Source organism: Mucilaginibacter achroorhodeus (assembly GCF_007846095.1).
In the GTDB taxonomy this organism is placed as follows: Bacteria; Bacteroidota; Bacteroidia; order Sphingobacteriales; family Sphingobacteriaceae; genus Mucilaginibacter; species Mucilaginibacter achroorhodeus.
The window spans coordinates 230,686-325,740 of record NZ_VOEI01000005.1 but is presented as its reverse complement, the minus strand read 5'-3'; the positions used below and the strand labels follow the sequence as shown (position 1 = coordinate 325,740).

The 95,055-nt window shown below is 43.2% G+C and carries 83 protein-coding genes (1 of these 83 only partly in view); 39 read left to right on the top strand and 44 right to left on the bottom strand.

From position 1 onward, the window contains the following. Positions 1–1,335: 1,335 nt before the first annotated feature. From FPZ42_RS15155 to FPZ42_RS15120, 8 genes are all read left to right on the top strand, one after another. Positions 1,336–2,262, top strand: coding sequence for an outer membrane protein assembly factor BamD (locus tag FPZ42_RS15155; protein ID WP_146272588.1), 927 nt, complete (start codon positions 1,336–1,338; stop codon positions 2,260–2,262). 31 nt (positions 2,263–2,293) lie between these two features. Then, positions 2,294–2,635 (top strand): DNA-directed RNA polymerase subunit omega, encoded by a 342-nt coding sequence (locus tag FPZ42_RS15150; RefSeq protein WP_146272587.1) that lies wholly within the window; start codon positions 2,294–2,296, stop codon positions 2,633–2,635. 93 nt (positions 2,636–2,728) lie between these two features. Then, positions 2,729–3,931 (top strand): bifunctional phosphopantothenoylcysteine decarboxylase/phosphopantothenate--cysteine ligase CoaBC, encoded by a 1,203-nt coding sequence (gene coaBC, locus FPZ42_RS15145; protein ID WP_146272628.1) that lies wholly within the window; start codon positions 2,729–2,731, stop codon positions 3,929–3,931. Further along, entirely contained in the window at positions 3,928–4,830 is a 903-nt protein-coding gene (gene porD / locus FPZ42_RS15140) for a type IX secretion system protein PorD (RefSeq protein WP_146272585.1), read from the top strand. Before coaBC ends, porD begins: the two co-directional genes overlap by 4 nt. Before the next feature lie 99 nt (positions 4,831–4,929). Continuing rightward, on the top strand, positions 4,930–6,630 hold the full coding sequence (gene recJ / locus FPZ42_RS15135) for a single-stranded-DNA-specific exonuclease RecJ (RefSeq protein WP_146272583.1): 1,701 nt from the start codon (positions 4,930–4,932) through the stop codon (positions 6,628–6,630). A gap of 86 nt (positions 6,631–6,716) precedes the next feature. Further along, positions 6,717–7,457, top strand: a complete 741-nt coding sequence (gene lptB, locus FPZ42_RS15130) for an LPS export ABC transporter ATP-binding protein (protein ID WP_146272626.1) — start codon at positions 6,717–6,719, stop codon at positions 7,455–7,457. A gap of 95 nt (positions 7,458–7,552) precedes the next feature. Further along, complete coding sequence (locus FPZ42_RS15125; protein WP_146272581.1) at positions 7,553–9,082, top strand: GH3 auxin-responsive promoter family protein; 1,530 nt, start codon at positions 7,553–7,555, stop codon at positions 9,080–9,082. Between the two features lie 55 nt (positions 9,083–9,137). Further along, a complete protein-coding gene (locus tag FPZ42_RS15120) occupies positions 9,138–9,533 on the top strand; it encodes a hypothetical protein (RefSeq protein WP_146272579.1) in 396 nt (131 codons plus the stop codon). A 2-nt stretch (positions 9,534–9,535) separates the two neighbouring features. On the opposite strand, the gene FPZ42_RS15115 is transcribed toward FPZ42_RS15120, so the two are convergent. Together FPZ42_RS15115 and folP are read right to left on the bottom strand one after the other, a co-directional pair. Next, the gene (locus tag FPZ42_RS15115) at positions 9,536–10,573 is read right to left on the bottom strand and encodes a sialidase family protein (RefSeq protein WP_146272577.1); all 1,038 of its coding nucleotides are present in this window, start codon (positions 10,571–10,573) and stop codon (positions 9,536–9,538) included. A gap of 10 nt (positions 10,574–10,583) precedes the next feature. Next, entirely contained in the window at positions 10,584–11,450 is an 867-nt protein-coding gene (folP, locus tag FPZ42_RS15110) for a dihydropteroate synthase (protein WP_146272575.1), read from the bottom strand. Between the two features lie 575 nt (positions 11,451–12,025). Between folP and FPZ42_RS15105 the strand changes: the two genes are divergently transcribed. From FPZ42_RS15105 to FPZ42_RS15095, 3 genes are read left to right on the top strand one after another with little or no spacing between them, the layout of a single operon-like run. Beyond that, on the top strand, positions 12,026–12,565 hold the full coding sequence (locus tag FPZ42_RS15105) for a DUF1599 domain-containing protein (protein ID WP_146272573.1): 540 nt from the start codon (positions 12,026–12,028) through the stop codon (positions 12,563–12,565). Then, entirely contained in the window at positions 12,562–13,710 is a 1,149-nt protein-coding gene (locus tag FPZ42_RS15100) for a BT_3928 family protein (RefSeq protein ID WP_146272571.1), read from the top strand. Before FPZ42_RS15105 ends, FPZ42_RS15100 begins: the two co-directional genes overlap by 4 nt. Next, on the top strand, positions 13,711–14,223 hold the full coding sequence (locus FPZ42_RS15095) for a shikimate kinase (protein WP_146272569.1): 513 nt from the start codon (positions 13,711–13,713) through the stop codon (positions 14,221–14,223). A 6-nt stretch (positions 14,224–14,229) separates the two neighbouring features. Here the strand turns inward: FPZ42_RS15095 and FPZ42_RS15090 are convergent, their stop codons facing one another. The 6 genes from FPZ42_RS15090 to FPZ42_RS15065 all read right to left on the bottom strand — a co-directional run bounded on the left by FPZ42_RS15090 (position 14,230) and on the right by FPZ42_RS15065 (position 18,310). Next, positions 14,230–14,739, bottom strand: a complete 510-nt coding sequence (locus tag FPZ42_RS15090) for a phosphoribosyltransferase family protein (RefSeq protein ID WP_146272567.1) — start codon at positions 14,737–14,739, stop codon at positions 14,230–14,232. 97 nt (positions 14,740–14,836) lie between these two features. Beyond that, a complete protein-coding gene (locus FPZ42_RS15085; protein ID WP_146272565.1) occupies positions 14,837–15,241 on the bottom strand; it encodes a hypothetical protein in 405 nt (134 codons plus the stop codon). A 3-nt stretch (positions 15,242–15,244) separates the two neighbouring features. Further along, positions 15,245–16,159, bottom strand: coding sequence for a hypothetical protein (locus FPZ42_RS15080; protein ID WP_146272563.1), 915 nt, complete (start codon positions 16,157–16,159; stop codon positions 15,245–15,247). Positions 16,160–16,238: 79 nt separating this feature from the next. Then, on the bottom strand, positions 16,239–16,454 hold the full coding sequence (locus FPZ42_RS15075; RefSeq protein WP_146272561.1) for a DUF2442 domain-containing protein: 216 nt from the start codon (positions 16,452–16,454) through the stop codon (positions 16,239–16,241). Between the two features lie 90 nt (positions 16,455–16,544). Beyond that, positions 16,545–17,270, bottom strand: a complete 726-nt coding sequence (locus FPZ42_RS15070; protein ID WP_146272559.1) for a YebC/PmpR family DNA-binding transcriptional regulator — start codon at positions 17,268–17,270, stop codon at positions 16,545–16,547. An 89-nt stretch (positions 17,271–17,359) separates the two neighbouring features. Continuing rightward, positions 17,360–18,310 (bottom strand): NAD-dependent epimerase/dehydratase family protein, encoded by a 951-nt coding sequence (locus tag FPZ42_RS15065; RefSeq protein ID WP_146272557.1) that lies wholly within the window; start codon positions 18,308–18,310, stop codon positions 17,360–17,362. A 199-nt stretch (positions 18,311–18,509) separates the two neighbouring features. Between FPZ42_RS15065 and FPZ42_RS15060 the strand changes: the two genes are divergently transcribed. The 3 genes from FPZ42_RS15060 to crtD all read left to right on the top strand — a co-directional run bounded on the left by FPZ42_RS15060 (position 18,510) and on the right by crtD (position 21,929). After that, a complete protein-coding gene (locus FPZ42_RS15060; RefSeq protein ID WP_146272555.1) occupies positions 18,510–19,517 on the top strand; it encodes an aspartate-semialdehyde dehydrogenase in 1,008 nt (335 codons plus the stop codon). A gap of 218 nt (positions 19,518–19,735) precedes the next feature. Beyond that, complete coding sequence (locus FPZ42_RS15055; RefSeq protein ID WP_146272553.1) at positions 19,736–20,284, top strand: type 1 glutamine amidotransferase domain-containing protein; 549 nt, start codon at positions 19,736–19,738, stop codon at positions 20,282–20,284. A gap of 175 nt (positions 20,285–20,459) precedes the next feature. Continuing rightward, positions 20,460–21,929, top strand: a complete 1,470-nt coding sequence (gene crtD, locus FPZ42_RS15050) for a 1-hydroxycarotenoid 3,4-desaturase CrtD (RefSeq protein WP_146272551.1) — start codon at positions 20,460–20,462, stop codon at positions 21,927–21,929. Positions 21,930–21,934: 5 nt separating this feature from the next. Here crtD and FPZ42_RS15045 read toward each other — a convergent pair whose 3' ends face one another. The 11 genes from FPZ42_RS15045 to FPZ42_RS14995 all read right to left on the bottom strand — a co-directional run bounded on the left by FPZ42_RS15045 (position 21,935) and on the right by FPZ42_RS14995 (position 30,967). Then, complete coding sequence (locus FPZ42_RS15045) at positions 21,935–22,390, bottom strand: nuclear transport factor 2 family protein (protein WP_146272549.1); 456 nt, start codon at positions 22,388–22,390, stop codon at positions 21,935–21,937. A 142-nt stretch (positions 22,391–22,532) separates the two neighbouring features. Next, complete coding sequence (gene hemH / locus FPZ42_RS15040; protein WP_146272547.1) at positions 22,533–23,552, bottom strand: ferrochelatase; 1,020 nt, start codon at positions 23,550–23,552, stop codon at positions 22,533–22,535. 117 nt (positions 23,553–23,669) lie between these two features. Continuing rightward, a complete protein-coding gene (locus FPZ42_RS15035) occupies positions 23,670–24,386 on the bottom strand; it encodes a fatty acid desaturase (RefSeq protein WP_261382311.1) in 717 nt (238 codons plus the stop codon). An 11-nt stretch (positions 24,387–24,397) separates the two neighbouring features. Beyond that, positions 24,398–24,901: a WG repeat-containing protein gene (locus FPZ42_RS15030; RefSeq protein ID WP_146272545.1), complete on the bottom strand. Its 504-nt coding sequence runs from the start codon at positions 24,899–24,901 to the stop codon at positions 24,398–24,400. A gap of 1 nt (position 24,902) precedes the next feature. Further along, complete coding sequence (locus FPZ42_RS15025) at positions 24,903–25,754, bottom strand: 4-hydroxy-3-methylbut-2-enyl diphosphate reductase (protein ID WP_146272543.1); 852 nt, start codon at positions 25,752–25,754, stop codon at positions 24,903–24,905. A gap of 161 nt (positions 25,755–25,915) precedes the next feature. After that, positions 25,916–26,566: a carotenoid biosynthesis protein gene (locus FPZ42_RS15020; RefSeq protein WP_146272542.1), complete on the bottom strand. Its 651-nt coding sequence runs from the start codon at positions 26,564–26,566 to the stop codon at positions 25,916–25,918. After that, positions 26,542–27,633, bottom strand: coding sequence for a glycosyltransferase family 2 protein (locus tag FPZ42_RS15015; protein WP_146272540.1), 1,092 nt, complete (start codon positions 27,631–27,633; stop codon positions 26,542–26,544). The genes FPZ42_RS15020 and FPZ42_RS15015 overlap by 25 nt, the downstream gene beginning before the upstream one ends. 1 nt (position 27,634) lies before the next feature. Next, positions 27,635–28,261 (bottom strand): lysophospholipid acyltransferase family protein, encoded by a 627-nt coding sequence (locus FPZ42_RS15010; protein WP_146272539.1) that lies wholly within the window; start codon positions 28,259–28,261, stop codon positions 27,635–27,637. A 6-nt stretch (positions 28,262–28,267) separates the two neighbouring features. Beyond that, a complete protein-coding gene (locus FPZ42_RS15005) occupies positions 28,268–28,891 on the bottom strand; it encodes a lysophospholipid acyltransferase family protein (protein WP_146272537.1) in 624 nt (207 codons plus the stop codon). After that, complete coding sequence (locus FPZ42_RS15000; protein ID WP_146272535.1) at positions 28,888–29,706, bottom strand: alpha/beta fold hydrolase; 819 nt, start codon at positions 29,704–29,706, stop codon at positions 28,888–28,890. Before FPZ42_RS15000 ends, FPZ42_RS15005 begins: the two co-directional genes overlap by 4 nt. Positions 29,707–29,752: 46 nt before the next feature. Next, positions 29,753–30,967: a 3-deoxy-D-manno-octulosonic acid transferase gene (locus tag FPZ42_RS14995; protein ID WP_146272533.1), complete on the bottom strand. Its 1,215-nt coding sequence runs from the start codon at positions 30,965–30,967 to the stop codon at positions 29,753–29,755. A gap of 62 nt (positions 30,968–31,029) precedes the next feature. On the opposite strand from FPZ42_RS14995, the gene FPZ42_RS14990 reads away from it, so the two are divergent. The 5 genes from FPZ42_RS14990 to FPZ42_RS14970 all read left to right on the top strand — a co-directional run bounded on the left by FPZ42_RS14990 (position 31,030) and on the right by FPZ42_RS14970 (position 36,228). Beyond that, positions 31,030–32,340: a UDP-glucose dehydrogenase family protein gene (locus FPZ42_RS14990; RefSeq protein ID WP_146272531.1), complete on the top strand. Its 1,311-nt coding sequence runs from the start codon at positions 31,030–31,032 to the stop codon at positions 32,338–32,340. Next, positions 32,340–33,323 carry a UDP-glucuronic acid decarboxylase family protein gene (locus tag FPZ42_RS14985; RefSeq protein ID WP_146272530.1) on the top strand — a complete coding sequence of 328 codons (984 nt, stop codon included), beginning with the start codon at positions 32,340–32,342 and terminating at the stop codon, positions 33,321–33,323. The genes FPZ42_RS14990 and FPZ42_RS14985 overlap by 1 nt, the downstream gene beginning before the upstream one ends. Positions 33,324–33,388: 65 nt before the next feature. After that, entirely contained in the window at positions 33,389–34,408 is a 1,020-nt protein-coding gene (galE, locus tag FPZ42_RS14980) for a UDP-glucose 4-epimerase GalE (protein WP_146272528.1), read from the top strand. A gap of 5 nt (positions 34,409–34,413) precedes the next feature. Then, positions 34,414–35,478: a dTDP-glucose 4,6-dehydratase gene (rfbB, locus tag FPZ42_RS14975; protein ID WP_146272526.1), complete on the top strand. Its 1,065-nt coding sequence runs from the start codon at positions 34,414–34,416 to the stop codon at positions 35,476–35,478. 3 nt (positions 35,479–35,481) lie between these two features. Next, positions 35,482–36,228, top strand: coding sequence for a tyrosine-protein phosphatase (locus FPZ42_RS14970; RefSeq protein WP_146272524.1), 747 nt, complete (start codon positions 35,482–35,484; stop codon positions 36,226–36,228). Between the two features lie 56 nt (positions 36,229–36,284). Here FPZ42_RS14970 and FPZ42_RS14965 read toward each other — a convergent pair whose 3' ends face one another. Next, positions 36,285–37,526 carry an ABC transporter permease gene (locus FPZ42_RS14965; protein WP_146272522.1) on the bottom strand — a complete coding sequence of 414 codons (1,242 nt, stop codon included), beginning with the start codon at positions 37,524–37,526 and terminating at the stop codon, positions 36,285–36,287. Between the two features lie 130 nt (positions 37,527–37,656). On the opposite strand from FPZ42_RS14965, the gene FPZ42_RS14960 reads away from it, so the two are divergent. Beyond that, on the top strand, positions 37,657–38,505 hold the full coding sequence (locus FPZ42_RS14960; RefSeq protein ID WP_146272521.1) for a TlpA family protein disulfide reductase: 849 nt from the start codon (positions 37,657–37,659) through the stop codon (positions 38,503–38,505). A gap of 49 nt (positions 38,506–38,554) precedes the next feature. Here FPZ42_RS14960 and FPZ42_RS14955 read toward each other — a convergent pair whose 3' ends face one another. Then, positions 38,555–38,908 (bottom strand): HesB/IscA family protein, encoded by a 354-nt coding sequence (locus FPZ42_RS14955; RefSeq protein WP_146272519.1) that lies wholly within the window; start codon positions 38,906–38,908, stop codon positions 38,555–38,557. A 91-nt stretch (positions 38,909–38,999) separates the two neighbouring features. Between FPZ42_RS14955 and FPZ42_RS14950 the strand changes: the two genes are divergently transcribed. The 3 genes from FPZ42_RS14950 to dnaA all read left to right on the top strand — a co-directional run bounded on the left by FPZ42_RS14950 (position 39,000) and on the right by dnaA (position 42,847). Beyond that, positions 39,000–39,530 (top strand): DUF7935 family protein, encoded by a 531-nt coding sequence (locus FPZ42_RS14950; protein ID WP_146272517.1) that lies wholly within the window; start codon positions 39,000–39,002, stop codon positions 39,528–39,530. Positions 39,531–39,536: 6 nt separating this feature from the next. After that, on the top strand, positions 39,537–41,084 hold the full coding sequence (locus FPZ42_RS14945) for an acyl-CoA mutase large subunit family protein (RefSeq protein WP_146272515.1): 1,548 nt from the start codon (positions 39,537–39,539) through the stop codon (positions 41,082–41,084). Between the two features lie 335 nt (positions 41,085–41,419). Then, entirely contained in the window at positions 41,420–42,847 is a 1,428-nt protein-coding gene (dnaA, locus tag FPZ42_RS14940; RefSeq protein WP_146272513.1) for a chromosomal replication initiator protein DnaA, read from the top strand. 142 nt (positions 42,848–42,989) lie between these two features. Here dnaA and ettA read toward each other — a convergent pair whose 3' ends face one another. Next, on the bottom strand, positions 42,990–44,672 hold the full coding sequence (gene ettA, locus FPZ42_RS14935) for an energy-dependent translational throttle protein EttA (protein ID WP_146272511.1): 1,683 nt from the start codon (positions 44,670–44,672) through the stop codon (positions 42,990–42,992). A 134-nt stretch (positions 44,673–44,806) separates the two neighbouring features. Here ettA and FPZ42_RS14930 point away from each other — a divergent pair, with 134 nt between their 5' ends. Both FPZ42_RS14930 and FPZ42_RS14925 read left to right on the top strand, forming a co-directional pair. After that, positions 44,807–45,679: an FkbM family methyltransferase gene (locus FPZ42_RS14930; protein WP_146272509.1), complete on the top strand. Its 873-nt coding sequence runs from the start codon at positions 44,807–44,809 to the stop codon at positions 45,677–45,679. Positions 45,680–46,128: 449 nt separating this feature from the next. Next, entirely contained in the window at positions 46,129–48,663 is a 2,535-nt protein-coding gene (locus tag FPZ42_RS14925) for an ATP-dependent Clp protease ATP-binding subunit (protein ID WP_146272507.1), read from the top strand. Positions 48,664–48,748: 85 nt separating this feature from the next. Here FPZ42_RS14925 and FPZ42_RS14920 read toward each other — a convergent pair whose 3' ends face one another. Together FPZ42_RS14920 and FPZ42_RS14915 are read right to left on the bottom strand one after the other, a co-directional pair. Then, a complete protein-coding gene (locus tag FPZ42_RS14920) occupies positions 48,749–49,921 on the bottom strand; it encodes a carboxypeptidase-like regulatory domain-containing protein (RefSeq protein WP_146272505.1) in 1,173 nt (390 codons plus the stop codon). 4 nt (positions 49,922–49,925) lie between these two features. Further along, entirely contained in the window at positions 49,926–51,020 is a 1,095-nt protein-coding gene (locus FPZ42_RS14915) for a carboxypeptidase-like regulatory domain-containing protein (protein WP_146272503.1), read from the bottom strand. Between the two features lie 168 nt (positions 51,021–51,188). Between FPZ42_RS14915 and FPZ42_RS14910 the strand changes: the two genes are divergently transcribed. Then, complete coding sequence (locus tag FPZ42_RS14910) at positions 51,189–51,593, top strand: hypothetical protein (RefSeq protein ID WP_146272502.1); 405 nt, start codon at positions 51,189–51,191, stop codon at positions 51,591–51,593. A gap of 69 nt (positions 51,594–51,662) precedes the next feature. On the opposite strand, the gene FPZ42_RS14905 is transcribed toward FPZ42_RS14910, so the two are convergent. The 4 genes from FPZ42_RS14905 to FPZ42_RS14890 all read right to left on the bottom strand — a co-directional run bounded on the left by FPZ42_RS14905 (position 51,663) and on the right by FPZ42_RS14890 (position 56,936). After that, on the bottom strand, positions 51,663–52,475 hold the full coding sequence (locus tag FPZ42_RS14905; RefSeq protein WP_146272500.1) for an enoyl-ACP reductase FabI: 813 nt from the start codon (positions 52,473–52,475) through the stop codon (positions 51,663–51,665). A 146-nt stretch (positions 52,476–52,621) separates the two neighbouring features. Further along, positions 52,622–54,274, bottom strand: a complete 1,653-nt coding sequence (gene recN, locus FPZ42_RS14900) for a DNA repair protein RecN (protein WP_146272498.1) — start codon at positions 54,272–54,274, stop codon at positions 52,622–52,624. A gap of 116 nt (positions 54,275–54,390) precedes the next feature. Continuing rightward, the gene (locus FPZ42_RS14895) at positions 54,391–56,448 is read right to left on the bottom strand and encodes a M56 family metallopeptidase (RefSeq protein WP_146272496.1); all 2,058 of its coding nucleotides are present in this window, start codon (positions 56,446–56,448) and stop codon (positions 54,391–54,393) included. Positions 56,449–56,561: 113 nt separating this feature from the next. Next, positions 56,562–56,936, bottom strand: coding sequence for a BlaI/MecI/CopY family transcriptional regulator (locus FPZ42_RS14890; RefSeq protein ID WP_146272494.1), 375 nt, complete (start codon positions 56,934–56,936; stop codon positions 56,562–56,564). Between the two features lie 383 nt (positions 56,937–57,319). Between FPZ42_RS14890 and FPZ42_RS14885 the strand changes: the two genes are divergently transcribed. After that, positions 57,320–58,090 carry an MBL fold metallo-hydrolase gene (locus tag FPZ42_RS14885; RefSeq protein ID WP_146272492.1) on the top strand — a complete coding sequence of 257 codons (771 nt, stop codon included), beginning with the start codon at positions 57,320–57,322 and terminating at the stop codon, positions 58,088–58,090. Here the strand turns inward: FPZ42_RS14885 and FPZ42_RS14880 are convergent. Beyond that, positions 58,084–58,503 carry a response regulator gene (locus tag FPZ42_RS14880; RefSeq protein ID WP_146272490.1) on the bottom strand — a complete coding sequence of 140 codons (420 nt, stop codon included), beginning with the start codon at positions 58,501–58,503 and terminating at the stop codon, positions 58,084–58,086. The two genes, FPZ42_RS14885 and FPZ42_RS14880, sit on opposite strands and share 7 nt — an antisense overlap. Before the next feature lie 242 nt (positions 58,504–58,745). After that, a complete protein-coding gene (gene gcvP, locus FPZ42_RS14875; RefSeq protein WP_146272488.1) occupies positions 58,746–61,655 on the bottom strand; it encodes an aminomethyl-transferring glycine dehydrogenase in 2,910 nt (969 codons plus the stop codon). A gap of 110 nt (positions 61,656–61,765) precedes the next feature. Here gcvP and FPZ42_RS14870 point away from each other — a divergent pair, with 110 nt between their 5' ends. Then, on the top strand, positions 61,766–65,230 hold the full coding sequence (locus FPZ42_RS14870; RefSeq protein ID WP_146272486.1) for a gliding motility-associated C-terminal domain-containing protein: 3,465 nt from the start codon (positions 61,766–61,768) through the stop codon (positions 65,228–65,230). On the opposite strand, the gene FPZ42_RS14865 is transcribed toward FPZ42_RS14870, so the two are convergent. Beyond that, positions 65,227–65,943: a pyridoxine 5'-phosphate synthase gene (locus tag FPZ42_RS14865; RefSeq protein WP_146272484.1), complete on the bottom strand. Its 717-nt coding sequence runs from the start codon at positions 65,941–65,943 to the stop codon at positions 65,227–65,229. The genes FPZ42_RS14870 and FPZ42_RS14865 overlap by 4 nt on opposite strands. A gap of 195 nt (positions 65,944–66,138) precedes the next feature. Here FPZ42_RS14865 and FPZ42_RS14860 point away from each other — a divergent pair, with 195 nt between their 5' ends. Continuing rightward, entirely contained in the window at positions 66,139–67,122 is a 984-nt protein-coding gene (locus FPZ42_RS14860; protein ID WP_146272482.1) for a polysaccharide deacetylase family protein, read from the top strand. Positions 67,123–67,242: 120 nt separating this feature from the next. Here the strand turns inward: FPZ42_RS14860 and FPZ42_RS14855 are convergent, their stop codons facing one another. Together FPZ42_RS14855 and FPZ42_RS14850 are read right to left on the bottom strand one after the other, a co-directional pair. Next, positions 67,243–68,538 (bottom strand): alpha-L-fucosidase, encoded by a 1,296-nt coding sequence (locus FPZ42_RS14855; protein ID WP_186458787.1) that lies wholly within the window; start codon positions 68,536–68,538, stop codon positions 67,243–67,245. Between the two features lie 3 nt (positions 68,539–68,541). Then, entirely contained in the window at positions 68,542–68,871 is a 330-nt protein-coding gene (locus FPZ42_RS14850; RefSeq protein ID WP_146272480.1) for an L-rhamnose mutarotase, read from the bottom strand. Between the two features lie 70 nt (positions 68,872–68,941). Between FPZ42_RS14850 and FPZ42_RS14845 the strand changes: the two genes are divergently transcribed. Beyond that, a complete protein-coding gene (locus tag FPZ42_RS14845; RefSeq protein WP_222431592.1) occupies positions 68,942–69,478 on the top strand; it encodes a GNAT family N-acetyltransferase in 537 nt (178 codons plus the stop codon). A gap of 60 nt (positions 69,479–69,538) precedes the next feature. Beyond that, on the top strand, positions 69,539–72,082 hold the full coding sequence (locus FPZ42_RS14840; RefSeq protein WP_146272478.1) for a phosphocholine-specific phospholipase C: 2,544 nt from the start codon (positions 69,539–69,541) through the stop codon (positions 72,080–72,082). Position 72,083: 1 nt separating this feature from the next. On the opposite strand, the gene FPZ42_RS14835 is transcribed toward FPZ42_RS14840, so the two are convergent. Next, entirely contained in the window at positions 72,084–73,751 is a 1,668-nt protein-coding gene (locus FPZ42_RS14835) for an ArnT family glycosyltransferase (RefSeq protein WP_146272476.1), read from the bottom strand. 298 nt (positions 73,752–74,049) lie between these two features. Here FPZ42_RS14835 and FPZ42_RS14830 point away from each other — a divergent pair, with 298 nt between their 5' ends. Then, positions 74,050–74,946, top strand: a complete 897-nt coding sequence (locus FPZ42_RS14830; RefSeq protein ID WP_146272474.1) for an MBL fold metallo-hydrolase — start codon at positions 74,050–74,052, stop codon at positions 74,944–74,946. A 29-nt stretch (positions 74,947–74,975) separates the two neighbouring features. Further along, entirely contained in the window at positions 74,976–75,710 is a 735-nt protein-coding gene (locus FPZ42_RS14825) for an outer membrane lipoprotein-sorting protein (RefSeq protein WP_146272472.1), read from the top strand. A 48-nt stretch (positions 75,711–75,758) separates the two neighbouring features. Here FPZ42_RS14825 and FPZ42_RS14820 read toward each other — a convergent pair whose 3' ends face one another. The 4 genes from FPZ42_RS14820 to serS form a co-directional block, all read right to left on the bottom strand. Further along, positions 75,759–76,244 (bottom strand): hypothetical protein, encoded by a 486-nt coding sequence (locus tag FPZ42_RS14820; RefSeq protein WP_146272470.1) that lies wholly within the window; start codon positions 76,242–76,244, stop codon positions 75,759–75,761. Positions 76,245–76,269: 25 nt separating this feature from the next. Continuing rightward, on the bottom strand, positions 76,270–78,165 hold the full coding sequence (locus tag FPZ42_RS14815) for a DUF3857 domain-containing protein (protein ID WP_146272468.1): 1,896 nt from the start codon (positions 78,163–78,165) through the stop codon (positions 76,270–76,272). Positions 78,166–78,701: 536 nt separating this feature from the next. Beyond that, entirely contained in the window at positions 78,702–79,802 is a 1,101-nt protein-coding gene (locus FPZ42_RS14810) for a DUF3810 domain-containing protein (RefSeq protein WP_146272466.1), read from the bottom strand. 90 nt (positions 79,803–79,892) lie between these two features. Continuing rightward, complete coding sequence (gene serS, locus FPZ42_RS14805) at positions 79,893–81,164, bottom strand: serine--tRNA ligase (RefSeq protein WP_146272464.1); 1,272 nt, start codon at positions 81,162–81,164, stop codon at positions 79,893–79,895. Positions 81,165–81,276: 112 nt separating this feature from the next. Here serS and rsmI point away from each other — a divergent pair, with 112 nt between their 5' ends. The 3 genes from rsmI to FPZ42_RS14790 all read left to right on the top strand — a co-directional run bounded on the left by rsmI (position 81,277) and on the right by FPZ42_RS14790 (position 84,291). Continuing rightward, the gene (rsmI, locus tag FPZ42_RS14800) at positions 81,277–82,008 is read left to right on the top strand and encodes a 16S rRNA (cytidine(1402)-2'-O)-methyltransferase (RefSeq protein WP_146272462.1); all 732 of its coding nucleotides are present in this window, start codon (positions 81,277–81,279) and stop codon (positions 82,006–82,008) included. Between the two features lie 212 nt (positions 82,009–82,220). Then, the gene (gene lnt / locus FPZ42_RS14795; protein ID WP_146272460.1) at positions 82,221–83,843 is read left to right on the top strand and encodes an apolipoprotein N-acyltransferase; all 1,623 of its coding nucleotides are present in this window, start codon (positions 82,221–82,223) and stop codon (positions 83,841–83,843) included. Between the two features lie 55 nt (positions 83,844–83,898). After that, entirely contained in the window at positions 83,899–84,291 is a 393-nt protein-coding gene (locus FPZ42_RS14790; RefSeq protein ID WP_146272458.1) for a hypothetical protein, read from the top strand. On the opposite strand, the gene FPZ42_RS14785 is transcribed toward FPZ42_RS14790, so the two are convergent. The 5 genes from FPZ42_RS14785 to FPZ42_RS14765 are packed head-to-tail and all read right to left on the bottom strand — an operon-like array spanning position 84,257 to position 91,072. Beyond that, positions 84,257–85,129: an N-acetylglucosamine kinase gene (locus tag FPZ42_RS14785; protein WP_146272457.1), complete on the bottom strand. Its 873-nt coding sequence runs from the start codon at positions 85,127–85,129 to the stop codon at positions 84,257–84,259. The two genes, FPZ42_RS14790 and FPZ42_RS14785, sit on opposite strands and share 35 nt — an antisense overlap. Continuing rightward, positions 85,126–85,506: a response regulator gene (locus tag FPZ42_RS14780; protein ID WP_146272455.1), complete on the bottom strand. Its 381-nt coding sequence runs from the start codon at positions 85,504–85,506 to the stop codon at positions 85,126–85,128. Before FPZ42_RS14780 ends, FPZ42_RS14785 begins: the two co-directional genes overlap by 4 nt. Before the next feature lie 27 nt (positions 85,507–85,533). Further along, the gene (locus tag FPZ42_RS14775) at positions 85,534–86,865 is read right to left on the bottom strand and encodes a TolC family protein (RefSeq protein ID WP_255563209.1); all 1,332 of its coding nucleotides are present in this window, start codon (positions 86,863–86,865) and stop codon (positions 85,534–85,536) included. Positions 86,866–86,870: 5 nt separating this feature from the next. After that, entirely contained in the window at positions 86,871–89,990 is a 3,120-nt protein-coding gene (locus FPZ42_RS14770; RefSeq protein WP_146272453.1) for an efflux RND transporter permease subunit, read from the bottom strand. 8 nt (positions 89,991–89,998) lie between these two features. Then, positions 89,999–91,072, bottom strand: coding sequence for an efflux RND transporter periplasmic adaptor subunit (locus tag FPZ42_RS14765; protein ID WP_146272451.1), 1,074 nt, complete (start codon positions 91,070–91,072; stop codon positions 89,999–90,001). A 237-nt stretch (positions 91,073–91,309) separates the two neighbouring features. Between FPZ42_RS14765 and FPZ42_RS14760 the strand changes: the two genes are divergently transcribed. The 3 genes from FPZ42_RS14760 (at position 91,310) to FPZ42_RS14750 (ending at position 94,062) form a co-directional block, all read left to right on the top strand. Beyond that, positions 91,310–93,052, top strand: a complete 1,743-nt coding sequence (locus FPZ42_RS14760) for a M61 family metallopeptidase (protein WP_261382310.1) — start codon at positions 91,310–91,312, stop codon at positions 93,050–93,052. A 134-nt stretch (positions 93,053–93,186) separates the two neighbouring features. Then, entirely contained in the window at positions 93,187–93,342 is a 156-nt protein-coding gene (locus FPZ42_RS14755) for a lmo0937 family membrane protein (RefSeq protein WP_146272447.1), read from the top strand. Positions 93,343–93,369: 27 nt separating this feature from the next. Then, positions 93,370–94,062, top strand: a complete 693-nt coding sequence (locus FPZ42_RS14750) for a PAS domain-containing protein (RefSeq protein WP_146272446.1) — start codon at positions 93,370–93,372, stop codon at positions 94,060–94,062. 72 nt (positions 94,063–94,134) lie between these two features. On the opposite strand, the gene FPZ42_RS14745 is transcribed toward FPZ42_RS14750, so the two are convergent. Next, positions 94,135–95,055: the 3' portion of a M56 family metallopeptidase gene (locus FPZ42_RS14745; protein ID WP_146272444.1), read on the bottom strand. Its footprint extends 1,023 nt past the window's final position; 921 of the gene's 1,944 nt are visible here — the last part of the coding sequence; its start codon lies off the right edge, out of view; the stop codon is at positions 94,135–94,137.

Here is a 95,055-nt window from a genome sequence, read left to right as displayed (position 1 = left end):
CATGTATTAGGCCTGCCGCTAGCGTTCATCCTGAGCCAGGATCAAACTCTCCATTGTAAAATGTGTTGTTTGTATCCAGACCCTATTAACTCAATCAATAGAAATCTGTAAAAATATTATTCTCTTACATTATCCCTATCTACTTTCATCTCAGCTTCCGAAACCTTGGGTTCGTTCTTCCGCTGTTACGCTGCATTCTTTATCTTTTCTATTACCTTTAAGAACTTATCGCTTCACCTCACGGATCCGCTTTCTATATTTTCAGCCGTTGCGGCCTCAACATTTCAATCTTTTATTCTTAGAAAACCCTTGTGGCTTTCTCCTTTCTTCGTTTTCATTCGTTTCCGAAGCGGCTGCAAAGGTACAACCTTTTTTCTCTTTCGCAAATATTATTTTAAAATAATTTTGCTCCGTTTTTCAACCCTACTCGAGGTCTTTTCCCTCTTTCGCGGGCTGCAAAGATGCGAACTTTTTACCATTCGTGTCAAGTACTATTTTCAACTTTTTTTAAAGCTTATCTTATACCCCCTTTACATCCATTACCTTCAAAAAACAACCGCCATCACTCTCGTTCTTGCGGGCTGCAAAGGTAGCAGCTTTTTTGTTGGTTTGCAAACTTTATTTTCAAATTTTTAAAGTTTGTTTTTCTTTTCAGAGAACGTCCCGCTTCCCGATAGTTACCTTGATCGTTTGCGGGCTGCAAAGGTACGCAAGGTTTTCATTTTTGCAAACATTTTTACCGACTTAGCGTTAGTGTACCTTTAACACGCTGATGATGAGCAACAAAAAGTTATCTAAGCTCCATATATAACGCTATTGCCCGATGCAGCGTCGCCCTATACCCTCTCCAAAGGATAGCTCCTTTAAAATGGCCATAGCTATATATGTATCTTCACAATCTTTTAGCTGCTTTAAAAATCATATAATCCTTTAATCATAAGATTCAAGGTGCGATATGTAGTAGATGGAATTTAAAGCGTTTTTAATGGTTATTGGCTACGGACGCTGCGTTAGCGATAATAGCGTATACCGGCCGGTGGTTAAGGCCTGCAGGCGTATGAGCGGATAGCGCGGCCCGTCAGTCAGCGGGAACGCCCATATATATATAACTATATAGCTGCACTGATACAGGCAACCCTGGAAAACACAGTTCGCGGTAGTCTATGTATATAATATAAGGAAGAATAATTTGAGGCGGCAATCATACAAATGCTGGGGCAACGTTAAAAGATGTTAAATGCGGGGTATACATATATATAGTATGTAAGTAACCAACTATCTTAGTAGCCTAAATAAATAATTGCCCATTCTGTACTAATAACTTATCTTTGCAAAATGTTTAAAAAACTGACCCGTATATTCTTAGTCGGTATTATAGCTGTTAGTGTGTTGGCGGCTGGTTGTAAAAGCCAGTACGATAAACTTAAGGCAAGTAATGATAACGCTAAGAAATATCAGGAGGCCATTAAGTATTACAACAAAAAGGACTACGCTAAAGCGCTTGGTTTATTTGAAGACCTTGCCCCGCGTTACCGTGGCCGTACCGAGGCTGAGGATCTTTTTTATTATTACGCTTATACAAACTACAGGCTTAAGGATTATACATCAGCCAGGTATCACTTTAAAAACTTTGCTGATTCATACCCGTCAAGCCCTCGTGCTGAGGAGTGCCGCTTCATCGCTGCTTACTGTTTTTACCTCGATTCGCCTATTTATTCATTAGACCAGGAGAATACGGAGAAAGCTATTGAGGCTTTACAATTGTTTATTAACCTGTATCCTAAAAGCGACCGTGTAACTGAAGCCGGTAAACTGATACAGAACCTGCGCGATAAATTGGAGCAAAAGGCTTACGCCAATGCAAAACTTTATTTGACTATAGGCGATTACCTGTCGGCCGTTATTGCATTTAATAATACACTGCGCGAATTCCCTGATACCAAATATGCAGAAGAGCTTGAATACTTAACAATACAAGCGCAATACAAATATGCCGGTATCAGCTATGAGATAAAACAGCAAGAGCGCTACCAGCAGGCTATAGATTATGCAGAACAGTTTACTGAAAAGTACCCTAACAGCAAATTCCTAAAAAGCGCGAACGACTATATTAGAGATAGCCGCTATGGCATTGAGCGTAACAAGCGTGTGCTTGCCCAGGCTGCCGTAGACAGAAAGTTTGCAGAGAAAATGATGAGCAAGGATACTACAAAGACCACCCCGCCATCAATTAAAGACAGAACATTCCAAAAAATACCATAAGAACTAATATATTAATAGCAATATAAAAGATATGAGCGCTAATAACACAAACAAACCGGCTGTAGCAAGCAGCACAGTAACCCGCGACCTGCGTGAGCTGGATGTTAAGACAGACAACATCTATGAATCTTTGGTGATCATGGCTAAACGTGCTAACCAAATATCAAATAACATTAAAGAAGAGTTACACCAAAAGCTGTCTGAATTTGCTTCATCAAACGATAACCTTGAAGAGGTGTTTGAGAACCGCGAGCAGATAGAAATATCTAAACACTACGAAAAAATGCCTAAACCAACATTGGTAGCTGTGCAGGAGTTTTTAGATAACAAGATCTACTACCGTAACCCGGCTAAAGAAGCTAAAGAATTATAAGCCGCAGGCTAATTCAAAAGTTTAAAAGTCAAAATTCAAATTGCAAGGTTTACCTTCTTTTGAATTTTGACTTTTTAATTTTTACTTTAAATGATGTTAGAAGGTAAAAACATTTTATTGGGAGTTAGTGGCAGCATTGCGGCTTACAAGGCCGCTACGTTGGTGCGGCTGCTTATTAAGGCCGGCGCCAATGTAAAGGTTGTGATGACCCCGGACAGTACTAACTTTATTACCCCTCTTACCTTATCTACCCTATCAAAAAACCCTGTACACACCCAATACTTTGACCCCGAAACCGGTGAATGGGATAACCATGTGGATCTCGGTCTTTGGGGTAATGCCATGATCATTGCGCCGGCAAGTGCCAACACGATGGCTAAGATGGCCAATGGCTTGGTTGACAACCTCCTTACTGCTGTATATCTATCAGCTAAATGCCCGGTATATTTTGCCCCTGCAATGGACCTTGATATGTGGAAGCATACCGCTACGCGAGATAACATTGCACAACTGCAATCGTTCGGGAATATATTGATACCGCCAGGAAGCGGCGAATTGGCAAGCGGCTTGTACGGAGAAGGCCGCATGGCTGAGCCTGAAGAGATAGTTGCTTTTTTAGAGGCCGATATCAGAAAAAAGCTTCCGCTGGTAAACAAAAAGGTATTGGTTACAGCGGGCCCTACTTATGAAGCGATTGATCCTGTACGTTTTATTGGCAATCATTCTTCAGGAAAAATGGGCTTTGCTTTAGCTGACGAGCTGGCATCACAGGGGGCTGATGTTATTTTAGTAGCCGGGCCAACCGCGCAAAAAAGCGAGTATAAAAGCATTAAACGCATTGATGTAACCAGCGCTGCCGAGATGCTTGATGCCTGCCTGGAGAACTTCGATAGTGCCAACGCCTGCATCATGTGTGCGGCCGTGGCAGATTACACACCGGCACATGTGGCGCAGCAAAAGATAAAAAAGACCGAAGATCATTTTAATATCGAGCTTAAGAAAACAACGGATATCCTTAAAACGCTCGGCCAGCAAAAACGTGATGACCAGGTTTTGGTTGGTTTTGCACTGGAGACCAACAACGAGGAACAGCACGCCATCGATAAGCTGAAAAAGAAAAACCTGGACCTAATTGTGTTAAACTCGTTAAATGACAGTGGCGCGGGTTTTAAGAGTGATACCAATAAGGTAACTTTGATAGACCGCCAGCTTAACAAAACTACCTTTGAGCTTAAAAGTAAAGCAGAGGTAGCAAACGACATATGCTTAGCGGTTGTAGATCTACTAAATAAATGAAGAGACTTTTAACCTTTACATTGCTTGCCCTGTTTTGCTTTACAAAGGCAAACGCCCAGGACTTAAACGCACGTGTAAAGGTTGTTGCTCCAAAAATACAGGTAACTAATACTCGCATCTTCCAAACCTTGGAGCGTGCTATGCGCGATTTTTTAAACGGACGCAAATGGAGCGCTGATGATATTGCGCCCAACGAGCGTATAGATTGCAACTTTGTATTAAACATCACCAATTGGGATGGCAGCAGCAGCTTTAGCGGAGAGTTGCAAGTACAATCATCAAGACCGGTTTATAACGCTACCTACACTACTACCCTGCTTAACATAAATGATAAGGACGTAGATTTCACTTATACCGACGGCCAAACTATTGATTACACCGACCAGAATTTTCAAAGCAATCTAAGTTCTGTAATGGCATTCTACGCTTACATTATTGTAGGCATGGATTATGATTCGTTTGGCAAATTTGGAGGTACACCTTACTTTTTAAATGCACAAACGGTTGCCATAAACGCACAAACTTCATCTTATCGCGGATGGAAGGGATTTGATAACAGCAACGTTAACCGCTACTGGCTGGTTGAGAACCTCAACAATAAGATCTACAATAACCTGCGCGAGTTTATCTATAACTATCACCGCAATGGTTTGGATATGATGGCTGATAACGTTGGCAAGGCCCGCAAATACATCAGCTCGATACTGCCGGTGCTCACCGAAGTAGACCGAAAACGCTTAGGGTCATACTTCCCCTTGGCTTTCTTTACGGCCAAGAATAACGAATTGGTTTCCATTTTTAGCGGTGCGGCACCACCGGATAAAATTGCAGCCATGAATATCCTCAACGCGGTAGACCCTGCAAACGGCACCAAATATCAGTCGCTCAGCGGCAGGTAAGTTCAATGCATTTTATTTACAGGCGCTTAAAATTTCGCTACCACATCCGCGTTAATCAACCATTAGCTATCTTTATACCTTTTAAACATTGATATAAGTATGAACAAAAGATGGGTGTTGAAAGATGCAGCAGATGCCGAAACGGCGAAAAATTTAGCCGCGGATCTTAACATCAGCACCATACTTGCCAATATACTTGTACAGCGCGGCGTTACCAGTTTTGAAGAAGCCCGTTATTTCTTTCGCCCAAGCGAGCTTCATCTGCACGATCCATTCCTGATGGCAGACATGGAAAAAGCCATAGCCCGAATTGATGAGGCCATCGCCCAAAATCAAAAGATTTTGATTTATGGTGATTACGATGTCGACGGCACAACGGCCGTTGCATTGGTATATAGCTTTTTCAGCAAACGTTACAGCCAGATAGCATATTACATCCCCGACCGGTATAAAGAAGGTTACGGCATATCCACGCAGGGTATTGATTACGCAGCCGAAAACGGGTTTAGCCTTATCATTGCCTTGGATTGCGGCATCAAGTCGGTTGATAAAATTGCTTATGCCAACACTTTGGGCGTTGATTTTATTATTTGTGATCACCACTTGCCTGGCGATGAGCTTCCGGATGCTGTTGCCACATTAGACCCGAAACGGCCGCAATGCGATTATCCTTACAAGGAACTTTCTGGCTGCGGCATTGGGTTTAAGCTGGTGCAGGCCTACGCCGAAATACATAATATACCATTTGAAGAAGTAGCGGAATACCTGGACTTGGTTGCCATAAGCGTTGCCTGCGACATCGTACATGTAACCGGCGAAAACCGCGTATTGGCGCATTTAGGTTTGGCTAAGATAAATGCAGCCCCGTGCGTAGGCGTTAAGATGCTGATGGAGGTGGCAGGTAAATCAAAGGACTACAATATCTCTGATGTAGTTTTCCAGTTGGGGCCACGCATTAATGCGGCTGGCCGTATTGATGATGCCAAGCATGCTGTGCAACTACTGATTGCCTGCCATGAAGATGACGCCCGCGAAAAAGGCGACCTGATAAACTTGCGCAACGTAGAGCGCAAAGGCCACGACCAGCAAATTACCGATGAGGCTTTAAGCATTATTGATAATGATGATGTTCTGATCGCCCGTAAATCAACTGTGGTTTTTAATGATAACTGGCACAAGGGTGTAATTGGCATTGTGGCATCAAGGCTTACTGAAAAGTACTACCGCCCTACCGTGGTGCTCACCCGCTCAAACGGGCATGTCGCAGGCTCGGCGAGGTCGGTTTTGGGTTACGACCTCTATGAGGCACTTTGCGGTTGCAGCGACCTGCTCATCCAGTTTGGCGGGCACAAATATGCCGCCGGGTTAACTATGGAGCCGGAAAATGTTCCTGCCTTTATCGAAAAATTTGAGCAGGTTGTAAGTTCTACCATTCCGGATGAACTTTTGGTGCAGCAGATCAGTATTGATGCAGAGATCGATCTGGCAGAAATAGAGCCCAAATTTTTCAGGATATTGAACCAGTTTGCACCTTTCGGGCCTGAGAACATGGCGCCGGTTTTCATGACCAGAAATGTGTATGTTAGCGGTGCTGCCGGTTTGGTTGGCGCCAAGCACATTAAAATGTTTGTGATGCAGCCGGGTTCACCAAGTTTTAGCTGTATAGCATTTAATCATGGCGAACTTTTGCCCGAATTGAAAAACGGCGTTCCGTTTGATATTTGTTATACCATTGAAGAAAACGTATGGCGCGAACAACGCAGTATACAACTGAACATAAAAGGAATTAGGTTTAAGTAAAAAGTCGAAATTAAAAAGTTCAAAGTCTGCCTAAATAAGGCCTGTATATTTTGAATTTTTACTTTTGAATTTTGAATTCTCAACATATGATATTACGTGCCGAGCATTTAATAAAAAAATATAAGCAGCGTACCGTTGTAAACGATGTAACGTTCAACGTGTCGCAGGGCGAAATTGTGGGTTTGCTTGGGCCTAACGGTGCCGGCAAAACTACTTCCTTTTACATGATAGTAGGTTTGATAAAACCTAACGAGGGTAAGATCTTTCTCGAAGATGAAGAAATAACCACCGACCCGATGTATCGCCGTGCCCAAAAAGGTATTGGTTACCTGGCCCAGGAGGCATCTGTTTTCCGTAAGCTTTCTGTTGAGGATAACATCAAAGCCGTGCTGGAGATGGGCAAAATGAGCAAAGAAAAACAGCGCGATAAATTGGAAGAGTTGATAGACGAGTTCAGCTTGCATAAAGTGCGCAAAAACCGCGGTGACCTGCTATCAGGCGGCGAGCGCCGCAGAACTGAAATTGCCCGCGCCCTTGCTGCAGAACCTAACTTTATTTTACTGGATGAGCCCTTTGCCGGTGTAGACCCTATTGCTGTTGAAGAGATCCAATCCATGGTTGCCAAGCTTAAGCACCGCAACATCGGCATTCTCATAACCGACCACAACGTGCAGGAAACCCTAAGCATAACCGACCGTGCATATCTGCTGTTTGAGGGTAAGATATTGGAATCAGGCGTGCCGGAGGTGTTGGCCGAAAACGAATTGGTGCGTAAAGTTTACCTGGGTGCAAACTTTGTGCTTAAAAGAAAAGTATTTCCTCAGTAACTTATATATTTGAGAAGTTCATAACCAATAGATCATTGTTCATGGTAACACTTTAGCAGCCATGAACTATCAACCATGAACCATAAGCCAACAGTATGACCATTTTTAATTCTGTATTTACCTGGTTCATGAAAAAGCGTATCCACCAGATAGAGCTTTTTATGAAATACCCCAATGAAGTACAGGAAGAATGGTTTGAGCAACTGGTTGCCGGTGCAGAAAATACAGAATGGGGTAAAAAATATGGCTATAAAAGTATTGAGAACCTTGCCCAGTTTAAAGAACGGGTACCTATTCAAACTTATGATAGCCTAAAGCCCTACATAGAGCGGATGCTAAAAGGTGAACAAAACGTGCTTTGGCCATCAGAGATACGGTGGTTCGCAAAATCATCGGGCACCACAAATGATCGTAGCAAGTTTATCCCGGTAAGTGAAGAGTCGCTGGAGGAGTGCCACTTTAAAGGAGGGAAGGATATGCTTACGCTTTACTTTAACAACCGCCCAAACGCGCGCATTTTTACGGGGAAGAGTTTAACGCTTGGCGGGAGCCACCAGGTGGGGCAGTTAAATACCGATACTTTTTTTGGCGACCTATCGGCAGTGATCATGAAAAACCTCCCTTTGTGGGCAGAGTTTTATCGTACCCCACACCTGGATATTGCCCTTTTAGAAAATTTTGAGGAAAAGATAGAAAAGATGGCTTACGCCACCAAAGATGTAAATGTAACCAGCATCAGCGGCGTACCCACCTGGAATTTGTTGCTCTTTAAACGCATCCTTGAAATAACCGGTAAAAGCAATTTGTTAGAAGTTTGGCCAAACCTGGAGCTTTACTTCCACGGCGCTGTTGCATTTACACCTTACCGCGAACAGTTCAGGAAGCTGATCCCGAAAACTGATATGTATTACCTGGAAACCTATAATGCATCTGAAGGTTTCTTTGGCATACAGGACCTTGAAAAACCGGGCGATATGCTTTTGATGCTTGATTATGGTATCTTCTACGAGTTTTTACCGTTAGAGAACCTGCGCGATGAGAACCCGCAAACGCTTACGCTCGATGAGGTTCAACTCAATAAAAACTATGCGCTCATCATCAGCACCAATGCCGGCTTGTGGCGATACATGATCGGCGACACTATTAAATTTACATCGCTTTCGCCCTTCAGGATACAGATAACCGGTCGTACCAAGCATTTTATCAATGCCTTTGGCGAAGAGGTGATCATTGACAATGCAGAACGAGCCCTTGCCGAGGCCTGCTCTAAAACAGGTGCTATCATACGTGATTATACTGCGGCGCCGGTTTATTTCAGCGATAATGAGTGTGGCGCGCACGAATGGCTGATCGAGTTTGAAAAACACCCGGCAGAATTTGAACGCTTTGTTGACCTGCTGGATGAAACACTTCGCAAAGTAAACTCTGATTATGATGCCAAGCGTTTTAAAGATATGGCTTTACGCAGGCCGCTGGTTCGTTCAGTGCAGCCAAACACCTTCTTTAACTGGATGAAAAACCGAGGCAAAATAGGCGGGCAGCATAAAGTACCGCGCTTAGCCAACACCCGCGAGTATGTAGACTCTATCCTGGAGCTTACAAATTCTCCAATCATCAATAATTAAATTTTGGTGTTGCGTTAATGCTAATGGATGCGTAATGATATAAACTAAACTTTATATGAAAAATTATCTGTTCATCCTGGCACTGATCATTACTCTTTCAGCATGTAAAAAAGACAACGCTATTAAATCAACACCCGGCGAAGTGGTTGGTACCTGGGAACTTAAAACCTATATGACAGGTTGGATACAACCACAAAGTTACAATCCCGGCAACGGAGACAGGTACATTTTCAGATCTGACAAAACCTACACTAAATACCTTAATAATAAGGTTGAAAAACAAGGGACCTACACGCTTAGCTTTACCGGTGAACAAGAAGGCACAAAGTTTGGCAAAATAGTCTTGACTAATCCGGATTACGCTGACGTCTTCAGCATTAAGGAAAATACATTTATCATCGGTACATCCGCTGCGGACGGGCCGAGCTGGGAGTATACACGCATAAAATAATGTTATTTTATAAATCGTAGCTGCACAAATTTTATGCGGCTCCTGTCGTGCGTATAGGTTACGTAAACGTTGCCTGTTTTATCAGCAATAATGGCGGGATAGCTGTATTCCCCTTTGTCGTGTTGTTCAAAAGTGTACAGGTCTTTCCAGTGTTCGCCGTCTTTAGAGACAGCTAATTTAAGAATAGATCGTCCCTCCCACCAGTTTTTGCCGGCTGTAAGCGGGTTGTATACCAGCAATTGGTAACCTTTTACGGTTACGGCATCACTGCCGGAGTTTGGGTTGGGCAGAGCCGTTGAGGTAGATTTGCTCCAGGTTTTACCGTCATCATTAGACCAGTTTTGTACGATAACATTTTGTTTGCTGCGCGATAACAACTGCAATTTTTGTTTAGAGTACCTTAAAATGGATGGCTGGATAAGCTGAAATGTATCACAATCAATATTGATCTTCTCCCATTTTTTTAAAGCGGCATCAGATCTTTCCAAATGTATCTGCCAGGTTTTCTCATCCGGGCTTTCTGTACTTGATGGGTAAAGGACATCTCCGTTAGCCAATTGCTCCGGCTTATTTTTGATAGGCCCAAAAAAACCTTTTGGCAAAGCTGTTGCCGCCGACCACGTTTTGCCATCATCATTCGATGTTTTATACACCGCCCACCACTCACGTGGGTTGAGGCCTATTTTATAGTGAAGGTAAAGGGTACCGCTGGCTGCTTTAAATAGAACCGGGTTCCAGCAAGCATATCTTTTACCATCCGGCTGTATGCCATCAGCTACTTTCACGGGAGATGACCATTTTGTTCCGTCGTTTTCGGCCGTCCATATACAAACATCCGGATTACTTTCCTGGGTTCCGCCAAACCACGCGGCTAATAATTTCCCGTTTCCCAGCTTTACAATGGTAGATGCGTGGCAAGCCTTAAAAGGCGCATCGGTAAAAATATATTCGTCCTTTACAATCTCAACTTTTTGAGCGTTGGCTTCATGCAAACCAGCAAAAAGCCCAATCAATAAACCGAAAACAAAGTATCTTCTCATACAAGCTTAATTATGAATTGTAGCCCAGGGTTGTGGCTTTGAATATGGTAATAGCCTCAAGCGCCGCCTTTACATCGTGTACCCGTAGTATGTTGGCTCCTTTCATTAGCGCTACGGTGTTAAGTGCAGTCGTTCCGTTCAGCGCTTCTGCAGCCGTAGCGCCTAATAAGCCGTAGATCATTTTCTTTCTGGAGATACCCGCCAATAATGGTAATTGCAAGCGTTCAAACTCCTGCATCCTGTTCATCAAAGCATAACTATGTTCCGGCTTCTTTGCAAAACCGAATCCCGGATCGATGATGATATCATGCACACCTAATTGCTTAAGCGCGTATATTTTTTTAACAAAGTAATCGTACACCTCGGCAAACACATCGTCGTATTCGGCTAAAGCTTGCATATTTTGAGGATTACCTTTCATGTGCATCAATATATAAGGCACCTGTAAACTTGCAACGGTTGCAAACATATTCTCATCTAAACTGCCCCCGCTAATATCATTAATGATATGCGCCCCTGCTTTGATAGCCGTTTCCGCTACGTTAGCCCTAAAAGTATCTATAGAAATAACCGCTGCCGGAAATTCTTTAACGATGGCTTCAACAGCCGGTAATAGTCTATCAGTTTCTTCCTGTATGGATATATCCGCAGCACCCGGTCGGGACGAATAAGCGCCTATATCTAAAAAGTCGGCCCCTTCGCTCAACATGTTCCCCGCTTGCTGTAAAATGGCATCAGTCTCAGTCTTACGACTATCGGCAAAAAAAGAATCGGGCGTGGTATTGATAATGCCCATCACCTTTGGCAAGGTCATATCAATCAATTTGCCGCCGGCATTTATGGTCGTCTTTTTCTGAAAAAATGTATCTTTAGCCAATGTTTTGTTGAATTTTAACCGTTAAAATGTTGTAAGGTTACAAAGTTGTAAAGTTATCCACTTTAATAAAATGTTCCTATTAATTCACAGATCAAAAACATTTCAGCCAAATAAGAAAGATTCCAATAAATCAAAAATGACTAATCAGTATCGAATTTTAGGCTCAAGTCTTATAAAATATAATCAAGCAGGTATAATGATTTTTTCAATGCTTTTGATAATCGTTAACTATTTTCTGGTGTCTTCTTCAATTTTTTGGTTGTTTCTGTTAGGAATGCTTACGATTGTTAACTTAATTTGGTATTCATTTAGCAGCGTAAAATGGGATGAGGAAAACTTTGTCATTGAAAAATTTTTAAGGAGAAAAATAATTCCATCTTATAAATTTAAATATGTGAAAAGAATATCCTTTAATCTTTTCTTGATAAGATTCACCGATGGCCAATTCTACTATTTTGGCGAATTTCGATCTGTTTTCGAAAATTCTGCTGACACGACAAAGAAAATTCTTGCGAGGATTCGTTGTTGAAATCGATTCTCGTTAATTAAACCCAACTTTAAAACATTACAACCTCTTGAGCAATACAGCAGAAGAATTTGACGCAGTTATTAACGTTTGCCGCAGTCTTTTTATTAAAAAAACCCGCGATTACGGTACCGCCTGGCGTATTTTAAGGTTACAATCTATCACCGACCAGATATTTATTAAGGCGCAACGCATCCGTACGCTCGAAGAAAAACAGGTATCAAAAGTTGGCGATGATATTACCGGTGAATATATAGGCATTGTAAACTATTGTGTGATAGCCATGATGCAACTGGATTGCGGGCCGGAAACTCCTTTAGAGCTGAATCCTGATGAGGTAGAAGCGATATTTGACAGTAAGGTGCAGGAAACCCGCAACCTGATGTTCGCAAAAAACCACGATTACGGCGAAGCATGGCGCGAAATGCGCATCAGCTCGCTTACCGATCTGATCTTGATGAAGCTGCTGCGCGTAAAACAAATAGAAGACAACCAGGGACAAACACTGGCATCTGAAGGTGTAAAGGCTAACTATCAGGACATGCTAAATTACTCCGTGTTTGCGTTAATAAAATTAGGGGTTAAATGAAAAACGGATTAATTTGGTTTTGCAGGATCGCTGTTGGCTTGCTTTTTATCTTCTCGGGGTTGATAAAGGCAAACGACCCGCTTGGTTTTTCTTATAAGCTTGAGGAATACTTTGAGGTATTCCATCTCACAGCGTTAAACAATCTCGCATTAAGCATGGCCATTGTGCTTTGCGCCCTTGAAATGATATTGGGTTTTGCTTTGCTGACAGGCGCGCGGGCTATTAAGGTAGTTTGGGGGCTGTTGCTGCTGATCATCTTTTTTGGATTCCTTACTTTTTATTCCGCCTTTTTCAAAGTTGTACAAACCTGCGGATGCTTTGGCGATGCTATACCGTTAACACCTTGGGAATCTTTCGCCAAAGACATGGTGTTGCTGTTGCTGGTACTGGTGCTATTTCGCAACCGTAAAACTATTAAACCTTTACTTAGCGCCAAGTCGGGAGACCGGGCAATTGTTGCCGCAACGGTATTGGCATTGGGCTTTGGCTTGTATACCTATAATTTTTTACCGGTTGTAGATTTTCTTCCTTATAAAGTTGGGGCAAATATTTTAGAGGAGATGAAAACGCCGCCAGGTGCTAAGCCGGATGAGTTTGAAATTACCTACACACTTGTAAATAAAAAAACGAAAGACTCTAAAAAGATCACTGACAAAGAGTACATCAAAAGCGGTATCTGGAAAGATACTAATTGGCAGGTACAAGGCACCCCGGAGAGCAGGCTGGTGAAGAAAGGTTTTGAGCCCAAGATAAGGGACCTGAACATTCAGGATGCGCAGGGTAATAATTACAATCAGGAATTGTTAAGCACTCCGTTCTATAGCTTGGTTATTGTAGCCTACGATCTTTCAAAAACGGACCAGGACGCAGTTGCAAAAGCAAACGCCTTAGCCGCAAACCTGATACAAAACTACAACACAAGGGTAATATTCCTTACCGCTAACGCACCGGAACAAGCGCAGCAGTTTGCCAAAGAACACAAATTGGTTAGCGAACTGTTTTACGCTGATGGCGTGCCGCTAAAAACCATGGTGAGAAGTAACCCCGGCATCATGTTGTTGAAAAACGGCACTGTTGTAAACAAGTGGCATTACCACAACATGCCGATGTATGACGATCTGGTTAAAAATTATTTATCAAAATAGATGGGCCTTATATTTTTAGTTGGATTTATGGGTTGCGGCAAAACCACTATGGGCCGTAAATTATCTGCAGCTTTGGAGTACGATTTTATTGATCTTGACCATAAGTTTGAAGAACAGACCGGCACTCGCATCTCTGATTATTTTACCGAACATGGCGAAGAAGCTTTCCGTAAGCAGGAATCGAAAATACTTAAGGAAACCATTTATCCGGAAAATGCCGTTGTATCAACCGGTGGCGGGTTACCCTGCTTTTTTAACAATATGGATTGGATGAATGCCAGGGGCCAAACCGTTTACATGAAGCTGACACCTAAAATGCTGGCTTCGCGTTTAGAGAATGCTAAAACACCCCGGCCGGTTCTGCAGGGCAAAAAGGGACAGGAACTTGTTGAATTGATAGAAACTAAACTTGCCGAACGCGAACCGCATTATAGCAAAGCGTCAGTAGTAGCGGAAAGCTTCGCAGATCTTACGCCTGAAAATATTATGTATTTGCTGGCTACAAATAAATAGAGAATATCACATCAAATAAACCGCGTCTTCCTCGCCTTCAACATTGATCACAACGTCAATATGTTGTTTGATTACGGTTGAGAGCGCCATGCCGGCATAGTCTGTTGTTACAGGGAAGTTTTTATGGTTACGGTCTACCAAAACCACGGTACGCAGCTTCTTTAATGGCACATCTAAAAAAACGCCGAAACCATAAGCAAGTGTTTTACCGCTGTTCAAAACATCATCAACCAGGATGATAACTTTGTTAGCGCAGTCTTCTACCTTAAAATTAGTATTTGCATGCAACTGGCTGCTTTGCTTATCCAGCTCTATGCTAAGCAATTGAGTTTTAAACGGCGCAATGTTGTCCAGCACTGCCTTTAAACGTTCGGCAACATGGTTACCTCGTGGAAGGATGCCGGCAATAATTACCTCTTCTTCATCAAAATTATCCTCCAGCACCTGGTAAGCAATGCGATCTATCTTTTGCTGTATCTGCTGACTATTTAATATGAGGATCTTTCTGTCTGGCATGGTTGAATTGTTGTAATGTTGGAACGTTTAAAGGTTGTAAAGTTATTAGATTATATATTATAAAACTAACATTCCAACCTTATAAGATTACAACATTTCAGCCTTTTATATACGGATAATAAACAAAGTTTGCCCCCTCAGGCACAATCACAAACAGGCACATAAAATCATTGGGATTTTTATAACTGCTTAAAAAACGTTCTTTCAGTTCGGGCTTGATAATGCCGCGGTCTACAAACTCTTCAATTGTTGAGGCGTGTATACTCCATTCGGTGTTCAGTTCGTTGCGGTCAAGGATCACCTCACCCAGTTTAACTTCGTGTTGATGAGCTACAAATATCGGGGTGGCAGATAAGCCCTCGACCATAATATCAATGGCAACCTCCTTTATAGAATCATTAAAAAATTTAATATCGCGTTCAAGGCTTACCAGTGGGCTTTGCTTCTGCTCTTTTTTCTCACTGCTTCCTCTGTCCTGGTTAAAAAGATCTTCCGTATTCATAGTTCATTCCTCGGTTTTTGGTGGCTGAGGTTTTGTATTTTTTGGATTGAATCGTGGTTTAAAACCCATTTTAGGCCCAACCTCTGCGGCTGGTTTAATTTCGATGTCTTCATTATCAGCTTCCTTGGTTCTCTCGCTAACAGAATCAAGGTCATCTGCCTTTATTTCCATAGGAACCTCCTGTTCAAAGGTATCTTCTTTTTTGGGTGCCATTTTCGCCGCGTTAAATCTTGGTTTAAAACCGGCAGGTTTTGGTACAGGGGACGCTTCGGCAGGTGGATCATCCGGAGCTGGTGTGTGGATGGGTTTATCTTCTACCGGCTTGGTTTCTGCAACCTGCTCTTCTGCCTTAGGTGCCATCTTTGCAGCGTTGAACCGCGGTTTAAAGCCTGCGGGCTTTGGTGTCGCAGATATTTCGGCAGATGCGTCAATCTCCGGCTTATCTTCGTTAGCAGGTTCACCTGCTTTAGGCGCTATAGTTTTGGCATTAAAACGCGGCTTAAATCCGGCAGGTTTAGCGGCTGGCTCAGCTCCCTCTGTATTTGATTGTGCCGTAGTGTCAGTTAACGTTTTATGTTCAGCCGTTGGTTCAGTTATAGCTTCAACAGGCTTAGCAGTAGCAGCACCTGCTTTAAAGCGCGGTTTAAAACCAACATTGGCAGCAGCTGGTTCGGTGAGAGATTCAACAATGGTTTGTTCGGCCAGGCGGTTTTCAATTACCACTTTTTCCTCTTTCACTTCGGGTGCCAGGCGATATTGCAAACGCAATTTATTGAACCAGTATTTCTTGGTATGGTCGAAACTCTTTTCGCCCATTACTTCGTAATGTTCTTTAAATTCAGAGAAAAGTCCGGGCTCTGCTAACTGCATGGCCATCAGGTCTATCTTCTTTTTTCTAAAAAACTCTTCGAAAGTCATAGTTAGCAGATATAAGAAACAAGAATCAAGAGTCAAGACATTTTAATCTTGGCTCTTGACTCCCTATCTCTTGATTCTTTTATAAAGATACGTCAGTATCCAGTTGGTTAAAGCGAATGCCTTTATCGGTTTGGCTCCAGTCGGCACGCTCCTCATCGGTAGCATTTAAAAGCTTTGGGAACCACTCCAGCGGGAAAGCTTGTTGCTTACCATCTTCTTTCTCCACAAAAAGTAAACCATTGGCAAAGGTTAATTTAACCTTTTTCTCCTGCTTGCGTGTTGATAGTAAAGGCATAATGTTAGATTTGAAAATTACTTAATTTGAAAATTTGAAGATGCGAGTAATTTTCAAATCGTCACATCTTCAAATTTTCAAATCGGCGAATTACTCCGCCATGTTATGATAAACCGCCTGCACGTCGTCGTCTTCCTCTAAACGGTCAACAATCTTCAATACATCGGCAGCTTGTTCTTCTGTAACATTAGTTGTTGAAAGCGGGATGCGTTCCAGTTTGGCAGATTTGGTTTCGATACCCATTTCTTCCAAAGTCTTCTGCATTTTACCAAAATCTTCAAAAGCGGTATGGATAACGGCAACATCATTTCCTTCCTCATCGGCCTCAACAAAAAGATCTTCCAAACCAGCATCAATTAGTTCAAATTCCAGTTCTTCCAGATCACGTTCTCCGGGATCAAACCTGAAAACAGATTTACGCGCAAATACAAAATCCAATGAACCTGTTTTACCTAAGGTACCTCCGTATTTTGTAAAGTAACTGCGCACATTGGCTACGGTACGGTTTGTATTATCAGTGGCGGTCTCTACCAAAATAGCTACACCGTGTTGCGCGTAACCTTCGTAAACCAACTCATCATAATCCTTCTCATCGCGGCTTGTGGCACGCTTAATAGCGGCCTCTACCCTATCTTTAGGCATATTAACAGCCTTAGCATTTTGCACCGCGGTGCGCAGGCGCGAGTTGGTAGTAGGGTCGCCGCCACCCGCTTTAACAGCCATCACTATCTCCTTACCCAGTCGGGTAAACTGCACCGCCATTTTGGCCCAGCGCTTAAATTTTCTCTCTTTCCGGAATTCGAATGCTCTTCCCATTTTGCCCCCCAGCACCCTAAAGGGGTAGCTGGACTTTTTTTTATTGTTATACCATTAAAACCTCTTATCCCCTTAAGGGATCAGGGGCTCTAAATTACGTTTTTTAAATTAGTTAGCATATCTTCCGTCATCTTCGCAAGATCGTATTGTAACTGCCAGCCCCAGTCCTGTTGTGCCTGGCTATCATCTATCGATTTCGGCCAGCTATCGGCTATGGCCTGGCGCGGGTCGTTATCAGCATAACTCATTTCAAATTCAGGCATTAGTTTCTTTATTTCAGAAGCAATTTCCTCGGGTGTGAAACTTATACCTGCCAGGTTATAGCTTGAGCGGATTGTGATATTCTCTGCCGGCGCATCCATCAAAGTAAGCGTGGCGCGAATGGCATCATCCATATACATCATCGGCAAAGCCGTTTGCGCCGATAAAAAACCTTGATATTTTTTATGCTTTAATGCCTCATGGAAAATATGCACGGCATAATCTGTTGTACCACCGCCCGGGTTAGCCCGCCAGCCAATAAGGCCCGGATAACGTAAGCTGCGTACATCTAATCCATATTTTTCAAAATAATACTCGCACCAGCGTTCACCTGCAAGTTTACTGAAACCATAAACCGTGTTAGGGTCCATTACGCAATATTGCGGTGTGTTGTACTGCGGAGAATGTGGGCCAAATACTGCGATAGAGCTTGGCCAAAAAACCTTCTGCACTTTAAACTCAACGGCAAAATCAAGCACATGCAAAAGGCCGGTCATATTTAAATCCCAGGCCATTTTAGGCTTCTGCTCGCCAACGGCAGATAGTATTGCCGCAAGCAAATAAACTTGCGTTGGTTTATGTTTATCAAACAGGTGATGCAGGTTATCTTTATCCAGCACGTTTGCATACTCAAACGGGCCGGTATTGCGCAAAGCATAATTAGGGCTATTGATATCTGATGCAATTACATTTTCTGCACCATGAATTGCTCTTAAAGCAGCTACCAGTTCGGTGCCTATTTGGCCGTTGGCGCCGATCACGAATATCTTTTCGGTCATTCAAACACAGTTTGCAGCAAATGTAGGAAATTGAAATTAAAGGCAGAGTTTTATGCATTATAAACGGCCAACCTATCTTAATGTTTACAAACGCCCTGATAGATAATTATACTAAAACAGTAGACTTTTTTATTAGCTGGTTAGCGAAAAAAACCGCATATTTGGAATATTTAATAAACAATTTATACGTAAACAAACAATGAAAGTCGCAGTAGTTGGTGCTACCGGCCTGGTAGGCACTAAAATGTTGCAGGTTCTTGATGAACGCAACTTCCCCGTTACAGAATTAATTCCCGTTGCATCCGCTAAAAGTATTGGTAAAGAGATCACTTTTAAGGGTAAGCAATACAAGATTGTTTCTGCCGAGGATGCGATTAAGCAAAAGCCCGATGTTGCTATTTTTAGCGCCGGCGGAAGCACTTCATTGGAGCAGGCCCCTTTATTTGCTGATGCAGGTATAACTGTAATAGATAATTCATCTGCATGGCGTATGGACCCAACCAAGAAGCTGGTTGTGCCTGAAGTTAACGCTGATGTTTTAACTGCCGAAGATAAGATCATAGCCAACCCAAATTGTTCAACCATACAAATGGTAGTGGCATTGAAACCACTGCACGACCGTTATAAAATCAAGCGCGTTGTGGTATCAACCTACCAGTCTGTAACCGGCACAGGCGTTAAAGCGGTTGACCAATTATTTAATGAGCGTAATGGTGTTGATGGGCCTAAGGTTTACCCTTATACTATCGACCTTAATGTTATCCCTCAGATAGACGTGTTTACCGAGAATGGTTACACCAAAGAGGAGATGAAAATGATACTGGAGACCAAAAAAATAATGGGCGACGACAGCATTGCGGTTACAGCAACTACTGTGCGTATCCCGGTTATGGGTGGCCACTCAGAATCAGTGAATATTGAATTTGCTCACGAATACGACTTGAGCGAAGTTCGCGAAGTATTAGCCAACGCACCTGGTGTTGTGGTGGTTGATGATATTGCCAACCTTAAATATCCAATGCCGCTTGATGCGCATGATAAGGATGAAGTGTTTGTAGGCCGCCTTCGCCGCGACGAAACGCAGCCAAATACTTTAAACTGCTGGATAGTATCAGATAACCTGCGTAAAGGTGCTGCCACCAACGCCGTACAAATTGCAGAATACCTTGCATCAAAGAATTTGATCGGCCAAAGCGTAGCCGTTTAGAGATTTGCGATTGAAGGTTAGAGATTAAACCTTCGTATTTAAATAAAAAAGGGATAGCCGGTTGGCTGTCCTTTTTTTATTCCTTGTCATTCTTAGCGATAGCGAAGAATCTGATCTTTACATTCCAAATTACAAACCATCAATCTCAATTTTCTTAAAACCATAGAAATATTCACTTGTAGTTAATAGTAAATAACCTATTAAAAACAAATATTATTATGGCTGATTTAAGCAATAAAAAAGTAGCAATACTTACAGAAGAAGGATTTGAGCAGGTTGAATTAACCAGCCCAAAAGAAGCATTAGAAGCTGCGGGTGCCACCGTACACATTATTTCGCCAAAAAGCGGAAAAATTAAAGCATGGAACCATACCGATTGGGGGATAGAGGTAGACGTTGATAAAGAATTGAGCAACGCCAGCCCCGATGATTACGACGCACTGGTTTTGCCGGGTGGTGTTTTAAACCCCGACAAGTTGCGCCAGAACAAGGAAGCAGTAGCATTTGCCAAAGCATTTTTAGATGCCGGTAAACCGTTGGCCGCTATCTGCCACGGGCCGCAATTATTGATAGAAACAGGTGAACTGAAAGGCCGTCGCATGACCTCATATCCATCGCTACAAACCGACCTTAAAAACGCAGGCGCGGATTGGGTAGATGAAAAAGTTGTAACCGATAACGGTTTGGTAACCAGCCGCACGCCAGACGACCTGGATGCCTTTAACGCCAAAGCAATTGAAGAAATTGCTGAAGGGGTGCATGCATAGTCATGCACTGGTATGATTAATAAATAATCAATGTTATTGCGAGGATTCCGATGAATACCCGGAAACGCGGCAATCCCGGAGGCAAGTCTCCAAGACAATCCTGTGAGATTGCCGCGCTTCGCTCGCAATGACATTTTTTGTTTATCAGAGCGAACCTTTACCTTATCTTTGCCGCATGCCTCAACAAAAAGCCGTTATTATAGGTGCAGGTGTGGCGGGTATCGCTACGGCTATCCGTTTAGCTGTTAAAGGTTACGAGGTTGAGATTTTTGAGGCCAACAGCTACGCTGGTGGCAAGTTATCTCAGTTTGAGCAGAACGGTTACCGCTTTGATGCCGGGCCCAGCCTGTTCACCATGCCGCAGTATGTTGACGAGTTATTTCAACTTGCAGGTAGAGATCCTCGCCAATATTTCAATTACCAAAAGCTTAATGTAGTCTGCAATTACTTCTACGAAGATGGTACGCGACTGCATGCGTATGCCGATACCGAAAAGTTTTCTGAGGAGATAGCAAATAAAACCGCCGATTCTGCCCAAGCGGTGGTTAAACATTTGGCCAACAGCCGGGATATTTACGAGATCACCAACCATGTTTTTTTAGAGCGGTCGCTGCATCGCTTGCAGACCTATCTTCGCTGGGATACTATTAGGTCAATATTCAGGCTGCCGCAGATAGATGCCATGCGCACCATGCATAAAGCCAATACCAATGCCTTTAAAGATGCGCGCATCGTGCAGTTTTTTGACCGGTATGCTACTTACAATGGCTCAAACCCGTACCATGCACCTGCCACGCTAAATGTTATCCCTCATCTGGAGCATCATTTTGGCGCATGGTTCCCGGAGGGTGGCATGTACGCCATAACCCAAAGCCTTGTTAGACTTGCAATACAATTAGGCGTAAAATTCACTTACAACACTGCGGTTGATGAAATAATTATTGAGGGAGAAAAGATCAGAGGCGTACGGACAAAAGAGAAAGTTGTAGAGGCTGATGTAGTCATATCAAACATGGATGTCTGGTTCACCTACAAAAAGCTGTTAGCAGACCGTCCAAATCTGCATCCTAAAAAAACGCTCGAACAGGAACGCAGTAGTTCGGCTTTGATATTTTATTGGGGTGTAAAAAAGCAATTTTCTGAGCTTGATCTGCATAATATATTCTTCAGCGCAGATTACAAGGCCGAATTTGAACACATCTGGCAAAAGCAAAGCATTTATCATGACCCTACGGTTTACCTTAACATCTCATCAAAATTAAAACGGGATGATGCGCCAACCAACAGTGAGAACTGGTTTGTGATGATAAATGTACCTGCCAACAGCGGGCAGGAATGGGATAAACTGATAGCCGAAGCGCGAACTAACATTCAGGCCAAACTTTCACGATTGCTAAAAGAAGACATCAGTAAGCTTATAGAAAACGAAAGCATCCTTGACCCAAGAAGCATCGAGCTAAAAACCTCATCATACAAAGGCTCCATTTACGGCACCAGCTCAAACAACCAATTTGCAGCTTTTTTAAGGCACGCAAACAAATCATCCAAAATTAAGGGGCTGTATTTCTGCGGTGGAAGTGTACATCCTGGTGGTGGTATACCGCTGTGCCTACTGTCTGCTAAAATTGTGGCAGATCTGGTGTAAACTTTTTACTCCGGGCAGTTATCCTTACGGCGAGTATCCACAATGTAAATGATCTTCCAGCCTTGCGATGTTTTCATCAACTGGAAAAAATTAACGCCGCAATGGCTAAACTGGCTACCGAGATAAAATTTATAAGGTGTCCAAACGCTGGCTAAAGCGCCATCAATTTTCATATCGCCCCAAGTAATACGTTCGTCGTAAACATCTTTGTGCGGTGTACCTACTTGCTTCACAAAGTCGTCGCCTTTTTCAGTGATCAATACTGTGGTACCATCTTTTTTGTTGGCGACGCTTTGTAGCACCATATCCTTATGAAATGCTGACCGCAACATGGTGCTGTCACCTTTGCGCATACCATCGAAAAGCGTGTTGATTGTTTTCTTGATATCCTCTTTGTCTGTTTGGGCAAATGCTGAAAAGAAAAAAATTGTAAGAATAATTAAGGTAATTAATTTTCTCATTGACGTTGTGATTGGTTAAGACAAGTTAACAAAAATAACAACACGCCATTAACTACTCGCCAAATGGTACAATTGCTACTCGCAATTACAGACTATTCTCCAATCTTGACTCGTGACTCTAAAAGTCCTGATTCCCTCTCGATTAGTTTTCCTTCACCATTCTTTCCAAGGCATCAATCCACTTCGGTTCGGCGTTAAGGCTTTCTACCAATTGTACATGTTCGCCGCCCAGGGCTTTAAATTCGTCGCCGTATTCGTGAGTAACTTCGAAAACCGTTTCGAGGCAATCACTTACAAAGGCAGGGCAAAATACCAGTAGTCGCTTTTTACCTTCTTTAGCCAGATGTTCTACGACTTCGCTGGTGTAAGGCTGTACCCATGGGTCGCTGCCCAGGCGAGATTGAAAGCAAACTGTGTATTTTTCTTTAGGCAGGTTCATTTTTTCAGCGATCAACCTGGCAGTATCGTGTGATTGTGCAGAATAACACAACTTGTTGGTATCGTTTAAAGTATCGCAGCATCCGGCTTTTTGCAGGCAGTAGCTACCGGTATGGTCGCACTTTTTGAGCTGGCGTTGAGGCAAGCCATGGAAGCTGAACAATATATGATCATAATTATCCGGGTTATGGCGACGGGCATTATCTGCAAAGGTTTCGATCATCAAGTCATCATTATGGAACGAGTTGATGAAAGTGATCTGCGGAACAGTTTGCCAATCCTTCACAATTCGCATCACTTTTTCATGCACCGATCCGGTACTGGCAGACGCATACTGCGGAAACAACGGAATAACAAGGATATCGCCTATCAAAGCTTCTTTCAGCCTTGCCAATGCGGAATCAATAGATGGACTTTGATAGCGCATGGCCAGCTCAACCACGTAGTTATCACCGAGGCGTTCCTGCAGCATTTTTTGTTGTAACAGACTGTAATGCAATAGTGGAGAGCCGGTTTCCTTATCCCAGATGGCCTGGTATAATTTGGCCGACTTAGGCGCCCTGAACGGAACGATGATGGTTTTAACCAAAAAAGTGCGCAGTACCGGGTTAACATCAATAACCCGTGGATCCATCAAAAACTCATCAAGATATTTACGTACATCCGCTGTTGACGGACTATCAGGTGTACCTAAATTAACCAGTAAAACTCCCTTTTTTGCCATAATGATATAGGCTGCAAATGTACAGAAAAAAGCCCTAACCAGTTGTGGCGGCGCTTATTATTGCAAAATGATGATAGCACCAAACAGGGAAAAAATTGCAACCGATTATACAAACAATTAATTGTGTTTTGGTGGTTCCGGTGCTTTCCATAACTTCCACCAGGGCAGCCAGGGCGACTCATGATGCTCATAATGATAGCCAAAAAAATAGCAGGTAAAAAAGGCTAACAAATGGTTGCGAGGTAAACTGCGCGATTGGTGCTTGTTATCGTGTTCGCCTTTGTGAGGCAAATAAGTACCAAAATAAAAAAGTTGCAGGGTACTCAACAAAGATGGCACTACCCAAAACAGCAGCAGATTAGCCTGCGGAAGCCCAAGTTTTAAAACATTAAAAACTACGGCCATGATAACTATCTGCCATATCGACAAATAATTACGTATGAACTGTACATACCATCTAAAAAAGTTACCATCGTGATAATCAGGGTCATCATGGGTATGTACATGGCTGTGATGTAAATGGTGTTTATTATACAGCTTGGGGTACCAAAAAGATGCATAAAGAAATGTACTGATAAACCCTACTGCCTTATTTATCCATGGCTTGGGCGCTATTGAACCATGCATGGCATCATGCGCAGTAATAAATAGCCCCGTGTAAAGATGCATCTGCAACAAGATAAACAGGTAAAGCACAGGGTTGCTGAAATCAACCTGCCATTGCATCAGCAGAATAATTGATGCAGCCCAACATCCCAGCACCAAAAGGGCTACTAATAGACCGGTATATGTAGGTGATTTTTGCAAAGTCAGTTTTTGTAAGAGTAAAGGCAAAAGCTGTTCCGTTATTTCACGCGCTTGCCTTGTTTATTAATATAGAACCATTTATCACTTTCCCAAACCGAATGGCCCTCACCAAGTTCAATTGTTTTACAGTCATAACTTACTTTAGCCAAGCCCTTTTCAAAAGGGAATGCGCAGCCGAATTGTGGTTTGATAACGATATTGCCGGCAGTATCGGCATACCCTATCCTTTTACTGTCGTCAATAGCGCGGTAAAAACCTTCACTCTCATAATCCGGGCCATTATCAAAAGGGAAAGGCTTAAACAACACCTTCTCATTGCGGTCAATGGCAAGCATTTCAGATCCTTTAATTACAAATGCGAGATATTTAAAAGTATCGGTAAAGCAAAGCTGGTATTTGCCGAGTGGTATAACGGTATCATGTTTGGCATTCACATACCCCTCAAGGTTACCCGAAGGATCCGTTACTTTGTAAAGATCGCCTTTCGGCCCGGATTCGCAGGCAGAGAATATGATAAGTATCAGTGCCGGCAATTTCCTCATATTAATATTTTTCCAATTCGGCCTTCACCTTTTGCATTAGCCACATTGGTGTAGATGTAGCGCCGGCAATACCTACCTTGTCATTAGGTGAAAACATATTAGGGTTTAACTCCTCAATAGAAGAAACGAAATAGGTATTGGGGTTATGCTTTTTGCATACCTCGTACAGCACTTTGCCGTTAGATGATTTTTTACCCGATACAAAAACTACCTTATCAAACTTAGTGGCAAATAGCGGCAGGTCTTTATCGCGGTTACTTACCTGGCGGCAAATGGTATCATTAGCTTTTACCTCATAACCACGGTTAAGCAATTCGTCTTTTACGCTGTAAAATTTATCCATGCTTTTAGTAGTTTGGCTATACAGCGTAAAACTTGCAGGTAATTCGGCATCGTCCAACTCGCTTATATCCTGGAAAACCAGTGCATCTCCGTTGGTTTGGCCTTGCAGACCAATAACCTCGGCATGGCCGTGTTTACCAAAAATGAGGATGTTCTCTTTATTATCGTAAGATGATTTGATGCGGTTTTGCAATTTTAAAACCACAGGGCATGAGGCATCAATCAGCGTAATGTTATTTTCTAAAGCAGTGCGGTAAGTTTCAGGGGCCTCGCCATGTGCACGGATCAGAACCTTCTCGTTGCGCAGGTTTTTTAGATCTTCATGACCGATAATCTTAAGCCCCTGTGCTTTTAAGCGCTCAACTTCTTCATCATTGTGTACAATATCGCCCAGGCAATACAGATACCCATCTTCTGCCAAAATTTCTTCGGCCATGTCAATAGCGTACACCACCCCAAAGCAAAAGCCCGAGTCCTGATCTATCGTAACCTGTAAGTTGTAAGAGCCCATTTGTGCAAAAATACTAATGCTAAATTGTAAACGCTAAACCTTAAACGTTAATTTCTTAAAATAGTGTTAGATATTTCTTTGGTGTGGGTTAAAGCCGATTGAGTTTGTTGAAGACCAATGCAGCAAATGGTTCGACAGGACCACCATGACATACGGGATATTTAACCGATCAAATTTAACAATCCAAAAAACAGGAACTGAGTTATAAGCAGCACAAGCGCAGCAAAATTCTGTTTTTTAAAGCCGAACGATTCAAACAAGCTTAACAGCAAAACACTTACACCAAACCAGCATCCATAATTTTTAAGGGGTATTGTGGCAGTTTCCCAACTCCAATAATCAAATTTGATAGCGACTGGCTCTATCAACACATCAAGCAAGACCAATAAAGCCGCGCCAATAATTATCCTGACAAGGGGGTTTCTTAAGCGGCTGTGTTGCATGGCTACGCCTGCGCTGTAAATTAACAAAAACCAATTTACGCCTATCAACAATGGGATATCTAAGAGCTTAAATCCTAAAGTTTTACCATAATTGTAATCGCCGAAAAGCCAATGTTTATGCACGCCTACCCACTCGGCGGTAAAGCCAAGGGCTGCAATCAAAAGCACGAAGAACAGAAATTTACCATCAAGCCATTTGTGAGATAAAACAATCACCACCAGCATCAATAATAAGTGATACGGTACTAATTGTTTAAAAAGCGGCTGGAATGCCGGAATGGCAAAACCTACCAGCCCCACTACATGAAACAAGACGATAACAATAATGGCAACTTTAGCCGGTTTTACGATATCTTTCTGCCTTTCCATACGGTTGTTTTAGTAAGGCGTTGCTGTATTGATGTTACGCCAATGTGCAGCAAAGCCAGCATTTGCAGCGGATGCCATAAAAAATTGCGCCAGGCGCTTTGTCCGGCTAATAGCGAGATCATCAACCGGGCTGATAAGATCAATGTTACCGCCATAGATATTAAACCGGGCTTACCGGTGGCTATTACCATCACAGGCCCACCTATAATAATAAGCAGGTATAACGAAAAGCCTATAATGTTATAATTAAAAGCCGCCAGAAAGTTTTTACCAAAGCCATTTAAAGCCTTGTTATAACTTTTGTACATACGGCAACTGATCATACCGTTTGCCAGCAGCGCTTCACCATTTAGTTTGGATGATTTTACCAGCTTCATGATCTCCACATCTTCCACCACTTTGTTTTTCACCAACTGGTGCCACTGGTATTCGCGGTACACCGATGCATCAAACATCATAAACTGCCCGCTTGCTGCAGATAGCGCTGCGCTGCGAACAAGGTAAACCAATCTAAGCGGCAATAAATTCAGTAATATATAATGCATTAATGGTACAGCCACCTTTTCGCCCGTGCTGCGCATTTCCTGGTTGGTGAATAAACTCAGTAAGCTTAAGCTGCGAAGGTTCATGCGGTGGATAGCGCTATTAAGCAAACCATTGTACACTTTTTCATCAGCATCTAAAAACATGAGGTACTTGCCCGTGGCTAATTGCGCTAATTGAAAACACGCGTAGTTTTTACCCAACCATCCTTCTTCAAGCGGTTGGCCTTTTACTACCTTAAATTTTGGATGCGTTGCTGCGAAAGTATCGCAAATAGAAAAGGTATCATCGGTAGAGTTATCATCTAACACGATCACCTCGTAATTCTGGTAGTTTTGCTGGTCAATAGAATGAAGCAAGGTTAATATATCTTCTGCCTCGTTACGTGCAGGAATTAAGATAGAAACTTTATCCTGGTAATGACGACTTATACGCGGCAGTTTGGGGTTTGATACGAAGTTGAACAGCGTTACTGTAAACCTAATGATCAAGAAAAAGAAAGTCACGTAAAGGGCTATGATCACTTTATACAGTTAATTTGGTTTGCTGCGCCAGGGCATCATTGTAATGTTCCTGATAAGCTTGCTGTAACTCTATTACGTCAGCGCCGGATTTTTGTTCGGCTATTGTTTTTAAATAAACGCTGGCAGTTGGCTTTTTGTACTGCAAGTTCTCCACAAATGTTGCTGAAAAAATGGTTTGATGCTTTGCGCCCGATCTTTCTGCTATCCGGGTAATGCCTTTTTCAAACGCTATATCATCCGCAAAGTTAGAGTGCAACTCGCCCTGCGGAAAAATGAGGACAAGACTATCCGAATCCTTTAATAGTTCGGCAGCATAATTTATACTTTTTATGGCATCCCTCGAGCCCTTGCTTACAGAGAACGCCCCCAGGTATTTAAAAAAGCCGATCTTTTTCACCGTTTCTTCCAGCACCATTACATGAAACTGCTTTTTTAAAAGTTGGTGGTTAATATAATACATCAAAAATCCATCCCACCAGCTAAAATGGTTGGCTATCAACAACACGGACTTTGATCTGTCGACCGGAATATCGTTGAATTTTACCTGCTCAAAATTTTGAGCCACTATCCGCATGATGTAGTTATGGAAAAACCACTTGATCAATTTATTCTTTTGCGGATATATCATAGGCCCTTAATGCTCTACATTTACCTGTGCGGCAAGTGCTTGTTTATGAAAGGTATTTATCTTTTCAGACAACTCGCCAAAACTCACCTCGCCGGCTACGCCACAATCAAATAAATGGAAATATACGGATGGTTTAAGACTTTCAAAATAATCTATCAATGCGCAATTGTAAACAATTTGGCAGGGGCCTTTTATATTCCGCAGCAGCAACTCAATGCCACGTTCAACCTTGATCTCCGTGGTATGGTTTGATACCAGCTCGCCCTGCGGGAATACTACTACCAGGTTTTCGGGGGTTGCCAGCAGGCCTGCTGCATATTGCAGAGACTTGATCATCTCGCGCGATTGCCGGTTGATGGAAAAACCACCAAATAGGTTCAGCAGCATCCGTTTTTGCAGGTGATCTTCCTGCATCATAATGTACAACTTGCGGTGCAGGTGCCAGTATGATAAAAAATTACCCCAAAGCCCGTCCCACCAGCTAAAATGGTTACATAATAGTAGTATAGAGTGCCCTGGTTTTGGGGTAAATGGCATTACCTCTAACCGGTTAAAAGCTTTACGCATGCGGTAGCGCATGTATTTGGCGAACCAGTTACTAAAAAGGTTTACTCTACGGGCTGGGATCATTGTGGTAAATTAACTAAATATTCGTCCAGTTGTTTGGTAACCAACCAGTGGCCCATATCTACCTCATGCACATGGGCGTTTTGTAAACTGCTTATAAAAGGTAACGCCGCTTTCTTTGGGAACAAATTATCATGCTTTCCAAATATCAGCGTGCATTTAATATCATGCTGATTAATTAGTTCGGCTATTTTCTGCACATCCGGCTTAAGCAGGCGAATAAGATTAAGCGTATAGTAAACATCCAGCCGTTTCTTTTCGGTGTCTATCTCGTTATAAGCTATTGTATAAAGGCTATCATCGATAAAGTTCACCCGTTTTAGGTTTTTTAGCAGCGAGGGTGCAAGCCATTTGCTTTTGGTGACAACCTTAAACATGTACCGGCCCCAGGGCTTGTGCATCAATATCTCAAAACCTTTATAAACGGCAAGGCCGTCGGGCGCCATCAGTATCACTTCATCTATAAGGCCGGGATATTCTTCTACCAGTATAAGCGCAATGTTTGCACCGATGGAATAGCCCATCACGGAGAAACGCTGCCTGCCATGTAGTTTAAACCATTCTTTAACATAAGCCTTCACCAAGTGGCGTGGCATACCGGTGAGGATCTGTTGTTCGCTCCAACCGGTTAAGGCACTCTCACCATGAAAGAAGTGATCAAAACCATACACATGGAAATCGTTTAGAATTGATTTTTCGAGCACATGGAATTGTCTCCCCGTCATGCCGTAACCATGAAACGCCAGCATAGGTTTGCTACCTGTGCCGTACTCATGATAATGCGCCTTACCTAAGCCATCAATATGAAGAAAACCCATAGGCGGGCAATATTAAAGAAAATGTTAGTGAAATCAATAAATGCTATCAGTGTTGCGCTTTAATGTAGTTGACTATTGTTTCTGTGGCGCCAATATTTTGCTGCACATAATCTTTAGCAATAACAACTGCTGCATGGCGGGCTTGCTCATCGCCCATGAGTTTGTCAGCGATTTGATTTAATTCATCCTGAGAATTAATGGTAAAACCTGCACCCAACTCTACCAGGTCTCGTGCTTCTTTAAATTTATGATACTTTGGGCCGAATATCACCGGCATTCCAAAGGCCGCTGCCTCTAAGGTGTTATGAATGCCTTCCCCAAAGCCGCCGCCTATATAAGCTATATCTGCATATTGATAAAGTGAAGATAGCATACCGATGTTATCTATTACCAGATTTGAGATGTTAGATTTGAGATTTGAGATCTCCGAAAACTTTATAGTCGTTTCTGTCGGCAATAGGTTTGTTAAACTCTTTATCTTTTCTTCGCTTGTTTCGTGTGGGGCTATTATAAATTTCCAATCAGGGTGTTGTTTAATAAATTCGGCTATCAGTTCTTCGTCTTGCGGCCAGGTGCTGCCTGCTATAAAAAGCTTTTGGCCATTTTTGAATTGCGCTATCTCCGGTAAGTTTTTTGGATTACCTGCGTTAGCCCAAACCCTGTCAAAGCGGGTGTCGCCGCTTATGCTTACATTAGTTATTCCTATATCATGTAAAAGCTGCTTGGATTGTGCATCCTGCAGAAAAAACCAGGTAACCATTTTTAACATTTTACGATGCAAGCCACCATACCACTTAAAAAAAACCTGCCCCGGTCTGAATATGCCCGAGATGATATACAACGGTATATGCTGTTTGTGTAACTCGTTAAAAAAGTGATGCCAATATTCGTATTTGGTAAAAACGGCCATCTGTGGCCTTATTGTGCTGATGAAATGTTGGGCATTGGCCGCCGTATCAAGGGGTAAATAATACACAACATCAGCAAGTGGCGTGTTCTTTCGCGGCTCATAGCCGGAAGGTGAAAAAAAGGTAACAACAATGTTATGAAGCGGGTATTGCTTCTTTACGGCCTCTAAAACCGGCCTTCCCTGTTCAAACTCGCCCAATGAGGCAAAATGAAACCAAATGCTCGATTCTAAAGACTTTATTTGCTGATGTTTTCGCCCATTTATCCATAGTTTGGCTTTATTTTTATAAAGAGAAAACAAAGCTGCCGTTAGGTAGAATAAATGAATGCCGATGTTGTAAATGAAAAGCATTTTTTATGGTAATAGTACTATCTTCGTCGGGTATAAAAGTAACAAATAACAAATCATAAGCTATGAAAATTGCTGTAGTAGGTACAGGCTATGTTGGTCTTGTAACCGGTACGTGTTTAGCCGAAACCGGCAACCAGGTTACGTGCGTTGATATTAACGAACAAAAAGTTAAGATGATGCAGGACGGAAAGGTTCCGATTTACGAACCGGGTTTAGAATTGCTTTTCCATCGTAACATCAGCCAAAAGCGCTTGCTTTTCACCAGCGTATTAGCTGATGCGATTGCCGATGCAGAAATTATTTTCCTGGCATTGCCAACCCCTCCGGGTGGTGATGGCTCTGCCGACCTGAGCTACGTGCTTGGTGCTGCAAAAGATATTGCCAAACTGGTTACCGACTACAAAGTTATTGTTACTAAATCAACCGTACCTGTAGGTACCGCAGATAAGGTTAAAGCGGCTATCAAGGAAAACACCAACATAGAGTGTGCAGTGGTATCAAACCCTGAATTTTTACGCGAAGGTGTAGCCGTTGATGACTTTATGAAGCCCGACCGCGTGGTTGTAGGCACTACCGATGAACGTGCCCGCAAATTAATGGGCGAACTTTATGCACCATATGTACGCCAGGGTAACCCGGTAATTTTTATGGATGAGCGTTCTTCAGAACTTACCAAATACGCAGCAAACTCATTCCTTGCTACTAAGATCTCTTTCATGAACGAGATTGCCAACCTGTGCGAAGTTGTTGGAGCGGATGTAGATATGGTACGCCGGGGCATAGGGTCAGATAACCGTATTGGCAACCGCTTCCTGTTCTCGGGTATCGGTTACGGAGGTAGCTGTTTCCCTAAGGATGTACAGGCCTTGGCAAAATCGTCAGAAGAAAATCAGTACGAGTTTAAGATCCTTAACTCGGTGATGAAGGTTAACGAGATACAGAAAAAGGTATTGGTTCAAAAACTGAAGAAATACTATAACGGTGACATTAAAGGTAAACACTTTGCAATGTGGGGCCTTGCCTTTAAACCCGAAACAGATGATATCCGTGAAGCACCGGCTTTATACATTATTGATGAATTACTTGCAGGTGGTGCAACGGTAACAGTTTATGACCCTGAGGGTATGAAAAATGTGAAAGCACTGCTTGGTGATAAAATTAATTATGCACAGGACCAATATGAAGCACTACATGGTGCCGATGCGTTACTGATTGTTACTGAGTGGTCTGTGTTCCGCACACCTGATTTTAACAAATTGGTTGAATTACTACCAAGCAAGGTAATATTTGACGGCCGTAACCTATACGACCTGCAAAAAATGATCGACCTTGGATTTTATTACAACAGTATCGGACGTAAAATTATAAGCTAATGGCCGAACGTAAAAGAGTACTGATAACAGGTGCAGCCGGGTTTCTCGGCTCGCATCTTTGCGATAGATTTATAAAAGAGAATTTCCATGTTATTGGCATGGATAATTTGATAACCGGCGACCTGCGCAACATTGAGCATCTGTTCAAACTCGAGAACTTTGAGTTCTACAACCACGATGTTTCCAAATTTGTGCATGTGCCGGGCGAACTGCATTACATCCTGCATTTTGCATCGCCGGCCAGCCCTATCGATTATTTAAAGATTCCGATCCAAACTTTAAAGGTAGGTTCATTGGGTACGCACAACCTGCTGGGTTTGGCTCGTGCTAAAAATGCACGTATGCTTATTGCTTCAACATCAGAGATCTATGGCGACCCAACCGTTAACCCCCAGCCAGAAGAATACTGGGGTAACGTAAATACGGTTGGTCCGCGTGGTGTGTATGATGAGGCAAAACGTTTCCAGGAATCCATCACCATGGCTTACCATACCTTCCATGGTTTGGAAACCCGCATTGTGCGCATCTTTAATACCTACGGCCCGCGTATGCGCCTTAATGATGGCCGTGTTTTACCTGCCTTTATCGGCCAGGCTTTGCGTGGCGAGCCGTTAACCATGTTCGGCGATGGTTCGCAAACCCGTTCGTTCTGTTATGTTGATGACCTGATAGAGGGTATCTACCGATTGCTGTTCAGCGACTATGCACAGCCCATGAATATCGGTAACCCGGATGAGATAACCATAAAGGAATTTGGGGAAGAGATCATTAAACTTACCGGTACAAACCAGGAGTTGATAAGCCTGCCCTTGCCAACCGATGACCCAAAGCAACGCAGACCGGATATTACCAAAGCAAGAGCAATTTTAGGCTGGGAGCCAAAGGTATCCCGTGCGGAAGGTTTGAAGATCACTTACAATTATTTTAAGTCTTTGCCTGAACACGAGATAAAACATAAGGATTTTACCTATTACAATAAGTAGGCAAATAGCGTTAAACAGTAAATAATTAGCTGTACATTTACCGCTCCCTAAACACGCCTTTACATATGAAAATATTAGTTACCGGGGGATTGGGCTTTATTGGCTCGCACACCGTTGTAGAGTTGGTTAATGCCGGTTATGATCCGGTTATTGTTGATGACCTTTCTAACTCAGACATTAAGATACTTGACCAGTTGGCTAAAATTATAGGTTTTACACCTAAATTTTACCAACTTAATTTGTGTGACGAAGCAGCGGTAAAACAACTCGCTGCTGATGAAGCAGACATTACCGGCATCATTCACTTTGCTGCATCAAAAGCAGTTGGCGAATCGGTACAAAATCCTCTGAAATATTATTACAACAACTTTTACTCGTTAATAAACCTGTTAAGGGTTTACGAAGGTAAAAAACTAAACTTTGTATTTTCATCAAGCTGTACTGTGTATGGCCAGCCCGATGTTTTACCGGTTACAGAAGATGCACCTGTTAAAGCAGCCGAATCTCCATACGGTAATACCAAACAAATTGCAGAGGAGATATTAAAAGATGTTGTGAAATCGGGAAGTACATTTAATATAACGGCTTTGCGTTATTTTAACCCGGTTGGCGCTCATGAAACGGCATTAATAGGCGAACTTCCTATAGGCGTACCACAAAACCTGGTGCCATTTATTACCCAGACGGCGATAGGCAAACGTGAAAAGATCACGGTTTTTGGCAACGACTATAATACGCCCGATGGCAGCTGTATACGCGATTACATACATGTGGTAGATCTTGCCAAAGCACACGTGGCAGCTATTAAACTAATGGAGCAACCGGATTTTAAAGGATACGATGTATTTAACATTGGCACCGGCACCGGCTCAACCGTATTAGAAGTTATCAAAGCCTTTGAAGCATCAACCGGTGTTGAGCTTAATTACCAGATAGGCGCAAGGCGCGAAGGTGATATTGAAAAAGTATGGGGAGACGTTACCAAATCTGCCCAAAAGCTAAACTGGAAAGCCAACCTTGACCTTGATACGATGATGTCATCTGCCTGGGCTTGGGAACAATATATTGCAGCCAATCCGTTATAAGTAAGATGAATACACCTGCAAAAAAAATCATCATCACTGGTGGTGCCGGTTTTATAGGCTCACATGTTGTACGCCGGTTTGTTACCAACTACCCGGATTATCAGATCATCAATCTTGATAAGTTAACTTATGCCGGTAACCTTGCCAATTTAAAGGATATCGAACATTTGCCCAATTACCGGTTTGTTAAAGGTGATATTGTAGACATTGCTTTTATAAATTCTTTATTTGAGCAGGAAAAGCCTGATGCTGTGATACACCTGGCAGCCGAGTCTCACGTTGACCGTTCTATCACCAACCCACTTGAGTTTGTGATGACCAACGTTGTTGGTACCGTTAACCTGCTTAACGCAGCCAAAAACCTCTGGAAAGGCAACTACGAGAACAAGCGTTTTTACCATGTATCTACAGATGAGGTGTACGGCACGCTGGGTGAAACTGATATGTTCAGGGAAGATACTGCTTATGATCCACATTCCCCGTACTCGGCTTCTAAAGCCGGATCAGACCATTTTGTGCGTGCTTACCATGATACTTACGGTTTAAATACCGTTATATCTAATTGCTCAAATAATTATGGCTCGTATCACTTCCCTGAAAAATTGATACCGTTGGCCATTCATAACATTACGCAGAACAAACCTGTACCGGTTTATGGTAAAGGGGAGAACGTACGTGACTGGCTTTGGGTTGAAGACCATGCCCGTGCTATTGATGTGATATTTCACAAAGCAGCGGCAGGTACTACGTACAACATAGGCGGCCATAACGAGTGGAAAAACATTGATCTTATTCACCTGTTATGTAATATACTGGACCGCAAATTAGGCCGCGAACAAGGTGAGTCAGCAAAACTGATCACCTATGTGACAGACCGGGCAGGCCACGACCTGAGATATGCTATAGATGCAACCAAACTAAAAAATGAATTGGGCTGGGAACCATCCATAACTTTTGAGGAAGGATTGGAAAAAACCGTAGAATGGTATCTTGCTAACCAAAAGTGGCTTGATGATGTGACCAGCGGCCACTACCAGGACTATTATAAAGAGCAGTACGCTGACAGATAAAAGATGTTTGGATTATTTAAAAAGAAGACTAAGGAAGTAACCGCGCAAAATCCAAATTTAAACTACAGTGGAATAATGGTAGACATGCATTCGCATGTTTTGCCGGGAGTTGACGATGGAGCTCAAAATCCGCAGGAATCAATTGTTCTGATCAAAACAATGATGGCGTTTGGTATTAAAAAAATAATAGCCACGCCCCATATTATGATAGACTATTATCGTAATGAGCCTGAAAATATCAATGCTGCTCTTGAAACGCTAAAGGCTGAGTTAAAAGCACAGAACATTGATATTGAAGTGCAAGCCGCTGCTGAACATTATTTTGATGAAACTTTTGAGAAACGTATCTCAGAACGACGGGTGATGACCATGGGCGATAATTACGTACTTTTTGAATTGTCGTTTATCAATCAGCCGCCAAATGTTATTCCGGTTATCCAAAAAATGAAGGATATGGGGTACAAACCTATCCTGGCCCACCCTGAAAGGTATGGCTACATGAGCATCGAGCAAATGCAAACGATAAAAAGCTGGGGGTGCGATTTGCAATTGAATACTATATCCCTCACCGGTTATTACGGCAAACATGTGCAAAAAAAGGCAGAAGAAATGGTTGATGCACATTTAGTAGATTTTATATCAAGTGATATGCACCACCCTCGCCATGCCGCGGCCTTTGAAAAAGCATTAGGCACTGCTTATCTTAAAAAACTTTTCACAGAGCACCCATTGAAAAACAGTCTGTTATAAGACTGTTTTTGCAGAATAAAAAAGAAAGCCGCTTTGTTAAGCGGCTTTCTTTTTTATTACTCATATCTTAAAGCCTCAACCGGGTCAAGCCGTGATGCTTTCTTTGCAGGATAAAACCCTGAAGAAAGACCAATAATAGTGCATAATGCAATTGCTGAAAATAGCCAGAACCATGGCACCACAAAACTACCGCTGATATTTACTGCAATGAGGTTGCCTGCGGCCATACCTAAAATTATACCGCCTACGCCGCCCATCAGGCAAATTACTATTGCTTCTATTAAAAACTGCTTGCGTATAACCGACGGCGTGGCCCCTATCGACTTCCTCAAGCCGATCTCCCGAGTACGCTCGGTAACAGACACCAACATGATATTCATTAAGCCAATTGCTGCGCCTAACAAGGTTATGATACCGATCGCAAATCCTGCGATGGTCATGCCCGCGAGTTGGCCTGACAATTCCTGCTGAATAGAATCGCTGCGCGAGATCTCAAAATTGTCGTCCTGCCCAATTCTCACACCACGAATGTTCCGCATAAGCGAAGTGGCTTCTCCTATACTGGCATCTAACACATCAGGGCTGTTTACACTTACGGTGATAGCGTATGATACTTTTCTTGATGTATCTACCATTTGCCTTGCTTTTTGCAATGGCACAATGCAAAATTTATCGCCGCCAAAACTATTGCTTCCTTTAGGCGCCACTACGCCAATGATCCTCAATTTATTGCTGCCTAATAGGATATACTTGTTTATCGGATCCTCATCCTTAAAAAGTTTGGCTTTAACTTCGTCACCTACAATAACAACATTAGCTCCGTGTTCTAACTCTGATAATGAAAAATTGCGGCCAAATGCCAGCTTATGGCCTTTTATAGCCAAGTAATTATCGTTACTACCGGTAACCGAAATATTGGGGTTTGATTTTACACTGTTATATTTTGCTACGGCAGTACCGGTTACGCTAAGATCTACACTGGTGCGTGCAGGTAGTTTATAAATATCGAGGAACTTTTCAGCTTGTGCATAGGTAATAGCCGGGTACATTTTACGATGGCCACCGTTACCAAAACTAATACCCGAACCGCGATTTTGTACCGTAAATGAGTTGGCACCTAAACCGGCAAAGGCATCATTGGTGAACTGTTTAATACCTTCAATGGCCGTTAATATTCCTACCAGGGCCATAATACCGATAGCAATGATCAGCGCCGTTAAAGAAGTTCGCAAACGGTTGCCGCCGATGGATTGCAGTGCAATGGAAATATTTTCTTTCAGGCTGGTTTTTACTGCCATGCTATAAATATAGGAATTATGCAGTTTTGACTATCGCCTACGGTGCTTTGTTACATGCCTTTAACTTATTTACTTAAAATTATCATAATAGGCCAAAAAGTTTTAGTTTTAATGATACCAAGCCCGCATCATGAAAACTCTAAAACTACTATTTTTATTAAGCTGCCTGACTTTGGCAAGCCGAGCACAAAAGATTATCCGATCTAATGTTGATCTAAACGAACAAACAATTGTTAAGGACTCGACAGGTAAAATACTACCTTATAATTATTGGAAAGAACAACTGGCAAGCGGCAATTATTCAGTAAGGCAAACTATCACGCATGTAAAGGACGGCCGTACAAATAAGGTTAAAAAAGATACCACCGCTTTTGTGCTTACCTGGCTTGATGAGGCGGGGAGAAAAAGGCTTGCCGAATACAAAAAAAGTTTTGCGTCACAGCAATCTGAAACCGCGCAAGAACAACAGGCAACAACATCTAACACGGTTTTAAAAGCAGAGGAACCCTATCGTTACGTGCCTACCCGGTTACCTCGCACATCAGAGGGGTTTGTGAATGGAGAACCCATGGAGCCTTTCAAAGAAAGCACTATTGATGGTAAAAAAATAGATATAAAAGCACTTAAGGGTAAAATAGTAGTACTAAATTTCTGGTTCATCAATTGCCCGGCTTGCCGGGACGAGATGCCGGAGCTAAACAAAGTTGTGGCTGAATATAGCGCAGATCCCAACATAATATTTGTTGGCCTCAGCCTCGATAAGCGCTGGGAGATAAAAGATTTCTTAAAAAAGATGCCTTTTGATTTTCAGCATATTGCTGACGCCAGGTACTATGGCGATAAGTATAAAGTGAACCTTTATCCTACAACTGTTGTGATAGATAAAGAAGGCATCATCAGATTCAACTCCGTTGGTTCTGATAACACCGGTTATTGGATAAAGAAAACCATAGAAGATATTAAAGCACAGAACATGTAAAAACAACAAAGGCGCCCACAAGGCGCCTTTGTTTATCAAGATCTTTTATTTATACGGAGAATGATGTACCGCAACCGCAAGTGCTTGCCGCATTAGGATTGTTAAAGGTAAAGCCACGAGCGTTAAGGCCATCCTGAAAATCAATTTGCATACCGGCAAGGTAAAGGCCATGCGCTTTATGCATAAATACTTTTATGCCCTCGATATAATATTCCTGGTCGCCATCTTTTTTCTGATCGAAGCCCAAAACATAATTCATCCCCGAGCAGCCTCCGCCTTCAACACCTACACGCAGGCCAAAGTCGTCGGCAATTTCTTGTTGTTCTTTCAGTTTATAAAGTTCTTTTACGGCACCTTCAGTAAAAGTTACAGGGGCGGTTAAAGTTTCAGCGGTAACACTCATCTTATTTTTTATTAAACTATACAAATATAAATCTAAAATACGGATTTTTGTTCGCACCTATTATTTATGACCTCTGCCTAACAGAAACAACATGGCCGCATACAGTTATTTATTCGATATTTTAAAGTACACCGTTGCCGGCATCGGCGTGGTCTATATAGCGTTTTATCTTTTAAAACCCTATCTGGACAAATCACAGAATTTACAGGCTTTGGAGCTAAGGAAAGCAATTAGTAACCAAACGCTGCCCTTACGCTTGCAGGCGTATGAGCGCCTGGTATTGTTCATAGATAGAGTAGACCCTGCAAACATGCTGGTTCGTTTAAACGGTAACGGATACAGTGCAGTTGAGTTATACAATATCATATTAAATGAGGTACGTACAGAATATCAGCACAACGTTACCCAGCAGATATATGTAAGCACACAGGCATGGGGCGCCGTTAGGCGTATTAAAGATGATACTATAAACCTGGTTACCAATGCCACGCAAAGCCTCCCGGCAGGTGCAACCGGGCTTGATCTGGGCAAAGCCGTTCTAAACCATCTTTCTAAATTGGAGAATAGCCCATATGAGTTGGCTACCGCCATAGTACGTAAGGATATGGATAATATATTTTAACGTATCATGGCAGATAAAAAGTTTACTACCACGTCGGGCATTCAATTCAAAGAAGTTTATACCGAGCCATCGGGTATGGATGAATTGCCCGGGCAGTTCCCGTACACGCGCGGCATCCAGAAAGATATGTACCGTGGCAAGCCGTGGACCATGCGTCAGTATGCCGGTTTTTCAACAGCCGAAGAATCAAACAAGCGCTACCACTATCTGCTTAGCCAGGGAACCATGGGCCTATCAGTGGCCTTTGACCTGCCAACGCAGATAGGTTATGATAGCGACCATGCCCTATCCGAAGGTGAAGTAGGAAAAGTAGGCGTAGCGATAGATTCTTTAAAGGATATGGAGATATTGTTCGATGGCATACAGCTTAAGGATATCACTACCTCTATGACCATTAATGCAACTGCATCTATATTGTTAGCGATGTATATCGCATTGGCAAAGAGGCAGGGGGCAGATATCAAGCAGATATCGGGCACTATTCAAAACGATATATTAAAGGAGTACGCTGCGCGCGGTACCTATATCTATCCGCCAGAGCCATCCATGCGCCTGATAACCGATATTTTTGAATATTGCAGTAAGGAAGTACCTAAATGGAATACCATATCTATATCCGGCTACCACATTCGCGAAGCTGGCTCAACCGCTGTACAGGAACTTGCCTTTACGTTAGCCAATGGTAAAACTTATTTAAAGGCTGCCCTGGATAAAGGATTGGATATAAACGTGTTTGCCAAACGGCTTTCATTCTTCTTTAACTGCCATAACAACTTTTTTGAGGAGATAGCCAAATTCCGTGCGGCACGCAGGATGTGGGCCAATATTACCAAAGAACTGGGTGCTACTGATGCAGGTGCGCAAAAACTGCGTTTTCATACCCAAACAGGTGGCTCAACACTTACGGCACAACAGCCTATGAATAACATTGTTCGTGTAAGCAACCAGGCGCTTGCTGCAGTGCTGGGTGGTACCCAATCGCTGCATACCAATGGTTACGACGAGGCATTGTCTTTACCAACAGAGGCTGCCGCAAAAATAGCCCTTCGCACGCAGCAGATCATAGCATTTGAAAGCGGGGTTACAGATACCGTGGATCCGCTGGCCGGTTCTTACTTTGTGGAAGCACTAACCAATGAGTTGGAAGCAGCCGCATATGTATATATAGATAAGATAGATGCGATGGGTGGATCTGTAAAAGCTATAGAGCAGGATTATATTCAGCAGGAAATAGCTGCTGCTGCCTACGAATACCAAAATGACATTGAAAGCGGCGACCGCGTATTGGTTGGTGTTAACAAATTTACACAGCAGGAAGAAGTTGCACCGCCGGTATTCCGCATTGACGATTCTATCAGGATACAGCAAACCCAAAAACTTGAGATGTTAAAAAAGGAGCGCAATAATAACGAAGTTAAGGACGCTTTAAAAAACTTAAGCCTTGCCGCTAAGGGTACCGAAAACCTGATGCCATACATATTAACCGCAGTAGAAAGCTATGCCACACTTGGCGAAATTGCCGATGAATTGCGCAACATCTTTGGGGAATATTAACAGTTGATTATTTGCTTTTTAAGATAATACATCAACTAATAATTGACGAAATTTATCTTCAAAAACCCACAACATTTAACAACAAATAGTTGTTGAAACTCGTAAAAATGCGATAGGATAAAGTGAAGGGGTCTTTTGCCTGCCTGCATGCGAAATATAAAATAAAATATTCGTTTTTAGCTTAAAAAAGGCATTTTTTTCAAATATTTATTTCTTAAAAAAGTTCAATTTTAATTTTTTAATCCGCCTTTTTTTTGAATATTCGATGTTCCGTACTGAGCCCAAAAGCTCAAAGGTTGGGACACTGGAAATCAAGAAATTACTGATACTTCATTATGGAAAAAACTTGTACTAACGTTTGGAATAGTTGCCTTCAGATCATAAAAGATAACATACCGGCACAAAGCTTTAAAACCTGGTTTGAGCCAATCAAAGCTTTAAGGATGGAAGGAAGCGTTCTAACTATACAGGTACCAAGTTTATTCTTTTATGAATGGCTTGAGGAGCACTATGTAGGCTTGTTGCGCAAAACCATTAAAAAGCAACTGGGCGATGAAGGAAGATTAGAATACAACATTGTTGTAGAGCAGTCTTCATCTCCAAAGCCGTACACTACTAATATGCCCTCAAATGGAAATGGTGCCGAAGCTAAGAATCAGTCTATGCCGATACCTATTTCGATAAATAAAGATATTAAGAACCCGTTTGTAATACCGGGCCTTAAAAAACTTAATGTTGATCCGCAGCTTAACCGCAATTACACCTTCGAAAGCTTTGTAGAAGGCGATTGTAATCGTTTGGCGCGTTCGGCAGGTTATGCCGTAGCAGCAAAACCAGGCGGTACATCATTTAACCCGCTAATGATCTATGGCGGTGTTGGTTTGGGTAAAACCCACTTAGCGCAAGCTATTGGTAACGAAATTAAACGCACCCTGCCGGATAAATTGGTGTTATATGTAAGCTGTGAGAAATTTACCCAGCAGTTTGTTGATGCCCTTAAACATAACAACATTAATGATTTTGTGAATTTTTACCAGGCAATTGATGTATTGATCATGGATGACGTACACAACTTTGCCGGTAAAGAGAAAACGCAGGACTTCTTTTTCCATATCTTTAACCACCTTCACCAAAGCGGCAAACAACTGATCATCACTTCAGACAAAGCCCCTAAAGATCTTGCTGGTTTAGAGGAGCGCTTATTATCGCGCTTCAAATGGGGCCTATCTGCCGATCTGCAGGTTCCTGACCTGGAAACCCGCATGGCTATCCTTAAGAATAAGATCTACCAGGATGGCATAGAGCTTTCTAACGAGGTGGTTGAATACGTTGCACATAACATTGATAATAACGTGCGCGAACTGGAGGGAGCAATGGTATCACTACTGGCGCAATCAACACTTAACCGCAAAGAGATAGACTTAAACCTGGCTAAGCAAATGCTTAAGAATTTTGTAAAAAATTCTGCCAAGGAAATTTCAATGGAATATATCCAGAGCCTGGTTTGCGAATACTTTGAAGTGCCTATTGAGATGGTTAAGTCACAAACCCGTAAACGCGAGATCGTACAGGCACGTCAGATATCGATGTACCTGGCTAAGGCACATACCAAAAGCTCATTGAAGTCTATCGGCCATTTCTTCGGCGGTCGCGACCACTCTACCGTGATTTATGCCTGCCAAACAGTTGAAGATTTGATTGATACTGATAAGAAATTCAAAGGGTACGTGGCCGATATCCAAAAGAAACTAAAAATGTCCTAACCGACTATAAACCAAACAAAGCCTCGCAATCGCGGGGCTTTGTTGTTAATAAGCTACTAAAGAAAGAAGCCCGTCTGCTTTCTCAGCAACCGGGCTTATCTTTTGTCTTGATTCTTGGCTCTTGATTCTTGAATCTCAATAACTAAGCTGTCAACTTTTTATACTTTATTCTTTTAGGGGTTACGTCACCAACGCGTTTACGGTGGTTTTCTTCGTAGTCGCTGTAGTTACCTTCAAAAAAGTAAACCTGTGAGTTACCTTCAAAGGCAAGTATGTGTGTACACACGCGGTCAAGGAACCAGCGGTCGTGGCTAATGATCACGGCGCAACCGCCAAAGTTTTCAAGTGCTTCTTCTAACGAGCGCAAAGTATTTACGTCAATATCGTTTGTAGGCTCATCCAGCAGCAACACGTTTGATCCCTTGGTTAACGTAATTGCCAGGTGAACGCGGTTACGCTCACCACCCGATAATACGCCAACTTTTTTTTGTTGATCGGCCCCGTTAAAATTAAATTTCGATACATAAGCGCGAGAATTCAACGGGCGGTTACCAACCATGATATTATCGGTACCGCCGGTTACATTTTCCCAAACAGATTTATTAGGGTCAAGGTCATCGTGCATCTGGTCAACATAACCTAAAGCCACTGTATCTCCAACGCGGAAAGTACCGGCGTCCGGCTGGTCTTGCCCGGTTATCAGGCGGAACAAAGTAGTTTTACCGGCACCGTTAGGGCCAATGATGCCTACTATACCCGCAGGTGGCAGCGAGAAGCTCAGGTTCTCGAACAATACTTTATCACCGTAGGCTTTGGTAACGTTGTTTGCTTCTATCACAATGTTGCCTAAACGCGGGCCCGGAGGGATGAACAACTCCAGTTTTTCTTCGCGTTCTTTAGTTTCTTCGGATGCCAACTTTTCATAATTTGATAAACGTGCCTTTGATTTTGCATGGCGGCCTTTAGCACCCATGCGCACCCATTCCAGCTCACGTTCCAAAGTTTTTTGGCGCTTGCTTTCGCTCTTCTCTTCAGCGGCAAGGCGTTTAGCTTTTTGGTCTAACCATGAGGAATAGTTTCCTTTCCACGGGATACCCTCGCCACGATCGAGTTCAAGGATCCAGCCGGCAACGTTATCAAGAAAATAACGGTCGTGCGTTACGGCTATAACAGTGCCTTTATATTGCTGCAGGTGTTGCTCCAACCAATCTATTGATTCGGCATCTAAGTGGTTGGTAGGCTCATCTAACAATAAAACATCCGGCTCTTGCAGCAACAAACGGCATAAAGCTACGCGGCGGCGCTCACCACCGGATAGTACCGAGATCTTTGTATCAGGCTCAGGGCAGCGTAACGCATCCATTGCACGCTCAAGCTTGGTATCTAATTCCCAGGCATTGGTGGCATCAATTTTATCCTGCAGTTCGCCCTGGCGGTTCATCAGCTTATCCATTTTGTCGGCATCACTGTAATACTCTTCCAGGCCAAATTTTTCGTTTATTTCCTCGTACTCTTTCAGTAAAGCAGTTGTCTCTGCAACGCCCTCTTCAACAATTTCACGTACAGTTTTCTCAGGATCAAGCTCGGGCTCCTGACTTAGGTAACCTACGCTGTAGCCTGGCGAGAATACTACTTCGCCTATGTTAGTTTTATCAATACCGGCGATGATCTTTAACAACGACGATTTACCAGAGCCGTTTAAACCGATAACACCAATTTTGGCGCCGTAAAAAAACGACAGATATATATTTTTAAGAACTGTTTTTTGCGGCGGGTAAACCTTACTCACGCCTGCCATTGAAAAAATTATTTTTTCGTCAGCCATAAAATTTTAGATTTCTACTTAGGGAGAGCAAATATATGATTTGAAATGTGGAATGGTGGAGAAATTCATTTTAACATTATGGTTATTTGTATCTTTCAGCACAAAAAGCAAAGGCGTGTTTAGCCGATATTATAATGCTGCGCACCATCAAATTCATACTAAACCATCCATTTGCAAAAAACCACAGGTTTAAAGCATTTGCCGGCTTTATAAAGTGGCAGCTATCATCAAGAATATCCAGTAAACCTGTTGTTTACAAATTCACAAAAAACAGCAAGTTATGGGTTTGGAAAGGCCTAACAGGGGCTACGGGGAATATTTACTGCGGGCTTCATGAATTTGAAGATATGGCCTTCCTCCTTCATATGCTTAGGCCCCATGACATGTTTATGGATGTGGGTGCCAATATCGGCAGTTATACGATATTGGCTTCTGCCGAAATAGGCGCAAAAACCATAGCGGTAGAACCCGTACCGCAAACTTTTCACCATCTAAAAGAAAACATCCAGCTAAACCAGATCAGTAAACTGGTAACAGCTTTAAATATCGGGCTTGGCAGCAAAAAGGACATCTTAAAATTTACGCGGAGCTACGATACAGGCAATCATGTAGCCACTGATAATGATACTGATGTAATTGATGTAAATGTTGAAACACTTGATGGAGTTTTAACTTCCATTGTTCCCCTATTAATAAAAATCGACGTTGAGGGCTTTGAGACCGAAGTTTTAAAGGGTGGAATGAATACGCTAAGTTCCCCTGGCTTAAAAGCAATCATTATAGAGCTTAATGGTGCCGGTGTAAGTTATGGTTTTAACGATGACAATATACATGATCAATTGATCGCGTTGGGCTTTAAGGTAATGGATTACGACCCGCTCACACGAGTACTGAAATCAAGCGAGCGAAAAAGGGAACATAACACTTTATACATAAGGGATGTTGAGTTTCTAAAAGAAAGGCTAAAGAGTGCTAACCCGGTCTACGTTAAAGGCAGGCCGCTTTAAAAAAGTACTTTATTAACACCGTGTTTACATTTTTCACCCCAAATTCATCTTATAATTTGTATCTTTCAATGTAAATCGTTTGGTTTGCTAATAAGGCATAGCTGTAAGCAAATTTGATACTATGCCGTATTGTCATATGGTGATATGACTAATTGCCCGCTCAGATGCTATTCAGGATAAAATTGGTATTTATCTTAAACCATTCAAGCGATGCAACATCAAATAGTAAGTAGTTCATTCGTTTGTTACTAAGGTTGAGCCGGTTTTTTGCGGTTTTGCAAAACAATAAGGCATATAATTAAGTCTTCTTTTAAAGGTATTTATCATTCAATTGTCTGTTTGAATGCCATATCAAAAGTTGGCAATATTGTTGATGAGACTTAACAAAATCGGCTTATCTGAATAACAATCAATTTGGATAAAAGACGATCATAATCAGAAAGGTATATATGGAAGCTAAATTTTCGCCACGGGTTAAAGATGTGATACAATACAGCCGCGAGGAGGCTCTACGCCTTGGGCACGATTATATTGGAACAGAACATCTTTTGCTTGGCCTTATCCGTGATGGAGACGGTGTGGCTATTAAACTATTGAAAGGGCTAACCGTTGATACCGCTAAACTACGCCGTGCTGTTGAGGATGCTGTAAAAGGAACAATTGGCACAAATGTACATATAGGCAGTATCCCGTTAACCAAACAGGCAGAAAAGGTTTTAAAGATAACTTACCTTGAAGCTAAAATATTTAAGAGTGATGTGATAGGTACGGAGCACTTGCTGCTATCTATCCTTCGCGACGAAGACAACATCGCCTCTCAGATATTAATGCAGTTTAACGTAAACTACGAAGTGTTTAAGAGCGAAGTAGAATCGAGCAAAAACGATATTACTGATGAGATGCCTGGTTCATCAACCGGTGGTGACGACGACTTTAAAGAAGACGACTCATTTACTCAACCAAAAAAGGTATCAGATATCAAATCAAAAACACCTGTATTAGACAACTTTGGCCGCGACCTGACCAAAGCTGCCGAAGAAGGCCGTTTGGACCCTATTGTTGGTCGTGAGAAAGAGATAGAGCGTGTATCTCAGATCTTATCGCGCCGTAAAAAGAACAACCCTATTTTGATAGGTGAACCTGGTGTTGGTAAATCTGCCATTGCCGAAGGTTTGGCACTACGCATTGTGCAACGTAAGGTATCACGTGTGTTGTTTAACAAACGCGTAGTTACGCTTGACCTTGCATCCCTGGTTGCCGGTACTAAATATCGCGGGCAATTTGAGGAGCGTATGAAAGCGGTGATGAATGAATTAGAAAAATCTCCGGATGTTATTCTGTTCATTGATGAGATCCATACCATTGTTGGTGCTGGTGGAGCTTCGGGCTCGTTAGATGCATCTAACATGTTTAAACCGGCTTTGGCGCGTGGTGAGATCCAATGCATCGGTGCCACTACGTTAGACGAGTATCGCCAGTACATTGAGAAAGATGGTGCATTAGACCGCCGTTTCCAAAAGGTGATGGTAGAGCCTGCTACACCGGATGAAACTGTTGAGATACTTAACCGTATCAAAGAGAAATACGAAGAGCACCACGGTGTAACATACACTGACGAAGCTATAAACGCTTGTGTTAGCTTAACCACCCGCTACATCACAGACCGCTTTTTACCGGACAAAGCTATTGATGCTTTAGACGAAGCAGGATCACGCGTTCACTTAACGAACATCCATGTTCCACAGAACATTCTGGATATTGAAGCTAAGATAGAGCAGATCAAGATTGAGAAGAACAAAGTTGTTCGCAGCCAGAAATATGAAGAAGCAGCAAAACTGCGTGATACCGAAAAGCACTTGCTTGAAGAGCTTGACCAGGCCAAAGCTGCATGGGAAGCTGAAACCAAAGCAAAACGTTACACCGTAACCGAAGATAACGTTGCCGAAGTTGTAAGCATGATGACCGGTATACCGGTACAACGTGTTGGTCAGGCTGATAGCGCCAAGTTACTTGCCATGAACACTACCATTAGTGGTAAGATCATTGGCCAGGATGATGCTATTAAAAAACTTACCCGCGCTATACAACGTACACGCGCAGGTCTTAAAGACCCTAAGAAACCAATAGGTTCATTCATTTTCTTAGGCCCAACCGGTGTTGGTAAAACTGAACTGGCAAAAGAGCTTGCACGTTTTATGTTTGATACCGAGGATGCGTTGATTCAGATAGACATGAGCGAGTACATGGAGAAATTCGCTGTATCACGTTTAGTGGGAGCGCCTCCTGGTTACGTAGGTTATGAAGAAGGCGGACAACTTACTGAAAAAGTACGCCGCAAACCGTACGCAGTTGTATTGCTGGATGAGATCGAGAAAGCTCACCCGGATGTATTCAACATCTTGCTTCAAGTATTGGATGAAGGACAGTTGACCGACTCTTTAGGCCGCAAGGTTGATTTCAGGAATACGATCATCATCATGACATCTAATATCGGCGCACGCCAGTTAAAAGATTTTGGTCAGGGTGTTGGTTTCACAACGGCTGCTAAAACTACACAGGCAGATGCACACTCTCGTGGAGTTATTGAAAACGCTTTAAAACGCGCCTTTGCTCCTGAGTTCCTTAACCGTATTGACGACGTTATCGTATTCAACTCTTTAGGCAAAGACGAGATCTTTAAGATAATTGACATCGAGTTGGCTGCCCTTTTTGGCCGTGTTAACAGCTTGGGTTATAAAATTGAACTTACTGTAGAGGCCAAAGAGTTTATAGCCGAGAAAGGTTATGATTCGCAATTTGGTGCGAGGCCGCTTAAACGCGCCATCCAGAAATACTTGGAAGACCCAATTGCCGAAGAGATACTTAAAGGCGAAATGCACGAAGGTGACACGTTATTAGTTGACTATGATAAAGAAGCCAACGAAATAAAAGTGATAGACCAAAAAGGCGAAAACAAAGAGCCAAAAGAAGAAGAGCAGAAGTAACTGCACATTTAATCAATAACTTTGCATAAAAAGTCCGTCTGAATTTAATTTGGACGGACTTTTTTATTATTAAAACAACAACAACTTATCTTTTAGCCGTTTGCTCACGTAAAGGCGGATTATAACCTAATGGCAGTAATTCAGCAACTCTATCACGTCCCCATCTATATCGTAATGATACACCGTCAGGATTTAAAATCCTACCGTTGTAGTCAAAGAAAATGTTACTATTAATAAAATCAAAACTTCCAATCTGCCCACGATTACCATGCTCATGGTAAGCATCCAAACTGTGTGGAACACCAGGTGGGAAATAAAAAACATCTAAATCGTAAGGATAACTAATAGCATAAACGCCTCTATTACTGGTTGGATGGACGTATTTGGATGTTGTTAGTGTATCATATCTTAACATATAGTATTTAGCTGAATTACCCAATCTAATGTCGAGCATACTTTTGTAAACAGGATTATCCAATGTATCTATCTTTTTTATACAAAATGGCCTTACAACAAAATCAGAATCAGCTTTACCGGCGGTCACAACACGTAAAAAATGAGTAGGCGAACCGTAATAAATAGCACGCCTGTGCTTTTCCCATAATTCCTTTTGTTTAGGATCACCCTTAAGTTCTTCAAAGAAAGCGTAACCTTCGTAGCTTATGTTTAAAGCTATCTTGTCTAACTTAAAATTATTAAGCAGATACTTTATTTTATAACCGGTAGCTTTATTTTCTATCTCAAGAAAATCATTTGAATAACCTGTAAGTACCTGTTGATGATTTTGGAATTTTAATACTAAAATTTCGGGGTTCGATATTTCGCAATCGTTAGAAAACCCAGATGCACCCAAAAACTGTTCTTTGAACATCCGCAGTTTTCGTGATCGGTATTTATCGCTGCCGCTAACTGTCACTTCGTTCATCAAAGTAACTGTAGGGGTCATTTTAACACCGTTGATTTCAGTATTTCTGTCTATAGTGACAACTTGGTTATAACTTTTAAAACCAATAAGGCTCACTATTAATTCATACTGCCCTGATGGAATGCCCGATATCCTAAATTTCCCTTCTGCATTAGTTTTAGACCCGAGTGTGGTATTATTGAGAAATACGCTGGCATCAGGCAGAGGCTTACCATCTACTTCGTTTATCACAGATCCTTGAAGTACTGACTGAGCAAAGCTAACTAAGGGCAGTAAAAACAAAATAAAAAGTCCTAACTTTTTTTTGATCAGCTTCTGTAAATTAGATTTCATATTTTCAAGGTTTGTAATCCACCGGTAGCATTTCTGCAACGCGGGCCGTTCCCCAATATCCTTCAAAAGTCACCGTGGCAGGGTTCTCAATTATGCCGTTGTAATCAAACAAAGGGTAATCATCACCAAATGATGCAATACTTGTTTGATAATTTGGCATATCAAGCGCTTTATAAACGCCATTTGAAATATCCTTACGCTTAGCATACATTACATAAAGGCAATTATCAAATTTAATGGCAAAGGTTCCTTTTCTATCTGTTAAGCTGGTATAATCATTTGCTTTTAGAGGGGCGTTAACTAAAGTTTGTAAGTATCTGTCAACAAGCGACCCCGGCCTATACGCAGGATTTGGTTTTCTGATCAAACGCATCGCAATAAAACCGTTCTCGGCTACGGTATTGCTAATTACCGAACGAAGAAAATGCATGGTAGATCCTTCGTAAGCATCCTTGCGGGCCCTCATCCACTTACGCTGCTGACGTTCGCTGCCATTTGAAAGTTCATACAATGCAGATCCCTCAAAATACAACCATCCTTTGCTATTGTCTTTTACAAACTTAGTCAGCAGATATTTCATTTTGTAACCGAGCGCTTTATTTTCTATTTCAATAAAATCAGACGAGGATGCAGAAAGTGTTCTCGTTTTCTTGTCATAAGCAAGATCTATCACATCCGGATTCTTGATCTTGCATTGCTTTGCTATGGCCGATTCGCCTAAAAATTCCTTTTTAAAAATAGCGTAATACATTTCCCAATCTTTATTAGGCATTACAATAACCTCTTTGAGTAAGAGGGTTTTCGAGATCAGCTTTACCCCGGGCAGGTCAATATCCTTATTTTCTACAATTATGTTTTGATGGTATTGCTCGAACCCTACTATAGTGACTACCAACTCGTACTTACCGGGTGGTACGCGTTTTAACTTAAACCGGCCGTCAGCATCAGATCTATCACCTATTGTAGCATTACTCAAAAAAACGCTGGCTGAGGGCAAAGGCTTGTTTGAAATTGCATCGCTTATCGCCCCGCTGATATTGATCTGACCGAAGCAGCATGCCGGAACTAACGCCATTAAAAACAAAAACCGTTTGAACATAAAACTAATTTAAACTAAATATTTAGTTAATTAAACCTTTTTAGAAAAAATTATTCATACGGTGATAAAACAAAATCGCAAATCAAACCATTATAGAATTTATAGTGGCAATTAAAACAATTAACACTTACAAAAACCGTTTTCTTAACGGATTAACAACAAACATTTATGAAAAAACTACTATCTATTATTTGCGTAGCTATTCTGACAGTTACGGCATCATCATGTAAAAAAGAAACCGTGGTATCTAATAACACGCTTACCCGTGTTTTTGACCTAAAATCAACCGATTGGAAACAAACTTCAGACGGTGTTAGCTGGTATGCTAATTTAAATATTCCTGAGCTTGACAATCAAATACATCTTAAAGGCGGTGTTTTGGTAAGCATATCTGTAGATGGAGAGAGCACTTACGAGCAAATTCCTGAAACTTTTGGTGGGGTAGCATATAGCTACAGTCATCAGCCGGGTCAGTTACAACTGTTAGCACAAGCTTATGACGGTGCAAACCCTCCTATCAGCAATCCTGGCGCTATGACAGTTAAAGTCGTGTTGATCGACTCAAACGATTAAGTCAATATCTATAAAAAGGAAAGCCCTTGCCAAATGGCAAGGGCTTTCCTTTTTATATGGGAGTTCTAATTATTTTTCCATTTGTTCTATTACAGCCTGTGTAACCCCGGTGAAGGAGAAACCGCCATCATGGAACAAATTCTGCATGGTAACCATGCGGGTTAAGTCGCTGAATAAAGTTACGCAGTAATCAGCACATTGGTTTGCATCAGCATTACCAAGCGGGCTCATTTTCTCAGCATAATTAATAAAGCCATCAAAACCCTTTACGCCGCTACCTGCGGTAGTACGGGTTGGTGATTGCGACACGGTATTGATACGCACGTGCTTTTTAACACCATACTGGTAACCAAAATTGCGGGCGATGCTTTCCAGGTAAGCTTTATTATCGGCCATATCATTATAATCAGGGAATACGCGCTGGGCTGCTATGTAAGTGAGCGCCAGTACAGATCCCCACTCGTTGATGGCATCCATTTTCATGGCTGTTTGCAGCACACGGTGAAAGCTTAATGCTGATATATCAAGGCCTTTGTGGGTAAACTCATAGTTGTTTTCAGCGTAAGGCAAACCCTTGCGTACGTTTACGCTCATGCCTATAGAGTGCAGGATAAAATCTACACCGCCACCAAAATGTTCTAAAGATTTAGTGAACAGGTTGTTTATATCTTCGGTGCTGGTAACATCAGCAGGGATAACCGGCGCATTGCATTCTTCCGCAAGTTTATTTAATTCGCCCATGCGTAAAGCCAGCGGAGAGTTTGTTAACACTATTTCCGCGCCTTCTTCGTGGCAGCGTTGTGCTACTTTCCAGGCGATCGACTGCTCGTTAAGCGCGCCAAATATGATACCCTTTTTACCCTTTAATAAATTATAAGCCATCTATTTTAAGTTTGGTTTGAAGCTGTAAAGTTATAAAATTAGTTTGCAGTTTAATACTTGTCATGCTGAACGCAGTGAAGCATTCTTTCGCAGATATACATGCATACAATAGATTCTTCTCGATCGCTCAGAATGACAAGAAAGCATTACTGCGTCAGCAACTCCCTCGCATTCTGCAACGCGCTTTCGCCCGGGTTGTCACCGCTTAGCATTTTGGCTATTTCGGTTATGCGCTCTTCATTGTTGAGTTTCTTAAGTCGGGTTTGGGTCACATCAGAACTATTATCTTTATACACAAAGTAGTGGCTGCTACCCTTGCCTGCTATTTGCGGCAGGTGGGTGATAGTGATCACCTGCAGGTTTTGCGACAGGCGCTCCATCACCAAACCAACTTTGTTGGCTACTTCGCCGCTAACGCCTGTATCTATTTCATCAAAGATGATGGTAGGCAATGCCGTGTATTCTGCAATGATGGATTTGATGCTCAGCATTAAGCGGCTTAATTCACCGCCCGATGCTACCTTACTCATATCTGCAAGCGCATGGCCCTTGTTGGCAGAGAACATAAAGCGAATAGAATCAATACCGTTCGGACTGAGTTCAACTGCAGATTGTTCTATATGTAATGCCGAGTTCCCCATACCCATTTCGGCAAGGGTAGCCAATACTTTATCCTGTATAACCGGGATCGCAATTCTGCGGTTGGCAGATAGCGTTTCCGCTAATTGTTGCAGCTCCTGGTTAGCAGCATCTATTTGTTGTTGGAGTTTTTCTACGGCCTCGTCGCCAAACACGGCTTGCTGGATCTTGTCAAAAAGGTCGTTTTGGATATTCAAAAGCTCCTGGTTGGTGCTTACGCGATGTTTCTTTTGCAGATTGTAAATCAAACTCAAACGCGTGTTTACCTCTTCGGCGCGGGCCTCATCAGTAAAGGTTTTCTGCTCTATAATTTCAATCTCGGCAGCAATGTCTTTGAGTTCTATAAGCGCACTTTTCAGTCGTTCATTCAAAGCCTCTACCTCAGTGTTGTATCTTTCGATGCCCCCAAGCTGTTGGCTCGACTCGCGTAATTGAATAATGGCAGATGTTTCTCCCTCATGCATCAGGTAATGCGCGCTAAGCAGGTTACGTTTAATCTCCTCCGCGTTGTTCAGGGTAGCCAGTTCTTTTTCAAGGCCTTCCTGCTCATCGGCGGCAAGTCCGGCTTTCTCCAGTTCATCAAACTGAAACTGGTAGTAATCAAGGTCGGCTTTGGCTTTATCATTATCCTCTATCAGTTGCTGTAATTGGCTTAACGATTTTTTATAGGCACGGTATTTTTTTCGATAATCGCCCAACACGCTCTCATGACCGGCAACACCATCAACAACCAATAATTGAAAATCAGGATCGTTGATCTCACGCGTTGCATGTTGCGAGTGAATATCTATCAGCTTTTCGCCAAGCTGTTTTAGGGTATTAAGGTTAACAGGAGTATCGTTCACAAAAGCACGGGATTTGCCATCGGCAGAGATCTCTCGACGCAATACCGTTTCGCTCTCGTGATCGAGGTCATTATCCTCAAAAAAATCTGACAAATGAAAACCTTCTATTTTGAACGCACCCTCTATCACACATTTTTTTTGCTGATTGAAGAAATAACGGCTCTCCGCTCGCTGACCCAATATCAGCGACAATGCACCCAGTATAATGGATTTGCCCGCACCGGTCTCACCCGTTAAAATGTTCAAACCCTTATCAAAATTGATCTCCAGGTTATCTATCAGCGCGTAGTTTTGAATGGTTAGCCTTTGAAGCATAAAAAAAGTATCCCCTTTTATGAGGATACTAAATTACTAATTTTATTGGGATTAGTTGGTGAATGGTGATCAGTAACCGGTAAAGCTTTAATCTCGGATTGACCAATCTCTAATCACTAATTCTGCTCTACAGGTTCAGGTTGCTCCTGGGCCTCTGGTTGCTCTTTGGATTCAGGAGCTTCCTTAACTTCTTCCTTCAGGTCGCGGTCTGTCCAGCCATAATCAGGGTGCGCTGCACGGTACTCTGCAAGTTTCTTTTTAAACGCCGGTGTGGCCATGTAATCACGCATTTTCTTGGATGCCGCTTGCAGGGCTTGCTGCTCTTCACGCATTTGCGGGTTGGTTTGGTAAGCGCGCATTTGCTCGCTCAATCTTTGCATTTTAGCTTGTACGGCTTTCATATCCTTGCTGGCAAAAGTCTTACGCATGTTTTCGCCGGCATCGCGCAAAGCATTTTGCTGTCTAATCAGGTCGGGATTGCCCGAGATATCACGCATCTGCGTACCCAGATCCTTCATCTGCTTATTCAAGCCCTTAACATCGGCAGGGATGTTTTGATCTAATTCCTGCTGATATTTACGGTAATTAGGGTCTTCGCGGTCGCTAAAATTATGTGATGCTTCCGGGTCAATGTTGTATTTTTTGGCTATGCGGGCGTTAAGTTCTTTAAACTCTTTTGAGTTGTAATATTTACCCATTTTGTCGCCCATCTCGCCCATTTGCTTGCCCAGCTTTTCCATATCCTTACCTTTTACCGCCCATGATTTCTCATAATCTGCAGCGGCAAGTTCCTGGGCTTTGGTAGCTTGTTTAATGGCATCGCTCTCATAATAAGCACTCATCTCCTTGCCCATCTTTTCCATTTCGGCGGTTGTGCTTTTAAAATCTGCGTTCTCATAAAATTTACCAATAGCATTGCCATGTTTCTCTACTTCTTTGCTAAGCCTGTCGAGCTCTGCATCTTTAAAGCCATTATAGCGCACCCCGTCAATGTAAGTATCGTTCCTATATTTTAAAGTGCCGGGGGCTTTTGCTTTAGCAGATTTGTCGGCGCGTCCGGCTTTAGCAGGCTTAGTAGCCGCCCCTACTTTTGTTGGTACTGTATCAGCTGTGATGATGCTTTTTATTGCAGGCATAATAGCCTTAACAGACATTTTTCCCTGTGCGATCTCTGGTTTTAAAAGTGCGAAACTGCAAACACTTAAGGTTAATATAAGTATGGCAACCAGTGTTGGCCTAATGCTTGGAATTTGTTTTTTAGTTTTCATGATACGTTCAATTCGGTTTAACAAATGGTACTTTTTACCTGTTACCGCCAGCGCTAACTGTAACTGGTTTTGGCGGCTTTGTTCAAGCTTAAACAAAGCTTTTGCGTATATAACCGGCGTAGCGGTTGCGTTTACTACCATGTCGTCACATGCGTTCTCGCGTTCTTCGCCAATTATTTTGTTGATCAACAATACACAGGGATTAAAGAACAACAACGTGGTGATAACTTGCTGCAGCAGGTTTACCAGGTAGTCGTTACGTTTAATGTGTGCAAGCTCGTGTAAAAGGATAGCCTCAATCTCGTCGGCTTCCAGGTATGTAGAAAGTGTTACGGGCAGCATTATCACCGGTTTTAAGTAGCCTGCAATGCAGGGCACATCAACCAATGCGCTAAAGCCAACCTTTACTTTTTTGGTAATTTCAAATTTTGCCGCAAATTTGCTTATCTGCGATTGCAGCTGTACGCCCAGGCTCATGCTGCGTTTGACGGCTTTAATACGACGGTGCGCAAACACCACTTTAAATATATTTAGCAACAGGCCCACAACATAAACAGCTGTGATGTAGGGCATATAATCCTGGATGTTGTAATAGTAACGTAGCGTATCCTCATTTACATTTCTAAAAGATTTAGGCAGTTCCTTCAGCAAAGGCATATTAGCCAGCGTTGTAGGCTTATTGAGCCAATTATACGCCTGCACCTCGTTGATGAGGGTAACAGCAAACCACATACTTATAGCAAACAAAGCAGCTACTGACACTAAATATTTTTCAGCCGGGTTAAGCCTTGTGTTAAACACCATTATGGTAAGTTTTAACAGGAAATACACTAATAAGCCCTGCCATAGCGAATGCACTATGCTGATGCCTAAAACCTGACTGATGTTATAAAGTATGTTTTGCATTATCTTAAATTCTATAATCTAAATTCTAATGAGGAAATTCTAAACTCTAAATCCTAAAATCTAAACTTCAAATCCTTCCTTACACTAATCTCCAATCTCCGTTTAACTAATCTCTACTTCTCCCCCTCAAACCCATCGAGGAAGTTCTTGATAGCATCTATCTCGTCTTTTGAGGCCCGGTGCTGGCCAAGCGCTTGTATCACCAGGTCGGCAGTGGAACCTTTGAAGACGGTTGACAGGATCTTGTCCAGTGCGCCTTGTTGTGCCTGTTCGCGTGAAATCAGCGCTTTATACAAATGCGTTTTAGATGTCGTGTCGCGCTCAACCAAGCCTTTATCGTGCATAATTTGCATTAGCTTAAGTGTGGTGGTGTAGCCAACCTCCTTGTTTGCTGCCAGTTCATTATGTACATCGCGCACACTGCACTGCCCTCTTCTCCAAATGATCTGCAATATCTCAAGTTCGCTTTCTGTCGGTTTCAAATCCATCTCAATCCTATTTACGAAATTCTTCGTACAAATATGTACGATAGTTTTCGTACATCCAAATTATTTGTGAAAAAAATTTTATGAGATTGTGATAATGAATGAACAAACGCTTTTACATTAACTCCCCCCGACATTGCTGGCGCTCGTTGTTAAAATCTTATTTCCCTTTACCCTCTTTGCTGCTTGCAGTAGAGAGGGTGGTCCAGCGCAGCGTATACCGGGTGAGTCAAAATATACCGCAGGCAATTACTGTGGTTTATCTTTTTAAGGCATCTATTAAACAGACGCATCAAAATGCATTACGTTACACTTAATTGTCATTTAAGCCGCGCAGACCTAACTCCTTAGCCGTTGAAACGTATATTTGCACAAAGAAATATCCTATGAAACTTTTAGCACTGAGTGAAGGCTCTTATTCGGTTGATAGTACGAAAAAATTTATCCCCTTTAACCCGGAGATAGATAACCGCAAGGACAGGCCGGGCTCTTTGTTTATCCATGTGAACCCATTTCTGATAAAAACACAAGACGACCTGATCATCTTAGACGCCGGTTTGGGCTACAAAGATACCCGCGACGAACTGATATTACACCAAAACATACGCAACGCCGGTTATGAACCTGAGGATGTAACGCTTGTATTAATGTCGCATTTGCATTATGATCACTCCGGCGGTTTGGTGGTTGAGCGCAATGGTAAACTTGAAGTTAGTTTCCCGCAAGCACGCCACGTGATACAAAAACAAGAATTTGAGTTTGGACTAAGCGGTAAATCAAGCTCATACCACAAGGAAATATTTGAGGCACTGCAACAACAAGCCACTATTGATTTTGTAGACGGCAATGGCGAATACAAACCCGGCATACGCTATGAGCTATCCGCCGGGCACAGCAAATTTCACCAGGTTTTCTGGATGGAATTTGATGGCAAAAAAGTATTCTTTGGCGGAGATGAACTACCGGAGCCCGAGCAGCTGCTTAGAAAGTTTGTGGCTAAATATGATTATGATGGCCAGCGGTCTGCCGACCTGCGTATAGAATATGGAAAAAAAGCGGCGGCAGATGGGGATATCTGTTTATTTTATCATGCCCGCACTTTCCCAATTGGCACTGTTAATTACAACGGTGAGCAATTTACAGTAATGCCTTATTGAACGGCTACACCAAAAAGCTCCTTTATTTTCTCAACGTTCAATGGTTTAGAAACAAAATCCTTCACAAGCGGATATGAGCGTGCCTTGTTGATATCGTTACTGAATACCGAAGAAGAAATGATGTAGATCTTGCTTTTGCCCAGCGGATCTATATTTAAACGCTTGTACTCATCCAGAAATTCCCAGCCGTTCATTATCGGCATATTTATATCCAGCAGGATATAATCGGGCATATCCGCAGGATTCTTATGTTGTATCTCCAGCAACTGATCTATCGCAAATTTACCGTTAAGGCAGGCCATAATACTGGTATTGGTCAAAGCTTTCTTTATCAATTTAATAGAGATAAAGTTGTTTATTTCATCATCATCAACCAATAAAACACTCACGGTCCGGTCGTTATTAGGGCTCATATCTTTGTTATACGTAACTATCTTAAAAAGGTTCTACTCCAAATGGTTGTAAAGTTAAAAAAATTTCATTCTTAAACATACGGCAAAATTTACTTCATTGGAACAGGTGTTCTACCCTTTATCTTAAGAAATACGGCTTTTAAAGTTATATACTTCACTAAAACCGAAAAAGCCTCCGCAAATGGGAGGCTTTTATGTATCGATCATCTGCAAATTTTATAAAGCAAACTTGCGGAAGTTCATCACGTTCCGTATTCCGGTGTAGTTACTTCGCTTTCTTCAAATTCGTAGTCAGTAAGCGGCGGGCATGAGCAGATTAGCGTACGATCGCCGTAAGTATCGTTCACCCTGCCAACTGAAGGCCAGAATTTAAACTGTGCCACGTAAGGAAGCGGGTAAGCTGCTTTTTGGCGCGTGTATGGATGTTCCCACTCGTTGCCGGTAATTACTGCGGCAGTGTGAGGTGCATTTTTAAGCGGATTATCTGTTTTGTCTGATAGACCTTTTTCTACATCGTCAATTTCATGACGGATAGAAATCATGGCATCACAGAAACGGTCAAGCTCATGCTTAGGCTCAGATTCGGTTGGCTCAACCATTACCGTACCCGCAACCGGGAACGATACCGTTGGCGCGTGGAAGCCATAATCCATCAAGCGTTTTGCAATATCTGTAACCTCGATACCGAACGACTTAAATGAGCGGCAATCAAGGATCATCTCGTGCGCACAACGGCCGTTAGCGCCTGTGTAAAGCACAGGGTAGTGGTGTTGCAAACGTGTTTTAATATAATTAGCGTTTAGGATAGCGTAGCGGGTAGCATTGGTTAATCCGTCGCCGCCCATCATCGCTATGTAGGCATGAGAGATCAACAGGATAGATGCTGAACCCCATGGCGCAGCCGATACCGCGTGGATAGCTTTACCGTTATCAATATCAACAACCGCATGGCCAGGCAGGTACGGAACCAGGTGTTTTGCCACACCAATAGGACCCATACCGGGGCCACCGCCACCGTGTGGTATACAGAAGGTTTTGTGCAGATTAAGGTGGCAAACATCAGCACCAATAGTGGCTGGGCTGGTTAAGCCTACCTGTGCATTCATGTTAGCGCCATCCATATAAACCTGGCCGCCATGCTGGTGAATGACCTCGCATATTTCAATGATCGACTCCTCAAATACACCATGTGTGGATGGGTAGGTAACCATTAAGCACGATAGATCATTGGTGTGCTGTTCAGCTTTAGCCTTTAGGTCGGCAACATCAATGTTACCGTTATCATCACATTTAACAACCACTATCTTCATGCCTGCCATTGCCGCAGAAGCCGGGTTAGTACCGTGTGCCGATGCAGGGATCAAAGCCACATTACGGTGACCTTCGCCCCTATCCATATGGTAAGCTCGGATAACCATTAAGCCAGCGTACTCGCCTTGCGCACCTGCGTTTGGCTGCAAGCTCATAGATGCAAACCCGGTGATCTCGCTCAGCCATTTGTTAAGCTCATCAAACACCTGCATGTAGCCGCCTACCTGGTCGGTTGGTGCAAAGGGGTGCATTTTGCTGAACTCTGCCCAGGTAACAGGTACCATCTCGGTGGTTGCGTTGAGCTTCATGGTACATGAGCCCAAAGCGATCATAGAGTGGCAAAGCGACAGATCTTTTGCTTCTAATGATTTGATGTAACGCAGCATCTCATGCTCTGAGTGGTGCGTGTTAAACAATGCATGTGTTAAGTAATCAGAAGTACGTTGCAGTTCTGACGGGATAACACCTTCTATATTTTGTTTGTGTGAATCAAAATTAGCATCGTGCAGGGTTTTGCCTTTTACTTTGGCAAAGAAACGTACGATGGTCTCGATATCACTAACTGAAGTAGTCTCATCCAAAGAAATGGTTACAACCGAACCATTATAATGAAGATTTGCCTCGTTATTTAAAGCCTCTGAATGTACAGGGCCAACTAACTCGCCCAGATCAAATTTAAGGGTATCAAAGTAAGCTTTGTTTTGCTGTTCATAACCCAATTCGGCCAGTGATTTAGCCAACAGTACAGATAAACCGTGAATACGCTCTGCAATTAGTTTCAAACCTTGCGAGCCATGGTACACAGCATACATACCGGCCATGATGGCCAATAGCGCCTGTGCCGTACAAATGTTTGAAGTAGCTTTATCACGGCGGATGTGCTGCTCACGGGTTTGCAAAGCCATACGCAAAGCGTAGTTACCTGCGCTATCTATGGTTACTCCAATGATACGGCCCGGAATAGAGCGTTTGTATTCTTCTTTAGTAGCGAAGAAGGCAGCGTGCGGGCCACCAAAGCCCATCGGCACGCCAAAGCGTTGTGATGTACCTACTACGATATCGGCACCCCACTCGCCCGGAGGCGTTAATAGCACCAGGCTCATCAGGTCGGCAACTACGGTAAGTTTGATGTTCTTCTCGTGCAACGCCGAAGCAAAATCTTTATAGTTATAAACCTCACCGTTACCAGCCGGATATTGAACGATAGCACCAAACATCTCTTCGGTAAGTTCAACATTACGGTGGTCGCCTACCTGTATTTTGATACCGTAAGGCTCGCTGCGGGTTTTAAGGATATCAATAGTTTGCGGGAACAATTCCTCGCTTACAAAAAACACGTTGGCTTTTTGGTTTTTGCGAAGGCTGTACTGCATAAACATGGCCTCAGCAGCTGCAGTACCTTCATCAAGTAACGAAGCATTGGCAATTTCCATCCCGGTAAGGTCAATAACCATGGTTTGGAAATTTAACAAAGCCTGTAAACGGCCCTGCGCTATTTCTGCCTGGTAAGGCGTGTATTGGGTATACCATCCGGGGTTTTCAAGAATGTTGCGCTGGATAACACCCGGCACAATTACATCATAATAACCCTGGCCGATGTACGATTTAAATACCTTGTTTTTTGAAGCTGTTTGTTTCAGCGTATTCAGGTAATCAAACTCACTTTTTGCAGCAGGTAAATTCAGCGGATTTTTAAGCCTTATCTGCGCCGGAACGGTCTGATCGATCAGCTCGTCGAGCGAGTTAACACCAATGGTTTTTAACATTTTTTCGGTGTCGCCCTGGTTAGGTGCGATGTGCCTTTCCTGGAATTTTTCCTGGTAATTTATGTTCAACTTCATTGAAAAAGGTATGCCTTTAAAATTTACCGCAAAGGTAGGATTTTACCGCCTCAATAACAATGAAGTATTATCATAGTGACAATGTAGTTACATGAATAATCCTTAACTTTATGCACCTGAATTTTATGTACGCGCGGATATTTATTTTATTTCTCTGTATAATCACCTTTTCAACTGTAGCTCGCGCAGATACTTTCACTGTTACCAGCAATGCCGATAGCGGCCCAGGCACCCTGCGTGAAGCTTTAACCCTTGCCGCTGCTAACGGCAGCACGGTTAAGGATTATATTTATTTTAACCTGCCGGATTTAACCGAAGGCGGCAGGACGATCACTGTAAATACGCAACTACCGCAGATTTCTTCAAACGTTGAAATAGATGGCACTACGCAACCGGGCCCAAAGATCGGCCTTAGTGATTCAAAAATTACGCTAAGAAGTTTACGAAGCCAAACCGCTCTTACCGTTTTGACGGCTGACGGCGCTAATAACATTTCAATTTACGGGGTATTTTTTTCGGATAGCACCAACCCATGTCTTTCAGACCCGGATGGTGCGGTAAAAACAGGTATCAGTATAAAAAATTGTTCATACTTCACCTTTGGCGAAGCCGGTCGAGGGAATATAGTGAACGGTTATAAATATACCGCGATAGGTATAGAATCATCCAACCATATTGTTCTTGCGGGCAACATTTTCGGGGTATTGCCTTATAGCTACGAGTCGGTTTGTTCCGGCGGTATATCGATCAAAAAATCAAACTTTGTAGATGTTGGTAAAACCGGACAGGGAAATATATTCTTTTCGGGGATAGGGATAGAGTTTGATAATACCAACAGCAGCCAATACGTCGTAAATGTAATAGATAATAATTTTGCGGTGATGGCGGATGGCAAAACGACTCTTCATTCGGGAGATGGTACCTATCTGCAATTGATTGGCAGTCCGGCCAACCCTTCATCACCTTTCCCCAATGCCCTTATCAACATACAAGGTAACTTGATCTCGCACTTTGGCCAGTTTGGGGGTATTGTATTTACCCATATCGGCGGGAAAATCCTGATAAAACATAACTGGTTTGGTACCGATCGTACCGCTACGCAACCCTTAAACATGCGAAGAGCGCACCCCGGAGATGGGTATGCTTTGTATTTTAATGACGTTGCAGCAGATATTACAGTTGGAGATATTGACCCTGCCATGGCAAATAAGATCAGCTATGCTTATGATGGCATACTCGCCAGCAATGTTCAAAATCTTTTATTGTTACGCAATTCTTTTAAATGTATAGGTTATAAGGATTATCTTAGTTATGACCCAACTTTACCTAAAATAGTAGTCACGAAGGCCACATCTCAATTTATTAGCGGCAAAACGGAGCCTATGTCTTTGGTTGACGTTTTTACCAGCGACGATTGTGTTAACTGTTCTCCGCAAACCTACATAGGTTCAACAAACGCTGATGCCGCCGGAAACTGGACATACACCTTTAGCCAGCCATATGCTCAAAGTATTATTGCCAATGCCCATATAGGTAAAAGATCTACAAATTTCACCAAGCCGGAAATTGATGTATCTCATATCAATATAACTTACTTTGATTGCGGGGTAAGCGGCAAGATATCAGGTATAGTTGTAAACAATACACAGGACCTGAAATGGGTTGACCAGCAGGGAAATGTTGTATCTACAAATTTAATTCTCGAGGGCGTGCCGCCGGGTAGATACAAATTAATAGTTGGTAAATACTGCACGGTTGAATCTGAATTTTTAACAATTGGCGATTCAAGGCCACAGATCATTGACTGGTCTAAAAATTTGATTAATCCATCTTGCGGCAGCGGTGGGGCAATAAAAGGCATATTTGCTTATACTATAGACTCAAAGCCAATTACATACCGATGGGTAGATCAGAATTTAGTTATAGTTGGCAACACTGCGGACCTAAGCGGTGTTGGCCCAGGCAAATACACCATGATAGCAACGACGCCGTCGGGATGCGAAAGCCAATATGGCCCTGTAATTATTGTTAATGCTGACGCTCCGGTAATTAACACAACCAACAAGCAAATTCAAAAAGCCACCTGCGATAATTATAATGGCGCCATTACCGGCATAACCGCCACCGGGAACGGTACTTTAACCTATAAATGGACCAATGAACAGGACCAACTTGTTGGCGGCGATTTAGATTTGATGGGAGTTGGCCCCGGTAAATATAAACTCACGGTTACCAGTGGTGCCTGCTCGCCGGTAGCAACAGACTTTATAGAAATAAGCAGCATAAATGGTGTAAGCTTAAACACCACTAATGTAATCGTGCGCTCGCAAACGGCCTGCGCGATGGGGCAGATAACCGGCCTTTCATCGCCGGATGCTACCTCTTTTACCTGGCGCAGAAAAAACAGTACGGATATCCTGAGTTCATCTGCCAACCTCTTAAATGTGCCGGCCGGAGAATATGAGTTAACCATCGCTAACGCGGCGTGTACAAAAGCTATCCCGTTTAGTATCGCCTATTTACCGCCGGTAAATTTTTCGGCTTTTCCGTATACGTCTATTAAATCCTGCCAAGCATTCGGAACCGGTTCTATTGTTTTAAACACGTCTAACGCGGCCTCACAACCCATAGCTTACCGTTGGGTTAATCAACTTGGCCAAAACGTTGGGTTTGATAAAAAGGTAACAAACCTGCCGGCCGGAAGGTATAAACTTTTTGCTACTGATTACACCGGTTGCGAAACCAGCAGCCCAATTCAAGAAGTTATTATTGACCCTATCCCTGCAATGGATGTTATATTTGGGGCCAAACATGATATTTATTGCGGAGTGGGTAAAGGAAGTATAGACGCGCCAGTTGTTAGCGGAGGGCGGGGCAGCTATATTTATATATGGAAGGATGCAAGTGGAAATGCAATTGCCCCCCAAACAAAAAGTTCGCTTACAGATTTGGCTCCCGGTTATTACAGCCTCGAAGTGCTTGATAAAGATCCGCTCAATGCTGCCGAGATTGCGTGCAACTCTTCAGGTGTTTTCACCTATCGTATTGAAGAATCTAATGCACAGGTACCGGCACCGGTGATAAATGACAAAGAAATTAATTACAAAGGCAATACTATTTTAGCGGTGGAAAACCCATACACTACTGCTATATACAGGTTATACGATTCTGACACTGCCGCCACACCAATAGATGAGCAACAAGGGGGTAAGTTTTCGGTGAATGTATCAGAAACGCGTAGCTATTGGGTAGGTTTAACTTATGGCAGCTGCGAAAGTGCACGTACGAAAGTCACAATAAAGCTACTAAAATCCACAGGTTTATTACCAAATGCATTTACCCCAAATGGGGATGGAATAAATGATACATGGATGCTGGCAAATATGGATATCAACATTATTAATACCGTAAAAGTGTTTAATAGAAATGGCCAAGCGGTATTTGAGTCACGCGGTTACACGATACCATTTGACGGAAACTACAACGGCAAGCAGTTAGCTGCAGGCGTTTACTATTACATTATCGACCTTAAAAAGGGCAAGCCATTGTCAGGGCATGTAACTATTATACGTTAAACCAGCTGGCGCAGGTACATTTGTATAGTGTTCTCTAAGCCATAATACAACGCATCGCTGATGAGCGCGTGGCCTATACTCACCTCGTCCAGCGCCGGTATATTATCTGAGAAATATTTCAGGTTCTCCAGATCAAGGTCGTGGCCGGCATTGATGCCTAAGCCTGCTTTTTGGGCAGCTTCTGCAGCTTTAACGTACGGGGCAATCGCCTGTTCTTTGTTCTGTGCATAACCATGCGCATATGCCTCGGTATATAACTCTATGCGGTCGGTACCTGTAGTAGCGGCTGCTTCAACCATCTCTACTATGGGATCAACAAAGATTGACACACGTATGCTTTCTTTTTTAAATACCGAAATGATCTCTTTCAGATAATCCTGGTTTTTGATAGTATCCCAGCCGTGGTTTGATGTGATCTGGCCTAAGGCATCGGGTACAAGGGTAACCTGCTCAGGCTTAACGGCAAGCACCAGGTCAACAAACTTTTGTTCCTGGCAGTTGCCTTCTATGTTAAATTCGGTAGTGACGATCTTTTTCAGTTCGTAAACGTCATTGTAGCGTATGTGGCGCTCGTCGGGGCGGGGGTGTACGGTGATGCCTTGGGCGCCAAAGCCTTCACAATCTTTTGCAACCTGTATCAGATCGGGGTTGTTACCGCCGCGGGAGTTACGTAATGTTGCTATTTTATTGATGTTTACTGAGAGGCGTGTCATGTGTTAGTTTTATGTTAGTAGATGCCGGACAAATATCATTATTACTTTATTAACAATAAAACTATTGAATAGATTGTGTTACCGACGGGTGTTCACGTTCACGCCATGAACGCCGTGAACACTTGTGAACGCTGACAAAAAAATGTCAGCATGCTAATTCAAACAAAATTGCGTTTTTTGCTTTTTTCACACCGTATGCGACCGATCAAACACTTTATCATTATTGCAATTATATGCTTTGCTTTTAATGCTTACGGGCAGGCCAATTATACTAAGATTACCAATTACAAGCCTTACTATGCCTGGGCACACCTTTATCCGCAGGATTGGATAGTGTTGCGCAGCTTTGAGAACGCCGGCAGGTCTTACTATTTAATGGTGAATCCGCAAACGCTTGTTACCAAAATTGCTGATGCAGGCTTTTACCAGATAAAACCGGCTTCGTTAGCTCAGCTGAGAGAGAAGTTTAGTGATATGCCCTATGTAAAAGCCCTGGCCAAAGCCGAAAGCCAATCCGTAATGATACAAGATGCCGGCATTGAGCGTGGAATGCCGCAGGAAACGGGCATCAGCCTTACCGCCGACCTTTGCCCATCGCACAGGCCTTTGGATAGACGGATTTTTACAGATATCATCAACGGGTTCAGGCAGGTGGAGCGGCCGGTCCCTATCGCATTATCCGTAAGCGGGCTGTGGATGAAACACCATCTGGCAGACCTCAACTGGTTAAAAGAGCTGCAGGCTAAGCGGCAAATAAACATTACCTGGGTTAATCATTCTTTTACTCATCGTGTAAGCCCGTCGTCACCGCTAAAAACCAATTTTTTACTGGAGCCCGGAACAGATATTAATTATGAAGTATTAGAGACCGAAAAGCTGATGCTCACAAACGGACTGATGCCATCGGTATTCTTCCGTTTCCCGGGATTGGTTTCCGATCAACAATTGGTTTACAAGATCACAGGCTTCGGGCTGATACCCGTTGGCACTGATGCATGGCTGGCTAAAGGGCAGCAACCGCAGGCCGGCAGCATTGTATTGATCCATGGCAATGGTAACGAACCGGTTGGCGTAAATGATTTTATCAACCTGTTAAGGCAAAAGGCGCCATCCATCGCCAAAAAACAATGGCTGCTTTATGATCTGAGGGAAACGGTTGAGGAAGCGGAAGTGAGGTAGCTGACGGCACTACCCCTCACCCGCGCGTAATTGCGAGGCACGAAGCAATCTCTACAGAGGACAAGCCGTCCTTGATATTCGGAGATCGTTTTGTAACTAACAATGAAGCACTACTTAACGTTACTGCACGGTCAATTTCATCACCGTATCAGCATCATCCCAGGCAACGCCATCGGTGTAAATAAAAATTCCCTCCTGTTGCTGCTTAAATTTTAACGACGATCCGTTACCAAGCAAGGCAACTTTGCTTACCTTTTCTTTTACACCGGGAATAAATACATAAGCCTCGGCAGGCTTATCCATCACATGGGCGTACATGGTTTTGCCCTTTGCCGTAACCACACCCCAGGGTTGGGGATCGATGTATGTGCCACGGGTGCCGTAAATGCTTTCGCCGTTTTTGTTTACCCACCGGCCTACGGCAGCAAGCGTGTCGGTAAACTCGGGTTGTATCTTGCCGTTAGGCATAGGGCCTATATTCAGCAAAAAGTTAGCGTTGCGCCCTGCAGCCCCAACCAGGTACCTGATAAGCTGTTTAGTGGTTTTGTAATTATTGTCTTTAATATCAAAGCCCCAACTGCCATTAATGGTTTCGCAGGTTTCTAAGGGCAAATTACCAATGGTGGCATCGGCGCTAAAGCCGGTGTGGTTTTGGCCGGGCAGGTCTTTTTCAAACATCTGAAAATCCTCACCGGGCTTAGGCGCCAGGTGGTGGTTATTGCCTATCATAATAGCCGGGTTAAGTTTATGTATCAGGGCATAAATTTCATCATAATGCCAGTTAACCTTACGGCGTTCCCAATCGCCATCAAACCAAATGCCCTTAACGCCCGGATATTTAGTGATCAGTTCGGTTAGCTGATCTTTCATGAATTTGATGTAGCTATCCCAATCGCCTTTTACAGGTTTGCCGTCAACTATTTCGCTTCCGAAAGCATAATCGGGCCTGCCCCAGTCAAGCAGTGAATAATAAAAGTGCAACTCAATACCTTCTTTCTGGCATTCCTTTGCAAGCTCCATCAATGGGTCCTTATGGTAAGGCGTGGCATCAACAATGTTGTATTTAGAGAATTTTGTGCCGAACATGCTAAAGCCATCGTGGTGGCGCGAGGTGATGGTGATATATTTCATACCTGCCTTTTTAGCAACCTGCACCCACTCTTTGGCATTAAACTCCTGTGGGTTAAAAAAATCGGCCAGGCGTTTATAGTTATTATACGGGATCTTGCGGTTATGCATCACCCACTCGCCATCGCCCAGGATGCTGTATATCCCCCAATGGATAAACATCCCAAACTTCATATCCTGAAATTTTTGACGCTGCGCCAGGTTTTCTTTAGCAGGCACGTATCCGGCCTGGGCGAAGGTTGCCAGCATGCATACAACGCCAATTGCGGTCAGTAAAAGCTTTCTCATAATTTATAGTTGAAAAATTTTATCCATCAGCATCCATTTAGCCCCATCGGGTGCGCCGGGCAAGGCCTGCTGGTACTTCCACATCAAAGTTTCCCACTCCTGCACTTTGGCATTGGCAGCATCGGCGGCACCTTTGGCATCAAAACTAAAATCATCCGTTACCTCCATTATCATGGTTAACCTGTTGCCATACCGGTAAATTTCCATATTAGTGATCCCGGCAGTTATGATGCTTTCGCGGATCTCCGGCCATATCGCTTTGTGATATTCTTCATACTCGGCTATCAGTTCCGGATCATGTTTAAGATCAAGCGCAAGGCAATAACGTTTCATAGGCGGTTTTTGAGATTGGTTTTACAAGTAAGTAAATGTTTGCTGTAAAAGCAATTTGAGTTTCAAAATAATGAAGTCTTGCGAATTTATTGTTTTCCCTATATTGGTTTCGATGATAGTTACTGCAAATCTTACTTTACGCCGATTTGGGCCGGAAGACGCACCCTTTGTTTTTGAATTACTGAATACGCCCACCTGGATACAATTCATTGGCGACCGCAATATTCACACCTTACACGATGCAGAGAATTACATCAAAATGCTGCACACTAATTTTTATAGTAAACTTGGCTACGGCCCGATCTTAGTAGCTTTAAAAGAGGATGAAACGCCGGTTGGTTTATGTGGCTTATTCAAACGCGCGTATCTTGATCACCCGGATATTGGTTTCGCATTTATGCCTCAATATGCAGGCAAAGGTTTAGGCTACGAAAGCTGTATGGCTATTATTGATAATTATCCATTTGACGTATTGTATGCCACTACAACTGATAAAAATATTCGCTCGCAAAAACTGATAGAGCGCTGCGGATTACACTACGAAAAAGATATTGAAACGCCGGAAGGCACAAAGCTAAGGTTGTATAAAAAGGTATTTATAAAATGATAACACAACCATAAATAGTATAATACATTCGTTTAATAAGGGATTTTTATCTTAGCAGCCATGTCAGATACCCGCAGAGATTTTCTTAAAAAGGCAGCACTGCTTGCAGGTGCTGCCGGCCTCAGCAACGTTTTACCGGCCTCTATTCAAAAAGCATTAGCCATTAACCCTGCGCCGGGCAGCACCTGGATGGATGCAGAACATGTAGTGATATTGATGCAGGAGAACCGGTCGTTCGATCATTGCTTTGGTTCCCTGCGCGGCGTACGAGGTTTTAACGACCCGAGGGTTATCGACCTGCCAAATAAAAACCCGGTTTGGTTGCAAAGCAACGCGAAAGGCGAAACCTTTGCCCCTTTCAGGTTAGATATTAAAGACACTAAAGCTACCTGGATGAACTCGTTACCGCACAGCTGGAGCAACCAGGTAAATGCGCGTAATGATGGTAAGTTTGATAAGTGGCTCATCGAAAAACAATCTGGCAACCCGGAGTATAAGGATATGCCGCTTACACTTGGTTTCCATACCCGCGAGGACCTGCCATTTAACTATGCCCTCGCAGATGCCTTTACCATATGCGACCAGCATTTTTGTTCATCCCTAACGGGCACCACACCAAACCGCAGCTTCCTGTGGACAGGCACTATTCGTGCCGATCAGAAAGAAGGTTCACGGGCCAATGTATGGAATGAAGATTCGGACTTTGAAGCAGCTAACTGGACCACTTTCCCGGAAAGGCTGGAAGATGCAGGCATATCGTGGAAATGCTACCAGAATGAGCTATCCATAGGCGTTGGTTTTGAAGGCGAGGAAGATTCATGGCTGGGTAATTTTACCGATAACAACCTGGAGTTTTTTAAGCAGTACAACGTACGCCTGCACAAAGAGCACATTGCCTATGTTAAGAAAAGGCAAACGGCACTGCCTCAAGAAATAAAGACATTAGAAGAAAAGATAGGCTCCCTGCCGGAAGGCGATACTTCAAAAAAAGCACTCACCAAACAGCTTACCGGGCTTAAACGCGAATGGAAAGATATTGAAGATCACAAGCAGATATTAGAACCCGGTGCTTTTGAGAAACTTAGCAAACGCGACCAAAACCTGCATATGCGTGCGTTTAGCACCAACCGGGTTGATCCTGATTATCACAAACTGACAACGCTTACCTACGATGATAATGGCACACAGCGCAAGATGCAGGTGCCAAAGGGAGATGTGCTGCATCAGTTCCGTCATGACGTTAACACCGGGCAATTACCCATGGTATCATGGATAACCGCCCCCGAAAATTTCTCAGACCATCCCGGTGCGCCCTGGTACGGGGCATGGTACCTGTCAGAAGTATTGGATATTCTCACCAAAAACCCCGAGGTATGGAAGAAGACCATCTTCATACTTACTTATGATGAAAACGATGGATATTTTGATCATGTTCCGCCCTTTACTGCGCCACACTCACACAAAGAAGGAACCGGCAAGGTATCAGATGGGATAGATACCAGGGTGGAATTTGTAACCCTTGAGCAGGAATTGGACAGAAACGGTTTTCCAAATAAATATAAACGCGAAAGCCCTATTGGTTTAGGCTACAGGGTGCCAATGATCATAGCCTCGCCGTGGAGCCGGGGCGGTTATGTAAACTCTGAGGTGTTTGACCACACATCAAACCTGCAGTTTTTAGAGAAATTTATTAAGCACAAAACGGGTAAAAAAATAAAAGAGACCAACGTAAGCGAATGGCGGCGTACCGTTTGTGGCGATCTTACTTCTGCGTTCCGCCCTTACGATGGCGAAAAGATCGTTCAGCCCAGGTCATTAAAAAAGGATGAATTTGTTGAAGGTATCCACAAAGCGCAATTTAAGGCGCTGCCAACTTTCAGCCTGTTGAGCGATGCCGATATCAAAGCTGTAAAAGCAGATCCGCGTACTGCCCCTCACATGGCCAAACAGGAAAAAGGTACCAGGCCGTCATGTGCATTACCGTATGAGTTATACGCTGATGGCAGATTAAACGAGGATAAAACTGCATTTGAGATCAGCTTTAAAGCTGGTAAGGAAGCCTTTGGCGATGCTGCACTTGGCGCACCATTTAATGTTTACGCGCCGGGACTGTATGCAAGTTTAAACGAGCCCGGTAACAAAGAAGCCATACGTACCTGGAGCTACGCTACAAAAGCAGGCGATACGCTGACCGATCAATGGCCGCTTACCGACTTTGAAAACAACCAGTACCACTTGCGCACGTACGGCCCTAACGGCTTTTACCGTGAGTTTAAAGGTAGCGCTAAAGATCCCGGGGTTGTAACACATTTCGCTTACCAAAAAGACGGCAATGTGTTGCTTACCTTCTCCCTGGCAGGCACCAAAACACCATTGACTGTAGAGGCGAGTGACAATGCTTACAAAACCGGCAGCAAACAATTAACTATTCAGCAGGAAAGCTTTGCACCGCAAACCATCAAGTTAGACCTAAGCAAGCAGCAGGGCTGGTATGATTTTACTATCCGTGTAAAAGGCTTTAATGATTTTGAAAAACGTTATGCAGGCCGGGTAGAAACCGGCAGGCCGGGCATCAGCGACCCTTACATGGGCGGCGAAGTGTAGTCTACTTAACAATAACCACTTCCATGGGGATAAGCAGTTCAGCACGAGTAGCATGATTGATAAACTTAGGCTTTAATCGGGATACCCAATAACGCTCAAAATTCGCCTGCTTCTCAATATGGTAGCCTTTTGCCTGCAGCGATGCTACAACTGTAGCCGGGCCGTAGAACATGAATGGCGTTGCAGGCAGCTTACCGCTGCCGTCTTCATTTACGATGGTAAGCGGCTGTTCTATGTAGAATTCCATTGGATAATTGGCGTCTTCCCAGCTTTGTACTAACGGCAGTTTCTGCGTGTTATGTTCATTTATCCAAACGGCAGCCTCGCTCCCGGCCTGGTATTTAAGTAACGATGGATAAAAAGCCAGGTTAAGATACAGGTTCACTACAAAAGCTGCGATAAGCGTACGGAAAGCCGTTTGGCGGTAATCTGTTGCTGCGAACTTTGTCGGCAGGATGGCAAGCAGCGCCAGCCATACCACAAGTGTCACCGCATCGTCCCACTCAAATTCATCAGGCTTAAAATAATATTGCAAAGCGGCAATAGCCAGCAGCAATACCAGCACCAGGCCTGTTTGAACCGCGCGTATCGTTTTAATTGTCCGCTCGTTTTGCAGGCCAATAAAGTATTGTGCCGTAATAATGGCAAAGAATGGGAACACAATATTAAGGTAATGCGGCAACTGAAATTTTGAGGCAGAGAACAATAAAAACGTAAGTAAGCTGCCACTAATACAAAGCCACTCGCGCTGCTGCACGTTTTTGATACCGGTTTTGACAAAATGCCAAATCGCCGCAAACAGAATTAGCGACCACGGCAAAAAAGCCCACAGCGTTGTATGGATAAAAAACGATGGATCGCCCTTTCCTTTGATAGGCCCGGTATTAAAGAAACGCCCGAACTGGCTGTCCCAGAAAAAGAATTTGATGCCGGACACATGCGTACGGCCAAAAACAACCTTCTCGGGGTGGGCATCAAATTGTTCATACAGGCAATAGATCTCCGGCAGGATAAATATGCCTATCAACACGGCAGCTAATAACCAACGCCAGTGAAATAATTGTTTCCATTGCCTGGTAATGGCCAGGTGCCCTACTATTGCCCCGCCTATGGGAACCAGTGCGAACATGCCCTTGGTCATGATGGCGCAGGCGGTAAAAATCGCGCCCCACAGGAGCTGCCAGTGGTTACCACGCAGGTAAGCCAGGTAAAAATGATAAACTGCCGCTATGATCAAACCGGTAAGGTATGGCTCGGCGCGTACATCGTTGTTAGATAGAATGATATGTTGCGATGTAAGCAGTATGAGCACACTCCAAAGCGCAACTTCTTTATTGTAAAGCAGTTTAGCCAGCAGGTAAGTATAATACCCGCCCATCAGCATAAACAGTATACCTGGCAATTTGTAGGCCCATGTACTGATGCCGAATATTTTGAACGATAATGCCGCCACCCAGAAAGGAAAATGCGGTTTATCCAGCCAATCGGCATTGTGGACGATGAGGTTCACAAAATCATTTCGCTGCGCCATGGTTTTGGCAATAACAGCGTAAAGGGTACCGTCGGGCGCCAAAATAGGAATGAACAAACCGGTGAAATTTAACAGAACAGCCAGCCCTATAAATAAATACAGCCATTGGGTTTTGTTATCGGTTTGCGGGGTGTTCATGCAGGGGGTAAAAGTAGTGAAGTAAAAAATAAAAACCACATAGCGGTCTCTTCATTCTACCAATCGAATTTTAACAGAAGACCGCATTAGCGATTGCAGCGGATACCGGCATGCGCCTAATGCCTGTGGCCGTATGAGCGAAAAGCGCGGGCCGCAGGCAATGCCGCAATACTTGTGATAAACTATTATTCACCCACTCACAATAAGCACCCACCATCCGCTATTCTAATCCAATCTTAATCCTTACATTTAATCAACTCAAAAAATATCATTTACCTTTAACTAATTTATTATCAATATGCAACGCCGTAAATTCTTAATAAATACAGCTTTAACCGCAGGATCACTATCTTTATTGGGTAACAGAAGCCTGGCGGCTATGCTGGCTGCGCCGGAGTATAAACTTACACCGCTGCGCAATAATGTGGGCATTTTTACGGAACAGGGTGGCACCATCATCTGGATGGTGAACAAAGAAGGCATCGTGTGTGTGGATGCCGAGTTTCCGGAACAGGCAGGTCATTTGATCGCCGAGCTCAAGAAAAAATCTTCGCAACCTTTTCAATGGCTCATTAACACACACCATCACGGCGACCACACCAGCGGCAATATTGCCTTTAAAGGTTTGGTTAAAAATGTGGCAGCACATGCTAACTCGTTAACCAACCAAAAAGCAGCATCGCTAAAGCAGGGATCAGATGATAAACAGCTTTATCCTGATACCACCTACACCAACAATTGGAAAATTAAAGTAGGCGACGAGCGCATTACTGCCCATTACTTTGGACCCGGCCACACCAACGGCGATAGTTTTATCCATTTTGAGAACGCCAACATTGTGCATTGCGGCGACCAGGTATTCAACCGCAAATACCCGTATGTAGACCGCTCGGCAGGTGCATCATGCAAAAACTGGCCGCTGGCTTTAGAAGCCGCACAAAAGCAGTTCAGTAAGGACACCATTTTTGTTTTCGGCCATGCTTTTGACCCGGATAAAGTGGTAGGTACGATGGCCGATCTTAAAGCCATGCAAAACTACATGGAGCGTTTGGTTGATTTTGTTGGCAGCGAAATAAAGGCCGGCAAAACTAAAGAACAGGTATTGGCTGCAAAAGCTATCCCCGGCGTAACCGATTGGCAGGGCGATGGGATAGAGCGCAGCTTAACCGCTGCTTACGAAGAATTAACCGCTTAAATTGATCGATATACCCCTCAATATAAATAATGAAGCATTTAGTATCTATTATCACTTCCATCATTACGCTGCTATCGGTGTGGGGGTTTACCTCACCCAGGCAGCTTACTTCGGCGCAGGTGATCAAGAAGATGTATACACGCTATTACAACAAATGGCATACGTCATTAACGTTTACCCAAACCACAGGCCGCTACCGTAACGATACGCTGATCAAAACCGATACCTGGTATGAGCGCATTGTTTACCCGGATATGCTGCGGATCGATTTTGGCGGCGATAATAGCGGTAATGGCGTTATTTACCGTGGAGATTCATCATATGTGTTCCGTAACAACAAGGTGGTACGGTCTGCAAAGGACGAGAACGAGCTGATATTCTTTTTAGGGGGGATGTATTTTAAGCCGATAGATAATGTTTTTGACCATTTTAAGGAGTTGCAGTTCGATCTGAATAAATTTCATGAAACGAAATGGAACGGAAAAGACGTGTACGTGATAGGTGCCGCAAAAGACGGTGAAAAAGTAAACCAGCTATGGATAGATAAAGAGAAACTGGTTGCCGTACGTTATTTTAAATATGAAGGCATTACTAAAACCGAAGCTACCTTTGAAGAACACAAGATGGTTGACGGTGCCTGGAGCGAAACGCTTTGCAAATTTTACATCAATGATAAACTTTTACAAACCGAAGTTTATCATGATATAAAGGCCAACCAGGAAATTGACAGGAAAATATTCGATCCGGCTTTAATAGGTAAATAACAGTGTGTTAGTTTAGTTTGAAGCCTTGCCATTTTTGGCAGGGCTTTTTTAGTAGCCAATAAATTCCTTCTGTTTTACCTCTACTGAGCCTTTGTTGTTATTGGTGCTAATGAGCATGGTAATGTTGTAGAACTCATTATCGAACTTATAAATGTTATTGTCGCGGTCCATCCCCTGGAACTTCATGATCAGCTTGGCACGTTTGGCCTGCGCAATAAGGTTGACAATATTTTCCGGGTCTTGTGTGGTATACAGAACCGTGCGCAGGATGGTACCGTTTGCCTGTATTTCGTTCACCCCTATGGTAATGCTCTGCGGAGCCACTTTTGCAGATTTTGACCGGAAATACTCAATTTTTTTTCCGTTTTCCTCTTTCATGTAATCCAATTTAAATATTCCACCCAACGATAAGTATGTATGGGCTTGCCCATCTGAAAGGTTGGTTAGATTGGTAAGATCAGAAAAGGAGATACTTTGCGCATTAAGGCGCATACCGGTAAAAATAATTACGATAGCTAAGACCAGCTTTTTCATTTCCTTTTCTGTTAAAGCCCCTAATTTACGTCTTAGTAACTTTTTTAAGAACTATTTGTTCATTTAACAATTCAAACATTTTCTTGTAGAAGCTGTACAATGCCTCGTACTCATCATGCGAAAACTTTGTTTTATTGAAATTGATGAGATAATGTACTGCTATATCCCCATTTATTTCCCCTATAAGCCGTTTAAAAATAATGCTATTATCGGCCATTGCAAGTGTAAATTGTTTAGGTAACGCATCAATTTTATACCCACCCGGTAACTTATAGTGGCCACTGATGTTATAGCGATTAAGGTATATAAAGTCAATATCAGATACTCTTACCTCGTTTAAAAACGGGTTAAGTGCTAACCCGGTAAATGAATTAGGGTTGAAATATATATAGTCGCCATCCGTTACTGCCGCTTCCACGTCAAATTTAAATTCCTCTCTTAGGGGTAGTGTATCCACATCCATTCCGTACCGTTTATAATCTGTAATAGATAACTTTGTGTTACCCGCTTTTAGATCGTCCAGATATTCTTTTTCTCCACCCCGGTCGTACTGCTCCATTTTATTAACCTTGCGATAAAATGAACTGCTCAATTGTGTGGTACCGGTTAATTTGCCGTCATCCTTTATAGCAGCGTCAACAAAAGTCACTTCCAGCCATTGGTACTGATTTCTAAGTTTCACTATATCATTAAAGCCGTTTTTAGGGTTGATGGTAAGCATGTTCTGCTCCAGAAATTCTATCGGAGTAAAATTATACCTGTTGTATTTTTGCGACGCGTCCAGCGTTAAAAATTGGGTGCTGTCTAACGGCACTTGCACAAGGGTTTTTTCGAGCCTGTCATAACCCGGATCATCCAATCTTATCTCAGCAATTTCCCTGTCTCCCGCAATGGCGAGCGTTGGTGATAGCCCCCCGCCTTTTAACAAATGGTAAAGTATGAGATTGACCTCTGCCGAGTTGCCGGTTTTCTTTAACCACGCCTTTTTAATACCCTCGTCTGTATACCAGCTTGTAGATTTATTCCATTTAATGGTGTTCTTAACCGTATTAAAAATGTATTCTATTTTAGCGATATCTGTTTTAAATTCATTGGCCCGTTTATATATTTCGGCTTCGCCCTCAAGCGGCTCATCTAACTGCTTGCCAAAATCTTCATCGTTCATCATTGCCCTTACCACTGCGTTCCAGGTGTAAAATGCATTTGGCCTGCGAAACGCAATGTATTGCAGATTATCTTCTACCGAATGCATATAGGGCTCCAGGGTGTAACTCGGTACATCTTTCATTACCCAAACATGGCGCGGATACTTTTCTGAGTAAACAGTATCCAGGCTAAGCGGCCGGTTTATGTTTTTAAGTAAGCCCAATGCCCTCAAACTTTTAAACGCAGCATCGTACTCAGAATACTTTGTTGGAAGTTTGTTTTGGAATTTCCATACAGGATAATTATACTCAATGCTGCTTAGCCATTTAAATTTATACTCAATAACAGAGCCTGCTTTAACACGCGGAAAAACTACTACATATTGCCGAACTCCCTTTGATACTTTTTGCTGATAGATCTGCTTCTTATCAAGAACCGTTTTTTCCACTTTGCCATCTACCAAGTTATAGGTAGCAGCCTCAATATCTTTAACAATGCCCAAGGCTATATCAGTAAAGTAATTAAGTTTAATAGTAGCAGCAGGTAGGCCGCGTTCATTGAAGATTTTAATCCGCTGATGCCGCACCATCGTCACGCCCGTCCAATCGTTAGAAGTAACCTTGGCAACATCAAATAGAATTTCAGCATCGGCATTTTTTTCAAAACTGCAGCCGGTTAATTGAAGGTCGGCAACATCAACTTCACCAAAAGGAGTGGTTTGTGCTTTACAGATGGTACTAAAGCAGATCAATAATATAAAATACAGGGGTTTCAAAAGATAAAATTTAGTTCAACTAATCTAATTAATTTTCTTTAAGAAGATCAAATTGAAAATTTTGCTATATGCCTGTACTGGAAAAACGTCATTCTACTTAAAATCCTCACTCATAAGTGAGCATCTTTTTACTATGCCCTAAATTTATCGAAAGAAAAAATCCTGATCTAAATCTTTGATCTATTAAAACTTAAATGCTTTCAGTTTCTGCCTTAATCAATGTTTCTGTAACATTCTTGCAATAATATCCGTCATTCTCATAATATGCTTTTCGGCCTGCCGTTCATTGTGTAACTTTGACACTTATGAATTTGATAATATTGAGGTACAATATTTGTTAAAGCCATATCGCAATAACCTGATTATCAGCAGCCATTAAATGGCGAAGCTATAAAGAACTTGGGTAAACACATGTTATCTGAGGTTTAGTTGATCAACATTATTTGAGAGATGATGTTGCAGTGCGTTCCGGGGTGAGATACGGAACGCATTTTTTTTGCGCCTTTCTCACCTGATCGCTAATATCTTCCCGATGGTTATAGGATGGTTGCTAAGTGCTCTCTCTTATACTGCGCCATCAGCAATAACACCATGCGGTTATAGCGTGCCAAACCCTCGGGCTGGTTGTTCGCCTTCAAAAAGTTGTCGTAAAAAATACCGCTGACGGCATTTATTTTAGTTTGGTAGGATAGCCAATATTCACGTTCGGCTTTAAAGTCGGCTTTAACCTGCGGCGATATTTTATCTTTCAGCTGCTTATAAATTGTGGTATCGGTGTAGCGCATAGTACGCATGAATTCGCCAACGGCAAGGTTATATGCCGAATACCTGAGCAGCCTGTCTTTAGCGCCGACGGCGGCAAGATAGCCTACGAAATTAGCCTCATCCTCCGGCCCGTAACCCATTTGGTGCGACATCTCATGACAGGCAACAAACGGGCGGTTAAACACCGGCATTTCGTAGTTCATCTGCGCCTCGCTGGTAAAGGGGTTATAATAACCGGATGTGCCCAAATAATTCATAAAGCCGGTAAGCAGCGATGGCTTAACCCTCGGACTATAAGTTTCAAATTCATCCGAAGTTTTTGAAAGCCTAATGATCGCCTGCCTGGCCCTGTTGTAAATAGTATCATTTGGTAAATGCAGGTCGGCGGTGCTAACGCGGCTGCGTGCAATGTTAGCGCTATCAATGAGAATTGTTGTAACCCTTTGGAGTTCTGCGGTGGTGTAGGTGCTATCGCGCAGGTTTAACCGCTCAGCGGCGGATGGACGGAAATAATTCAATCCCCAAAACAAGTAAAATACCAGGATGCCTGTTTGCACCCCAATTACAACTTTAAGTGCAAGCAGCCCCGCCATTGCCCAGCGCCTTTTAAAGCAATGCTTAAAAAACCTGATAACAGCCCAGATCAGCACTACTACCACAGCACCATAAACAATATCTCCAACACTAAACGGGAACAAGTTTAAAACCGGGTGCAGCACATGGCATATCATCCGGTAAGTGCTTTTAGAATAATATTTCTCTACCGCGGCAGGATGATCTGCAAAAAGGAAAAGCAAGTTGGTAAGCAGGAATAAAGCAACAACAGCTATCCCCCGTTTTATAAAAGCTTTTTTAATGTTAAGCACCCGCATTTAGGAAGTAAATATAAAAATGTTTTTGGCCGCTGTGCGTAAACAAAAAAGTCCCGGCTTTTGACCGGGACTTAACATATCATTTGCGGATCAATCGATCCACTCAAATTTGGTATATGGCACCAGGGCTTCAGGTATTTTGATGCCTTTCTCTGTTTGATTATTCTCTAACAGTGTTGCCACAATGCGCGGTAATGCCAAAGCACTGCCATTAAGCGTATGTGCTAATTGCGTTTTACCCTCCGCGTTACGGAAACGCAGCTTTAAGCGGTTAGCCTGGTAGGTCTCAAAATTTGATACTGATGATACCTCTAACCAGCGTTGCTGTGCAGCGCTCCAGGTCTCCATATCGTAAGTTAGGGCGCTTGTGAAACCCATATCGCCACCGCAAAGGCGTAACACACGGTATGGCAAGCCAAGCTTTTGCAACAGGCCTTGTACATGCAAACTCATATCTTCCAATACCTCGTATGACTTATCCGGATGCACTATTTGTACAACTTCCACCTTATCAAACTGGTGCAGGCGGTTTAACCCGCGCACGTGTGCACCATAAGAACCTGCTTCACGGCGGAAACATGGCGTATGGCCGCAATTCTTTACCGGCAATTCTTCGCCTTTTAAGATCACATCGCGGTAAAGGTTGGTAATAGGTACTTCGGCCGTAGGGATCAAATACAACTCATCCTCATTCACAAAGTACATCTGCCCCTCTTTATCAGGCAACTGGCCTGTGCCAAAACCCGAAGCTTCGTTGACTACCAATGGTACGCCAACTTCGCTGTAGCCTGCTTTTTCGGCTTCATCAATAAAGAAATTGATCAGCGCGCGTTGCAGTTTTGCACCTTTGTTCTTATACACGGGGAAGCCTGCACCGGTTATTTTTACGCCGAGTTCAAAATCAATCAAATTATATTTTGCAGCCAGTTCCCAGTGCGGTAAGGCATTGGCAGGCAGCTCGGGCTTGTTGCCGTTCTCTAAAACTACTTCATTATCATCAGCAGATACACCTTTAGGTACGGATGCATGCGGAAGGTTTGGCAAAAGAATCAATTTATCCTGTAATTCGGTCTCAAAGGCAGCTAACTGGTCGCCCAGTTGTTTGATCTCCTCTTTCCATTTACCGGTATTGGCTTTAACGGTTTCGGCTTCATCTTTTTTGCCGTTGCGCATCAGTTCGCCAATTTGTTTGGCTGCTGCGTTAGCCTGCGATGATACGTTGTCCGATTGATTTTGTGTTTGGCGGCGTTTTTCGTCCAAAGCAATTATCTCATCAACCAGCTCCGGCTGTTTAAAATTTTTAACAGCCAAACGTTCTAAAACTTTATCCCTGTTTTCGCGGATATAACTAACTTGCAGCATCTTTTTTAGATTAAAAGGCAAATATAAGAGTTTGCCGTTTGCAGCGGGCAGTTTGCTATTATTTTGTAACCGCTGCTGCAAACTGCAAACCGGAAATTGCAAACTGTAAAAAATGGACCAACCCAAAACAGGAAAACTTTACTTAGTGCCTACCCCTATCGGTAACCTGGAAGATATGACCTTCAGGGCTATACGGGTATTGAAAGACGCCGATCTGATACTGGCCGAGGATACGCGTACTTCTGCACCGATGTTAAAGCATTTTGATATCCAGAACAAAGTATTTGCGCACCACCAGCACAACGAGCATCAAAGCAGTAATGAGATCATCAAGTTTTTGCTGATGGGGCAAAATATCGCACTGATATCTGATGCGGGTACGCCGGCAATATCCGATCCGGGTTTCTTCCTGGTGCGGGAGGCTTTGAAGTTTAACATTGCTGTAGAATGCCTGCCGGGCGCAACTGCTTTTGTGCCCGCATTGGTTAACTCAGGCTTCCCTACAGATAAGTTTTGTTTCGAGGGATTTTTGCCGCTGAAAAAAGGCCGCCAAACCCGCTACAAATTTCTGGCGCAGGAAGAGCGCACCATCATCCTGTACGAGTCGCCGCATCGTTTATTGAAAACACTTGAAGAAATGGCCACCTATTTTGGCCTGGATAGGCAGCTTTCTGTTTCGCGCGAGCTGACCAAGATGTTCGAGGAGACTGTGCGCGGCACGGTTGCAGAGGTAAAGCAGCATTTTGAAACACACCCCATTAAGGGCGAGTTTGTGATCTGCATTGCCGGCGCCGAGGAAGCTGAGGGGAAGAAGAAAAAGAAGTATGGGAATGAGGAGGAATAAGCCTCACCCAACCCTCTCCAAAGGAGAAGGTTTAAAAAAACAAACGCCATTGCGAGGAGCGACAGCGACGTGGCGATAGCATCAACACAATATAAAAAGGTGTCATTTCGAACGAACGACAGTGAGGAGAAATCTTCTTCACCATAAATGTCCCGCGTAGAAGATTTCTCACTATCGTTCGAAATGACATCGCTTAATTACATAGTCACTCTATGAAAAAAAACATACTCCTATCCATATTCTCCGGGTTGCTGCTTTGGGTGGCCTGGCCGCCTACGCATTACACCACTATTATGCTTTTGATAGGCTTTGTGCCTATGCTGGTGGCGGTGGAGAACATCATCAAATCTGATGTTAAAAGCAAAGGAAAAAAGATCTTCCACATCGCTTTCCTGGGCTTTTTTGTGTGGAATGTGCTGTGTATTTACTGGGTTTACAATGCCTTAAAAATAATTGGGCCTGTAACAGCAATACCTATTACGTTAATACCTTACAGCCTTGGCCCGGTGTTAATGGCGACGGCTTGCTGGCTGTATTACCGGCTACGCCTTAAAGCTAACCGTACTATCAGCCTGGTTGGTTTGGTCTGCTTCTGGATAGGTTACGAATACCTGCACCAAAGCTGGGACCTAAACTTCCCGTGGATGACGCTTGGCAACGGACTTGCTACCACCCATCAGTGGGCACAGTGGTATGAATATACCGGAGTGTACGGCGGTACCATCTGGATCTGGGCGATCAACATCCTGGTGTTCCTGATCTATATTGGCTTGCGGGAGTCGCAGGCTAAAACAATAAGGTTAAAACTGATCGTGTCTTTGGTATTGGTGTTTATTCTTCCGTTGAGTTTTTCGTTGTATACTTACTACCAATACCAGGAAGTACCAAATCCATCAAACATTGTTGTCGCTCAGCCTAATATTGATCCGTATGAAAAAGAAGGTACAGTGCCGTCTGCTGAGCAGATAAATATTTTAACAAAGCTTTGCGACTCGATTGGTCAGCGCAACACCGAATATTTTATATGGCCGGAGACCGCTATTGTAAAAGACATGGATGAGGACCGCATCCGTACAGAACAGCCATACTTACAGGTTAAACGCTTTTTAGAGCGGTTTAAAAACGGCAATGTCATCACTGGTGGCGAAACACATAAGTTCTATGTAAACCGCGCTACCGGCACTGCATCACCACTTGAAGATGGAAGTGCATTTTACGATAGGTTTAGCGCCGCCATCAATATTGAAAACTCTGATAAGGTTCAGTTTTACCACAAATCCCGATTGGTGCCCGGTGCGGAGTCTTTACCTTTTGGTAATGCCTTGTCATTCATTAAACCAGTGTTTGAGCATTTGGGCGGGGCAACAGGCGCTTACGGTATGCAAAGCGAGCCAAGTGTATTATATTCGCAAAGCGGCATAGGTGCAACGCCCGTTATTTGTTATGAATCGTTATGGGGCGAGTGGGTGGCAAAGTCTGTTAGGCAGGGTTCACAATTTATTGCAGTTATCACCAATGATGGCTGGTGGGGCAATACCTCGGGGAAAGACCAGCATCTGGATTATGCCAAATTGCGGGCTATTGAAAACCGCCGCTGGGTTTGCCAATCTGCAAACACCGGTATCTCGGCTTTTATCAATGGGCGTGGAGATATTGTACAGCAAAGCAAATGGTGGGTACGTACCGCGCTTAAGCAAGATATTAACCTTAATAATAGCTTAACATTTTATACAGAGCACGGCGATTACCTGCCTAAAACCGGAAGCGCGTTAGCCGTATTAGGAATGATATTTTTGCTGATAAGAATTAAAAGAAATAGCCGTGACGCCAAATAGCTGGAAGTCAATTTTTGCCTTGGTTGTCATCAGCATCATAATGCATGGTTGTGTTATGGATTACCAGAATGCAATGCTATCTGTCGAAAATAAATCTCCATTGCTTATAACCGTCTTGTATTCAAATGCTACTAATGTTCACACGGAAAATAACGTTGCTTTCTATACTGCTGATTGGGTAACTATAGCGCCTGATTCTGTTGGGGATATTAAGATCAATGGCAGAGCAGACGCATGGCATGAGTACATAGAAAGCGGTAAAGAGAAAAAATTGTTTATATATTTCTTTGCGGCAGACTCGCTCAAAAGATACGATGGAAGGTACTCAATGGATCAACTGTGCGCTATGAAGAAATACCTGAAAGTAAACTCGTACACAGAGGATCAATTAAGCATGTTGCCTGGCGAATTAGTTACAATAATGATTGATTCGCAGCATCCCTTTTAAGGATAAACTCCTGCAGGTCGTTTATTGGCTGCCGGATGATCTTGCCTACATGCACACCATTGTCTCGGCAGATACTTTTGAGTTCGTCGGCAAAAACATAGGCTATGGAGCCTACAAAATGGCATTTGAATCTATCGTATTGCGGGTACGATTGTTTGATATTGGTATCCACAAACTCCTGCAAGCCGGCGCGCAAGATATTTTGGCCGTAATCCGTTGAACGTATCTCGCTTAAAAATTTTGAGAAGGCAGCCAGGTAGGCATTACCCCTTGGCTTGCGGTAAACATTCTCAATAACGGCTTCCTTGGTTGGGTTAAAGGCTTTGCCAAAATTAACGGCAATATCAGCCGGCATAAGCTCATACAGGTAATCGGTAAGCAGGGCTTTACCAAACCAGGTGCCGCTGCCTTCGTCGCCCAACACATAACCCAGGCCATGCTGCCCGTCATGTATATCCTCACCATCAAAAAAAGAAATATTTGAGCCGGTGCCCAGCACACAGCAAAAACCTTTTTCGTGGCCGCAGGTGGCGTAAGCAGAGGCAAGCAGGTCGCTGTCTACACTCACATACGCTTCGGGGAAAAGTGTACTGATGGCGTTTGTGACTATCTCATGCCTGTCCGGACTTGAGCAGCCTGCACCAAAGAAATAGATCTCCGTTACATCACCGGCGTAAGCAACCATATCAGGCAGCTGTTCCTGGATGATCCTGGTGATCTCTTTTTCTGTTAAAAAGTATGGGTTTAAACCGGCACATTTAAATGCCTTATTGCCATCGGCCGGTGTGGCCAGCAGCCAGTCTGTTTTTGAAGATCCGCTATCTGCTACTAAAATCATGTACTAAGTTCTTCCAGCGCCTCGTGCGTTAAAGGTTTATGAACATACTGGGTAACATATCTATTGCTCAGTGAGTTGTTCATATCGGTTGGATCAAGCGATGATGAGAGCATAAATATTTTAGTATGTTCTTTATCAATAGCCAGTTGTTCGTAAGCTTTTAGAAACTCAAAACCGCTCATCTGCGGCATACGGATATCTAAAAATATCACATCAGGCTTTACAGTACCATCGGCAAGCGCGCTTAATGCCTCAGGGGCAGATTGTATTACAATTATATTTTCGGCAAAATGGCCACTCTCCAAAATTTTTCGCGTAACAAAGTTATCGATGTAGTTATCATCAATAAGCAAACAGGTATGGTATTGAGATGGCATTTTTCAAAAATATACATTTTCGATAAATTACCTAATATTAATACTGTTAGTTATCTGCTGTAGAGTAACCTCGGCCATTTTGGATTGGTACAGGGCATTTGAGTAAACAGACTGCGCATTGAGGTAGTTACGTTGCGCTTCTCTGATCTCCAACGGAGTAATGTTACCCAGGCGATATTTCTCCAGGGATATCTCCAGGTTTTTTTTAGTAAGATCAACATTTGATTGGCTCAGTTTAATAAGGTCCAATCCCGATACGTAGGCAATAAAAAAGTTGCTGATCTGTGCCTCTATATCCTGCTGCGTTTTTTTCTGACTGATCTCCGCATTATCTATCTGTAGTTTGGCATTACGCTCGCGTCGCCACTGGTTAAAGCCGTCAAATATATTGATGGATGCAGTAAGCCCATAAGCTAAACCGTGCGCATTCTGGCTTAAGGTAAAGCCTGCCGGGGTACGACTATTGGTAAACGTATAGCCTGAGGTAACACCTACCACAGGATACCTGGTTGAGCGAACCTGCCTCAGGTTGATCTCGGCAAGGCGCTTGTTTATCTTTGATGCCAGTATGGCCGGGTTCTGGTTCTGCGCCTTCGCGATCACATCGCCCAGCACCAACTGATTGCTTACCGTTAAAGTACTATCAACTGTAAAATCGGTTTGCAGGTTGCGCACCAGCAATTGGTTCAATTGCACCTGCGTGGTTTTATAGGTTTGTATCTGCGAAAGCAGCGTAGCGGTATCTGTGTTAAGCGCTATTTGGGCAGTGTAAACATCAAGCCGCGATATACGACCAACTGCAAACTTATCATTAGCATATCTTAACTGCGTACGCGAGATAGCAATTGCCCCTTTTAAAGCCTGTATCTGCACGTTTTGCGCTACCAGGTTATAGTATGTGGTTATAACGTTTGCAACCGTTGTTTGTATGGTATCCTGCAAACGTATAGCACCAAGCTTATCCATCTGCTTAAGCATGTCGTAATTAGCAAACATGTTAAAACCATCAAAAATAGTCCAGTTAAGGTTTACGCCATAGCTGTTATTGCTGTTGTTAGCCCTTAGGTTATTGACCGTTCTATCGTTACGGGTTTGCTGTATTTGCTGCCTGCTTGCATTTAAGGCTGCATCGCCGGTTACAACCGGTAAAAAACCGGCATTGCCCAACGTAACATTGTTGCCGGCGATAGTTGAATTATTCTGCGATAATTTAATGTTATAGTTATTCTTGAGGGCAACCTCAATGGCATCCCTCAAAGATAAATGCGGCGCAGCAGGATTGGTAGCCGTTTGGGCACGCAGACCGGTTGCCAAAGCAATAAGGCAAACCAAAAAGCAAAGTGTTTTTTTGATCATCATATTGCTTAAAGTTTATCTATCAATAAAGGTGCTTTTGGTTCGGTTTCATCCACTGGTTCGGCATCAGGGTCGCGGCGGGTTTTTGATGCAAATACCATGTACATGGTTGGGATAACGTAAAGTGTTAACACCAGGGAGAACAACATACCGCCAATAATTACAATACCTAATGATGTACGGCTTTTTGCACCGGCACCCAAAGCCAGCGCAATTGGTACCGAACCTAAAACCACCGCCAAACTGGTCATCAAAATTGGGCGAAGGCGCGATGTTGCAGCTTCAACCACAGCCTCATATTTGCTTAGGCCGTGCTCCATGCGCTGGTTGGCAAACTCAACTATCAAAATACCGTTTTTGGTAACCAAGCCAACCAGGGTAATGATACCTATCTGGCTAAAGATATTGAACGTTTGATCAAACAGCCAAAGCGATATAAAGGCACCTGCAATAGCGAGCGGCACGGTAAGCATCACGATGAATGGATCCATAAAGCTTTCAAATTGTGCGGCTAATACCAGGTAAATAAGTAACAACGCAAACCCGAATGCAAAGAGGATATTTGATGAACCTTCGGCATAGTCACGTGATGGGCCGGCAAGGTCTGTACTAAAGGTTTCGTCCAGTAAACCTTTGGCAATGCGGTTCATTTCCTCAATACCATCACCAACGGTATGCCCCGGCGACAAACCTGCCTGCACTGTTGCTGATTTAAAGCGGTTAAAGTGATAGATGGATGGCGGCGTAGCGCTTTCCGTCACCTTCACCACGTTGTCCAACTGTACCAGGTCGCCCTTGGTGCTGCGTACGTAAACAGATTTCAGATCAAGCGGCTGGTCGCGGTTGGCGCGATCTACCTGTGCTATTACCTGGTATTGTTTACCGTTGATCAAAAAGTAATCTAAACGGCCTGCACTATAATATAATTGAAGCGTTTGTGCAATGTCGGCAACCGAAACCCCTAAGTCCCTTGCCCTGTCACGGTCGGTAGTTACACGCAGTTCCGGTTTGGTAAATTTCAGGTTTACATCCGTACCCTGGAATACCGGGCTTTTAGATACTTCGGCAAAAAACTCAGGCAATACCTTCCGCAGTTTTTCAAAATCCTGGTTCTGGATAACAAATTGCACCGGCAATGAGGTACGTGCGCCGCTACCACCACCGCTTATGGTTTGCTCTTGTACCACAATGGCGCGTGCATCGGGCATGCGGGCAAGTTTCTTGTTCAGCCAGTCGGCCAGTTGCTGCTGGGTACGCTCGCGCTGATCGGGCGGTACCAAACCTACCCTGCCAAAACCGGTGTTGGCCGAACCACCACCAAATGATGGTGATACAATCTCGATATTCACATTCGCCTCGGGCATAGAATCGGTCACCAGGTTGGCAACCTTATCCATGTACTTGGTCATGTACTCGTAAGTTGCACCTTCTGATCCGGTAACGGAGTAACGAAGTAAGCTTCTATCATCAAGCGGGGCCAATTCAGATGGCGTTATCTTTACCAGAATACCGGTAACCAGTAACGATGCACCCAATATCACGAATGACACCCACCTGCGTTTCATGAACTTCACCAACGATTCGGTATAGCCGCTGGTCATCTTCTCGAAGAAAGGCTCGGTAGCGATATAGAATTTAGATTTCTTTTGATTTTTACGGATCAGCTTTACGTTAAGCATCGGCGTTAACGATAACGACACAAAAGCTGAGATCAATACCGAACCGGCTACTACAACCGCAAATTCGCGGAACAGCCTGCCGGTAAAGCCCTGCAAAAACATGATGGGCAGGAACACCGCGGCCAGGGTTACCGATGTAGAAATAACCGCGAACAAGATCTCTGCCGAGCCTTCAAAAGCAGCCTTGCGGATATTCATCCCTTCTTCTACTTTTTTATAGATGTTTTCGGTTACCACAATACCATCATCCACCACTAAACCCGTTGCCAGTACGATCCCCAACAGCGTTAATATATTGATGGAGAACCCGCATACGTACATGATAAAGAATGCACCGATCAATGAAACCGGTATATCTATCAGCGGGCGAAATGCGATCAACCAATCGCGGAAAAACAGGTAAATGATGATCACTACCAGTACAAAGGATATGATAAGCGTTTCTTTTACTTCCTCGATAGAGTTATTGATAAACTTGGTATTATCCAATGCCACCTTAACGGTAATATCCGGCGGAAGGTCTTTTTCTATCTGTTTAAGGCGCCTGTAAAAATCCTTGGCAATTTGCACGTAGTTGGCACCCGGCTGCGGCACCACGGCCAACCCCACCTGCGGTATGCCTGATTCCTTAAAGGCTGTTTCCTCGTTAGCTGAACCTAAAACAGCATAGCCGATATCTTTAAAGCGCACAACCCGGTTGCTATCTGCACGGATGATGAGGTTGTTAAAATCCTTTTCGTCCGTTAGTTTACCTAATGCGCGGATGGTTAGCTCGGTATTATTACCTTCAATTTTACCGGCCGGTAATTCTACGTTCTCTTTGCTTAGTGCTGCACCTATATCAGTTGCGGTTAAGCCCAATGCCGAAAGTTTATCAGGATCAACCCACAGGCGCATGGCGTATTGGCGCTGCCCCTGTATATTGATGGAGCTTACGCCCGGGATGGTTTGTAAACCTTCCTGCAATACGTTTTCCGCGTAATCATCTACCTGCATAATGTTGCGGGTATTACTGCTTACGGTAAGCGTTATGATTTGGTCGGCGTTGGCATCGGCTTTGGTGACTACCGGCGGAGCGTTAATGTCTTGAGGCAGCTGGCGCTGTGCCTGACCTACCTTGTCGCGAACGTCGTTGGCGGCGGTTTCCAGGTCGGCATCCAGGTTAAACTCAACAGTGATATTGCTTTGCCCTACCGAACTCGTCGAGGAGATGTTACGAATACCCGGCACACCATTGATCGCTTTCTCCAGTGGCTCGGTTATCTGCGATTCGATAACGTCTGCGTTGGCACCGGAGTAACTTGTAGATACAGAAATGATCGGCGGGTCCACAGAAGGGAAATCGCGCACGCCCAAAAACTTGTAGCCTATAACACCAAATACGACAATCACAACAGACATTACTGTTGCAAGTACGGGCCGTTTTATACTTATGGAAGATAAACTCATACCTGTGCCTATTTGATAACTTTAAGAACTTTTAATGGCGCCTTAGGGCGTATTTGTATCAGGCCCGATACCACCACGCTATCGCCTGATTTTAAGCCGTCAACGATTTGAATCTTGGTATCGGTACGCAGGTCGGTCTTTACATCTTTGGCAAGGGCTTTCCCATCGTGGTACACGTAAACCTTGCTGCTTTTCAAGTCGGGGATAACGGCCTCGGTAGGTACCATAATGGTTTTTGGTATCTGGTCGAGCGTTAAGTTTATCTTAGCAAATGCACCCGCGGTAAGCAGATTTTTGGCATTCGGCGCTTTGGCACGTACGGTAATAGTACGCGATACCGCATCCAGAGCTGGCTCAATAGCATAAACCGTTGCACCAAACACATCCTGCGAACTTTCGATGGTAAAGTTAACCTTGCTGCCAACTTTAATCAAAGGCAGGTAACGCTCCGGAACAGAGAAGGTCACCTTCGCCGGGTCAATGTTCACCAATGTTGCAATTGGTGTATTTGGAGACAGGTAACCACCCGGACTGATACTTCTTAAACCGATAACACCTGAGAATGGAGCTCGTACTTCTGTACGGCTAATTTGTGCGCGAATGTTCGCTACCTGCGCCTGGTAAGCAGCATAAGATGATTTAGATGTTTCATATTCCTCTTTGCTTATGGCTTCTTTCTGTACCAATATCTCATTGCGGCGGTTAATATCCTTTGCAAGCGCTAATTGCGCTTGCACCTGGGCTAACGATGCCTGCAGGTCCTGGTTGTAAACTTTAACCAGCAACTGGCCTTTGCTTACGCGCTGGCCCTCTTTAAAGTAAATGCCGGTGACTGCGCCTGCGGTTTGACTAACCAGGTTAACCTTTTCGTTGGCATCAACGGTACCGGTAATATCTATCTGGTTTACTACGGTGGTATCATGCACGATCATCACGTTAACGGCCACAGGGCCGTTCTTTTTCTTTCCCTTCCCGGCGGTAGCAGTTTTAGTCTCTTTGGCATGCTTGCTAAAGAATTTATTATAAACCAGGAACGCCACCAGCAGCGCCAATACAATATAGATGATATAACGTGTTTTCATTTGTGCAGTACCGCTGCAATATTTAGTTTAATTGTTTGATCAAAGCCCGATACTCACAACTCAATTACCGGGCAGTTGTTTTGCAATATTAACCTGTTCATTCTCAATTTGGTTGCTTGTATCAACCATTTTACAACGTAACAGGTTTTTGACGGTTTATTAAAGAATATTATTTTTTTACCTTGCAGCATGAAAAACTTGTACTCATCAGCAATTGCTTGCTTAATTACATTATTTATGACCTCTGCTTTTGCCGCTGTGCCCGCTCCTGTGAAAATATCTTACAACGTAACTTTTCCTGAAGCACAAGCCCATTACGCAGATATTGAGATGACGCTTACCGGCCTTGCGCAGCCGTCGCTGGAAGTGAAAATGCCTGTTTGGGCTCCAGGCTCGTACCTGGTACGCGAATTTGCAAAAAACATCGAATCGCTTAGTGCCAACACCAAAGGCAAAGCCCTTTTAGCTACCAAGATCAACAAGAACACCTGGAAAATAAACACCACCGGCATCAGCTCGGTAACGGTTAAGTACAAGGTTTACGCTTTTGAGCTTTCGGTACGTACCAGCTTCATAGATGCTTCACACGCATTCCTTTCAACAACAGGCATATTCCTGTATCCTAAAGGCATGGTGAGCAGCCCTTCTACGGTACACATCAAACCTTACAAAGACTGGAACAAGGTTTCAACCAGTTTAGAGCCTGTTAACGGCGATATATTTACCCGCACTGCACCTAACTATGATATCCTATATGATTCGCCTATTGAAATAGGTACGCAGGATGTTTTTGATTTTGATGTTGATGGTACGCATTACGAAGTTGCCATGTATGGTGGCGGTAACTATGATAAGGAACGTCTTAAAGTTGATATGGCTAAAGTGATACGCGCAGAAGTTGCCGTATTTGGCGAAAACCCTAACAAGCACTACACTTTTATAGTCCATAATAAACAACGTAACGGCGGTGGTTTAGAACACTTAAGCTCAACTGTATTAGGCGCTTCACGCGATCAGTACACGTCTCCGGGCGGCTACCGTGGTTTCCTGAGCCTTGTTGCGCATGAGCATTTTCACCTGTGGAATGTAAAACGCCTGCGCCCTATTGCCTTAGGTCCGTTTGATTATGATAACGAAAACTACACCACCAACCTTTGGATAGCTGAAGGCTTCACCGCATACTATCAGAACCTGATATTGCGCCATGCCGATATTTCTACACCGCAGGATTATCTAAACGACATGACCGGTGACGTCAATACTGTTGAGAACCAGCCGGGCACGCGCGTACAGCCACTTGCCGAATCGAGCTTTGATGCCTGGATAAAAGGCTACCGCCCTAACGAGAACTCTTACAACACCGGCATCTCTTACTACGACAAAGGTGCAGTTGTAGGCATGCTGTTAGACCTGGAGATCATTAATGACAGCAACGGAAAGTACTCGCTTGATAATGTAATGAAGTACATGTACGATACTTACTACAAAGGCAAAAAACGTGGTTACACCGATGCCGAATTTAAAGCAGGCTTCGAAAAATTTGCAGGTAAAAAACTGGATGATTTTTATGCTAAATACATCAACGGTTTAGATGCGATCGACTACAACAAATACCTTAATTATGCCGGTTATAAGCTGGTAGATAACCTTGCCGATACGCAGGAACCATCGTTGGGTGTATTTACTAATTCGCGCAAGATCATCACTACCGTTCTGCGCGGCGGTGCGGGCTGGGTTGATGGTCTGAATGTTAACGATGAGATAACCGCAGTTGATGATACTCCGGTAACAGACATGGGCGCCATCCTTAAAGGTAAAAAAGTAGGCGATAAAGTAAATGTTACCGTTACCCGCGATGGCCAGCGCATGGTTATCCCGGTTACCCTGCAGCGCAACAATGCCTACAAGTACAGCATAACCGAAATTGAAAATGCAAGCCCTAAGCAATTAGCGGTACGCAAAAAATGGTTAAAACTGTAAGGTAGCATCATATACGCAAACAAAGTTTTTAAGCCCTCTCCCCTTACACGGAGAGGGCTTTTTATTTGACTATCACCGCGTGGTAAAACATTTTAAAACCTTAATGCTTTAATAGGTAACGTAATTAATCACTTATGAACTCATTACTTTACACCATCGCTGTTATCCTGGTTATATGCTGGGCTATAGGTTTTTTCTTTACCGCCATCGGCAGCATTATACACTTATTGCTGGTTATTGCAATTATCATGATCGTATTAAAGGTGCTTCGCAAGCCTACTGCGGTATAAGCACTTAATTATTGTTATAGCAAGCCCATGAAGATCCCTTTAACTCCGCAACTGGTTGGCGACCTTATTGAAAAAGGTTATGTGTACATGCTGGCCAGCAATGAAGACCTGGCCAAAGGTGAAGGTGAAGGAATTATTACGCTTAAACCGGTACGCGAAAAACCTGAGCTGAACGCCTTACCTGATGGCTTTGAAACCTATTACCGCATAACGCGTGAACCAATACAGTTTGCGTGCGGCGTAGAGGGCATTAGCTTCGAGGTCGACTTCCATTCTTACAGCCCTGATGTTACCGGTGAAGATGTTTTTGAGGACAGTTACTTTAGGATGAGTGAAGACTTCTTTCACAAAGTGCTGGATAGCCTTGAAGATTATGCGGTAATTACCACAGATAAGAACGGCGACGTTAACAGCTGGAATAAAGGTGCAGAGAAACTAATGGGCTTCACCGAAAAAGAAATAATTGGCCATAGTGCCGATATATTTTTCACGCCCGAAGACCGCGCTCACAATGCACCGCGTAAAGAGATGGAATTTGCCATAAAGGATGGCCGCGCTATTGACGAGCGCTACCATATGCGCAAAGACCGTTCAAGGTTTTGGGGCACGGGCCTGATGTTCCCGCTGTATGATGACTATAACAATCACCGCGGTTTTACCAAAATTATGCGCAACCTGCGTGAGCAGCAGGAAGCCAAATCGCAGGGAGCACCCCAGTAAAAGAAAAGCCGGGCTGTGCTAACAGCTCCGGCCATCTACCTGTGATATGGTTTAACTATTGAACTAACTTTACTATTTGATTTTAAACTTGTCTTTGGCCTTTGTGGTCACCAGTACAACACCACTTCTTCCATCTGTACCATAAATTGCAGTAGCTGACTGGTCTTTTAGTATCGTGACAGACTTAATATCTTTTGGATTGATCTTATCTATAGTACTTACCCTTTTACCATCCACTACGTACAAAGGATGATTATTGCCTTTTATTGATATCCAGTTTTTATTGCTATCAACAAGCAATAGCGATTTTGTTGGTTGCATATTAGGCACCGCTCCAATTTTCTTTTCATCACCATCATCATCTGGGACAAGTGAAAAATTTATCGGCACGCTATATTGTACGCGCACCTTGTGTCCATTTTGCGTTCCTGCTATCCATTTTGGGGATAAAGCCAACATCCGAACGGCCTCTTCGTCTGCGCCACCTCCAATACCCCTTACAATCCTGATATTTGATAACGAACCATCCTGCTCTACAATAAATGTTGCAATTACCCGGCCCTGTATATTGTTCTCTCTCGCTTCCTTTGGATATTTAACAGTTTTACCTAAGAACTGACCAAATGCCTTATCGCCCCCAGGAAATGATGGTGCATGCTCAACGGCGGTAAATACTGCATCGTCAGTAAACACTCCCTGAGGTTTAACGTTACTCATCCTGTTGCCGTCTAAAGAAAAGCTCACCGGCACACTATATTGCGATCTTATAGCTTTGCCATTGCGGGTAGCCGGTTGCCATTTAGGCGACATTTTCAAGACCCTTACGGCTTCTTCATCCATGCCATAACCAACGGCTTTGGCAACCTTAAAATCTGACAGGGAACCATCCGCATTTACCATGAATGTGATAACTGAACGGCCCTGCTTATTTTTACTTTTTGCCTCCGCAGGGTATTTAACGTTGCTTGCTAAAAATTTCATAAAGGCACCGTA

What these genes read in the sequence shown, in the direction of transcription:
- lnt (WP_146272460.1), top strand. Translation starts at nt 82,221, where the DNA reads ATGAAAAAAAACATACTCCTATCCATATTCTCCGGGTTGCTGCTTTGG.
- FPZ42_RS14820 (WP_146272470.1), bottom strand. Translation starts at nt 76,244, where the DNA reads ATGAAAAAGCTGGTCTTAGCTATCGTAATTATTTTTACCGGTATGCGC.
- FPZ42_RS14880 (WP_146272490.1), bottom strand. Translation starts at nt 58,503, where the DNA reads ATGAGCCCTAATAACGACCGGACCGTGAGTGTTTTATTGGTTGATGAT.
- FPZ42_RS14755 (WP_146272447.1), top strand. Translation starts at nt 93,187, where the DNA reads ATGAACTCATTACTTTACACCATCGCTGTTATCCTGGTTATATGCTGG.
- FPZ42_RS14905 (WP_146272500.1), bottom strand. Translation starts at nt 52,475, where the DNA reads ATGGCTTATAATTTATTAAAGGGTAAAAAGGGTATCATATTTGGCGCG.
- FPZ42_RS14840 (WP_146272478.1), top strand. Translation starts at nt 69,539, where the DNA reads ATGTCAGATACCCGCAGAGATTTTCTTAAAAAGGCAGCACTGCTTGCA.
- FPZ42_RS15055 (WP_146272553.1), top strand. Translation starts at nt 19,736, where the DNA reads ATGGCTGATTTAAGCAATAAAAAAGTAGCAATACTTACAGAAGAAGGA.
- FPZ42_RS14780 (WP_146272455.1), bottom strand. Translation starts at nt 85,506, where the DNA reads ATGCCATCTCAATACCATACCTGTTTGCTTATTGATGATAACTACATC.
- FPZ42_RS14765 (WP_146272451.1), bottom strand. Translation starts at nt 91,072, where the DNA reads ATGAAAACACGTTATATCATCTATATTGTATTGGCGCTGCTGGTGGCG.
- FPZ42_RS15090 (WP_146272567.1), bottom strand. Translation starts at nt 14,739, where the DNA reads ATGCCAGACAGAAAGATCCTCATATTAAATAGTCAGCAGATACAGCAA.
- FPZ42_RS14950 (WP_146272517.1), top strand. Translation starts at nt 39,000, where the DNA reads ATGGCCGCATACAGTTATTTATTCGATATTTTAAAGTACACCGTTGCC.
- recJ (WP_146272583.1), top strand. Translation starts at nt 4,930, where the DNA reads ATGAACAAAAGATGGGTGTTGAAAGATGCAGCAGATGCCGAAACGGCG.
- gcvP (WP_146272488.1), bottom strand. Translation starts at nt 61,655, where the DNA reads ATGAAGTTGAACATAAATTACCAGGAAAAATTCCAGGAAAGGCACATC.
- rfbB (WP_146272526.1), top strand. Translation starts at nt 34,414, where the DNA reads ATGAATACACCTGCAAAAAAAATCATCATCACTGGTGGTGCCGGTTTT.
- FPZ42_RS15025 (WP_146272543.1), bottom strand. Translation starts at nt 25,754, where the DNA reads ATGGGCTCTTACAACTTACAGGTTACGATAGATCAGGACTCGGGCTTT.
- FPZ42_RS14885 (WP_146272492.1), top strand. Translation starts at nt 57,320, where the DNA reads ATGAAACTTTTAGCACTGAGTGAAGGCTCTTATTCGGTTGATAGTACG.
- FPZ42_RS14845 (WP_222431592.1), top strand. Translation starts at nt 68,942, where the DNA reads ATGAAGTCTTGCGAATTTATTGTTTTCCCTATATTGGTTTCGATGATA.
- FPZ42_RS14825 (WP_146272472.1), top strand. Translation starts at nt 74,976, where the DNA reads ATGAAGCATTTAGTATCTATTATCACTTCCATCATTACGCTGCTATCG.
- FPZ42_RS14870 (WP_146272486.1), top strand. Translation starts at nt 61,766, where the DNA reads ATGCACCTGAATTTTATGTACGCGCGGATATTTATTTTATTTCTCTGT.
- FPZ42_RS15150 (WP_146272587.1), top strand. Translation starts at nt 2,294, where the DNA reads ATGAGCGCTAATAACACAAACAAACCGGCTGTAGCAAGCAGCACAGTA.
- FPZ42_RS14970 (WP_146272524.1), top strand. Translation starts at nt 35,482, where the DNA reads ATGTTTGGATTATTTAAAAAGAAGACTAAGGAAGTAACCGCGCAAAAT.
- FPZ42_RS15125 (WP_146272581.1), top strand. Translation starts at nt 7,553, where the DNA reads ATGACCATTTTTAATTCTGTATTTACCTGGTTCATGAAAAAGCGTATC.
- FPZ42_RS15095 (WP_146272569.1), top strand. Translation starts at nt 13,711, where the DNA reads ATGGGCCTTATATTTTTAGTTGGATTTATGGGTTGCGGCAAAACCACT.
- FPZ42_RS14810 (WP_146272466.1), bottom strand. Translation starts at nt 79,802, where the DNA reads ATGCGGGTGCTTAACATTAAAAAAGCTTTTATAAAACGGGGGATAGCT.
- FPZ42_RS14960 (WP_146272521.1), top strand. Translation starts at nt 37,657, where the DNA reads ATGAAAACTCTAAAACTACTATTTTTATTAAGCTGCCTGACTTTGGCA.
- FPZ42_RS14775 (WP_255563209.1), bottom strand. Translation starts at nt 86,865, where the DNA reads ATGATGATCAAAAAAACACTTTGCTTTTTGGTTTGCCTTATTGCTTTG.
- FPZ42_RS15070 (WP_146272559.1), bottom strand. Translation starts at nt 17,270, where the DNA reads ATGGGAAGAGCATTCGAATTCCGGAAAGAGAGAAAATTTAAGCGCTGG.
- FPZ42_RS14750 (WP_146272446.1), top strand. Translation starts at nt 93,370, where the DNA reads ATGAAGATCCCTTTAACTCCGCAACTGGTTGGCGACCTTATTGAAAAA.
- FPZ42_RS14990 (WP_146272531.1), top strand. Translation starts at nt 31,030, where the DNA reads ATGAAAATTGCTGTAGTAGGTACAGGCTATGTTGGTCTTGTAACCGGT.
- FPZ42_RS14930 (WP_146272509.1), top strand. Translation starts at nt 44,807, where the DNA reads ATGCTGCGCACCATCAAATTCATACTAAACCATCCATTTGCAAAAAAC.
- FPZ42_RS14910 (WP_146272502.1), top strand. Translation starts at nt 51,189, where the DNA reads ATGAAAAAACTACTATCTATTATTTGCGTAGCTATTCTGACAGTTACG.
- FPZ42_RS14790 (WP_146272458.1), top strand. Translation starts at nt 83,899, where the DNA reads ATGGATTACCAGAATGCAATGCTATCTGTCGAAAATAAATCTCCATTG.
- FPZ42_RS14945 (WP_146272515.1), top strand. Translation starts at nt 39,537, where the DNA reads ATGGCAGATAAAAAGTTTACTACCACGTCGGGCATTCAATTCAAAGAA.
- FPZ42_RS14890 (WP_146272494.1), bottom strand. Translation starts at nt 56,936, where the DNA reads ATGGATTTGAAACCGACAGAAAGCGAACTTGAGATATTGCAGATCATT.
- FPZ42_RS15020 (WP_146272542.1), bottom strand. Translation starts at nt 26,566, where the DNA reads ATGGAAAGGCAGAAAGATATCGTAAAACCGGCTAAAGTTGCCATTATT.
- FPZ42_RS14855 (WP_186458787.1), bottom strand. Translation starts at nt 68,538, where the DNA reads ATGAGAAAGCTTTTACTGACCGCAATTGGCGTTGTATGCATGCTGGCA.
- FPZ42_RS15100 (WP_146272571.1), top strand. Translation starts at nt 12,562, where the DNA reads ATGAAAAACGGATTAATTTGGTTTTGCAGGATCGCTGTTGGCTTGCTT.
- FPZ42_RS14860 (WP_146272482.1), top strand. Translation starts at nt 66,139, where the DNA reads ATGCGACCGATCAAACACTTTATCATTATTGCAATTATATGCTTTGCT.
- recN (WP_146272498.1), bottom strand. Translation starts at nt 54,274, where the DNA reads ATGCTTCAAAGGCTAACCATTCAAAACTACGCGCTGATAGATAACCTG.
- FPZ42_RS14835 (WP_146272476.1), bottom strand. Translation starts at nt 73,751, where the DNA reads ATGAACACCCCGCAAACCGATAACAAAACCCAATGGCTGTATTTATTT.
- hemH (WP_146272547.1), bottom strand. Translation starts at nt 23,552, where the DNA reads ATGGCAAAAAAGGGAGTTTTACTGGTTAATTTAGGTACACCTGATAGT.
- FPZ42_RS15155 (WP_146272588.1), top strand. Translation starts at nt 1,336, where the DNA reads ATGTTTAAAAAACTGACCCGTATATTCTTAGTCGGTATTATAGCTGTT.
- FPZ42_RS14995 (WP_146272533.1), bottom strand. Translation starts at nt 30,967, where the DNA reads ATGCTTTTCATTTACAACATCGGCATTCATTTATTCTACCTAACGGCA.
- FPZ42_RS15005 (WP_146272537.1), bottom strand. Translation starts at nt 28,891, where the DNA reads ATGATCCCAGCCCGTAGAGTAAACCTTTTTAGTAACTGGTTCGCCAAA.
- FPZ42_RS14865 (WP_146272484.1), bottom strand. Translation starts at nt 65,943, where the DNA reads ATGACACGCCTCTCAGTAAACATCAATAAAATAGCAACATTACGTAAC.
- FPZ42_RS14965 (WP_146272522.1), bottom strand. Translation starts at nt 37,526, where the DNA reads ATGGCAGTAAAAACCAGCCTGAAAGAAAATATTTCCATTGCACTGCAA.
- FPZ42_RS14830 (WP_146272474.1), top strand. Translation starts at nt 74,050, where the DNA reads ATGCAACGCCGTAAATTCTTAATAAATACAGCTTTAACCGCAGGATCA.
- lptB (WP_146272626.1), top strand. Translation starts at nt 6,717, where the DNA reads ATGATATTACGTGCCGAGCATTTAATAAAAAAATATAAGCAGCGTACC.
- FPZ42_RS15080 (WP_146272563.1), bottom strand. Translation starts at nt 16,159, where the DNA reads ATGACTTTCGAAGAGTTTTTTAGAAAAAAGAAGATAGACCTGATGGCC.
- FPZ42_RS15000 (WP_146272535.1), bottom strand. Translation starts at nt 29,706, where the DNA reads ATGGGTTTTCTTCATATTGATGGCTTAGGTAAGGCGCATTATCATGAG.
- FPZ42_RS14925 (WP_146272507.1), top strand. Translation starts at nt 46,129, where the DNA reads ATGGAAGCTAAATTTTCGCCACGGGTTAAAGATGTGATACAATACAGC.
- serS (WP_146272464.1), bottom strand. Translation starts at nt 81,164, where the DNA reads ATGCTGCAAGTTAGTTATATCCGCGAAAACAGGGATAAAGTTTTAGAA.
- FPZ42_RS14955 (WP_146272519.1), bottom strand. Translation starts at nt 38,908, where the DNA reads ATGAGTGTTACCGCTGAAACTTTAACCGCCCCTGTAACTTTTACTGAA.
- dnaA (WP_146272513.1), top strand. Translation starts at nt 41,420, where the DNA reads ATGGAAAAAACTTGTACTAACGTTTGGAATAGTTGCCTTCAGATCATA.
- FPZ42_RS15085 (WP_146272565.1), bottom strand. Translation starts at nt 15,241, where the DNA reads ATGAATACGGAAGATCTTTTTAACCAGGACAGAGGAAGCAGTGAGAAA.
- galE (WP_146272528.1), top strand. Translation starts at nt 33,389, where the DNA reads ATGAAAATATTAGTTACCGGGGGATTGGGCTTTATTGGCTCGCACACC.
- FPZ42_RS14920 (WP_146272505.1), bottom strand. Translation starts at nt 49,921, where the DNA reads ATGAAATCTAATTTACAGAAGCTGATCAAAAAAAAGTTAGGACTTTTT.
- FPZ42_RS15010 (WP_146272539.1), bottom strand. Translation starts at nt 28,261, where the DNA reads ATGATATATCCGCAAAAGAATAAATTGATCAAGTGGTTTTTCCATAAC.
- FPZ42_RS14770 (WP_146272453.1), bottom strand. Translation starts at nt 89,990, where the DNA reads ATGAGTTTATCTTCCATAAGTATAAAACGGCCCGTACTTGCAACAGTA.
- FPZ42_RS14785 (WP_146272457.1), bottom strand. Translation starts at nt 85,129, where the DNA reads ATGATTTTAGTAGCAGATAGCGGATCTTCAAAAACAGACTGGCTGCTG.
- ettA (WP_146272511.1), bottom strand. Translation starts at nt 44,672, where the DNA reads ATGGCTGACGAAAAAATAATTTTTTCAATGGCAGGCGTGAGTAAGGTT.
- porD (WP_146272585.1), top strand. Translation starts at nt 3,928, where the DNA reads ATGAAGAGACTTTTAACCTTTACATTGCTTGCCCTGTTTTGCTTTACA.
- FPZ42_RS15115 (WP_146272577.1), bottom strand. Translation starts at nt 10,573, where the DNA reads ATGAGAAGATACTTTGTTTTCGGTTTATTGATTGGGCTTTTTGCTGGT.
- FPZ42_RS15045 (WP_146272549.1), bottom strand. Translation starts at nt 22,390, where the DNA reads ATGAGAAAATTAATTACCTTAATTATTCTTACAATTTTTTTCTTTTCA.
- FPZ42_RS15030 (WP_146272545.1), bottom strand. Translation starts at nt 24,901, where the DNA reads ATGAGGAAATTGCCGGCACTGATACTTATCATATTCTCTGCCTGCGAA.
- crtD (WP_146272551.1), top strand. Translation starts at nt 20,460, where the DNA reads ATGCCTCAACAAAAAGCCGTTATTATAGGTGCAGGTGTGGCGGGTATC.
- FPZ42_RS15065 (WP_146272557.1), bottom strand. Translation starts at nt 18,310, where the DNA reads ATGACCGAAAAGATATTCGTGATCGGCGCCAACGGCCAAATAGGCACC.
- FPZ42_RS14985 (WP_146272530.1), top strand. Translation starts at nt 32,340, where the DNA reads ATGGCCGAACGTAAAAGAGTACTGATAACAGGTGCAGCCGGGTTTCTC.
- coaBC (WP_146272628.1), top strand. Translation starts at nt 2,729, where the DNA reads ATGTTAGAAGGTAAAAACATTTTATTGGGAGTTAGTGGCAGCATTGCG.
- FPZ42_RS14895 (WP_146272496.1), bottom strand. Translation starts at nt 56,448, where the DNA reads ATGCAAAACATACTTTATAACATCAGTCAGGTTTTAGGCATCAGCATA.
- FPZ42_RS14760 (WP_261382310.1), top strand. Translation starts at nt 91,310, where the DNA reads ATGACCTCTGCTTTTGCCGCTGTGCCCGCTCCTGTGAAAATATCTTAC.
- FPZ42_RS14850 (WP_146272480.1), bottom strand. Translation starts at nt 68,871, where the DNA reads ATGAAACGTTATTGCCTTGCGCTTGATCTTAAACATGATCCGGAACTG.
- FPZ42_RS14915 (WP_146272503.1), bottom strand. Translation starts at nt 51,020, where the DNA reads ATGTTCAAACGGTTTTTGTTTTTAATGGCGTTAGTTCCGGCATGCTGC.
- FPZ42_RS15120 (WP_146272579.1), top strand. Translation starts at nt 9,138, where the DNA reads ATGAAAAATTATCTGTTCATCCTGGCACTGATCATTACTCTTTCAGCA.
- FPZ42_RS15075 (WP_146272561.1), bottom strand. Translation starts at nt 16,454, where the DNA reads ATGCCTTTACTATCAACACGCAAGCAGGAGAAAAAGGTTAAATTAACC.
- FPZ42_RS15060 (WP_146272555.1), top strand. Translation starts at nt 18,510, where the DNA reads ATGAAAGTCGCAGTAGTTGGTGCTACCGGCCTGGTAGGCACTAAAATG.
- rsmI (WP_146272462.1), top strand. Translation starts at nt 81,277, where the DNA reads ATGGACCAACCCAAAACAGGAAAACTTTACTTAGTGCCTACCCCTATC.